49 protein-coding genes (1 of these 49 only partly in view) are annotated in these 91114 nt (G+C 37.0%); 38 read left to right on the top strand and 11 right to left on the bottom strand.

Going from position 1 to position 91114, the window contains the following annotated elements; all coding sequences use genetic code 11:
* Positions 1-429 precede the first annotated feature (429 nt).
* Entirely contained in the window at positions 430-1149 is a 720-nt protein-coding gene (locus ACNQGH_RS05615) for a hypothetical protein (RefSeq protein WP_417955006.1), read from the top strand.
* A 291-nt stretch (positions 1150-1440) separates the two neighbouring features.
* Positions 1441-1896 carry a tellurite resistance TerB family protein gene (locus tag ACNQGH_RS05610; RefSeq protein WP_417955005.1) on the top strand — a complete coding sequence of 152 codons (456 nt, stop codon included), beginning with the start codon at positions 1441-1443 and terminating at the stop codon, positions 1894-1896.
* Positions 1897-2374: 478 nt separating this feature from the next.
* Here ACNQGH_RS05610 and ACNQGH_RS05605 read toward each other — a convergent pair whose 3' ends face one another.
* The 5 genes from ACNQGH_RS05605 to ACNQGH_RS05585 are packed head-to-tail and all read right to left on the bottom strand — an operon-like array spanning position 2375 to position 12302.
* Positions 2375-4180: a prolyl oligopeptidase family serine peptidase gene (locus ACNQGH_RS05605; RefSeq protein WP_417955004.1), complete on the bottom strand. Its 1806-nt coding sequence runs from the start codon at positions 4178-4180 to the stop codon at positions 2375-2377.
* On the bottom strand, positions 4158-7139 hold the full coding sequence (locus ACNQGH_RS05600) for a glycoside hydrolase family 2 protein (RefSeq protein WP_417955003.1): 2982 nt from the start codon (positions 7137-7139) through the stop codon (positions 4158-4160). The genes ACNQGH_RS05605 and ACNQGH_RS05600 overlap by 23 nt, the downstream gene beginning before the upstream one ends.
* A gap of 2 nt (positions 7140-7141) precedes the next feature.
* A complete protein-coding gene (locus ACNQGH_RS05595; RefSeq protein ID WP_417955002.1) occupies positions 7142-8269 on the bottom strand; it encodes a glycoside hydrolase family 88/105 protein in 1128 nt (375 codons plus the stop codon).
* 25 nt (positions 8270-8294) lie between these two features.
* A complete protein-coding gene (locus ACNQGH_RS05590; protein WP_417955001.1) occupies positions 8295-11027 on the bottom strand; it encodes a glycosyl hydrolase in 2733 nt (910 codons plus the stop codon).
* Positions 11028-11036: 9 nt separating this feature from the next.
* On the bottom strand, positions 11037-12302 hold the full coding sequence (locus tag ACNQGH_RS05585) for an oligogalacturonate lyase family protein (RefSeq protein WP_417955000.1): 1266 nt from the start codon (positions 12300-12302) through the stop codon (positions 11037-11039).
* A 314-nt stretch (positions 12303-12616) separates the two neighbouring features.
* Here ACNQGH_RS05585 and ACNQGH_RS05580 point away from each other — a divergent pair, with 314 nt between their 5' ends.
* The 21 genes from ACNQGH_RS05580 (at position 12617) to ACNQGH_RS05480 (ending at position 49489) form a co-directional block, all read left to right on the top strand.
* The gene (locus ACNQGH_RS05580; RefSeq protein ID WP_417954999.1) at positions 12617-13687 is read left to right on the top strand and encodes a glycoside hydrolase family protein; all 1071 of its coding nucleotides are present in this window, start codon (positions 12617-12619) and stop codon (positions 13685-13687) included.
* Positions 13688-14588: 901 nt separating this feature from the next.
* Complete coding sequence (locus tag ACNQGH_RS05575) at positions 14589-17705, top strand: SusC/RagA family TonB-linked outer membrane protein (protein ID WP_417954998.1); 3117 nt, start codon at positions 14589-14591, stop codon at positions 17703-17705.
* 26 nt (positions 17706-17731) lie between these two features.
* Positions 17732-19675 (top strand): RagB/SusD family nutrient uptake outer membrane protein, encoded by a 1944-nt coding sequence (locus ACNQGH_RS05570; RefSeq protein WP_417954997.1) that lies wholly within the window; start codon positions 17732-17734, stop codon positions 19673-19675.
* Between the two features lie 552 nt (positions 19676-20227).
* Positions 20228-23371 (top strand): SusC/RagA family TonB-linked outer membrane protein, encoded by a 3144-nt coding sequence (locus tag ACNQGH_RS05565; protein WP_417954996.1) that lies wholly within the window; start codon positions 20228-20230, stop codon positions 23369-23371.
* A 6-nt stretch (positions 23372-23377) separates the two neighbouring features.
* Entirely contained in the window at positions 23378-24886 is a 1509-nt protein-coding gene (locus ACNQGH_RS05560) for a RagB/SusD family nutrient uptake outer membrane protein (RefSeq protein WP_417954995.1), read from the top strand.
* Positions 24887-25036: 150 nt separating this feature from the next.
* Positions 25037-26575, top strand: a complete 1539-nt coding sequence (locus ACNQGH_RS05555; RefSeq protein WP_417954994.1) for a sialate O-acetylesterase — start codon at positions 25037-25039, stop codon at positions 26573-26575.
* A gap of 50 nt (positions 26576-26625) precedes the next feature.
* A complete protein-coding gene (locus ACNQGH_RS05550; protein ID WP_417954993.1) occupies positions 26626-28740 on the top strand; it encodes a hypothetical protein in 2115 nt (704 codons plus the stop codon).
* A 9-nt stretch (positions 28741-28749) separates the two neighbouring features.
* Entirely contained in the window at positions 28750-28983 is a 234-nt protein-coding gene (locus tag ACNQGH_RS05545; protein WP_417954992.1) for a hypothetical protein, read from the top strand.
* Between the two features lie 85 nt (positions 28984-29068).
* Complete coding sequence (locus tag ACNQGH_RS05540) at positions 29069-30415, top strand: sulfatase-like hydrolase/transferase (protein WP_417954991.1); 1347 nt, start codon at positions 29069-29071, stop codon at positions 30413-30415.
* 19 nt (positions 30416-30434) lie between these two features.
* Positions 30435-31451 carry a family 43 glycosylhydrolase gene (locus ACNQGH_RS05535; protein ID WP_417954990.1) on the top strand — a complete coding sequence of 339 codons (1017 nt, stop codon included), beginning with the start codon at positions 30435-30437 and terminating at the stop codon, positions 31449-31451.
* On the top strand, positions 31448-31774 hold the full coding sequence (rhaM, locus tag ACNQGH_RS05530) for an L-rhamnose mutarotase (RefSeq protein ID WP_417954989.1): 327 nt from the start codon (positions 31448-31450) through the stop codon (positions 31772-31774). The genes ACNQGH_RS05535 and rhaM overlap by 4 nt, the downstream gene beginning before the upstream one ends.
* A 42-nt stretch (positions 31775-31816) precedes the next feature.
* A complete protein-coding gene (locus ACNQGH_RS05525) occupies positions 31817-34249 on the top strand; it encodes a DUF4982 domain-containing protein (protein WP_417954988.1) in 2433 nt (810 codons plus the stop codon).
* Positions 34250-34400: 151 nt separating this feature from the next.
* Complete coding sequence (locus ACNQGH_RS05520; RefSeq protein WP_417954987.1) at positions 34401-35795, top strand: glycoside hydrolase family 28 protein; 1395 nt, start codon at positions 34401-34403, stop codon at positions 35793-35795.
* A 47-nt stretch (positions 35796-35842) separates the two neighbouring features.
* Positions 35843-36922 carry a PKD domain-containing protein gene (locus tag ACNQGH_RS05515; protein WP_417954986.1) on the top strand — a complete coding sequence of 360 codons (1080 nt, stop codon included), beginning with the start codon at positions 35843-35845 and terminating at the stop codon, positions 36920-36922.
* 30 nt (positions 36923-36952) lie between these two features.
* The gene (locus ACNQGH_RS05510; RefSeq protein ID WP_417954985.1) at positions 36953-38245 is read left to right on the top strand and encodes a DUF4861 domain-containing protein; all 1293 of its coding nucleotides are present in this window, start codon (positions 36953-36955) and stop codon (positions 38243-38245) included.
* A gap of 43 nt (positions 38246-38288) precedes the next feature.
* Positions 38289-39632 carry a glycoside hydrolase family 88/105 protein gene (locus tag ACNQGH_RS05505; protein WP_417954984.1) on the top strand — a complete coding sequence of 448 codons (1344 nt, stop codon included), beginning with the start codon at positions 38289-38291 and terminating at the stop codon, positions 39630-39632.
* A 27-nt stretch (positions 39633-39659) separates the two neighbouring features.
* Entirely contained in the window at positions 39660-41006 is a 1347-nt protein-coding gene (locus ACNQGH_RS05500; RefSeq protein WP_417954983.1) for a TolB-like translocation protein, read from the top strand.
* A 121-nt stretch (positions 41007-41127) separates the two neighbouring features.
* Positions 41128-43476 (top strand): glycoside hydrolase family 2 TIM barrel-domain containing protein, encoded by a 2349-nt coding sequence (locus tag ACNQGH_RS05495; RefSeq protein ID WP_417954982.1) that lies wholly within the window; start codon positions 41128-41130, stop codon positions 43474-43476.
* A gap of 162 nt (positions 43477-43638) precedes the next feature.
* Complete coding sequence (locus tag ACNQGH_RS05490; RefSeq protein WP_417954981.1) at positions 43639-44967, top strand: rhamnogalacturonidase; 1329 nt, start codon at positions 43639-43641, stop codon at positions 44965-44967.
* Positions 44968-45261: 294 nt separating this feature from the next.
* Positions 45262-46635, top strand: coding sequence for a family 43 glycosylhydrolase (locus tag ACNQGH_RS05485; RefSeq protein WP_417954980.1), 1374 nt, complete (start codon positions 45262-45264; stop codon positions 46633-46635).
* A gap of 151 nt (positions 46636-46786) precedes the next feature.
* Positions 46787-49489 (top strand): family 78 glycoside hydrolase catalytic domain, encoded by a 2703-nt coding sequence (locus ACNQGH_RS05480; protein WP_417954979.1) that lies wholly within the window; start codon positions 46787-46789, stop codon positions 49487-49489.
* Positions 49490-49531: 42 nt separating this feature from the next.
* Here the strand turns inward: ACNQGH_RS05480 and ACNQGH_RS05475 are convergent, their stop codons facing one another.
* The 4 genes from ACNQGH_RS05475 to ACNQGH_RS05460 all read right to left on the bottom strand — a co-directional run bounded on the left by ACNQGH_RS05475 (position 49532) and on the right by ACNQGH_RS05460 (position 58477).
* Positions 49532-52429, bottom strand: coding sequence for a glycosyl hydrolase 115 family protein (locus ACNQGH_RS05475; protein ID WP_417954978.1), 2898 nt, complete (start codon positions 52427-52429; stop codon positions 49532-49534).
* 267 nt (positions 52430-52696) lie between these two features.
* Entirely contained in the window at positions 52697-54202 is a 1506-nt protein-coding gene (locus ACNQGH_RS05470) for a rhamnogalacturonan acetylesterase (RefSeq protein WP_417954977.1), read from the bottom strand.
* Between the two features lie 17 nt (positions 54203-54219).
* Complete coding sequence (locus tag ACNQGH_RS05465) at positions 54220-57087, bottom strand: glycoside hydrolase family 2 protein (RefSeq protein ID WP_417954976.1); 2868 nt, start codon at positions 57085-57087, stop codon at positions 54220-54222.
* Positions 57088-57109: 22 nt separating this feature from the next.
* Complete coding sequence (locus ACNQGH_RS05460) at positions 57110-58477, bottom strand: rhamnogalacturonan acetylesterase (protein ID WP_417954975.1); 1368 nt, start codon at positions 58475-58477, stop codon at positions 57110-57112.
* Between the two features lie 199 nt (positions 58478-58676).
* On the opposite strand from ACNQGH_RS05460, the gene ACNQGH_RS05455 reads away from it, so the two are divergent.
* The 5 genes from ACNQGH_RS05455 (at position 58677) to ACNQGH_RS05435 (ending at position 67860) form a co-directional block, all read left to right on the top strand.
* Positions 58677-60137, top strand: coding sequence for a glycoside hydrolase family 28 protein (locus ACNQGH_RS05455; RefSeq protein WP_417954974.1), 1461 nt, complete (start codon positions 58677-58679; stop codon positions 60135-60137).
* A gap of 129 nt (positions 60138-60266) precedes the next feature.
* On the top strand, positions 60267-61004 hold the full coding sequence (locus ACNQGH_RS05450) for an SDR family NAD(P)-dependent oxidoreductase (RefSeq protein ID WP_417954973.1): 738 nt from the start codon (positions 60267-60269) through the stop codon (positions 61002-61004).
* A 20-nt stretch (positions 61005-61024) separates the two neighbouring features.
* Positions 61025-62191 (top strand): mannonate dehydratase, encoded by a 1167-nt coding sequence (gene uxuA, locus ACNQGH_RS05445; protein ID WP_417955008.1) that lies wholly within the window; start codon positions 61025-61027, stop codon positions 62189-62191.
* Positions 62192-62326: 135 nt separating this feature from the next.
* Entirely contained in the window at positions 62327-65956 is a 3630-nt protein-coding gene (locus tag ACNQGH_RS05440) for a DUF4450 domain-containing protein (protein WP_417954972.1), read from the top strand.
* Between the two features lie 32 nt (positions 65957-65988).
* A complete protein-coding gene (locus ACNQGH_RS05435) occupies positions 65989-67860 on the top strand; it encodes a rhamnogalacturonan lyase (RefSeq protein ID WP_417954971.1) in 1872 nt (623 codons plus the stop codon).
* A 139-nt stretch (positions 67861-67999) separates the two neighbouring features.
* Here the strand turns inward: ACNQGH_RS05435 and ACNQGH_RS05430 are convergent, their stop codons facing one another.
* Positions 68000-69040 carry a GntR family transcriptional regulator gene (locus ACNQGH_RS05430; protein ID WP_417955007.1) on the bottom strand — a complete coding sequence of 347 codons (1041 nt, stop codon included), beginning with the start codon at positions 69038-69040 and terminating at the stop codon, positions 68000-68002.
* A gap of 715 nt (positions 69041-69755) precedes the next feature.
* On the opposite strand from ACNQGH_RS05430, the gene rhaT reads away from it, so the two are divergent.
* From rhaT to fbp, 8 genes are all read left to right on the top strand, one after another.
* On the top strand, positions 69756-70811 hold the full coding sequence (gene rhaT / locus ACNQGH_RS05425; RefSeq protein ID WP_417954970.1) for an L-rhamnose/proton symporter RhaT: 1056 nt from the start codon (positions 69756-69758) through the stop codon (positions 70809-70811).
* 42 nt (positions 70812-70853) lie between these two features.
* A complete protein-coding gene (locus ACNQGH_RS05420) occupies positions 70854-72995 on the top strand; it encodes a bifunctional aldolase/short-chain dehydrogenase (protein WP_417954969.1) in 2142 nt (713 codons plus the stop codon).
* A 370-nt stretch (positions 72996-73365) separates the two neighbouring features.
* Positions 73366-74640 carry a sugar isomerase gene (locus ACNQGH_RS05415; protein ID WP_417954968.1) on the top strand — a complete coding sequence of 425 codons (1275 nt, stop codon included), beginning with the start codon at positions 73366-73368 and terminating at the stop codon, positions 74638-74640.
* 13 nt (positions 74641-74653) lie between these two features.
* Entirely contained in the window at positions 74654-76015 is a 1362-nt protein-coding gene (locus tag ACNQGH_RS05410; RefSeq protein ID WP_417954967.1) for an FGGY-family carbohydrate kinase, read from the top strand.
* A 1-nt stretch (position 76016) separates the two neighbouring features.
* On the top strand, positions 76017-76754 hold the full coding sequence (locus ACNQGH_RS05405; RefSeq protein ID WP_417954966.1) for a (Fe-S)-binding protein: 738 nt from the start codon (positions 76017-76019) through the stop codon (positions 76752-76754).
* Positions 76751-78145 (top strand): lactate utilization protein B, encoded by a 1395-nt coding sequence (locus ACNQGH_RS05400; RefSeq protein ID WP_417954965.1) that lies wholly within the window; start codon positions 76751-76753, stop codon positions 78143-78145. Before ACNQGH_RS05405 ends, ACNQGH_RS05400 begins: the two co-directional genes overlap by 4 nt.
* The gene (locus tag ACNQGH_RS05395) at positions 78138-78725 is read left to right on the top strand and encodes a LutC/YkgG family protein (RefSeq protein WP_417954964.1); all 588 of its coding nucleotides are present in this window, start codon (positions 78138-78140) and stop codon (positions 78723-78725) included. The genes ACNQGH_RS05400 and ACNQGH_RS05395 overlap by 8 nt, the downstream gene beginning before the upstream one ends.
* Before the next feature lie 124 nt (positions 78726-78849).
* A complete protein-coding gene (gene fbp, locus ACNQGH_RS05390; RefSeq protein ID WP_417954963.1) occupies positions 78850-79869 on the top strand; it encodes a class 1 fructose-bisphosphatase in 1020 nt (339 codons plus the stop codon).
* Between the two features lie 146 nt (positions 79870-80015).
* Here the strand turns inward: fbp and ACNQGH_RS05385 are convergent, their stop codons facing one another.
* Positions 80016-82769 carry an outer membrane beta-barrel protein gene (locus ACNQGH_RS05385; RefSeq protein ID WP_417954962.1) on the bottom strand — a complete coding sequence of 918 codons (2754 nt, stop codon included), beginning with the start codon at positions 82767-82769 and terminating at the stop codon, positions 80016-80018.
* Positions 82770-83551: 782 nt separating this feature from the next.
* On the opposite strand from ACNQGH_RS05385, the gene ACNQGH_RS05380 reads away from it, so the two are divergent.
* Together ACNQGH_RS05380 and ACNQGH_RS05375 are read left to right on the top strand one after the other, a co-directional pair.
* Entirely contained in the window at positions 83552-87721 is a 4170-nt protein-coding gene (locus tag ACNQGH_RS05380) for a hybrid sensor histidine kinase/response regulator transcription factor (protein ID WP_417954961.1), read from the top strand.
* Positions 87722-88470: 749 nt separating this feature from the next.
* Positions 88471-91114, top strand: the 5' portion of a protein-coding gene (locus ACNQGH_RS05375; RefSeq protein WP_417954960.1) for a SusC/RagA family TonB-linked outer membrane protein. The gene runs 443 nt beyond the window's last position; the window shows 2644 of its 3087 coding nt (coding positions 1-2644); its start codon is at positions 88471-88473; its stop codon lies off the right edge, out of view.

The following is a 91114-nucleotide window of genomic DNA, read 5'->3' as shown; positions in this document are numbered from 1 at the left end:
TTCGCATCTTACTGAAACATACTTAATCGAATTTAATTGCAAATTTTCCGAATGTCAATTTACGTTACTAATTTACGCAATATATTCACGTCGCGGGAAAAACTCATGCGGGTTTGCATGCGTTAAATCATGGTCATTTCATATTATAAATTTAGATAGTATTTAATTGCTCGCAATATTTATTCTTAAAATTAGTATAGCAAAAAGGGAGCCACTGTATGAACGTCTAAAAATGATTATAATAACAATCGTCCTAATTATACGACGAATATAATATATTGTTCCCGTTTAAAATTTGAATGGATGGAATTAAAGAAATCTAAGAAATAAATTTGTAATAATTTTTCAATCAAAACAAAGTATAACAGTCTCATTATCAGTGTTTGTTTATATATTTACGTAATAAAAATAACTTAAAAAAATAATAGTATGAGAAACATTAAAAATTTTTTAAAACCAGTTTTGATATTAGTTTTTACCGTTGCATTTTTATCTTGTAAAAATAATAAAACTGAGAAAACAGAACCTGAAGAAGCTAAAGCAATGGATACCACTTCTGCTGTTGCGGTCTTTGAACCTTTTAAAGTGATAGTGATTAAGCATAAAGTGGCTGATTATGATAAATGGAGAAAAGGATATGACGCACATGATTCTATGAGAAAGGCTTATGGTATAACACATTTTATCGTAGGAAGAGGAATTGATGATGCGAATATGATAGTGGTAATAAATAAATTTAATGATGTACAGAAAGCAAAAGATTTCAGCGCCCTTCCTGATCTTAAAGACGCAATGAAAAAAGCAGGGGTGACCGGTAAACCTGAATTTTCTTATTATGATGTAATACGGAACGATTCCACCAAAATTGACCAGAAAGATAGATTAATGGTGACGCACCGTGTAAAGGATTTTGATGCCTGGCTCAAAGTATACGATGCAGAAGGGACTGATAAGAGAATGGATGAAGGGCTTATCGATAGAGGAATGGCGCGAAGTATTGATGATCCCAATATGGTAGCTCTAGTATTCGCTATTACTGATATGAAAAAAGCAAAAGCAAGCATGACCTCAGAGGCAAAGAAGAAACTGATGATGGATGCCGGTGTAGAAGGCGCTCCACAAATGTTCTTTTATAAAATTATGGATTAATTCATAGTTTTTAAACATCTAAAGAAACCGTCAATTTTGAATAGACGGTTTTTTTATGTTCAGGCTATTAATAAAATAGTTGGTTTATGGGAAGGGAAAGAAGGAAGAGAGTCGGGAATAAATGATGTAACATTCTAATTTTTTTTCTGGTACTGTCGATCTCGACAGATTTGGCTATTCGTTTTTGATATGCTGTGCTTACTATTTAACCAGTAACAAATGGTAATTTATTCCCAAAGCCGAGCCATGTGTTGGTAAGGTAGCAGTAACTTTAACCAAAAAATAAAAAACATGAGTTTATTTGAAAAATTTGAAGAAAAAAATAACACTGCTGAAAATCCCGTAACTTCAGAATTTGAAGCTTGGGTGGGAATTTTATATTCTTGTATTTCCGCGGATAATCTAATTAAGGATTCCGAAACAGCATCATTATCAAAATTGTTATATTCTAAAGAGAAATTTAGTGGAATCGATATTGCACCTCTTTATGCAAAATCATACCATTTAAAAACGGAACTTGGGCAATTAAAATATATTGCTTTTTGTTGTGAACTAATCAAAGAAGCAGATAAAGAAACGGTATTTGCTCTTGCTTTGGAAATTTTGCTTTCTGACGGCTTACTAGGGGACGAAGAAAAAAATGTAATTGAAGTTTTGTCAGGACAACTTAAAATAGATCGTGGAATGACCAGCAAAATTATAGAAGTTATTTTCTTGAAAAATAAAGGTAACATTAAAGAGACCTAGACAACTGCTGCAAAGAGTAGGCTCTTCTTAAAAATGGCTGAATTCCAAAATCATTTTTGTTAATGGCAATTTACAACCAAAAAGAGGATTTCCACACGGTCATTCTCTTTTTCTATTTCATAACCTCTTTATATTAATTTATTACGTAATTTAGAGTATTGAAAACAGCAAGCTGCCATTCAGCGCTAATACTACCTAACGTTGTCTTTAAAAATTTGAATTATCAAAAAGAAAGTCAAAATAGCTAAGAAACACATTCACGAGAGACTACATCGGGAACCCTATTTCACGCATCCCCGATTAAAGTTTCTTCCTAATATTGTTGTGAACCTGATCAGCTTTTTACTTTCCATTGCCGTGGTGGCTACTTTACTATATTTCGTGCTGAATTATTTGGTTAAAAAGTTTTATCACTTGGATTAAAAGGTCCAGTTTAGATTTGCCTAAACTTTTAGTACAGTCTACACATAGTAACTGATTATTTTTTTAATTGCATAAGCACCGCTTCCGGGACCTTAAAAACGCTACCGTGACGGGTTCCCAAGGGAAAACTAATGGAGTCGGAAATATCCTCCCAACCATTTGTCGTTTCCTTTACAGCACCATATTTTTTCTGGGTATATTTATCGAAGTAGATAACCCAATGCCCATCTATTTTGACTGCAGTAGGTCCTTCTGCCCAGTAATCACCTGTAATGGGTTTACCGGCTCTGGTGTAGGGTCCTGTTAAATGGTCGCTATAGGCTATTTTTATGTTTTTCTGTATTGGATTTCGGGTTTCATCCTTTAAATACATAACAAAACCTTTATCTTGTTTTAAAATCGTGGCATCTATCACATTAAAACCAGGCTCATAAAGTAGTTTAGTACGTGAAAATTTTTTAAAATCTTTTGTAGTTGTATAATAAATTCTATGATTATAGCCTTTTTCCTCCTCGGATTGAGTTTCAGTAAATTTTCCATCAATGGTAGACGCCCAATAAATCATATATTTATTCTCTTTTTCATCGAAAGTGATTTCAGGTGCCCAAGTATTACGCGCTTTCTCATGAGCCATAACGGGAATAAATTCTTGTTTGGACCAATGAATTAAATCTTTTGAGGAAGCATACCCAATTCCTTTATCTGTCCAGCTTACGGTCCACACCATATGGTACATTCCATCACCTCCCTTGATAATACAAGGATCTCTCATTAATTTATCTTTCCCTACTTCGGGAGTTAAGAAAGAAGTGTCATTTTTTAAAGCCTCCCATTTATAGCCGTCTTCACTATAGGCTAAATGAAGACCATCTTCCCCATTTCCTTTAAAATAAGAAAAAAGATATCCTTCTGGTTTTTGAATAAATCCGTTTGCAGCCAACCATTTTTCGCAAGCTTTTGGCCATTCTTTATTAGTTCCTTCGGTGCCCAAACCAAAACCGTGTCCTCCTTTTTCATAGATATGCATTTCGGCTGCTATGTTATGTTCCTTTAAAGCAAGATAGTAATTGATCGTATTGGTAACAGGAACTGCTTTATCGTCGGTTGCATGTGCCAAAAATGCTTTTGGTGTATTGGAATCAACCTGTTTTTCATTGGAGTATTTCGCAATCATTTCTTTGCTGGCGCTTGTTCCCAACAGATTACTTTTTGAACCATTGTGTGTAATTCCGTCTTCCATTGAAATGACAGGGTAGATCAGAATTGAAAAATCCGGACGTGCGCTTACGTTATCTTTTGAATCATATACATTGTCGGAATAATGTGTGGATAAGGTAGCGGCCAAATGTCCTCCTGCCGAAAATCCCATAATTCCTATTTTAGCGGCATCTAAATGCCACTTACCTGCATTACGTCTGATCATTCTCACTGCTTCCTGTGCATCTTCCAATGGTCCTATTGATTTGTCTTTCATGGTTAGGTCAGTTGGTAGTCGGTATTTTAAAACAAATGCCGAAATTCCAATACTATTGAACCATTTTGCAACCCTATATCCTTCCTTATCGATGGCCAGGTGTGAATAACCACCTCCAGGGCAAATAATTACAGAAGTGCCATTAGATTTTTCTTGATCCGCTAAAAAAACAGTTAATGTTGGTTGAGAAACTTTGTTAATTCCTTTTACAACTCCTTCTGCATCCAATATTTTTTCTTCCTTATATTCAACTGCAGGAACAGATCCCGGTATTTTGTCCCATAGGGGTATTTCTTTATTCTGGGAAAAAAGGGGGGTAGTAAACCCAAAATATAAAAAAATGAATGCGAATGTAATGCTACTGCTATTGTTCATTTTGTTTTTCATAAAATTCAATTTCAACTATACGCAACTGACCTTTAGCATCTGCCGCTGTTTTATCTTTGAATAAATCTAATTCTTTAGTTGCATCGACTTCAGTAATTTTGTCAAAAGCATCTTTTTCCGAATTGATTCCTGTTAATTCAATAGTTATCCGTTGTGCTAAAACGGGTTTTAAAGCGAGTGTAATATACCCCAAACTTTGCATAGTATGGCCATTGTATACTTCTTTTCCATCAGCCAAAATCCGGATGGGATAACTTTTTGATCTCCATCCTGTAAATTTAACCACACATTCGTTTACTACGGATGGCTTATCCAGGGTATAGGTGATTCGTCCGGTACTTATCTTGCCATCATTGGTCCATTCTGTAAGTTCATTATCATCATAACTTTTATAAACAGCATCAGCGTTCGCTAGCGCATCGGCCTGTACAATAAAAACAGGATTTCTTTTTTTAGTATAGGATGCTGTTTCTGGAGTTGGTCCTTTTTTTAAATTAGACAGCAAATCTGTTCCCGGCAGTTGTTTCGAAAGTCCATTTTGAGTTGAAACTGCTTTTGTATTCAATACAATTTCTGATCCTTTTAGTCCTTCAGATTTGGCAGTAACACGTATGGCCCCGGATTTTAGAGTAGATTGTAACAGGATCCTATTTACTCCATTTTCTACCGGCAAGTTTTTAGAAAGAATATAATTATCCGGTCCCTGAGCGATTCCTCCCAACCAGATTGCATCGCCTGTTATAGAGAATTCAATTAGGGCATTGTTTGTTGGACAACGAGCTCCGTTTTTATCTACTACTTCCACATCGATCAAAGCTACGTCAGCTCCATCTGCTAACATTCCGCTGGGGTTTATGTGTTTGGATAGTTGAATTGCAAAAGGGGCTCCGGCAGTAGTTTTTAGAGCTTCGTTGAGTATCGCTCCTTTAGCATTATAACTTACTGCTTTTATAGTTCCGGGTTCCCACGGAATAGCATCAAAAGTAAATAGAAAAGAATTACTTCGCGTTCCAAAACCTTTAGACTTACCATTAACAAAAAGTTCCACTTTGTCTCCCGTTGAGACTACATATTCCTTTTTTACCGTGGCATCGGTATAATTCCAATGTCCTAAAATATGCGTTTGGTCTTTTTCTATATCTACCCAACCATCCCATATTACCTGGTGTGCCCAATAACCATCTTTCGGAATTCGCATCGCATCCACTTCACCACTAGTCCTGTAATTTTCTTCTCCTCTATGATGTGAATTTGAATCTGAAAAAATAATATTTACTCCACCTGAGCTTACTCTTTTACCGGTACCCGGACGCTCTTTATAATAATCGTTCCACCGGACTACATTTTCAATTGCATGTTGGTCTTGGTTATGATTGTAATCTTCAGCTGATTGCCCCCGATACAATGGTCCTTTACCTTCTTTATGATAGGGAGGCGAATATTCGTCCCAATATTTACGAAGTCCCTCATCTCTTGAATATTCAGTAGCCCACAGCGGTTTTTTTGCACTTTTATTAATATAGAGCATTTCACCCCCGTATTCAGCTTCTTGGCTGTCTAACATTTCACGGGAACCTATGGCTCTTCCTCCAAAAGGATCGTAGGTGTTTCGGATGCTTTTCATCTCCTGCATATGCGCTTCGCTGATTGCTTCATTTCCGCATTCGTAAAAGACAATACTAGGATTATTTCGATTGTAAATAATGGCATCTCTCATCAGGTTGACACGTTGGTTCCATTGGTCACCTTTAGCATCTTTTTCTGCATCGCCTGCCGGCATTGCCTGCATCAGCCCAACTCTGTCACAGGACTCTATATCCTGTTTCCATGGCGTAACATGCATCCATCGCACTAAATTACCATTTCCTTCCACAATTAATTGATTGCTAAAATCACTTAGCCATGCTGGAACAGACATTCCTATTGCGGGCCATTCATTACTCGTTCGCTGCGCATATCCCTTTATTTGTATAACACGGTCATTGAGTTTAACTTCCCCATTTTCAAATTGCGTTTTACGAAAACCCGTTTTGGTTTCCACCCGATCCACCACTTTTTCGTCAACTTTCAGTATTGTTTTTATAGTATACAGATAACCGTATCCCCAACTCCAAAAATGTAATGATTTTAGCTGCTGACTGGCTTTAATTATCTTTGTTTCTAACGGAGAAATCGTTGTTTTTTCTCCAGAGAATTCCGCCACCTTTTTATTTTCCATATCAAATAATTGTACTTCAAACGAAAAAGTTTTGGGAACGGTATATTCATTTTTTACCTGAGATTCAGCCGTTACTAACGCAGATTTATCCGAAATATTAATTTGTGTAGCATGAATATAGGTTCCTGTTGTTTCCAGACCTGAATACAGTGGCAGGGTCTGGTATAATTTATCGGTAATATGGAGGAAAACATTCTTGGGAATCCCTCCGTAGTTGGCATTAAAATTATTGTTATTCCATTGAAAAGTAGCTCCGGTTTTTTCTTCTTTGTAGTGCCAATCATTATCAATACGTAGTGCTACAACATTTTGAAAAGGATACGGTTTTACGAGTTCGCTAATATCCAAACCAAATGCCATGACTCCATTTTCATGCAGGCCAACCTTTGTTCCATTTACATAAATTGCGCCGCCTTGTCGAATTCCTTCAAATTCTAAAAAAATCTTTTTATTATATATACCACGAGGTAATTTGAAGTTTTTGCGGTACCAAACTATTCCTGTTGTCAGATTTTCAATTGATTTGTTAAAAGCCTCTTTTTGGTTATAAGCATGCGGAAGTGTAACGGACTCCCAATTTTTATCATTAAAAGAGCTGTTTTTTGCCTCCGTGAAATCGCCTGATTTCAATTTCCAATCTGCATTAAAATTGTATTTGTTTCTGACAAAGTTCTGTGAAAATGAAGTCGAAACAGTCAATAATGCCACCAATAAAAATGCTATTTTTTGTGTTTTAATCATTATTATAATTTCATTTTATAAATTTCTGATCCTGCCAATAGGAAACATCCCAAGCCATAATCTTCAAAATCAGGAATTTTATCATACGATACAGGCTGGCCGTCTTTTGGTTCTTTACCTGTTGATTGGAGGTATCCTAAAAAACCATTTTCATGCAATCCTTCTTTAGTCATCGCATTCCACGCTTTTTTTACGATGGGTAAATAAACATCTTTATCTAATATTCCACTATTTATTCCATATGCCATCCCATATACAAACAATGCCGTACCGGACATTTCTTTCCCTTCATAATTATTTTTATCGTGCAGGCTTACATTCCAAAAACCATCTTCACGTTGTACCAATGCCAAAGCTTTGGACATGGCTTTTAAATCGGAAACATATTGTTTCCTGTGCGGTGCATTTTCTGGAATTATGGTCAGGACCTTTGCCAGGGCAGCAATTACCCAACCGTTACCGCGACTCCAATAACAATCTTCTCCATTAGGTTCTTTGTAGGGCGGATCAAAATCGGCATCTCGCCACCACAAACCGTCTTTAGGATTAAAAAGTCCATGGTCTCCATGTTGATTTCTGGAATACATATACATTTCGTACATTTTTTCAAAATACCTGTCGTCTTTTTCCAAGACTCCCAGTTTTGCAAAAACAGGCATTCCCATTTGGATGGCGTCAATCCATGACCAATCATCCAGTTGAGGAGTATTAAGCAACATAGTAATAGTTGCTTTGGTGTTCTTCAATTTTTTAGAATCGGGTTCTAAGTTGTACAAATCGATGTAGGTTTGGGCAGCACAATAATTATCTGCATTTCTAGTGGTATTCCCACTATTAAATCCCCATTTATGAAATTCTGACCAGGAATACGCATAATTGTAATACGCTTCTTTTGGGTAAATTTCGTGTAAAGCCATCAATCCTTCGTAATATACGCCACGAGTCCAAATATTGCTGGGACGTTCCTTGTTGGTAATTATAGTTTTTCCAGTATCCGGCCATTTATCCATAAAATAACCATTTGCTAACTGCATTTGTTTTAATACCAAGCTTCTGTCAAATGTTTTTTGTGCCAGTATGGCTCCCGAAGAAATAAGGGATATAGCGAATAATAAAAGTAGCTTTTTCATTTTTTTTGGAATCGTTATTTAGTAATTAGTTGCTTCGTTTTAATGGTGTAATAGTCACTGGGCCTAACAATCCTGAAGGAGTGGGATCCCATTTAGTTGCATCAAATTTTTTATAATCTTTATCAACCATATTTATTTCATAAAATATCTTCCATTCTTCCCCTCTGATTTCCATGTCTCTTACTCTGTTGGCTCCGAGATTGGTCACTTTAACGGTCAATGTATTTTTTCCTTTTTTTAGTTTTCCCAGGTTAATGGTAAACGGAACTGACCAAACGTCTCCGATAAAAGTACCGTTGAGTCCTACTTTGGCACTTTCTCGGACATCTCCAAGATTCAAATTCCAATTGTCCGCTACTGTATTTGGGGCATCAAATTGCAGGGTATAAGTAGCTGTTCCGGAAAAGGCTTCGGCTTCGGAGCCTAATTTTGTCCAGGATTCTAAAGTTGAAATTTTGGCATTCGAAGGCAATTTTGGTCCTCCTTTATCAAAAGACAGTTCCCAATTCCCATTTAAAACAATAGGATCAGCTGTTTTTTGATAATACCTCCATTCCTGTTGCGAGGCTATAGCTTCGGTTTTAAGAATAAAAGATTGTCCTGATTCGAGGTGAAGCTTAACCAGTGTTACGTCTGATTTTTTTTGAACAATAGCATTGCCATATTCTTTGGTTAGCGGATCAAAAATTATTACTTCCTTGTTGCCAATCTGTAACGGAATAAAACCATCGATTGTTTTAGCCGTGTGATTCACTACATAGTAGATTTTTTCTCCGTCAATAGTTCTTCGGATGTATTTTAAACCGGAGTTAACCAATGATTCCGGATATACCTGAGCTGCTGCCAGTGCTTTGGAGAGGTCGGAAACGGGTCCTATGTTTTTTTTGTTCTCCTCAATTAAAGCAGCTAATTTTTTGTTCTGGTTTTCATATTCATAATAACCGGGAACAGTTGTAGGAAGTCCTTCAAAAATAATTGGTCCTCCGGCTTTTTTCAAGGCTATTAATTTTTCTAAAGTTGCCAGAGGCATCTTATCGCAGGCAGGAACAATCAGTGATTTAAAAGTTCCCCCAGGTAAAACTATTTTTCCTTCTTTAACCTGAGCCTGAGCAATAAAATTATCCGAAATAAAATCTACTCCATATCCGTTCTTCATTAGCTTTTGGGTAGTGTCATAGAAAGTAGTTCCTTTTAACCATTCTGTAAGGGAATGTATTTTAAATTGGAAAAATAAGGAGCCATCGTGGTACTTACCCCAGGTATCATAAATAGGCCAATACAATAAGGTCTCGTTATCAGATTTACCCTGTTGCAGCATCGACTGACAACTTGCAATATAAGAAAATAGGGAAGGAGCATCCTCCCAAGTGGGATCGTTTGCATTAAAATTGGCAGAGGCATAAAATTTCCAGCCCGGCCATTTTGCTCGCTCTGGCGAATAAGTGGAACCATGGAGAAATATATGATTGACTCCATTGAGAAGCAACTCTTCAGCCTCGGGCTTACATTGCGACAGTGCTATTTTGAAATGGTCTCGCAACCAGGTAAAAGTTTCTGAAGAAACCAATGGTTTTCCTGAAATATGCGCAGCCGATGACGAAAATTTAAGCATAACAGGATCGGCATCGCCTTCCCGAATGTCCTGGTTTTCTCGTCTTAAACCCGAAATGTCAAACGGCATAGAACCAAAGGTCTCACATTCTGGAATATCGGCGGAAGCATATAAATCAATCAGATTTCCAGGAGATCCATGCGCTTGAAGTCTCGTTTTAAATTTTTTGGTATGCGCCCAATTGGTCCACGGTTTGTCAAAACGGTTCAATAATAGATCGGAAAGGGTCTCCCGATAATCGCTTTTAATTCTGTTAGCTGGTTCACTATCCGTTTTGCTCAATAGTTTCGGGAGTTGTTTTTTAAGATCATACCCTCTTCTGCTTTCAAATTCTTTTAGGAATTCAGGAGTGAAATCCGTGTCGTACACTTCATAACTATCATTAAAAATGGAACGTAGCTTTCCTTCAAATCCTTGGAATGCTTTGTCAAAAGGAACGACATAGGCGTTAAGTGCTGCTTCTGAATAATGATCCAGCGTTAATCCCTTGCCTCCCGGAGCTGCGCGTTTTACCTGCTGTCCAGTTTTTCCGCTAAAAATAGCATACAAAGTATAGTCTGTTTTTTTTGCTTGCCATTTTAGCTGTGTTCCTTCCAGTTTGTCCGTCAGGTCTATATAACTGCCATCAGTACCATAACCCACAACATGCAAAAGTTGGGCAGGTACTTTTGTTTTGGTACTATCAGGTTTAATTTCCTGAATAAGTTTTGCTCCCTTTTTTACACTATATTTTTGTACGATTAATTTTGTTGCTGCATAAGGCAGGGTTACCTGAGAGCCACCGTAAGGCCATCCTGTTCCCAAAACCATGTCAACCTGCATGCCGGTACTATCCGCGATGTGAATGGTATAATTGAGCATTTCCATCCATTTTGGGGAGAGATAATCTATAAAATTAGCTTCCTCTCCTTTTACCCCATAAATAGGGGTTATTTCTACACCACCAATACCGGCCGTATGCAAATCGATAAGATTTTTTTTAAGATTTGGCTTGTCAACAGCGCTTCCCATCCACCACCAACGGGCCCATGGTTGATTTGTATTTGTTATTTTTGGCCATGGTGAAACTGCTGTTTTTTGAGCGGAAGATTCCTGATAAAAAAGAATTCCTATTATAATAAGAACATAATATTTTTTAAGTTTCATCGACATAAATTATTGTTTTGATTGATCAATTTCTACAGCATATACTTGGGAATTCCCTTCGAAATTAGCCCTAAAAATAATCCATTTTCCGTCTGGAGAAAAATGTACATTGGGTTCTAATTTGTAATAATGATTTTTCATATTCACCAGTTTTGTAGCAACAAAATGATCTCCATTAGGTACAAAGTGGTAAATCCATCGGCCATCCTTGGCATGAGCAACCTGCCCATTATCTCCACCATCACCCGCAAAGGATTTCAAATCTGGAGCAATATTATAATGAATAGACCATTCGTCGCGTTTTAAAGCATAGCGTTTTTCTTTACCATTCTCTAAATTTTTTCCGGCTAAATAAAAGGTTTCGCCTCTGGGTATTTGAAGATCAAACCAAATTGTTTTGCCGTCAGGACTAAAAAACTCATGTCCTGCAATCTCCCTTTCAACGGTTCTATTATGTATGAGTCTTTGTTTTTTTGCATCAGTGTCAATGTTCCAGATTCTGTCTACCTTATGCCAGGGACCTTCATGGCAATACATCAACAATTTGGAATCTGTAGGTGAAAATTGCTCGTGGTTTAACCAGGCGTTTTCGGAAAATAATTCTTTTAAGCCCCCGTTCGCTACATCAATTGCGATCAAAGTACGTTTCAGTTTTGCATCATATATTCTATCGAAAAAATCTTTTTTCTCAGGGTATTTTTTCATTATTTCTTGTTCTTCTTTTGAAGATATAACTCCGCCAAGCGTGGTTTCATCGGCGTTTAAGGTAGCTATTGATCCCATTTTGTCCGCTGGAAATTTAAAGACAAATGTTGTTTTGTGCGTATCTATATGTGTAGAAAAAATACTGTCCTTTATTCTGTAATACACTTTTCTTGTTTTGGTCCCTACAATTTCACCGCTTTTTTCTCCTGATTTAGTTGTTATTTGTGCGATATTCTTTGTTTTCAAATCGATAGTAAATAGTTGTGAACCATTAGAAGTACTTCCATAAAATACCATTAACCATCCCTTTTTGTCTTTGGTTCGTAAAAAAGGATTGTTATGAAAATAAAAACTTTTATTATCTCCTTTTCTGTCAATTAACTTTTCTACTTTGTGTCCTGTTTCAGAATCTATCCAAACGGTTGCCAATGAACTTTCTTTGGACGTTTCCAAAACGGGAATTGTACCCCTGTTGTGGATGCTGTCATTATAACTAATGCCACCTTGTTTTTCTTTACAGGAGAAACAAAATAGAATCACAATGGCCAGCGTTATTTTAAGAGTTTTCATTTGCTGTTTTGATAAAAATTTTAAGTAAAAATAAAACATCCCTCAGAAATACTATCCTGTTGCGTCCTGTGCTTATAAATTTGTCAAATTAGGTTCAGGTAAATCAATTCCACTTTTTCTTTTCAATAACTCCTTTAAGAGTCCTGAAAGAAATCTTCTATCCTTTTCTTTAAACTCAAAAAAATTAAAAATTGGGCAATTGTTATTCGATGCAACAGGGAGGCACAGGATACCCGTACCGATTTACCCTAGTATCTTTAAAGGGCAATCACTTTAGTAAATATTCAAAAATCTAATTTAAACCATACATTAAAATGAACCGAAGAAATTTCGTAATTGGAAATTCACTTGCCTTAATTGGTTTAGGTCTTTCATTTTCAACTAAAAGTAGTAATTTTAAAAGAGATTCCAGGCTTTCTGATTTCGAAAAGCGACTGAAGCCTGTCGGCCGGGCTTTAGAATTTGAAGATTATTACGTTTGGTGCAACAGTCCGATTGAAGGGCCTGACGGAAAAATCCATGTGTTTTTTTCTCGATGGCCGAAAGAAAAAAAGATGAGGGGCTGGATAAATAGTTCTGAAATTGCACACGCCGTAGCAGATCGACCAGAAGGGCCTTATACCTATATAAGTACTGTTTTGGCACCAAGAGGAGAAGGGTATTGGGATGCTACAACTTGTCATAACCCAAGTATTCATTCTGTGGATGGCAAATACGCCCTTTTTTTTATGGGAAATTCTAATGGGAAATTAAACACGAAACGCATCGGATTGGCTACTTCCGATTCGCTTTATGGTCCGTGGGAAAGGCCCGACAGTCCTTTGCTGCTTCCTGGGGGTGATGGTGCTTGGGATGATCATTGCACGACGAACCCTTCTTTTTTAAAACATCCAAATGGCGAATATTGGCTCTACTATAAATCATTGGATACAGAAGGCTATATACATCCAAAATTTGAGATTCGGGGAAATCGAAAATATGGATTGGCCATCTCTAATTCCCTCCAGGGGCCCTATGAAAAATACACTGGCAATCCAGTGGTCGATTTCTCTAAAAAAGGTGATAATAAGCAATGTGAAGATGCTTTCGTGTGGTATGAAGATAATAAATTCAAAATGCTGGCTAGGGATTTGGGCGTTTTTGGCATAGATGACGGGCTTTATATGGATTCTGATGATGGTAAACATTGGAATGAACCTCTAATTGCCTATCAGCCTCTGAACAAATATGTTAAACAACCAGAAGCTCCTAAGCACCTAAATCGTTATGGGAGATTGGAACGGCCTCAATTATTGTTTCAAAATGGAAAACCAAGGTATTTATTTGCGGCTTCACAAGGTGGAAAATATGAAACTTCCTCAGGATTTATTTTCAAAATAACATAAAAACGAACCCATGGTATGGTAGTTTTCTTGCTTTAATGCTTCCAAAGCTATTTTTTTTATTATTTCAAATGTGGAAATTTCAGACAAAAACTTAAAAAATTATATAATTGTCATTTTTACAATAATAAATTATTAAAAAAAACATAAAACCAAGTTAAAAACACAAGATATTGAATTGCAATCGATTGTATAAAAAATAAAATACATTTTCATAAAAAAATCATAAGGCATTGAAAATTAACAGGATAGTACAGGATAGGGTTGCCATACGGTATGAATAGTTTTGGGTAGCTGATTAATGTAAGTCGTTATGAAGCGCAAAATCAATCATTTTGATGCCCATAATGAACATGGTTTATTAATTATAACGGGCTAATTAATGTTGTTAAAGGTCCTGATATTTTTATTGGAAGTGTTTTTTTTTCTTTCTTTTTTTATGTTTATAATAATTTATTTGATTTTACTATGGTGAATTGAAAATTATTATTTAGATTTGTGTAATCGATTACATTTATTTAAAATCACTAAATGAATGCAGTTGCTACAAAAATAGTATTACGCATAGAAATTAAAATTAATTCAGTTGAGGAGGTTTTTAAAAAATCTTGAAACTGCTCTAATATAAGTCAGATTTAGATCTAAATAAACGGATTGTGCGTGTGAAGAATTATTCATTCAATGATATTGGAAAATTTTAGTGCAATAAATAAGGGACGCCTTAGCTATTTTAGAAAATAAGATGGACGAGGATATGGATAACAGGAAGGAGTACTGATGAAGTTGATAACAGGGGTAGGGTTTTACCGAAATGCCTTTTACGGTATTTTTAAAGATTAAAAAGTAGTACCGCTGTTTTGTCAGAACAATTTATTTGAATATTAACTAAACTAAATACTATTACATGAAAAACAAACTAAAAATTTTGATGAGCACCATCATATGTGTATTGTTATACACATCCGGTTATGCTCAAGAAAGAACAGTCAGCGGGGTAATTAGCGACGCCTCAAAATTCCCTATACCGGGAGTAAACGTTCTTATAAAAGGAACCCAAAAAGGAGTGAGTACCGATTTTGATGGTAAATACAGTATTTCAGTTCCATCTGGAGCTACATTAGTTTTTTCTTATATAGGTTTTAAAGCAAAAGAACAAAAAGTAGGTGAGGCAAGCTCCTATAATATTACTTTAGAGTCTGAAAGCGCAACATTAGATGAAGTTGTTGTTGTGGGTTACGGTGTAAAGAAGAAAAAAGATCTTACCGGATCTATTGTAAGTGTAGGTGCTGAGGAAATCGCTTCTAGACCTGTAACAAATGCGGTGCAAGCCATGCAAGGAAAAGCTGCCGGGGTGGATATATCATCTAACGAACGCCCTGGACAAGTAGGAAGTATTACCATTCGTGGGGCCCGCTCTATTTCGGCTTCCAACTCACCACTTTATGTGGTAGATGGAATTCCTTTAAATTCAAGACTTATTACCGATTCGGCAGGAAAAATTAGTGTTGATGCAAATTCGGGTGGAATCGATTTTTTAAACCCTAATGACATTGAAACAATTGATGTACTAAAAGACGCTTCAGCTACTGCTATTTATGGTTCTCGTGGTGCCAATGGGGTTATCATTGTAACAACCAAAAAAGGTAAAAACGGAAAATTTACTTTAAATTACGATACCTCTATTGTTACAGAAACAATACATGAGAATGCTCCAATGATGACTGCAGCACAATACATCGAATTTCGTCGTTGGGGAAGACATTACTCAAATCCAACTGCTTTCCCAAAAGGAGATGCACCAACTATAGCAAATGATAAATTAATTTTCTTGGAATCTGCTGATCCATCAGCATGGGCAAACATCCAAAAAGGATGGGCTACAGGTACATGGGATGGTTCTAAAGTGGCGACCACCGATTGGACTAGCTTTGTTACCCGTACTGGTGTTACGCAACAGCACAACGTAAGTGTTAGTGGTGGTACAGAGAAAATGAAAGCGTATGGTTCTTTTGGCTATTTGGACAATACAGGAACACTAAAAGGTCAAGGCTACAAACGCTACAATGGTACCGCCAGTATCGATATTACACCGACTAAATGGTTTTCTATGGGAGCCAATCTTAATACCAGCTATAGTATAAACGAATTCGGACAATCCAACGTGGGTAGATCCGCCACTACAAGTTCTGGAGGTATATATCAGACAGCTCGTGCTAATCTTCCATATGCAGTTCCTTATGACAGCAATGGAGTACGTATTGATAATCCAGGAGGAGATACTACTATCAGAACCGTTGTGGACGAAAACAAATACTCTCAAGACCAACGTATAACTTTACGTGCTTTTGGTAGTTTTTATGCCCAGTTAGATTTTGGTTCATTTTCTCATGCACTGAATGGTTTAAAATACCGTGTCAATTTTGGTCCGGACATTACGTCTTTCCGCGACGGGGTGTTTTTAGATGGTAGATCGGCTATTCGTTCCGGTACAAGTTTTGCCTCATTGGCAAAAGAACAATCCATTTCTTATACGCTGGACCATTTGATTTTTTACAATAAAACAGTAGGCAATCATAATTTTGGCTTGACTTTATTGCAGAGTCAAACGGAATACCACAATGAAGGAAGTGCCATGTCTGCCAATGACATTAAAAATGTTGCAAACAAATGGAATGCTTTGACTCCTGCAAATGTAACGCTTGCCAGCTATTCTTCAGGCCTGACAGATACGGGCTTATTATCTTATATGGGTAGAGTAAACTATGGCTATGCCGACAAATACTTAGTTACGGCATCCGTTCGTCAGGATAAAGCTTCCCAGTTAGCACCGGGAAACAAAGCGTCGATTTTTCCTAGTGCTTCTGTAGCATGGCGTCTGGATAGAGAGAGTTTTTTGAAAGATGTAACTTGGATTAACCAATTAAAACTAAGGGCAGGTTACGGAGAAACCGGAAATGCCGCAGTACCTGCTTACGCTACCCAACCTCCATTAGTGGGAATAGTGTACGCAACATCAACGGGTGTAACAAATAATACATCTTTAGGCAATTTAGAATTGGGCTGGGAGCAAACCTCACAGTACAACTATGGTGTCGATTTCTCTATGTTTAACAGCAGGGTATCAGGTGCTTTAGAATATTATACAAGTCAAACTACTGATTTATTATTAAGAAGAAGCGTTCCGACGGTTATTGGAGTTACCAACACGTATCAAAACGTAGGTGAAACAAAAGGAAATGGTGTAGAACTTACTTTGAATACTGTAAATATAAAAACAAAAGATTTTGAATGGAGTTCCAGCTTTAGTGGTTCTTTTCAAAAAAGCCGTATTGTTTCCTTACAAAATGGAAAATTTGACGATATCAACAACAACTTATTTATCGGACAATCGCAAAATGTGATTTATGGTTTTGAATCAAACGGAATTTGGAAACCAGAGGATGCTGTCGAAATGGCCAAATTCAATGCGTTTTCAGCTACACCTGTTTTTTCATTTGGAAATGCCAGACCGGTAGATCAAAACGGTGACTATAAAATTGATGCGAACAATGACCGTGTGATAATAGGTAGTGCTGATCCAAAATTTATAACAGGATTAACGAATACTTTTAATTATAAGAATATCGAATTATCTTTCTTTGTATATGGACGTATGGGATACATCTATAATACCGGAGGAGAAAACGAGGGTGCAAAAGGCAGTCAGAGAGCTATTAATTATTATAATGATAATAATATCAATGCAGAATACCAAAAACCAATCTTTTCGGCAGGTACTGGTGATTCCTTTTTCCCTATTTTGGGGTATCGTAATGGTTCGTTCTTAAAAATAAGAAACATCTCTTTAGGGTATAGCTTTACAGAAGAATTGGCAGAGCAAATTGGTGTTTCTAAAATGAGATTTTATATTCAAGCAAGCAATCCAGGTATGATTTTTTCTAAAGTTAAATGGACTGATCTGGACACACAAACAACTGCTTCTAATAGAGGATTTACTTTAGGAATGAATGTACAATTCTAAAATTAAATTTTAAATAAAAATAAATTATGAAAAATTATAAAAAACTATACATCAATTTGATGCTTGTAGCTACATTGGGTCTTAGCACCTCCTGTAACCAAGATTTCCTGGACGAAGAATTAAATACTGCCTATAGTAAAGAGTATTACACCACAGAAGCAGGAATTCAAGCTTTAGCTGTTGGAACTTACTACCAAGTATTTGCTGCAGAATTGAGTAGCGAAGTGCCTCTTACGGCAACACAATCAGGTACAGACGAATTTCATGCAGGTGGAGATCCCTCAAACTGGACATGGAATTCCTATTCTACCGGGCTCAAAGCTTTTGTAACAGTATCTAACGCTAACACCGTTGCAGCTAATACCAATTGGGATAATTTGTATATTGGAATTGGAAATGCCAATCAATTAATTGAATCAGCTACAGCAATTGTTTCAACTAATGATGCTATCAAGAAAACAGCATTAGGAGAAGGGTACTTTTTGAGAGCTTTCAATTACTTAAAACTGGTAAGCCAATATGGAGCTGTGCCCTTAAAATTAACTACCAGTTCTACTGTGGAGTTAGAATTTACCAGAGCGACTCCAGAAGAAGTCTTGAAACAAGTAATTGCAGATTTTACACAAGCGTATAGCTTATTAAGCAATGGGGGAGCACCTGCCAAAATTACTAAAGATGCTGCTGCCCATTATTTAGCAAAAGCTTATTTAGCACGTGCCAGCGAAATTAATGACAGTTGGAACTCAACTACAAAAGCAGCTGATTTGCAACAAGTAGTTACCTTGTCAGACCAAGTTATTGCTAATCATCCATTGGCAGCAAACTTTGGTGATTTATGGAATTATACCAGTGCAGATGGCGCAAATGAAAGACTACCAGAATTAATCTTGTCGGCCCAGTTCAATGCCAATGCTTTGACTACCGGAGGTAATCAACAACACTTGCATTTTCTTTCGACTTATGACCAGTTGCCTCAAATGAGACGTAACCTGGCAGGGGGAAGACCATTTAGCCGTTTGGCACCTACTTATTTTGTTTATGATGTATTTGACAAGGTAAATGATTCCCGTTTCTGGAAAAGTTTTCAAACAAAAAGCATCATCAACAATAAATCAGGAACTTATTATGTAAATGGTGATTTAGGTATTATGTACGTTATCAATAACGCGACAGACACTCGTTTTGCAAAAACTAAAAATACAGACGCTATAATCTATTCAAAAACCGGAAAAACAATTCCAAGTGTTTATGTAGCTTATGCAGCAGACAAAATTGGCTTAATGGCAGATGTAAGATTTCCATCTTTAAGCAAACATCTGGATGGTAACAGGATAGATCTAACCAGCACAAAAGGATCTCGTGACATGATATTAGCGCGTTCGGCAGAAACCTATTTGATGGCCGCTGAAGCAAAAGTGCGTTTGGCTAAATTAGGAACAGCTACTTTTGCAGATGCTCTATCTTACATTAATACAGTTCGTACACGTGCTAATTACAAATCTGGAGAAAATCGTGCTGCTTATACTGATGGTTCAGCTGCATGGACAGTTGCTGGACAAGGAACGATTCCTATTTCTTTTATTCCAGAGAACTCTTATTACGAATCTAATAACATTGCAACTACAACTGCGGCAACTAACTTAACAATCGCTAGCATTAGTGCTTTGCCTGCATCGGATCAGGCTGTAATTACAAAGCTAGGGTATTCGAGTGATTACGACCGAATGCTGTGTCTAATATTGAATGAGCGTACTAGAGAACTTTGTGGAGAATTTCATCGTTGGGAGGACTTAAGTAGAACTAAAACTTTGGTAGCTAGAGCAAAAGCTTACAATCCTGAAGCAGCGCCAAATGTTCAAGATTTTCATAACCTGCGTCCTATTCCTCAAACGTTCCTGGATGGTGTGTATGCAAGTGGAAGGCCATTGTCAGCCGCCGAAAAACAAGCAATGCAAAATCCTGGTTATTAATTAATATAAAATAAATGCTTATAAGCGCTATAGTTCAAACTATGGCGCTTTTTTTATTTACTGCATAGTCTGAAAATAAGAAAGTACAGGATGGTTTAACGCTATTCTATTTGATCTTCAGTAGTAAACAACTTTGATGTTACAGTTTAAAAATTGCTATTCCTGTTGTGACAAAAACGAGTGCAGGTTTCTATTTGCAATTAGGAAAAATTTCTTTCCTTGAAAGAAAATAAAACAATATAACTACAATTGTTCTCCCGCTATCATGACCTGTTGAAAAATTACCGATAAATTATTTTTTTATGATAAAAAATACATTTTTTTTAAAAATATATTGAAAAAATTAAATAAATAAAAAAATAAAATAATTGAAATAATATATTTTATTAATAAAACAACCAATGAATTGAACGTTAATTAGTTATCGTTTGTAAAGACTCTTTCTGAGTCAAAATATAATATTATGTTAAAAAAGTACAGGAAAGCACAGGATACTGGCCGATTCTCTTATAGATATATTTGGATTGAACTATACTAAAAATTTAATGTAATATGAAAAACAAAATTATTCTTTTGATGGGTATGATCCTGTATACTTTGATGTGTACATCAGGTTTTGCTCAGGAAAAAAATGTTACAGGGACAGTAAATGATCCTTCAAATCTTCCTATACCAGGAGTTAATGTATTTGTAAAAGGATCAAAAAAGGGAGTAATTACTGATATTGACGGTAAATACAGTATTGCTGTAGCAGCGGGAGAAACATTAGTATTTTCTTTTTTGGGTTTTAAAACAACTGAGCAAAAAATAGGCAATGCAAGTTCTTACAGGGTCTCTTTAGAATTGGATAATGCGACTTTAAATGAAGTGGTAGTAGTAGGTTATGGAACACAAAAGAAAAAACTAACAACTGGATCGCTGTCCTCCATTAAAACCGATAACTTTGTTGAGAGACCTATTTCCAGACTTGATCAGGGTATGATTGGACAGATTGCAGGGGTTAGGGTAAAACAAACTACAGGCTTGCCTGGTCAGCCCTTTAGTGTTGAAATTAGGGGTGCAGGATCTATTTCTGCAGGAAACGAGCCTTTATATGTAGTGGATGGATTTCCAATTCATACAGAGGGAGGAAATAGCTCTGGTGGATTTTCGAATGGTAGTCCACTAGACAACATGAACCCTAATGATATAGCCTCTGTGGAAGTCTTAAAGGATGCAGCAGCGGCAGCAATTTATGGGTCAAGAGCCTCAAATGGAGTAGTTTTAATTACGACCAAAAGGGGTAAAACAGGAAAAGCAAAATTCACTTTTAATACCTACTCTGGTATAAGTAAAGAAGCAAAAAGGGTGGATGTTTTAGATGGAGAACAATGGGTAACCAGAGCAAAATCATTTATCGATGACCAATGGGTAGCCTCAGGAATCGCCGGAGCATCGGCTACTCAAACCATAGATGAAAGAATTGCTATTTATAATTCAAAATTTCCAGCGACTCCTCTTATTCCGAGTAATACAAAATATACTACCTATCTGTATGATGCGAGATGGGATATACTGGGTCATCCAGGATTAGATTATATAAACTGGCAAGATAAGATATTCCGTACCGGAGAATTTAATAATTACCAATTGTCTGCCTCCGGAGCTACTGATGCTGTTAATTATTATGTATCGGCAAGTTACCAAAAGAATAAAGGATATATTATTGGGACGGATTATACCCTGTTTTCTGCAAGAGCTAATATTGATATCAAATTATCGGAAAATATTAAAGTAGGATTTAATTTGGCTCCTTCTTATTCCATAAAAGATGATCCGGGAGTGGAAGGAAAAGATAACACCCTAAATAAAGCTCTTGGTGCAACACCTGTTTTCGAAAATACAGCTAATGATGCCGGGGAAAAATATACCGTAAAATATGCATGGGGAAGCAGTACAACAAGTATGCTTAATTTATTAGAAAGACAGGGAAAGAACTCGATGTACAGAAACATTATTTCCTCTTACCTGAGCTATAAAGTCATCGATGGTTTAACGTTTAAGGGTACCATTAATTTTGACAATTCAGATAATGCAACTGAAAATTATACGCCAGGCAATAAATTAACAGATATTCGTGGAGCTTATAATACATACAGAAGACAAAATATAGTAAATGAAAACACTTTAAATTATGTTAAGTCATTTAAAGATCATAGTTTTAATGTGCTTGTTGGTCAGTCTTTTAGTTCGTACCAAATGACAAGATCCAGTCTTTCTTCTGGTGCGCTTTATAATAGTTTTTCTATTGAAACGTTACCTACCGGATCAACGGGTTCTACCAATTCAGAAAAAAACACGCTACTTTCTTATTTTGGTAGGTTGCAATATGATTATAAAGAAAAATACCTGATGTCTGTAAGTGTAAGACGAGATGGTTCCTCAAAATTTGGATTCCAACAGCGTTGGGGAGTATTTCCTTCATTATCATTAGGATGGAGAGTTAAACAAGAAGATTTTATGAAGAAGGTCGATTGGCTTGACGATTTAAAACTTAGAGCGAGTGCCGGTGTAAATGGTAGTAATAATATTGGTAATTATGCTGCATTTTCAACCCTTGCCAGCTATAACTATACATTAGGCGGAGCTATTGCTTTGGGACAGGGAGTTGGATCTATCCCTAATCCTTTATTGCATTGGGAACAGTCAAAAAGTATTGATTTCGGTGTCGATTTTTCACTTCTGAAAAACAGGGTTTCCGGAACATTTGAAGTGTATAGAAAAGAAAATAGTGATTTGCTATTGCAGGTTCCTGTACCGGCTGCATCTGGATTTACAAGTTATCTTTCTAATGTTGGAAAAGTAAGGAATCAAGGATGGGAATTTGAATTGAATACGATTAACGTTGCCGGTAAAGACTTTCAATGGAAAACATCCGCTAACATTAGTCACAACGAAAATAAAGTTTTAGCATTGGGTCCTGATCAGCAAAAAATTGAAATTGCTGCAAGTAGCCTTAGTGGTGTTCCATTTGTAAAATTAGAAGTTGGCAAACCAATGTATACCATATTTACTATAGTTCAAGATGGCGTTGTTACCCAAGCGGACATCGATAACGGTGGTACCACTATTGGAGGGAATAAACTAGTATTGGGAGATCCTAGATATGTTGATCAAAATGGAGACAAAAAGATTACTGCAGATGACCGTGTTGATGTCGGAAATCCTACTCCGAAATTTACATGGGGAATCACCAATACTTTTAAATACAAAGCGTTTGATTTAAATGTTTTAGTTCAGGGACAAAATGGAGGTACAGTATATGGCCTGATAGGAAGAAGTATTAACCGTACGGGAATGTCTGCCGGAGAAAACAACCTTGATGTTGATCCTGCGGTGCGAGGAAACTGGAGAACTTCTTTTGGTTATCAGGCGAATACAGATTGGTTGTATAAATCAGATTATCTAAGTATCAGAAGTATAACATTAGGTTATGACCTATCTGAAGCGGTAAAATCGTTGTCAAGAATTGACAAAGCAAGGCTTTACCTGAGTGCCGAAAACTGGTTCTATTGGGATAAATACAAAGTAGGTTTTAACCCCGAAGCAGTGAATACTTCAGCAGGTTCTGACAGCAGATTTCCCCTTCCTGTAGATTATGGAGGAGCTCCTTTGGCAAAATCATTAGTTTTAGGACTTAACATTAATTTTAATTAAAATAAAATGAAGAAATATATTTATATAGCAGCAAATATTTTTATGTTGTCTGTCCTGGTATCATGTGATGACGAACTTAACCAAGTGCCATTGTCTTCGGGGACAACGGAGAATTTCTACTCAACGCCAAATGATTTTATTCAGGCCAGGAATGCAGTCTATTCGTATGCCTATCATGGCGCTAACGAATACGGTTATGCGAATAGGGTATTGAATTTAAGTGAAACCAGATCCGATAATCTTTATGCAACTACTACTGCTTCCAGGGAATGGGAAGGTATCAATAGTTTTTACACTTCAATAGGCTCAAATTCCTATATAAAAGAGGCTTATGTAAGTAATTACAAGGCGATTTATATGGCGAATCAGTTACTGGAAAAATTAGTCGAAAAAGGGGATGTTATTCCTGTCACTACTGATCGGGCTGCTATGTCAGCCGAGGCTCATTTTCTTCGTGCCTTCTGTTATTTTGACCTGATAAGATGGTTTGGCCGCGTTCCTTTGATTGATAAAGTAATGAGTGCTCAGGAAGTCGCTAAAATTGGCAGAACTCCAGTTGCAGCTATTTATGATCTAATTATCGCTGACCTACAAATCGCAATAACCGACTTACCTGCTACTTATCCCACAGAATATGGAAGAGCTACTAAATATGCTGCAAAGGGAATGTTGGGATTGGTCTATATGACCCGTTCCAGCTCAACTTACGGTATCGATGGAGCTACTTTAGGATTAAATGAATGGGACAAGGCGTACCAACAACTAAACGATATAAAAACAAGTGGTTTGTATGCTTTCGGTAGCGATTACGCTGCCATATTTACAGTGGAAGGAAATGCCAACAAAGAGAACGTTTTGACCATTCCTTATACTTCTGGAAATGATGTAGGGGGGAATTTCGTGATCGAGGTCGGATATGAACCTTATTTTACCTCTATAGGTTTATCGCAGCAAGGATCTTTAGAAGCAAGGCCAATTTCAACTGGACTTATCAATTCGTTTGCCGCAAATGACAAAAGAAAAATATTTGGTATTGCAACCAGTTACACTGCTTCCGGGGTTTTATATACCCTTCCCGTTTTCAAAAAATACATTGACAAAACCAGATATGGATTGTCCCGAACGGACTGGGGAATAGATTTTATGGTACTGCGCTATACGGATATACTGATGATGATGGCTGAATGTACGCTTCATGGAGGTGGTGGTGTTCAGGCCGATGTAGATGCCATTGTTAATCAGGTGAGAACAAGAGCGGGCGTGCCTGCAACTGCAGCCAACATAAATTTAGATCAATTATTCGACGAAAGAAGAAAAGAATTCTTTTCAGAAGGGACAAGATGGTTTGATTTAATCAGATCAGGTAATGCTTTAACGATTATGAATGCTTGGAAAACTCAAGAAGATCTTTCCAATAAAATACTAACAATAGATAAAAACTCGTTGCTTTATCCAATTCCATTTCAGGAAATTTTAGCTGCTCCGGGTCTGTACGATCAAAACCCCGGATACTAATATTTTAAAAACACTGAAAATTATTTTTAAATTTATAAGCGTTATAGTGTTATGCTATAGCGCTTATTTTTATTTACAGGGTAGCACAGGATACTCTTATTGTTTAACTCCACTATCTTTAAAATCCAATCAATCTAAATAATTATGCCAATGGTTTGTTTTAAAAAGCTACTGCTGTTTTCTCTTATTTTATGTGCGAAATTGTCATTGACGGCCCAAATTAAATTGCCTGCTCTGGTTAGTGATAATATGGTTTTGCAAAGAAATACCGCTATTAATCTATGGGGATGGGCATCTCCGAATGAAAAGATAAGCATTCAAATAGAATGGCAAAATAACCTTATAGAGACAACGGCCGATTCAGATGGCAATTGGAATGTAATTGCAAAAACGCCTGAAGGCAGTGAAAAAGCCTATAGCATTATACTGGAAGGGAAAAACAAAATTACGCTTCATAATATCCTTATCGGGGAAGTTTGGCTTTGTTCCGGTCAATCCAATATGTTTTTTCCGGTGGGAAGAGAAGAAAAAACGTGGAAAACAGGCGTTCAAAATTATGAGGACGAAATTGAAAAGGCAAACTATCCTGCTATACGATTGTTTACTGTGGCACTTGACGCTGCTCAAAAACCACTGAATGATGTTAAGGGAAATTGGAAAGTATGTGCACCAAATACCGTAAATACTTTTTCGGCTGTAGGGTATTTTTTTGGAAGGAACCTGTATCAAAATTTACATATTCCTATTGGACTGATTTCCTCATCCTGGGGTGGGACTAAGGCAGAAGCTTGGACTTCTCAGCAGGTATTGGAATCCGATCCTGATTTTTCCCCTATTTTAGAACGTAATGCAACTAAAGAAAAAGCATATTATACTGATTTAGCAGTTTATTATTCCAATATTAGAAAGCAGCAGTTAGAGAAGGATACTGAATTGACTAAAACGATATTCAAAAAGCCAACAAGAGAAAGTATAAACAAAGAGCCTTTTGTGCTGTATAATGCCATGTTGTATCCATTAATAAACTTTACAATTAAAGGGGTGATCTGGTACCAGGGTGAAAGTAATGCAGAAAGGGCCTATCAGTATAGAAGTTTATTTCCGGCAATGATTAAAAATTGGAGAACCGATTGGAAACAAGGCGATTTTCCTTTTTACTATGTGCAAATTGCGCCTCACCAGGGTCAGAATGCGGAGATAAGGGAAGCACAGCTAATGGCATTGAAGACGGTAAGTAATACAGGAATGGTGGTAACAACCGATGTAGGTGACGCAAAGAATATTCACCCGATAGACAAACAAACGGTTGGGAAACGCCTCTCTTTATTGGCACGTGCTAAAACCTATAAAGAGCCTGGTTTAGTGTACTCCGGACCTATTTATAATCATATGAAAATAAACAGGCAACGCATTCAAATCTATTTTGATTACGCTGATTCCGGACTTACAAAAAAAGGAGAGCAATTAACGGAATTCGAAATTGCAGGAGAGGATCGGGTATTTTATCCGGCGGAAGCCGAAATACAAGGAAAAAATGTCGTTGTTTTTTCTTCGAAAGTAAAAAAACCAATAGCAGTCCGTTTTGCATGGAAAGCCACACCGGAGCCTAATTTATTCAATAAGGAAAACTTGCCGGCTTCGCCTTTTCGTACTCATGATTGGACTGAAAAAACGGATATTAATTTTTAATTTATTACATAATATAAAAAAATATGAATGCTATTTGCACCTTTTTTAAAATGCCATGTTTAATTGTTTTACTTCTTTGTTTTCAGTTGAATGGACAACAAAAAATTGATCGGAAACTTTTGGTTTCCAGACATAATATTGAAATTAAAGCGATAGATACACTGGCTTCGTTAAGTGTAGGAAACGGGACTTTTGCGTACACTGTTGATGTGACTGGATTGCAAACTTTTCCTGAAGTGTACCAACATGGCATTCCTTTGGGAACGCAATCGGAATGGGGTTGGGACAGCTACCCGAATACAGGAAATTATAAATTTGGGGAAACGCTGAAGGAATATGATCAGTATGGAAGAAAGGTTTCTTACGCAGTACAATTAAAGGCACCTGAAAGAATCAGTGAAGCGGTAAATTATTTCCGTGCTAATCCACATCGATTGCAACTCGGAAATTTAGGTTTGGAGTTGTATAAAAAAAATGGGGAAAGGGTTAAACCAGAAGACCTCAGGGATATAAAACAAACATTAAATTTATGGACTGGTGAAATTGAAAGCCATTTTTCAGTAGAAGGAATTCCGGTAACAGTTTGGACAGCCTGTCATCAAAATGAAGATGTTGTAGGGGCACGAATACAATCTGATTTAATTAAGAAAGGGCAATTAAAAATTCGCCTTAGATTGCCTCAGCCAACTGGGGAATGGGCAGATTTTGGTACAAAATGGAAAGATAAAATAAATTACGCAAATACTATTTCCTCTAAAAATAAGCAAGAAACCGTAATTACCCGTAAAATGGATTCTATTACCTATCATATCGGATTATCGTGGGAAGGAAATGCAAAAATAAGCGTAAAAGAGGAAAATTATTATGTTTTAACCCCTTCTAAAATGGATTCTTTTTCATTTAGCTGTGCGTTTAAAAACCAAAAAATTAAAACGATTCCATCGTTTTCTTCTGTAGAAAAAAATAGTGCCGTAGGATGGAAGGATTTTTGGCAAAGTGGTGGTGCCATAGATTTTTCCGGAAGTACTGATATTCGGGCTAGTGAATTGGAACGCAGAATTATTCTTTCGGAGTACCTCACAAAATTGCAATGTACCGGAGCTATGCCTCCTCAGGAAACGGGCCTGACCTTCAACAGCTGGTATGGCAGACCTCATTTAGAAATGCATTGGTGGCATGGTGTACATTTTGCTTTATGGGGCAGATCGGAATTATTGGAAAAAAGTTTACCCTGGTATCGCAAAGTATTTGATAAAGCAGCCAATATTGCTAAAAGACAAGGTTTTGAGGGTGTCAGATGGCAAAAAATGACAGATCCAGATGGAAATGAAGGCCCGTCTTCAATAGGCGCTTTTTTAATTTGGCAACAACCGCATTTTATAACATTTGCGGATTTAATGTACAGAGCGAATCCTACAACAGTAACCTTAGAAAAATATAAAAAAGAAGTCTTCGCCACGGCAGATTTCATGGCATCTTTTGCATACTATAATAAAGAAAAAGACAGATATGAACTGGGGCCGGGTGTAATTCCTGCGCAGGAACGCTTCAAAGCTATGGAAACATTTAATCCTACTTATGAACTAGCCTATTGGAATTGGGCACTGGGTACGGCTATAAAATGGAAAGAACAACTGCACGAAAAAGTACCTTCAAAATGGGGAGCTGTTCTGGAGAAGTTATCCGCATTACCAGTCCAGAATAATGTGTATTTAGCAACAGAAAGTGCGAAAGATTCATACACCAATCCAGAGTTCAAAACAGATCACCCTTCTGTTTTAGGAACGTACGGAATGCTTCCGGAAACCTCTTTACTGAATAAAGATATTATGAAAAATACATTTGATTTAGTCTGGAAGACGTGGTCTTGGGAAAAAACCTGGGGTTGGGATTTTCCTATGACAGCTATGGCGGCAGCACGTTTAGGAATGCCTGACAAAGCACTTGATGCATTATTTATGAAAGTACAGACCAATACTTATTTAATAAATGGTCATAATTACCAGGAAGAGCGTTTGCCTATTTATTTACCGGGGAACGGAGGTTTATTAACAGCCGTTGCAATGATGTGTGCCGGATGGGGTGGAAGTACAGGAGCAAACCCGGGATTCCCCAAAGACGGCTCTTGGAAAGTTAGATGGGAAGGACTGCAAAAGATGCCTTAAAAATCGGGCTTGAAGAGCAAATGGTTAGTATCTCAGAAAGAAGGGCTGTCTAAAATTAGCCAGCCCCTTTTTTTGCTTGTATATCCTGCCTGGCATTACAGGGTTCAAAAGTCTATAGAAACAGCCGTGTGCAAAAGCATGCATGGTCGTTGGAGAGCACTGGGGAGTAAGTTGTTCGCTACCTCGATTACCACAATCAGTTACAGTATAGCACAGGACAGTATTGAAAAAATAAATAAATAAATTTGAAATAAATACTCATTTTCTTTTCATGAAATCTACTTCCAGGCACCCCCTTAAACATTTTTTTTTAAGAACTTCAAAATATTTGCTTCTAAGCTATTTGCTTTTTCCATTAGGCGTTTACTCTCAAATAGCAAACCCGAAAACGGCAGAAAAAAAGCCCAACATTTTGGTAATCATTGCCGATGATGCAGGCTGGAATGATGTAAACTATAATGGCTCTGAAATACAGACTCCTATTATTAATTCCTTGGCAAAAAACGGAATTCAACTCAACCGATTTTATACGAGCCCAACCTGTTCGCCATCAAGAGCGTCTCTCTTAACCGGAATGCCTTCCAGTAGAATCGGAATTGTGGCACCCATCAGTGACAAAAGCAAACTAAGCTTACCCGATTCAATAATTACCCTGCCCCAAGCCTTAAAAAAAAAGAATTATGAAACGGCCTTATTCGGCAAATGGCATTTAGGACTCAATACCTCAAGCGGCCCAAATGTTTTTGGTTTTGATTATTCCTATGGATTTCTTCATGGACAAATCGATCAATATACCCACAAATACAAAAATGGAGATGCAAGTTGGTATAGAAACGGTACGTTTATTACAGAAGAAGGACATACCACCGATTTAATTACAAAAGAAATGATAGATTGGCTGGCAAACAAAAGGGATCCATCCAAAAATTTCTACATTCAGTTGGCCTATAGCGCTCCCCATTTTCCATTGCAAGAAGAAGAAAAATGGAAAGCTCCCTATTTAAAGACCATTAAAAATAGTTCCCGGAGAGATTATGCCGCAGCCATGTCTCATATGGATCACAGTATCGGATTGGTGATGGAAGCCTTAAAAAAAATGAACTTAGAAGACAATACCCTTATTGTTTTTTTGAGTGATAATGGCGCCATGGAAAACTGGAATTCTAAAAATGAATATGGAGGCGTACATGAGTCCAACCCTGTGCTGGGAAGCAATTTTCCTTTACGGGACTGGAAAACGTCCAATTATGAAGGCGCCATTAGAGTTCCTGCTATTGTATATTGGAAAAACCATCTGGCTCCAAAAAAGAATAATAACTATATAGCCATCACAGATCTTATGCCTACCTTTCTCTCCCTTTCAGGAGCCGAAATACCAAAAGCGGTTGAAGGAAAAGATATAGGACAAACCATTTTTAATTCTAAAGCAACAACACATGACATATACATCAGGGGACATATTCAGGAAAGCCTGATACGCAAACCTTGGAAAATCATTCGTAGCCGTCATGCCGATGATTCTCCGGCATTACTTGAACTTTTCAATATTGAAAAAGACCCGGAAGAAAAACAAAATGTAATTTTGGAAAATGCCATAATTGTAACTCAAATGAAAACAGCACTGGAAAATCAGTTTGCAAAAGATGACAAAAAAGTCAATGCGGGCTTACAATAAAAAAATGATTCCCATAAATATGAAACTTAAAAAATTATTTATCCTATTATTGATGCTGTTTTGCCTCCCTCTTTTTGCTCAAAATAGCCAACAGAAAGGAAGAAAAACGATTGCCGACAAACCATTATTTCGTGACCCAAATTATGATGGCGCTGCAGATCCTACTATAATTTGGAATAAAAAAGAGAAAAAATGGTTTATGTACTATACCAATCGAAGGGCCAATATTGGAGGAAACGGTGTCAGCTGGGTTCATGGAACTCCCATCGGCATTGCCGAATCATCCGATGGTGCCCATTGGAAATATAAAGCCAATTGCACCATTGATTACACTATCAAAGAGGTTACCTATTGGGCTCCGGAGGTAATTGAACATAAAGGAAAATACCATATGTACTTAACTATTGTTCCTGGTATTTTCGAAGATTGGCAACATCCCCGTTATATCGTTCACTTGACCAGTAAAAATGGGATTGACTGGAAATTCGAATCCAAATTAAACCTCGCATCGGAGCGCTGCATAGATGCCTCTGTATTTCAATTAGCCGATGGTACCTGGCGCATGTATTACAACAATGAAAATGATGGAAAATCAATTTATTATGCCGACAGCAAAGATTTGTATCATTGGGTTGACAGTGGTAAAAAGGTAATAAAAGACCGTGGCGAAGGCCCTAAAGTATTCCAATGGAAAGGCAAAAACTGGATGATCACTGATCCATGGAAAGGTCTAGGCGTTTACTCTTCAGATGATTTTATTCACTGGAATCGTCAAGAAAAAAATATTTTGCAAATTCCAGGAACGGGTGAAGATGACAAAGTGATTGGAGGTCATGCAGATGTAATTGTAAATGGTGACAAAGCGTATGTTTTCTATTTTACACATCCAGGCCGGACTCCTGAGAATAAAGGAACAGACAATTATGAAACCCGAAGAAGTACTATTCAGGTAGCCGAATTAGAATATGTTGACGGAGCACTTGTATGCCATCGCGATCTACCTGTAATTATTAACCTTATACCAACAAAAAAATGAAAAATAAAATGATTCGCAATGCTTTTAAAATGAAATTAAAACCAGGTTTTGAACAGGAGTATAAAAAAAGGCACGATGAAATATGGCCCGAATTAGAACGCTTACTTTCGGATACCGGTATTCAGGATTATACCATATTTCTGGATGAAGAAACGCTGCTACTTTTTGCAGTTCAAAAAATAAACGAAGATTTTGATATGGATTTTTTACCCCAGCATCCAATCGTAAAAAAATGGTGGGCCTATATGGCTGACATTATGGAAACCAATCCCGACAATTCCCCTGTTGCTGTGACTTTAAAAGAAGTTTTTCATTTAGATTAATATTTTTTTTAAATTTCTTCAAAAGAAAACCAACACAAAACCATGAATACTAAAAAGGCTGTTTTTTTTATAGTAATTATTTTTTTTACTTCTATCTGGATTGACGCGCAGGAAAGAGTCACCATTGAACTAACTAAAGGATGGAAATTCTCAAAAGGCAATAGCGAAAAGGCTTTCGAAAATGATTTTAATGATTCGAAATGGCAGAACGTAACTGTTCCACATGATTGGGCTATTTATGGTCCTTTTGACAAAGAAATAGACAAACAAATTACCGCCATCGAGCAAAATGGAGAAAAAGTAGCCACTGAAAAAACAGGCAGAACCGGAGCGCTCCCTTATATCGGAGAAGCCTGGTACCGAAATCAATTTTCATTGCCAAATTTTGACAAAAACAAGAAAGTGATTCTCCTTTTTGAAGGCGCTATGAGCGAGCCAAAAGTGTTCGTAAATGGTAAAAAAGTTGGAGAATGGAATTACGGCTACAATTACTTCTATTTTGATATTACAGATTTTGTCACCGCAAACGGTAAAAACAAGTTGGCCGTACACTTATCCAATCTAGGATCCTCTTCTCGCTGGTATCCGGGAGCCGGTTTGTACAGAAAAGTAAAATTGATTGTCAAAAATAAAGAGAGTATTGAGCAATGGGGAACTTTCATCACGACTCCTATGGTTACTGCTAATTTGGCTAAGGTGAATGTGAAAACAAAAGTTTCCGGCGAAAACCTCCAGATCATCACCAAGATTAAAGATGCCAATGGAAATGAAGTAGTTACAAATGAAAGTTCTACTCTTTTCGGAAAGGAATTTGAACAAAACCTGGCAGTGAAAAATCCGCAGTTATGGAGTCCGGAAACACCATATCTCTATACAGCCACGTCCCGATTATATGCTGGCGATGTGTTAAAAGATGAATTAATTACAAAGTTTGGCATTCGGGAAATTAAGTATGAAGCGAACAAGGGTTTTAGTTTAAATGGCGAAGTTCGCAAGTTCAAAGGGGTTTGTTTGCATCATGATTTGGGACCTATAGGCACCGCAATAAATAAAGCGGCTTTGCGCAGACAATTGCGCATTCTTAAAGACATGGGTTGTAACGCCATCCGCAGCTCACACAATATGCCATCAATGGAACAGCTGGAGTTGTGTGACGAAATGGGATTTATGTTTTTAGCCGAAAGTTTTGATGAATGGGTCAAGCCAAAAGTTGAAAATGGCTACCATCGTTTCTTTGAAACCGATGCTGAAAAAGACATTGTAAATTTGATTCATGCAACCCGCAATCATCCTTCAATAGTGATGTGGAGTTCTGGAAATGAAGTGCCTGATCAATGGGGTACTGAGGGTGTGAAACGAGCGAAATGGTTGCAGGATTTATTTCATCGTGAAGACCCTACAAGACCGGTAACCGTTGGAATGGATCAGGTAAAAGCTACTATGGCATCAGGATTTGGGGCATTATTAGATGTTCCGGGACTTAATTATCGGGTTCATTTGTATGAAGAGGCTTTTGAGAAATTTCCGCAAGGTTTTATTTTAGGATCTGAAACGGCATCAACAGTAAGTTCACGCGGCGTATATAAATTTCCTGTCGTGAAGGCGCAATCCAAACAATACAGCGATTTTCAAAGTTCTTCCTATGATTTAGAATATTGTAGTTGGTCTAATTTACCCGATGATGATTTTATTTTACAAGATGACAAGCCTTGGGTAATTGGAGAGTTTGTATGGACCGGTTTCGATTATTTGGGAGAACCTACACCTTATGACGAAATGTGGCCTTCTCGAAGTTCCTATTTTGGAATTAATGATTTGGCAGGTCTACCGAAAGACAGATTCTACCTGTACCGAAGCCGTTGGAATACCAATGACAAAACATTACATATTTTGCCACATTGGAATTGGGAGGGGAGAGAAGGGCAAACAACACCAGTATTTGTGTACACAAATTACGATAGTGCTGAACTTTTTGTGAATGGAAAAAGCATGGGAATTCAGAAAAAAAACAATGCAACGGTACAAAACCGATACCGGTTAATGTGGATGGATGTAAAATACGAGCCGGGCACAATTAAAGTTATTGCTTTCGATAAACAGGGAAATCCTGTAGCAGAAAAAGAAACACATACAGCCGGTACCCCTTATAAAATACTGGTGGAACCGGATGTGACGACTTTAAAGGCAAATGGTGAAGACTTAGCTTTTGTAACTGTTTCTGTAGTCGATAAAGAGGGAAATCCCTGTCCAACAGCTACACAACAGTTGCATTTTAGTGTGACAGGTAACGGAACGTATCGTGCAGCTTGCAATGGAGACGCTACCTCCTTAGAATTATTTCATTTGCCAAGCATGAAATTATTCAGTGGTAAATTGGTTGTTTTGGTTCAATCGACTTCAGAACCAGGTGAAATAGAATTAAAAGTTACGGGTAAAGGACTGAAAATTGCAAAAGTGACTTTAAAATCTAACTGATTTCCAGTGCGTTATTTTTTTTTAAAGTATATTTCATTAGAAATAAATGCAAAGAAATCATACTATTACAGTATGGCACAGGACAGTATAATTATTTTTATTAAATACATTTGAAATCAATCGAAAGATTTGGAATAAAGAACAAAATACTATGAATAAGAGCTTTAACTGCGCCTTTTTATTATTGGTTTTAATAAATTTCGGAATTCTGTCGGTAAAAGCTCAGAAAGCCACAACCGTTATTGATGTTACAAAGTACGGCGCCATAGGTGACGGAAAAGCTTTAGATACAAAAGCAATACAAAAAGCAATTGACGCCGCTGCAAAATTAGGGAATGGAACCAGAGTTTTAGTGCCTGCGAATCACCAGTACCTTATTAGTACCATCATTTTAAAAAGTAACATCGAATTTCATTTACAAGGGAATGCCCAGCTTTTGGTAAGCACTAAAAAAGAAGATTATTCGGTTGAAGGCTCTATAATAGCGAATGATGTTAAAAATCTAAAAATATCAGGAACTGGAAGTATTAATGGACGCGCCTTAGAGTTTATGTCGCATTACGATACTACTAAGGAAATTTGGATGCCAAAAGACTGGAGGCCTAAATTATTTATTCTTACTAAATGTAAAGATTTAGAAATAACGGAGATCACAATTGAAAAAGCACCTTCCTGGAGTCTGCACATGCTGGGTTGTGAAAATGTTTTAATCGATGGTGTAAAAATCAAGAATAATCTTGACGTACCTAATTGCGATGGCATAGATCCGGATCATTGCAGAAATGTTGAAATACGTAGCTGCGAAATAAGTTGTGGAGATGATGCAATAGTGGTAAAAGCGACGCAACAGGAAATTGATTATGGTCCGTCTGCCAATATTTGGGTGCACGATTGTTCGATTGAAACCCAAGACTCCGGACTCAAGATCGGAACAGAAACGACCCAAGATATCTACAATATTGTTTTTGAGCGATGTGAGATTAAAACCAGCTGTCGTGGATTGACAATCCAGCTTCGCGATGAAGGGGATGTGTATAATATCGTTTTTAAAGATATAAACTTTACCTCCAGGTACCATTCTGATCCATGGTGGGGACGGGGAGAGGCAATTTCATTGACGGCTATACCGCGTACTGCCGAGACCAAAATTGGGAAAATTCATACTGTTTTAATTAAAAATGTAAAAGGAATAGCTGAAAACAGTATTCGTATCAATGGCACAAAGGAAAGTCGAATCAGTACTGTTCGCCTTGATAATGTCAACGTAACCTTGAACAGATGGACAAAATATCCCGGTAATCTCTTTGATAATAGGCCTACAAAAGCGTATGATGGTATCGAAGCACATGATACTCCGGGAATTTTTATTCGATACAGCGATGGTGTGGTAGTAGAAAACTGCAGCATCGGTTGGGGAAATTCGATTCCTGCTTATTTTACTAATGCCATTCAGGCTACTAATGCCTCAGGAATAGAACTGATTAATTTCAAAGGAGCATCCGCTAATCCTGCAAAATATAAGGACGTAGATATTTCCAATCACTAATCAATTGTAATGGAATAATGATTTTTGAATTAAAAAATAGGTATTGGATGAGGCTGCACAAAAAGAAATTTTTGTCTGTGGTGCTATTGCTGTTTTTTTGCGTTCAGGTTGGGTCACAGGAAAATCGGAATTTCAAAATTTTTCAGTTTCCTGCCAACAAAATTCCTATGATTGACGGCAATTCCGAAGATTGGAAAATAGTCCCTGACAGTTATGCTGTTGGAATGGAATCGCTATGGGATGACAGTGGAAAACAGAAGAAAGCCGATCCTAAAAATCTAGCTATCAGCGTTAAAGTAGGTTGGGTAAAAGGATTGAACCGTTTGTATTTTTTATACGAAGGATATGATGATTATTGGGACTTTTCGTTAACGGGTTTGCATAACGATATATTTGAAGTCATTGTAGATGCCGATCAATCCGGTGGTCCATTTATTGATCGGTTTCATCCCAATAAAAATTTAAAAATGATGGATGCCTATTTTTCATTTCACGGAGTTCACGCGCAAAACTATCATGTTTTTACTCCAGCGGAGGGTAAAGATTGGGCCTTAGTTTGGGGGAGTCAGCCCTGGATTAAAGAACTGCCATATGCGAATGCTTCCAGTAAATACAATTTTAAGCCAGGGGAATCGGGAAAACTGACATTGGAGTTTTGGATAACTCCTTTTGATTATGCTGGAAACGATCCCAAAAGAGCTATTGAATCAATCTTAGAAGAAAGTAAAAATATTGGACTTTGCTGGGCAATTATTGATTATGACGATGTCAGTAAAGAAAACAATAACGGATTTTGGAATTTATCAAAAGAGCATACAATGTACGGAAATGCGAGCTATAGTTTGCCTTTTAAATTAATGCCTTTGGAAGAGCGGTTCAGAAAAATAATGGCTGCTAAATGGTCTTTTAATGTGGTTGACATGGAGCGACGGATGGTTGCTTTTATTGATCAATCTGAAGGAGAAATTACATTGTGGAAATGGGATTTTGGGGATGGAACGACTTCATCAGAGCAAAACCCAATACATCAATATAAAGAGGCTGGAAAATACATAGTTGTTTTAGATATTGAAGGCCCTAAAGGGAAATCCAGACTGTCAAAAGTTTGGGATGTCGCAGTAAAATGATTTTTAATACGATTAATATTTTATAGAGAAATGAAAAATAAACGAATGATTTATTTACCGATAGCTTTGATAGCATTGGTATTTGTAAGTTGTAAAGCATATAAAATAGGAACTGGTACAGAAATAGTATTAACCAATAATTCTAATTTGGAATTAACGGACAAACCAATTTCGATAGCAAGAACCCTGTTGCCTGTTAAGGAAGGTTTATTTAATTATCCCGTGTTAATTTATAAAAATGACACCATCCCTTCACAACTGAATGATCTGGATGGAGACGGAAAGTGGGATGAACTGTTTTTAGTGGCCAATTTTTCAGCCAAAGAAAAGAAAGAGGCACAACTTGTATGGGTGAAAGAAGCTCCTAAATTTACCATCAGAACCAGCGTGCGATTTGGGAAAAGAGAAACTGTAAATGAACCTTTACAACCCGCAACGGAAGAAACCGTAAATGCAAATCAAGTCTATAAAAAATTAGGTTTTCAAAAATACCAAACCGATGGTCCTTCATGGGAAAATGATAAAGCAGGATTTAGACATTATCTTGACGGTAGAAATTCAAAAGATGTTTTTGGAAAAAAAATACCTGCCATTACTCCAGAAAATGTTGGAATTAATAGTGCCGGAGCTGTTGAAGACAATTATCACGTAATGTATGATTGGGGTAGAGATATTTTTCCTGTGGGAAGTTCGGCAGGATTAGGCGGTTATGCCTTACTTATAGGCAATGAAATTAACAGACTGGGTATTCTTGGAAACGACACCCTGAATAATATTGAAAAAACCACTTTTAAAATTGTGAGTGAAGGACCTGAAAATTCTGTTTTAAACTATACATACCACAATTGGAATGCATCAGGTAATAAATACCAGGTAAAAGAAACCACTTCTATCTGGCCCGGAATGTACGGTTATAAAAATACGGTAAGTTTGGACGGACTTAAAGGCAATGAAATGCTACTGGTGGCATTATCTAATATCAACAATCAAAAACCTTTGAATGTAGTTGAAGCAGGTAATTGGGTTTGTCTTATCCAGCATGATAAGCTTACCTATAATCGCGAATGGATTCTCGGCACCGCAATACTTGTTCCCAAAGCTATTTTCAAAGGCTATATGGAAGCGCCTAAAACAGGACAATTAACGGATTCTTATCTGGCAAAACTAGCCGTGGAAAATAATAAACCAATTAGTTATTATGCCCTAGCAGGATGGGAGCTGAGCGCGGATAAGAACTTTAAGGATTCGGCCTATTTCACTAATTATGTAATCAACTTAGCAAAGCAGCTATCCACTGAAATCTCCATTAAAATAAATAATTAAAATAAAATGACTAATCTAACCTTCATTTCTAAAAATCGATAACATGAAACATTCACATGCTAAACCTATAATTTTTTTCCTTACGAGCGTACTATTTTCGGTAGTGTCCGTAAATGCTCAGGCAAATGATGTAACCGCACCACTGCATTTACTTCAACCGAAATATCCGACACCTTATGGAGCTCCTCAAAAAGACAGTATCAAAAAGGTGCTGGATAGGGTATATTCTTTTCTTGAAAAAAATACCGCTTCTAAAGTGGTGGATGCCAAAACGAATGTTGTGATTACCGATTTCAAAAAGGCCAAAGAAAAGATTGTCTTTGAACCAGGAGCATTTAGGCTTACAAGTTATGAATGGGGAGTTACTTATGCGGGGATGCTTTTGGCGTCTGAGGCCACTGGCGAAAAGTATTATGCCGATTATACCAATAAACGATTACAATTATTGGCTGACTTGGCTGAAAACTATAAACCCAAAAATGAAAACGATTCCCCAATCCATTCCTTACTTCATCCCAAAGCATTAGATGACGGCGGTGCCGTCTGTGCGGCATTTATAAAAGCAAAAAAGAGCGGCTTTAAAGGTAACACAGACCCTCTAATCAAAGACATAATCAATTATATAAGTGAAAAGGAATTTAGACTTAAAGATGGGACACTGGCGCGCAACAGACCTCAAGATAACACCCTATGGCTTGATGATATGTTTATGGGGGTTCCCGCTCTTGCGCAGATGGGTGCCTATACAGGTGATGTGAAATATTTTGATGATGCCGTAAAGCAGGTAAATCAATTTTCTGAAAGGATGTTTAACCGTGAAAAAGGTATTTATATGCACGGTTGGGTTGAATCGATGTCTGTTCATCCTCAATTTCATTGGGCTCGTGCCAATGGTTGGGCAGTGATGGCCATGGTAGAATTATTGGAAGTATTGCCAAAAAATCATCCGGGATATGCAGGCGTATTAGCGCAATTACAAGCACATATTAGCGGACTGGTAAAATACCAGGATGGTACCGGTTTCTGGCATCAACTAATTGATAAAAACGATACTTATTTAGAGACTTCTGCCACCGCGATTTACACTTACGCTATAGCCAGAGCGATAAATCGTGGGTATGTTGATAAAATGGCATTTGCCCCAGCAGTATTACTGGGATGGAATGCGGTTGCTACAAAAGTGAATAAAAAAGGTGAAGTAGAAGGAACCTGTGTTGGTACTGGTATGGGATTTGATCCTGCTTTTTATTATTACCGCCCAATAAATGTATTTGCTGCTCATGGGTATGGGCCTGTTTTATTAGCTGGAGCAGAAGTGATTTTATTGCTGAAGGATAATGAGTTTGTAGTAAACGACAGTTCAGTACAATTAAAAGTAAAAAAATAAAAACCATTGTATTAAAACTTTTGTTTTATGAAATTTAATCTAAGTATTACTATAGTATTCCTTTTAACGGCATCCTTGGCTTTTAGCCAAATTGGAACGCGGTTTCCTTCAGAAAAGAAAATAGTAACAGACCCGGTAACTGGTCAGGAATTGATTTTTTTAACCAGTAAGCAGATGGGGGATTCTAAAACGTATCCGACCCATCCGCAGTGGACTTCAGATGGAGAATGGCTGATATTTAGATCTGACAGAGTGAAAGGGGAAGCCATTGCAGTCAATGAAAAATCTGGTGTACTGGTTCAGGTTACCGAGGGCGGCTACTCAGGGACGTTATGTATGGCGCAAAAGGCTATGAAATTGTACTTTATGCGTAAAGGAGAAGAAGACAAAATGCAGATTATAGAAGTGAATCTTGCCACTGTATTTGAAGACAGTAAATCGGGAAAAATGAAACCCGTTGCTGCCTACGAACGTGTTTGCGGCACTACAAATCCAGAAATGGGAGCTTCTGGAGATATGGCATTGGATGCTGATGAAGAAAGGGCTTATTTTAGAATTGGAACTAAAGAAGCTGCAAAATATTTAGCTCCGGGGGTTGCAATCGAGAAAAATTTTGGTCCCCGTAATATGGGTGCAGGCCCAGGAGGGATAGCCAGTATGAATTTGAGAACAGGCGCGTTGAAACATGTAATATCGGTGCCTTTTCAAATTGGGCATATCCAATCGAATATCTGGAATCCGGGCGAAATTATTTTTTGCTGGGAAACAGGGGGGAAGTCGCCCCAGCGTACCTGGACCGTTATGGCGGATGGTACCGGTTTGCGTCCTTTATATCCGGAATCAGATTATGAATGGGTTACTCATGAGGTCGTAATTTCTAAAGATGAGGTGGCTATGGCTATTATGGGACATCGAAAAATTGATATTGAAAAAGAAGCAGCAATAGCCGTTACGAATAGTCAAGAGATTCGAAATCCTGAAAATCCTGGACAAGAAAGTAATTGGGGTAAATCGGGTACTCGGGAAAAACCAACAGGCCTTGCCATTGTTAATCTTAGAACCAGAGAAATGATAATTGCCGGACAAACAAAAAGCGGTAGTGGTTTATGGCACGTTCACGGATCTTCTGACGGGAAATGGGCAGTGGGGGATGATTTTTCGAGAAGTTTGTATTTAATAGATCGAAAAACAAATGAAATGATGCTGCTGACTACCGGTCATAAAGAAACAGCAGCTGACCATTTACATCCTACTTTTAACCGGGATGGAACTAAAATAGAAATACAGTCTGCAATGCTTTCCAAAGACAATCGTTCTATGAATATATGTATTGTCAATGTACCTGAACAGTGGCTGAAACGAAAAATTAAATAACTAAGTCAATAAAAAAGGCACCTTCAAAAGAATTACGTTATTCTTTACTCTTTTGAAGCTGTTTTAGTATAGTAATATACCTAAGTTATGAGGAAAATAACCCGATTAAAAATAAAAAAAAATGAAATGTTTTAAGACAAAAGACACCAAACAGTTACCATTTGCCTTCTTATTTCTGTTTTTAGCTTTAACTACAAACATTTTTTCACAAGCACGCAAAGTAACTAATTTTGATAGTGGCTGGCAATTTACAAAAGGAGAAGTCCCTGGTGCAGAAAAACCATTATTTGATGCTGCGAAATGGAGAAAACTAGATGTACCTCATGATTGGAGCATTGAAGGACCTTATGATAGAGACAACACTTCAGGCCGTGGCGGTGGCTATTTGCCAACAGGAATTGGATGGTACCGCAAAACATTTGAAATAAATAAGGCTGATGCAAAAAAAATATGTACTATCGAATTTGATGGAATCATGGCTAATAGTGAGGTATGGATAAATGGTAAATATTTAGGAAAACGTCCCTACGGTTATACCAGCTTTAATTATGACCTTACTCCCTATTTAAACTTTAACAAAGCTAATGTTATCGCAGTGAGGGCCGATAATTCAATCCAACCGGCTTCCCGTTATTACACGGGTGCAGGTATTTATCGTCACGTTCGTTTAGTTGCAGTAAACCCAACTCATTTTAAACATTGGGGGACATTTATTACAACTCCAATTGCAACAACTACTAAAGGAGTACTGAATTTAAAGGTTGAAATTGAAAACAAAGGAATCGCAGGCGATTACAAATTACAAATTGAAATTGTTGATGCTAAAGGGAAGGTAGTAAAAACTGTCGAGAGCCAAAAAAACATTTCAGCAAACGCAATTGGCTTATTTTCGCAAGACATTGAGATCATAAATCCAAAATTATGGGATATTGAAGAACCAAATTTATACACTGCAACCACTAAATTATACGCCGGAAAAACACTTATCGATAATCAAAGCATTCCATTTGGAATTAGAAAATCGGAATTTATTGCCGAATCCGGTTTTTGGTTAAATGGTAAAAATTTAAAACTAAAAGGCGTTTGTTTACATCACGATGGCGGAGCAGTTGGTTCGGCAGTACCTTTAGGCGTATGGAAAGAACGATTTAAAAAATTAAAAGAAGTTGGAGTAAATGCCATCCGTACCTCACACAATCCTGTTGCTCCCGAATTTCTTGATTTATGTGACCAAATGGGATTTGTAGTAATGGATGAAACTTTTGACACCTGGACATCCGCTAAGCATAATGGCGAAAAAGGCTATAATTTATATTTTTCGGATTGGTGGGAACAAGATACAAGAGATGTCATTTTGAGGGATAGAAATCATCCCTCCATCATCATTTATAGCATTGGAAATGAAATACATGATGATTTAAGTTATCCTGAGGGTTACAAAGCCTATAAAATGCAGGAAGACGTTGTAAAGAAATATGACGACACCAGACCCGTAACAATGGCTCTTTTTAGACCTGCAAATTCTAAAGTGTACCTTAGTGGTTTTGCCGAGCATATGGATGTTGTAGGGCAAAATTATCGTGAAAATGAATTAATCGCTGCACATGAGGCACACCCAAACTGGAAAGTACTAGGTACCGAAAACACCCATGTTATTAATCAATGGCTTGCTTTACGTGACAAACCCTATATGGCAGGGCAATTTTTGTGGACAGGTTATGACTATTTAGGCGAAGCCGATTGGCCGGAAACGACAAATAACCAAGGCTTATTTGACAGAGCCGGAAATTGGAAACAACAAGCCTTACAGAGAGATAGCTGGTGGTCTGCTGAACCAGTGGTACACCTTGTGAGAAAATCTGAAAATGCCGGAGCAGGAAATTGGGTTGCCGATTGGACACCAAATGATTTTGATACCTATGATAATGCTAAAGCTCAGGTGTATAGCAATTGCGATGAAGTAGAACTTTTCCTTAACGAAAAATCATTAGGATCTGTAAAGAAACCAGCTGATGATTCACCAAGAGAGTGGAATGTAACTTTTGAAGAAGGCACTATAAAGGCAATTGGAAAAAACAATGGTAAAATTACAGCTCAAGAAGCATTTACATCTGCCGGAAAACCATCAAAAATTATAATTACTAAAAGCAATCCAATGCTCACAAATAATTGGGATGATGTCTCTTTTATAACAGCAACAATTGTTGACGATAAAGGCACACCGTGTGCAAATGCAGATAATTTGATAAAATTTACTATTACAGATTCCGGTAAAATTATTGGAGTTGACAATGGTAATATTATTAGTCATGAAGCCTACCAAGCTCGTGAAAGACAAGCCTACAACGGGAAGGCGATCGCGATTATTAAGGCGACCCAAAATAATGGTAAAATTGAGATAAAAGCAAATGCAGAAGGACTTAAAGAAGGTGCAATAGCCATTGAGATAGTTCCTGAAAAAAGAAACTAATACCATACCAAAGCCCATAATTCTAGTGATGTTTTTTTGGGATTTAACTGTCGCTATTCAAAATGTGCCTGAAGACTGATTGAAACGTGAATTAGAGTATTAAAAATACAATAAAAAGATAAAGTTAATAATAGTAATATAATTACAATAAACAGGAACATAATGAAAAATATTTTTACATTGTTAATTTGCCTTATCGGATTTTCGCAAATAACATTTTCGCAAAAAAACAGTAATGATACCTTTCCTGATGGGACTGTAGTCCTAAATTGGTTTAAGGATTATACTAAAATTGAATTAAAGAATTTAGGCAAAAAATATACTATTACTGATTATGGTGTAAGTAAGGATAGTACAAAAATTCAAACGCTCGCCATACAAAAGGTTATTGACAAGGCGTCAGCAAACGGTGGCGGTGTGATTGTGATTCCGAAAGGCGTTTTTTTGAGTGGAGCTTTGTTTTTTAAACCTAAAACAAGTTTATATATTGCTGATAAAGCTACTTTGAAAGGTTCGGATATTATTTCGGATTATCCAATCATGCCTTCACGAATGGAAGGTCAAAATTTAGATTATTTTCCTGCATTGGTAAATGCTTACGGAGTTGATGGTTTTTCAATTTCAGGAAAAGGAACACTAAACGGAAATGGTTTTAAATATTGGGAAGCTTTTTGGGCAAGACGTAAAGAAAACCCAAAATGCACCAATCTTGAAGTTTCAAGACCAAGATTAGTATTTGTCTGGAATTCTAATAATGTACAATTTCAAGATGTAAAGTTGATCAATTCCGGTTTTTGGACCAATCATTTTTATAAATGTAATAACGTAAAAATATTAGATGTTTATATTTTTTCACCACACCTAAAAGCGAAGGCCCCAAGTACAGATGCCATTGATATTGACATTTGTTCTAACGTTCTTATAAAAGGCTGTTATATGTCTGTAAATGATGATGCTATAGCACTAAAAGGAGGCAAAGGGCCTTATGCAGATCGGGATAAAAATAATGGGCCAAATTCTAATATTATTATTGAAGATTGCCATTTTGGATTTTGTCATTCAGCATTAACAAACGGAAGCGAGTCAATTCATAACCGCAATGTGATCATGCGTAATTGCCAAATTGATGGGGCTTCAAGATTGTTATGGCTTAAAATGAGACCTGATACGCCTCAAAGATATGAGTTTATTAGAGTTGAAAATATAAAAGGAGAAGCTAAAACATGCCTTGCTGTTTTTGCGTGGAAACAATTTTTTGATTTAAAAGGACGCCCGGATGTACCCTTATCCTACGGAGATCATATTACGTTAAAGAACATTGATCTTAAATGCGATACTTTTTATGGAGTAGAAAATGATCCTAACGTTCGTTTATCCAATTTTACATTTGAAAATTTGAATATTGAAGCTGCTAATGCGACCATAGATAAAAGCATAATAAAAGGAGTAACTTTTAAAAATGTTTACGTCAACAAAAAACGAATAGAATAATTCTTAAATAATAGTGAACTGAAATAAAAAAAGTTCAATAAAAAACGCAAAGGCAGCACTTCAATTGAAAATGCTGTCTTTTTTGGTGAAACCGAGAAAAATCTATGCATATCTTTAGCATAACGCTCTGAGACGCATACTATTTTTATACCTAACTATACCGATAGTGCAGGATGCAGGAAAAATCAGAATAGAATATATTTGATTATTAAATATAAATTCTAAAATATGTTTAGCAATAGTTTTTCCGCTTTCAGGCACTTCAGTAAAAAAACAGTAGGCATTATTTTTTTAATGAAGACTTCTTTTTTATTTGCACAACTACCCGGAAAAACGGATGCAATCTATTCTGGAATACCTTGGTTTGATCAAAACGGAAATATTGTCAGTGCCCATGGCGCAAATATTATTAAAGATAAAGATAAATTCTATCTTTTTGGTGAAGCCCATAGTGATACCAGTAATGCTTTTGCCGGATTCAACTGTTACTCTTCCAAAGATCTTTATAATTGGAAATTTGAACAAATAGCACTTCCTGTGCAAAATTCAGGTAAATTAGGAGCTAACCGAGTTGGCGAAAGGATCAAAGTAATGAAAAACCCTAAAACTAAGGAATATATTATGTATATGCATGTTGATACACTTAGTTATAAGGATCAGTTTGTAGGCTATGCCACTTCGAAGACAATTAAAGGTCCTTACAAATTTAAAGGTCCATTGTTGTTTAATGGCAAACCTATAAAAAAATGGGACATGGGAGTTTTTCCGGATAAGGACGGCACCGGATACCTGCTTATTCATGGTGGTGAAATTTATAAACTTAGCGACGATTACAAATCCGTTGTTGAACAGGTAAATAAAAATATGACAAGCGGATTTGAATCCCCTACAATGTTTAAAAAAGATAGTCTTTATTATTTTATTGGCTCACACCTCACCAGTTGGGAACGAAATGATAATTATTATTATACTTCTAATTCCATCAAAGGACCATGGATAGCCAGAGGACTTATTGCACCGGAAGGCACATTAACCTGGAACTCGCAGTCAACCTTTGTGTTACCTATCGAAGGAACCAAGGATACTACCTATATGTTTATGGGCGACCGGTGGTCTTTTCCTAAGCAGTCATCTTCTGCAACCTATGTCTGGCAACCTCTTTTAGTATCAGGAACTTCGGTATCCATGCCTGCATATCAGGAAGCGTGGCAAATCAATACTTCAACAGGAGTTACTGCTCCGAAGACAGCTATTCATAAAACAATAGATGATACCGATACAATCATTAAGTACACCGGCAAATGGAAACACATAAAAAATAGGGATGCACTATCCGAAAGCAAATCGGACGATAAGAATGCATCAGTTTCAATCAAATTTATGGGTAGCCGAATCACTTTCTATAGTTATACCAGTACAGAAAACGGTTATGCCCGAATTGTACTATCCGACAAAAAAGGACATACACTAGTAACATCCCTGGTTGATATGTATAGCAAGTCTTCCCAATCAGCACCAATATTCATGTCTCCATTTTTAAAGAAAGATTTCTATACTTTAACCGTATACGTAATAGGTGAAAGATCCAATTGGTCGGATAAAAGAAAAACAGATTATGGCAGTACCGGAAACTCGATTTCTCTTGATAAAATAATAATAAACAACTAGATACCAAGTTGGAACCATAATAAAATGGGTTCAAAACAACAAACAAGTCTTTTTCCGATGGGAATAGTATTAATGCTATTTACAATAACGCATAAAGCACTATATCAATTTAATAACCTATATTCTGTTCAATCCCATAGCTACAACTTAAATGAGACACTTCTACACCATAATACTCCTTTTTTGTCTGTCTTTTTTAAAGGCAAATGTAACAAATCCGCAGCCTTCTTTTAATCTTAGAACCTGTGACAAGGTAAAACCTGCCGGTACACAGCAATTACCATTTTTCGGATGGCACAATAGCAATGCAAACGATAATGAGATTCAAACAGGGTACCAGCTGATCGTAGCATCATCACCAGAAATGTTAGCTTTAGAAAAAGGGGATATTTGGGACAGTGGTAAAACGATATCGCGAATGCAAAACTATATTGACTATAATGGAAAGCCACTGTCTCCTGCAACACGCTACTTTTGGAAAGTACGCATCTGGGACAAATCCGGAAATATAAGCCGTTATAGCGCGGCAACTTACTTTGACACTGGACTATTCAGCGCTGAAGACTGGAAAGGATCGTCTTGGATCATGCGCAATAGTAAAGAGCCAAATATATATACCTATTTCCGCAAACAGATTCAATTATCGAACAAGACGGTAAAAAAAGCAATAGTTTACTTATCCGCTTTTCACAACTACGAGCTTTATCTCAATGGCAAAGCTATCGGCAAGGGGCTAGCCTACCATTATCCCCAATTTGCTTATTACAATTCGTACGATGTCACAACATTACTGCACGGCAACAGCAACAATATTTCCGCAATGACACATTGGTATGGGGGTGGACAGGGGAGGCCAAAGGGGGATAATCGATTTTTATTAAAGTTGACTGTTACCTATACTGATGGTACAACGGATGTTTTTGGCACCGATAAAACTTGGAAACAGTCGGCTGTCAGCGCTTTCAATCCGAATACAATGCAAAGAAACGGTGAGGGTGTCGGCTTCGTTGATATAATAGACAGTCGTAGGGCAATTACAGATTGGAACAGGCCCGATTTTGACGATACTGCATGGCAGAATGCCATTGAAATTGACCCCAATACAGACAGGCTTCGGCCCGATCTAACCCAATTAAAAGAAAGGAAAATCAAACCTGTTTCAGTGATTAGCCTCGGTAATGATCGTTACGTAATCGACCTTGGAAAAATCTATGCAGGAGTACCGGAAATTTCTTTCAGTGGTGGTATGCCTGGCGACACCATAAAAATGTGGGCCGGTTTTATCCTAAACGAAGATGGCACTGTTTCTGAAAAAATAAACCAGCACACCGATCTCTCTTATTTCTTTGTTCTGAATGGTAATAAATGCGTATTCAAACCTGTCGTTTATCTAGGGTATAGGTACCTGCAGGTAAACCATTCGCCCATAAAACTAACAACGAATAATGTTGGTTTTATACAAAGATTTTATGAGCTTGAACCAGAACGTTCCCACTTTTCATCCTCAAATCCAATGCTGAATACTGTTTGGAAACTAATGACTCATTCCCTTACACTTGGAGCGCAAGAAGGCTTTGTAGATACACCAACACGTGAAAAAGGAGAATTTTTAGGGGACGGCTGGAGCCAGGGTGTGGCGGCAATGAAGGTAATGGGCGATAGGGCGCTGAACCACCGGATGTTGCTTCAGTTTTTGGATTCCCAAGATCAATACTGGCCAGACGGAAGATTGAATGCCGTATATCCCAATGGGGACGGCAAGCGGGACATTCCTGATTTTACCCAACAATATTTGCTGTGGGCGTGGGACTATTATATGGAGACTGGAAACCTGGAGTTCCTGAAAACAAATTATTTAAAACTTAAAAAAGTGGCAGCATATGTTGATTCCTATACAAATCCAGCTACAGGATTAATTCACAATCTTGCTGGAGGTAGTGGAGCATACCGCTATGGTATAATTGACTGGCCCGAAAGCATGCGTTATGGATATGACATGAGTACTGATGCCCGCACTGTAATTAATGCTTATGCCTATGCTGATTTCGATATCATATCAAAAATAGCCGCCATTATAAATAACAAGGCAGATGCAGATTCTTTTCGAAGCAAAGCAACATTAATTCGGGAAGCCATCAACAGAAAACTTGTCAACGCTGACGGTATATACGTTGACGGACTACTTAGTGATGGAAGCCAAAGCAAGCATGTATCCCAGCATGCAAATATGTTCCCAATTGCAATGAATATAGTTAACGATAGCAATAGAAAAGCAGTTATTACTGCTGTAAAAGAACGTAAAATGAGTGTCGGAATGGTAACTGTGCGCTTTTTGCCGCAGGCATTAGGACTTGTAGAAGAAGGCTTGCATTTACTGGACCTCTATACAAATCCTGCGTGGGATGGCTGGGCAAAGACTGTTTCAAAAGGAGGAACGGCCACTTGGGAATGTTGGGATGCGCTGGAACTTAATCAAAGCCTGTGTCATCCGTGGGGTACAAGCGGTCTTGATGGCATACAGCAATTTATTCTGGGCGTAAGATCCATAAAACCCCAACATGAACTAATTCAGATAAAACCGCTCGATTTTCAAGGAAAATTAGCAAATGTATCAGGAACAGTGCCAACCGACAAGGGTGATATCCAAGTAACTTGGAAAATAAAATCAAAAACTTATCAATTGAAGCTTTTAAGTCCCAACAATGTTACGGCTGAGGTTTATATCCCTAAAGGCAATTCATCTTCCAATGAAGTTAAAGTTAATGGAAAAACGGTAACTGCAAAACCAATTGGAAATTATTTGCTAATAGAAAACATAGGCTCTGGAAAACATGTATTCGAAAGACGGTTTTGATTTTTTTATAGCTAGAAATGATCCACAGGCAGGTTTATTTATTTATTTATTTATCCTTCCAGTAGTTTCCGGCAAAATAGAATACGGTGTCGGGTTGTTTTTATTCAACTGGATGTAAAAATAATCCAGTGCAACTCCCTCATCAATCAGGTAGATTCTTAAGGTATTTGTCCCTTTAATGGTTGATTTGATGGCGGCTTTTTTAGTTGCTCTATTCGACAATACGTTTTGTTTCCATTCTTCGCTTCTACCGAAAGTAGTAAAATCAACGATCTGGATAGGCTCCTCATTCCACTGCACCCCAACACGAACACCATGTTTAGTGGTGATAGGAAGTGTAGGTATGGCATGCACAAGTATTTCCGGTTCTACAAAAGAATCCGAATTACTCAGATCAATTTGATATTCCAGATAAGGAGACTCTTTGGCAAGATTATCTGTCTTTAATGGGTTTGCAGTCAACGGATATGCCTGCATAGCCCCTTTACTATACCCTAAGCCGTCTATTTTTTTCCATTGGTAGGGATTTTTGTTTTGTATAGAAGTGAAATTTTGAGCATAAATAACCACTTTGTCTTCCATTGCTATAAAAGATTTTTTAGCAACAGCTGTAGTATTTGAATCAATAGTAAGGTTGACCACTTTTGTTTTATTTTCATAATTAATGCTAAACTGGGCTTTTTGAACTTGATTTTTCTTCCATTTACGCCAATCCACACTTATTTGAATCCTTTCATTATCACTATCCTTCTTTAAAATACCTTTTGTTTTACTGGCAGCCACCCAATCAGGAAGGTTTTGTAATTCCCAAGGAATTGCCGCGTCCTTTTTAAGGAAAATATCAATGAAATGGGATTGTTCTGAATTAGGATAATAAGTAGGTAATGTCAGCGCTGCTGTATTGGGTTGATCTGAATTTTCAACCATTAGCCCAACAACGGCTGTTTCACTTTGCCCAACAGGAATTTCTATTGTTGGCATATGGAAAACAGGCAGATTTCTGGGATTCGTATCCATTATGCCCTTCCACTTTCCGTTAGCCATCTGATTGTACTCTTGAGTAATTACTTTTATTTCATTAAACGCGTTCTCCGATTTCAAAGCATACTCCTTTGCATTCAGACGTCCTTGTTTTCCATAACTATTCGCTTTATCGGCATAGAGAAACTTTTTATTCATCAGCGAAGCTGCTTTTGCAGGATAATAGACCAATTGGAAATAACTGTCTTGCAAGTCTTTTGGCAGCTTGTCTTTTAAAGAAGTGACCTGGTTTTCTAAACTTTGATACTTAGTAACGCGTGTTTGATTTTCATCTCCAAAAAAGAACGGATTATACGCGGTCTGTTTGGTTTTTGTGGTCGGTTCCGTCTGACTCCAACCCATAAATTCCGGTTTTCTTTCAAAAGCCAGATCATAATACGCCCACTTCATGTCTGCAATGGTCTTCCCATCGGTTTTTCCAAAAATAGAAGCGTAGAAATCATTCAGGTGTGATTTGACCCTGGCTGGCTCTTCAAAAGAATTGGCATCATAGGCCATATCCATAAAAAGTTGCATTGTATATTCTGCAGGTTTGATATCCCCTACATTCAAAATCCAAATTTCTTTACAGTTAGCTTGGTATGCCTTAATCATTTCTTCTCTAATCAATGCCGGATGAACGGTACTCAACCAAAGATAATCATGAGGCCGTCCCCAATAGGATGCATGATAATAAACGCCACCGCCACCGGAACGTTTTCGCTCTTTTTTATTACTTAATCGTCTGATATATCCGTAATTATCGTCTGTCCAGACTAAGGTGATATCATCCGGAACCTCCAATCCTTCATCATATAAATCCAATACTTCTTTATATACCGTAAAGGCTTGTGGCACTTTCGTCGGATCAGGATTAATATATTTTTCAATTAATTTTCTCTGGTCTTCTATGACCTGTGTCAGTAGCTGAGCTCCTTCTTTATTGTTTTTTACGCCTTCCATTCCACTATCATGAACACCCCGCATTCCGATGGTATAAACAGCATCTACATTTTTACTTTCTTTTATTCTGTCTTCCCAATATTCATATACCTTTTTTCGATTTGTTATATAATTAAAATGTCCCATGGAATCTTCTTTCCATTCATCAACATTGTTGCGTAGCATAGGCTCGGCATGCGAAGACCCAATAACAATTTGATAAGCAGCTGCTATTTTAGCGTTTTCAGGAATTTTAAAAAAAGCAGAAGTCCCTTCGTGCATAGCGGGCCAAATAGTATTCGCTTTTAATCGCAATAAAAGTTCAAATATTTTCGAATATGTTTTAGGTCCGATGTTACCCACCTCAGGTTCAAAAGTGTGTGCTGCCCATGGGCGCAATCCCCAATCCTCATCATTTAAAAATATACCCCTGTATTTAACGGATGGTGCTTTTGACTGAAATGCATTTTGCGTAAGCACCAATTCTTTTTGTTTTGTAATAGGCACATCGGCCCACCAATACCAAGGTGAAACCCCAATTCGTTCCGAAACCCCATAAACCCCAAACGCAGTCCCTCTGGGATTTGTCCCTGTTATAACAAAGGCTTTAGTAACCTTAGCTGTAGGGTTATCGACAATTTGCAGTAAATAGCTTTCCCATTGCTTTTCAAACCCTTTAAAATCATTGCTTTTATTCAAAAAAGATTTTACCAGTTCTGATTGGTACTGCCCAATAACGATTACATTACCTGAAACTTTATCTTTGTTTTTGGTGACTAAGGGTTTAAAACCGGTAACCCCATATATATCTTCAGACAAGGAATACGCTAGAATAGAATCTAATGGCGTTCCGGCAGCATCATACAAGATGGAGGCTTTTGTCTCTTTAGTAAACACCTCAAATTTTGGATGGTTTTGCGCCATCCCCTTGGGTACGAACAAAAAGGCAATCAAAAAGGATAATCCAATATTTTTCATAGGTATTTTGTTTTTTTAGCTAAAAAAGCCCTTGAGGACTGACTATTTTGAACATAGTCTCCATAGCTCCATCTGTTTGATTCAAAAAAAGGCTGGTACAGATAAATCACGATCTTAAAGGCAAAAAAAATGCAGTATTACAGTATCAGCAGACCATTATACATAATCTAAAATAGACCGGTACATTTTAGCCTTTAAACCCCAAAATAATTTAAATAAGAAAAGCTTTGATTAGGTCTTTTTTAGTGTAAGACATTCTCATTTAAATCATTTCGCAGGAATCTCAATGTACTCTTTAAGACTGCATTCCTTGATTTTTTTGAGACTCTCGGCTACCGACAGTGCATTAAGATTTGCTCCTTCAAAACCAGTATGGGTATGATCTTTTGGGAAAAATGCTTTTACTTTTTCTTTTCCTAAAGCTTCGTATTTCAAGGCTACTATTTCGTTTAAATCGATATAAAAAGCACCGCCTTTTGTAGCCGCTACTTTAGACCACTCCCCGTAAGTATCCGCTCTTCGTTCTACTTTATCGTTTGGCCATTCGTTTCTTGGAGTTTGACTCAAAACGATTGGAATCGCCCCTTTTTCTTTAGCTTCTTTAATAAACTTTTCCATATACCATCCAAAAGTATGCACGGTTTCGGTTAAACTGTCCCGGACCACTTGTTGCGTTTCATTGCTATTTCCTTTAAGAGATCCTCTGAACTTTTCTTTATCAATCGCTCCGGCATCATTATGGCCAAACTGCATGAGTACAAAATCTCCCGGCTTTAATTGATTTTTTATCGCATCCCATAGTCCTTCTTTGGTAAAGGTTCGTGTGCTTCTTCCTCCTCTGGCTTTATTGATAACTTCCACTCTTGTTGTATCACAGTAGGATGGAAATGCCATTCCCCAACCGATGGCCATTTCGTTTGAATTGTTAGCCATGGTGGAATCGCCAATTAAGAATACTTTTTTCTTTGCAGGAATTGTAATCTTAGGACTGTTTACAATGTAATTTTTTAAAGAATTGTTGGACTGTTTTAAGGCGTTGATGATCACTGAGGCAGAAAGTACCGCTCCCTTAGCCGAAGTATGGGTATGGTCTCTCTGATAAAAATAAGTTCCGGTTACTTTAGCTTCGCCTAATTGCTCCATTTCGATGGCCATTTTATCATTTAAATCGATAAAAGTGGCATTTTCCTGCTCTGCAATCTGTTTAGCCCATAAACCGTATGAAGTATTGTTACGAGGTACTTTCCCGTTTTTCCAATCATTTCTTGGAATAGAAGAACAAATTATCGGAATGGCACCTTTAGACTTAGCATCGGTAACTATTTTTCGGATGTACCAACCGTAACTATGCACTATTTCATGTTTACCGGTAAGCATATTGTCGATTTCTTCGGTTTCTTCACCAATTCCTTTGATGGTTCCTCTGGCTCTGGAATTATCATTTAGAGGGCCATCATCATTATGCCCAAATTGAATCAGCACATAATCCCCTTTTTTGAGGGACTTAAAAACAGGTTCCCACAAGCCTTTATCCTGAAAAGTTCGGCTGCTGGTTCCGCCTAAAGCATGGTTTGAAACGGTAACTTTTGTGGTGTCAAAAAATTGACCAAGATAGTCTCCCCAACCCCATAATCCACCGTTGCCTTCTCCACTGCCATTTTTTACAGTTGAATCTCCAACCGTATAAACAGTAGGTTTGTTTTTTTTCTTTTCTGTAAAATTAAACAGTAAAAATGCTAAACAGATAACAGCAAGTATTTTAATCAATTTCATAGTAAAAGGTGTAAATTTTATTTTTCAGTTAATGCTCTAAAATCAAACCAAAGATTCATTGAAATCCCATCGTCCCCTTTTTTGATTCGAATACTGGTAGGCTGACTTTGAGGGCCTTGTTGTTCCAGGGGTTTGAAATCTCTCATAGCAGGAATTTCATACATAAAGGAGATATCACCTTCTGGGAAATCCGGCTGAGGGTTGCTACCCGGGAAACCATTCTTTGGTAAATCCGGAGTAAACAAGCGTAAAAATACATTTTCAGATTCGCTAAATACTTTAAATGATGCCGCACCAGCTTTTAGATTTGCTCCCAATAAATTAGCGTGATATCCTTTAAATTCTGGATAAATCAAATTTTCAAAACTTTCACCAGTTATAGTGGTATTGTAATTCTTTTCCCAAACCCCATAAGTAGTTCCTTTGATTCTATTTTTCCACACGTGATACGGCCCTCTTCCAAACCATTTAATGCCGGTGACGCCTTGTTCAGGGAAGCTAAATGTAATACCGAGGGCACTAATTTTATCTTCAAAATAAGCTCCGTCAAAACCACCAGCGTTCTCGGCATTTTTCAAAGCTACTAATTCCATTTTAAATCTGCCGTCGGCTTCCATAATCCATTTTATCGAAGCTAAGCCGCCAGAATATGAAACTGTACAGCTTGCCTTGTCTCCTTCCTGAGAAAGTGAAACTTCCTTCACTTTTGCTTTCATTCCGATAGGACGGGGCCCTTTTGTTAGCGGAATTATTGAAGTTCCGTTTTTAACTGTCAAGATTTCTCCTGAGCCACTGTCTAAAGTTACGGAAATATCGCTTCCTTTTAAAGTAACTTCATTAGCTGTGCGTGTTGCTGTGGCTTTTGTTTTTGTATTTCTAGTTACTAAAAATTTAGCAGCATAAAATTTGGCTTTATGAATAGGCCAGGTCCAGGTATAGATTTCTTTTCCATGGATGTCGTTCGCTGTTATCGACAAAACATCTCCTTCGAAAAAATTGGCTGGAACTGCGAGTTTGATTGTATGAGTTTCTCCAGGTTCAATACTTGGAATTTCAATTTTTCCGGAACTTATTTCTTTAGAAACGGCATCTGTATAAAGAATAGTGGCATCCGATTTTATTACTTTATATTGCATCGTACAGGAATTCAAATTACTGAAAAGATAATCATTGGTTATTAGAAAGGAACCATCAAAAGCGGCTGTTACTTGTTTTGTTCCAAATTGAATGGGGGCCCAAACTTCTTTTACTGTATAATAACTGCCTTCTCTTTCTCTGTGAGGTCCTAAAATTCCATCGGCAGCTAAGGAGCCTTTCGAGTCAAATTTGACATCGCCTGTCCAATCCGAACGCTTTACCGCTTCATCCAAAAGCGCCCACATAAATCCTCCTGCAAACAATGGGCTTTCTTTATAGCGATTCCAAAAATCTTCTAATGCTGCTCCATGTCCATTGTCATAGGTACCGTGCATAAATTCTGTGGGGAAAAATACATTTTCTCCACTATTAAAACGATGCATGCCCGTTAAATAAGTAGGGTAGTGGTGCGTATCCCAACCATTAAAATCAGCCCAGGGATGAATAACAATTCTTTTTTGAGGATCATTTTCAGCAAAAACTTTATCTACATCGTAATTCCAGCCGCCTTCGTTGCCATTGTCCCAAATGATGACAGACGGATGGTTGACATCCCGAGCAACCATTTCGGTAACCAATTTTGTTCCCAATTGGGTATCGTAAGAATTTTGCCAACCTGCTAATTCATTCAAAACAAAAAGCCCTAAGGAATCACAAACTTCTAAAAAATGTTCATCCGGCGGATAGTGACCACGCACGGCATTCATATTCATATCTTTCAACAAGTGGGCATCCAACAGACTAATGCGCTTACTGGTACTTCTGCCAGACTCCGGCCAAAAAGAATGACGGTTGATTCCTTTCATTATAATTTTTGTGCCATTAACATAGATGCCGTCTTGTTTTTTAAAGTCTAAGGTTCTAAAGCCAATTCTTTTTTCCAATTGGTGAAGTACCGTCCCGTTTTGTTTTAAAACAAGTTCTAAGTTGTATAAATTGGGCGTTTCCGGATTCCATGGTTTAACGTTTTGCCATTGCACAGCTATACTTTTGTTCGCGCTTTTTGCTTTAATTGGAAAAGTAAAGGAAGGGAAATTTTCTCCATCAAGACCTTTAAGCGTAGATTCTACAATGGTGTTTTTAGGAATGCTTTTAAGGTTCATATCAATAGTGATTGAACCGTCCATTTTTGGGTTTACCGCAATATGTTGAATCTGTGTTTTAGGAGAGACCTCTAACCATACTGGACGATAAATGCCGCCAAATAACCACCAATCGGCTCTGCGTTCTGCAGCATTAACCGATTTATTGGACGAATGTTTCCATACATGAACCTCTAAAACATTTTTGGCTCCAAACTTTAATAAGGATGAAATATCATATTTAAATTCATAAAAACCTCCCTGGTGTATTTCTCCCGCTAATTTTCCATTTACCTTTACTTCAGTATCTGTCATGGCTCCGCCAAAAGCAATTACAATATCTTTGCCTTTGTAATCGTTAGGAACTTCAAATTCATATTTGTAAAGACCTTCTTCTTTGCTTGGCTCTTTTTGATTTAGTTCTTTGTACCATCTGCCATATGTATATTCGCCAAATTCTTCCAATTCCCATTGGGAGGGAACATTTATTTTAGACCAAGTCTTACTATTGTTTCCATCGGTGCAATAGAAATCCCATTGTACCGGATGTTCGAAATCTTTTCCGGAAAGAAATACTTTGTCGGTTTGCTGCGCAAAATTATTTACAGAAAAAAAAATAGAGAGCACTACTAAAAAAGTAGCGTGAAAGGTGTTTTTAAATAACATAGTTTTAATAATTCAAAAATGATTAATTACCATCTGGTTTTACAACTTCAAAACGGGAACTCATGGGTAGGGTCCAGGTTGCAAAGTAATTTGGCTTTGTTGGATTATAAGCAGGGGCCTGTCTGGTTATGTACTGTTTTAAAGGAATTGTAAGCTCTCTTATTCCTTTAATTACACAAAGCGCAATTTCATTGGCTCCAAAACTATTAAAATGGGTATTGTCCTCTAACGCATTATTTTGTCCTGGAAAAGTATTTGCCGGGTATTGTACAAAAGCTTTTCTAGACCCGTCATCTCCCCAACTTTCATATAGTTGGGTAGTCATTTTAGTAAGATCAATGAGCGGTACGTTGTTTTTCTGTGCAACGGCACGCATTGCATCCGGAAAATCTCCATGAGTGGGTTTCAGCGTTCCGTCTTGATTAAAAAAGCGTCGTTGGGTTGGAGTGGCTAAAATAGGAATAGCTCCTTTTTCTCTGGCGGACTGAACAAATTCTGTCAGTAAATCGGAATAGGCTCGCCAGGGTCCATTTTGTTCTCCTTTTATTTTTTCATCATTATGACCAAATTCAACAATCAAATAGTCTCCAGGTTTTATCAAAGATAGGATCTTTTTTAATCTACCACTGGCTTTAAAAGAACTCAGGGAAGCGCCTGAAACAGCATAATTCGCTACTACAACTGAGGTGTCAAAATACGGGCTAATAAATTGCCCCCAAGAAGCCCATGGCTCCAAATCCTGATCCGTAACTGTAGAATCACCGGCCAAAAACACAGTAGTCAGCGTAGTCATGGGTATGATTTCAATTTTCTGAATAGCAACAACTCCCAGAAATTCCAGTGTCAGTTTGTCATCCCAATTGAGATCTCCAAGTTCTCTATCTTTAAGACTGATAGCAGTGGTGTCGTCAATTTTTGGCGTTCTTACATTTACATTAAACGTTTTGGTTACCTGACTTCCTTTCTTAACTGAAAGTTCTCCAAGCAGTAATCTTCTGGACTCCGCCTTTATGGTAACCTTAGTTGCTTTGTCACTACTGCCCATCGTAACCTTAATCCTGTAATTGCCTTCAAAAAGCTTCACTGAAAAGTAAGTCGATTTTTCGGCAATAAAAGCAGTGGTACCGATTTGTACATTTTGAGAAGAATTAAAATCAAATCCATACCCTCTTTTTGAATCATATTGTAATGGAGCATCGATGCGTGTGCCTGTTTGCGATTTTCTCTTAGTCCCAAAATAATATAATTGGGCCTTGGCGGCATTTGCGACAGCAGATCGAGTCTCTTCTTTTGAGATGGGATTGCCGCGCTCTTGTAAATGCTTAGCGAAAAGTTCGCTAGGCATATAACATAAAAAAACAACTAATACTATGCTTCTAATATTTGCCAAGGCTTTGGGATTTAATTGAATAGATTTTCAAAAATAACAGTTACTCGTTAAAATACTATCCTGTACTATCATGATGAAAAATAAGTGCTGAATTGCACTAATCTACGCATTATACAAATTTGTGAAATCAGGTAGGTACAGGATAGTATACCAATAAAAAACAATGAACTTGGCCTGCTAATTAGTAAATAAAAACAAAATGAGATCCATTTTTATTTTTTCTGTGGTGTTAACTACTATGAGTCTCTTTTCTTGCGGGGTCAAAAATGCCAGTGCTGCAAAAAAAGAAAAATTCACAAGCAGTACCGGTTCGCCTTTCTGGATTAATAAGGTGGGTTATAAAGCAACTGTTTTTAAGGAAAAAAGTTATTCTGTAAATGAATTTGGAGCAATTCCAGATGGGAAAACGCTAAACACCGGAGCTATTCAAAGTGCAATAGATGCCTGTTCCAAAGATGGAGGAGGTATCGTTACTTTCCAAAAAGGAATTTATCTGACAGGCTCTTTATTTGTAAAAGAGGGAATTCATTTTAAAATTGACAAGAATGTTGAAATTAGAGGAAGTCAAGATATTAAAGATTACAAACAAATAGATACCAGAATTGCAGGAATTGAAATGAAATGGCCCGCTGCCTTAATCAATGTGCAGAACCAAAAAAATGTCATCATTGATGGAGAAGGAATAATTAACGGTCAGGGAAAAGTGTTTTGGGATTACTACTGGGATCTCCGCAAGCAATACGAACCTAAAGGATTGCGTTGGATTGTAGATTATGATGCGCAGCGTCCCAGAACTATTTTGATCGCTGATTCTAAAAACATTTCATTAAAAAATCTTAACATTCAACAAGCCGGTTTTTGGACTGTACAAGTGCTGTATTCGGAATACATAACAGTTGATGGTGTTACAATAAAAAATAACATTGGGGGGCATGGTCCAAGTACTGATGGAATAGATATCGATTCCTCCAAGTGGATATTAGTACAAAACTGTGACATTGATTGTAATGATGACAACTTTTGTTTGAAAGCGGGCAGAGACTGGGATGGTCTAAGGGTTAATAAACCTACTGAGTATGTGGTCATCCGGGATTGTATCGCTCGCAAAGGATCTGGTTTATTGACATTAGGTAGTGAAACCGCGGGAAGTATTCGTCACGTATATGCTTCAAATATAACAGGTGACGGAACTTCAAACGGATTGAACATAAAATCGGCTTCCACTAGAGGAGGTACAGTAGAAGATGTTCTTATGGAAAATATAAAAATGGAAAATATCCGAACCTTTTTACAAATATCCATGAATTGGAATCCAAGCTATAGTTATTCTAAACTTCCTGACGGATATACTGAAGAAACGTTACCTGAACATTGGAAAAAGATGTTGACCAAAGTAGCACCAGCTTCTAAAGGAATACCCCATTTTAAAAATATTACACTTAAAAATATTGATGTAAAAAAAGTTGGCAAGGCTATTAGTGTTGAGGGAATGGCAGCATCAACCATTGAAAATATTACTTTGGACAATGTTTATATCCAAGCGGGAACGGCAGGAAGAATTGCTTATAGCTCCAATTGGGCGCTGAGAAACGTAGCTATCGAAACCAATGATGGCTCTAAAGTAAGTGTAGAAAACTCCACTAATATAAACTTTCGATAAAAGGGGAGAATTAAAAAAATAGGGTTATTACCTGTAGTTTATGTTGATGAATTTGTAGTTGGAGGAAAAGAATGATGACCGCAATGCCGGTTTATCAAAATTAAATAATGCAGGATACAACTCAATAAAATGAATACAAAAACAGCAATTGTTACGGGAGGTAACTCCGGTTTAGGTTTTGCAACAGCAAAAAAATTATGTGATAATGGTGTTAAGACCTTTATCATAGGAAGATCTAAAGATAAAACGGAAGCGGCTTGTGCGGAAATAGGCCCAAATGCAGTCCCTGTCATTTTTAATTTGAATAATTTGACGGAAATTCCAACAATGATAACTGGTTTAGCCAAAGAAGGCAACATCGATATTTTGGTTAATAATGCCGGAATCAATCTAAAAAAAGATTTCATTGAAGTAACCGATGCCGATTTCGAATCCATTCTCCATACTAATATAAAAAGTGTTTTTGCAATAAGCAGAGAAGCTGTCAAAGTGATGAAAAATCACGGAGGCGGAACTATTATCAATATCAGCTCTATGGCTTCCCAATATGGTTTACCCAAAGTGATAGCTTACACAGCAAGTAAAGGTGCTATTGAAGCAATGACAAGGGCAATGGCGGTAGAATTAGCACAATATGGTATTCGGATAAATTGTGTAGCTCCTGGTTTTATCAGAACAAAAATGTCTGCTAAGGCTTTAGACAGTGATCCTGAAAGAAAAAACAAAGTGCTTTCAAGAACCCCAATGGGCATTTTAGGTGAACCTTCAGATATCGCTGACGCTGTATACTATTTTGCTTCCAGCGAATCAAAATTTGTAACAGGAACAATTCTTCCTGTTGACGGTGGAAACAGTATTGGATTTTAATAAACGAAGCAATGAAACAAATGCAACAGACAATGCGCTGGTTTGGTCCAAACGACACCATCGCTTTAAGAGATATTAGACAATGTGGTGTGACAGGAATTGTTACCGCACTGCATGAAATTCCTGTTGGCGACATTTGGACCATCGATGCCATTGCAGCACGTCAGGAAATTATCCGAAATGCAGGAATGCAGTGGACCGTAATTGAGAGTTTACCTGTTCATGAGGATATTAAAAAAGCAAACGGCAACTACTTAGACTACATTGAAAACTATAAAATCAGTCTAAAAAATATCGCTGAGTGCGGCATCAAGGTGGTGACATATAATTTTATGCCGATTTTGGATTGGGTCCGAACCAATCATGCCTTTGAAAATCCGGATGGAAGCAAAGCGCTACTTTACAACCAGGTCGCTTTTAACTATTTTGACCTCTTTTTATTAAAAAGACCAAATGTCGAAAACGATTATTCGGACGAAGAAAAACAAGTAGCATTAGCTTACGGCAATACGCTTTCGGATGCTGAAAAAGAATTGTTGTTTAAAAATGTGCTGCTAGGATTGCCGGGAAGTAAAGTCAATTTTACAGCAGAAGAAATTTTAGCTTTACTGGATAATTACACCCATATTGATGACGATACACTGCGAGCCAATTTGATTTTCTTTTTATCCGAAGTTGCTCCTGTTGCTGAAGCATTAGGGGTAAAACTAGCGATTCATCCAGATGACCCACCTTTTTCGGTTATGGGATTGCCAAGAGTAGTTCGAAATGAATCTGACCTAAAACAGCTATTTGAAGCGGTTCCAGTTAATGCCAACGGACTTTGTTACTGTACTGGTTCATTGGGCGCAGATGTAAAAAACGACTTAGAAAGAATTATTGACAACCATGGTGACCGTATCCATTTTTTGCATTTAAGAAATATAATAAGAGACAACGCAGCTGTTTTTAGGGAATCGGAACATCTTCACGGGGATAATCCTATTGAAAGTATAATGGAGAAATTGATTCTGTTAATGCAAAAAAGAAAGGTCAGTTTACCAATGCGTCCCGACCACGGTTTTCTACATTCCATTGAAGATGGGAAAGAACAATATCCCGGCTATTCATTAGTAGGAAGACTCAAAGGACTGGCTGAATTACGAGGATTAGAAATGGGAATTATGCATAAAATTAAACAAGGATAAAATAATTTCGATTACTAAAATAATTCAGCATACTAAAGACTAAAATGACATTTTCAATCAAAAGAAACTTACTTATAACTGCATTATTGGTGCTTACAACAGTAAACAATTGCTATGGCATAAACCCTACTAAGTATGAAAATAAATAGTCAAATTCTGGTTTTCCTCTTTTTTCTGTCATCAATAGGAACAATTGGTCAGGAAAAAGAGCCCTGGCACGGTATTTCCCGTAAAATACATTATGCTCCGGAAGGCAATAGCTTTGTATTAAAAAATGGTTCGCGGAAATTTAACCGGGCACTTTATGGCACTAATTCCGGATTTAGGGTTGAAGCCGGCGATTTACCTGAATTTGCACTATACATGCCCGGGATGGGCGGAAATTTTAAGCTTGGTTTTGCTAAAGGAGCAAATAGCAAATGGATTACCGAGGCTAAAACAATAGATGCCCGATACACGCTGGGAATCATGCACTATAAAATTGAAGACCCCCTTTTGGAAAACGGAGTGCTGTATATTGCCATTGTTGCTTTAAAAGAAGGCGAAGGTTTTGCATTAAAAGTTACCGGCACTATTCCCAAAGGCATTTCCCTGATATGGGCTTTTGGGGGAGCCAGTGGAAAAAAGTTTAGCAGAGACGGAGATATTGGTGCTGATCCGGAATCAGTATTCTATTTACAACCGAATTATTGCATCAATAATAGCTATACGCTAAAAAAAGAATCATTCCTATTGGAGTATGGTTCAGAAAGTAACAAGGAAAAAACAGGCAACAACAGAAGTCTAATTGGTATACATCCTGATTCCAAAACACATTTGGCAGCTGCCAGTAAACAAAACACACCGCTCGATCTTTACAATTCCACTCCAGATTCATTAGCTGTCGTGATCGGGAAAATAAAAAACATTCCACCAACAGGCTTATATTGGATGTTGGAAAACAATACCAATACAAAATACAAGAGTCAAAAGGCACTCGCCGATGTTTTTAAGAAATCCGTTGAAGAAACACAACGGCTAGCCACCCGAGTTACCGTGGTTACGCCGGACCCTTACATTAACACTTTGGGAGGCGCATTAGCAATCGCAGCAGATGCCATCTGGGAAAGTCCGGCTTTTCTGCACGGAGCAGTGGCTTGGCGCATGCACTTAAATGCTTGGAGAGGCGCTTATGTAGCGGATCCATTGGGATGGCATGACAGGGCAAAAACTCATTTTACAAGTTATGGGAATTCACAAGTAACCGTGCCTTTAACTGGCCCTGTAGTATTTGATACTGTCAGAAATTTAGCAAGGCAAAAAGAAGAAATGGGAACCTCCATGTTTAGCAGCGGCTACATAAGCAGACAGCCCAATAAAAACACCATTGCCCATCATTACGACATGAATTTGGTTTTTATTGATCAATTGTTACGTCATTTTAAATGGACGGGAGACACCACCTTCATGAAAGAAATGTGGCCTGTAATTGAGCGGCATTTAAAATGGGAAAAAAGAAATTTTGACAGCGACGAAGATGGCCTTTACGATGCCTATGCTTCCATATGGGCAAGTGATGCCTTACAGTATAGCGGGGGAGGAGTAATCCATTCTTCAGCCTATAATTACTATGCCAATAAAACGGCGGTGACTATTGCCAAAATGCTGCATCAGGATGCGCAGCCTTATGAAAAGGAAGCCCAAAACATTTTCAAATCAGCAAAAGAACAACTTTGGATATCTAAAAAAGGGATTTTTGCAGAATACAAAGATGCACTAGGAAATAGACTATTGCATGAGGCTCCCGGGATTTGGAGTATTTATCATGCAATAGATGAAGAAATTTCGAATCCGTTTCAAAACTATCAAATGCTTCGGTATGTTGATACTAAAATTCCTCATATTCCAATCATTGCAGGGGGACTAGACAGAACAAATCTTTACACCATCAGCACTACCAACTGGCAGCCCTATACCTGGTCTATCAATAATGTGGCACTGGCCGAACAACTGCATACTTCGTTGGCTTTTTGGCAGGGAGGACAAGCAGAAACTGCGTTTACCATGTGGGAAAGTGCTTTAATAGAAAGTATGTATATTGGGGCATCTCCGGGTGGATTTGAGCAACTGATGTTTCATGATGCCATAAGAGGAGAGTTATATCGTGATTTTGCGGACCCCATTGGTATGGCAGCACGCACACTTGTTGAAGGACTTTTTGGTATTCAACCTGATGCGCTTGCCGGTATTTTGACTATTCTACCGGGATTGCCGGCCAAATGGAATAATGCAGCTTTGGATATTCCCGATATTTCATTTTCTTTCACGAGAGAAAACGATACAGATTCCTATACCATTAAACCCAATTTTGCAAAAAAAATGGAATTGAAATTTGTGGTGAATGTTCCCTACGAAAATATAAAAAGGGTATTGATAAATGGAGAAAAAACGAATTGGACAAGCACTTCAGATGGAATAGGAATGCCAAAACTTGTTGTACAAAGTCCTTTTAGGGAAGAGTACAAGATAGAGATAATTTGGGAAGGAGAACATTTGGAACAGCTTAAAGTAAAGAAAACATATAGTACTGATGACGTTATAAATCTGCGAACATCTCGCTCGAAAATCATTGGGGTATATGATCCGCAATCCGCTTTGAGCGAAACCCTAAAAACAGCTACCGAGTGGAAAGGGAATGTAAAAGGAAGTGAGGATAAAACCTTTTTTGTAAAGCTCCAGCAGGGAAATATGATTTGGTGGAATCCAATAGATATTATCATAAAACCTAAAATCGAAGGAAATCCAATACAGTTGAATGGTGATACACTTATTTTTGCTTTAAAAAATAATTCTCAAAATAATATCAAGGGTGATTTAATCTTCCGTCCCTATGGTACCGCAATTTTACAAAATGTTGCCCTCCATAAAAATAGGGACACTACCATTGCTATTCCTGTTCAGAATTTAGTTCCCGGTACCAATGCTATAGAATTAAGAACTGACGATGGCGAAACACATAAAATTTCATTTACGGATTGGGATATTCCGATAAAAAAAGAACAGCGATTTGAAGTAGTGCCGCTATCGAAAATTTTTAATGCAAAGGTGACTGATATTTTTAATTATAATTATTTATCTCCCCGACCGCAAACGCCTACTTTGCAGCTTCCCACTCAGGGCATAGGGAATTGGTGTTACCCAAATATAGCGGTCACGATCGATGATTCCGGATTGCGAGAAAAAGCAAAAACGAACCAGCAGGTTATAACGCCTCAGGGTATTTCATTACAAACACCTTCCGATTCCAATCAAAAAAATATTGCAATTACATCATTGTGGGACAACTTCCCTGAAAGTATAAGCATCCCTTTACAAGGTAATGCTTCCCATTTGTATGTTATGGTCACCGGTACGACCAACCCAATGCAAAGCAGGTTTGTAAATGGGGAATTAGTGGTCAGCTATACTGATGGCAGTAGGGAGGTTTTGCTTCTTAAAAATCCTGAAAATTGGTGGCCAATAGAGCAGGACTATTTTTCTGATGGTTTTGCATTTAGCACTAATGCTCCCAAACCGCCGAGAGTATACTTGAAATCAGGAATTATTACACGAAGTTTTGAAGACTTTAAGCCAATAAAGGGATATAGTAATTTTGGGATCGACGGTGGTGCTGCAACCATTTTGGATCTACCATTAGATAAAAGCAAAAAACTGGAAACACTTACCTTAAAAACAATCGCTAGCGATGTGGTGATAGGTTTAATGAGCGCGACTCTTATTAGATAATAAATAACAAAAAAACACTAAAGATGAATTCTATGTCAAAGAAACTATATTTATTGCTCTTTCTATTTCTTTTATCAGGAGCTGCTGCATTTAGCCAAAGGCAAATGGAAAACCTGGATCGAGGTGTCATCGCCGTAAAAGAAAAAGGGAATTTTTATATTGGTTGGCGCGTTTTAGGAACAGATCCGCAGCATTTGGCTTTTAACCTGTATCGAAAAAGTGGCGCTAAAAAAGCGGTACGAATCAATACCAGCCTCATTACCGGTGCCACTAATTTTATGGATAACTCCGCCAGCAGTCAGGACGAAAATACCTGGTATGTGAAAAGTGTTCTAAATGGAGTAGAAAAAGAAACAGTAGGAAGTTTCACCATTGCCTCAAACAGTCCTGATAAACAGTATTTGTCGATTCCCATAAAAGAAAAAAAGGGTTACATAGCCAATGATGTTTCTGTAGGTGATCTCAATGGTGACGGGCAGTATGATTTAATAGTTCATTTAACAGGCAGGGGACGGGACAATGCTTCTAAAGGAATGACCGATCCGCCCATTTTTCAGGCTTATACTTTAAATGGCGCTTTTCTTTGGGAAATAAATCTAGGTATCAACATCCGTGAGGGGGCGCATTACACTCAATTTATGGTCTATGATCTGGATGGAGATGGTATTTCGGAATTGGTGTGCAAAACAGCTGATGGATCGATGGATAGTGCCAACAAAATAATTGGGGACGCTTCTAAAGATTGGAGAGATGCCAATCCTGAATCTGCAACCTATGGGAAAATATTAAAAGGGCCCGAGTATCTTTCTGTTTTTAATGGAAGAACCGGAAAAGTAATAACAACGACTGACTATATACCTGAAAGAGGCGACATTGGTGCTTGGGGCGGAAAAGGAGGAAACGGTAAAAATGACGCTACAGGAAATAGGGCAGATCGCTTTACAGCCTGTGTAGCCTATTTGGATGGTGTGCATCCAAGTGTAATAATGTGCCGGGGGTACTATGGAAGAACCGTTCTGTCCGCATGGGATTTTAAAGACAATACATTAACTTCGCGATGGGTATTTGATAGTAAAAACGGAGATAATTTATATTCCGGAATGGGAAATCATGGGCTTTCCGTAGCAGACGTAGATAATGACGGAAAAGATGAAATTATTTTTGGGTCGATGTGTATTGATGATGATGGAAAAGGATTATATACTACCGGTTTTAGACATGGTGATGCGTTACACGTAAGTGATCTTGATCCGGATGTACCTGGTTTGGAAGTTTTTGGAGTACACGAAATTGAAGAAGGTACAAAAGGTCCGGGAGTTGTCTTATTTTCAGCAGAAACAGGAAAGGTATTGTTTACTGAAGCACTAAATGAGGACGTCGGCAGAGGTGTTGCAGACAATATAGATTCAACAAGAATCGGTGCTCAAATGTGGTGGTCAGGAGCTACGTCCCTATACGATATTAAAGGAAACAGCGTTGGAGAAGTCCCTAGGTCTACGAACTTTTTAATTTATTGGGATGGTGATGCTTCAAGGGAGTTACTCAATTCTAATTATATTGACAAATACGGCAAAGGCCGATTGTTTACCGCTGAAGGAGCGCTATCCAATAATGGAACTAAATCAACACCTGCGCTGTCTGCCGATATATTTGGAGATTGGAGAGAAGAGCTGATTCTGAGAAGCTCAGATAACACCGAATTACGCATTTATACCACTACTATTCCCACTGATATAAGGCAGTATACCTTAATGCATGACCCGCAGTACCGACTGGGTATTGTTTGGCAAAATGTAGGTTATAACCAACCGCCACATACCAGTTTTTATATGGGTAAAGGAATGAAACCTGCCCCAAAACCAAATATAGAACTGGTACCTTTCCCTCAATCTATAAAAAAATAATTAAGCTTTTCGGTTGATGCACTTTTTGAAGCAGGAGTCCTGATTTATGAAACTCCTGTTTTAAAGATTGAAGTAGTTTCGTGAAAGTATTACTACTCCAGCTATTGAATTGATACTGTTTGCCAGAATAACAAATAACTTAAATAGAATTCCTGTCGATGAAATTGAAAGGTACTTTTATTTTACCTTTTTCTTTATTGATGATCATTCTGGAAGCACTTTCGCCCATTACTTTAAAATCTGTTGAAATAACGGTTATTCCAAGCAGCTCCTTTAATGGAGTGTCGTTATAGGAGATAATACCAATGTCTTTTCCCAAAACAAATTCATCGTCCCTTACCTGCTTTACTAAATTAACCAGATCAGATTCTTCAATGGTAATAAATAAATCCCCTTTTTTAAGAATCATATCGTCGTACACCTCATTAAGAATTTCAAAATTAAGAGCATGTTCTATGCAAAATTTCTTAAATCCGTGTAAAATTCTTCTGGGATAGGGGTATACTGCATTTTCAGGATAAATTAAAATTAATTTTTTATAAGTGACTATTTTTGTAAGTCCTTCCTTTAAAGCATTGTAAATATCATTTTCAAAATCCTGATAAATTTCAATAATTTCACCGTCCATTCCAAGCTTAATATTATCCATAATAATCAGCTTTTCTTTTGGCAACCTTTTAATAGCTTTAACCACTTCGTCAGTATAACTGACATGTTTCAAATTTTCTGTTTTGAAATGTGGCATTATAACATAGTAGTCGTAGGCTCCTTTATTTTTGTCCAATAAGTTCAAAAACAAGGTTTCGTCACAATGATAAATAAGCAAATCTGTATTGGAATTTGCACCGATGCTATTAACAAAAGAGTTGTAAGTTGTCATTTTATAAGGGCTCAACTTATTAATTAAAAATAGAATATTTACCTTCGAGATTAGTTTTGTTCGGGTTATATAATAGCCCTTGCCTCTAATGGATGAAATTACTTTTCGCTCTTTTAAAATATTGTATGCCTTTTCTACGGTATCCCTGGAAATATAAAAATCCTCACTAAACATATTAATTGACGGGATTTTTTGATCTATTTTGAGATTTCCAATGGAAATATTAAAGATAATAGAATCTACGATCTGCTTGTATTTAGGCACTCGTGAATTTTCGTCTATCTTAATAAATTTAATCATATCCATATTAAATAAATTACATCCCATACTACAGGTATTTAATTTTTAAATTATTGGCATTCTGTTGAGACACTAGTTTTTCGACTAAAAAAAATAAGTGTTGTTACTTCTTATTTTCCTCATTTAGAAGTTGTGGTTTAAAGGAAATAATTTAGCAGCTAAATCTTACTGTAGTATCCATCCTTATCCCAAACAACCTTTTCTACAAAAAAAATACATTTTCATTTTGATGCAATCGATTACACAAATATAGATTTTTAATATTAAATCACTATAATAATATCACTATTATTTTAAATTTTAGATTAAATAAAGAGATATTATAAAAAAAGTAGTATTAAATTATGAGATTACTAAAATAATTACCTCCCTGGAATAACGATTTGTAAAATGTTGACTCAAAAAAGCAACCGTTGATAACTAAAGTATTTTAGAAAACAAGAAACAGCGATATACTCTAATTGTCTGTAATGGTTTCTGTCTAAATAGGTGTTAATTAGGGTAAAGCAAGAGTAGCTGTTAAAATTAATACATCGAATTTTTAGCTTCAGTGTATTTTTAATTGGATGAAAAAATAAGATTGTATCTGTTTGTGAAATTTGTTTTTTGAAGCAGATGCATTTTCTCCTATAAGGATAGTACAGGACAGTTTTGTTTTAGATATTCTTTTATTTTACAAATCTAAAATTAGTAACCCTATAAATTAAAATAGTAGATGGAATCATTACTCGGTATTCTTTTTCACTCCATAGGAGGTTTTTCCTCGGGAAGTTTTTATATGCCTTTCAAAAAGGTGAAAGGTTGGGCATGGGAAAGCTACTGGATTGTAGGGGGATTTTTCTCCTGGTTAATCGTTCCTCCCATTGCAGCTTATTTAACCATTCCTGGTTTTGCCGATATTATTAGGGCGGCAGTTCCAACAGTTAAGGCCGTTACCTATTCTATGGGATTGATTTGGGGAATAGGAGGACTTACCTATGGTCTTGGGGTTCGTTATTTGGGAATGTCATTAGGGAACTCCATTACATTGGGTTTTTGTTCTGCTTTTGGAGCATTAGTGCCTTCTATCTATTATAATTTTCATCCCGTTGCCGGTAAAGTTTCTTTTACTGATATGCTTTCCAATACAGGAGGTCAATTGGTTTTGTTAGGTGTTTTGGTTTGTCTTATCGGAATTGCTATTTCAGGAAAAGCCGGAATGCTTAAAGAACTTGATTTTGAAGGGGCAGATAAGTCGCATATTACTGAAAAAGAATTTAGTTTGGTCAAAGGACTGATCATTGCTATTATTTCAGGTATCCTGAGTTCATTTTTCAATTTTGGAATAGAAGCAGGAAAACCAATGGCAGATGAGGCGGTAAAATTAGGTTTTAATCCTTTGTTTCAAAACAATGTGACTTATGTTGTGTTGCTATGGGGAGGACTTACTACCAACTTTATTTGGTGTATGTACCTAAATTTCAAAAATAAAACTTTCGGGGATTATACTAACAGTCAAACTCCAATCGCTAAAAACACATTGTTCTCAGCTATTGCCGGTACGATGTGGTTTTTGCAATTCTTCTTTTACGGAATGGGGGAAAGCAAATTGGGTAATGGAGCCAGCTCGTGGATTTTACACATGGCAACCATTATTCTGACGGCTAACTTTTGGGGCTTTTATTTAAAAGAATGGTCTGGCGTGTCCAAAAAGACTTTCAGAACATTCCTTTGGGGTATCGGTCTGATCCTGGCTTCCATCTTTTTGGTAGGTATTGGAAATTCACTTTAATTCATATTCAAACTCTTTTATAAACATTTTTATTATAACACTATGTCAAATATAAATACAAACAACATGACTTTTCAGCACGTAAGCTACCTTTGGGATGATGCAAAAGCGGCAGCATTAGCAGGAGATGAAGTAGCACTTTTCATCTATCGTTCTAATTTATTAGGAGCCGATTTGAGACTAACGAACTATGGCGGTGGAAACACTTCTGTAAAAATCACTGATAAAGACCCATTAACAGGAGCAGATTCTGAAGTAATGTGGATCAAAGGTTCCGGTGGCGATATTGGAACATTAACCCGATCGGGTTGTGCAGCGCTTTATTTAGAAAGACTTCGCAATCTGGAGAACGTATACAGAGGCATCGAATTTGAAGACGAAATGGTGGAATTATTCAACCATTGTATTTTTGATTTAGCTTCAAAAGCGCCTTCTATCGATACGCCATTGCACGGTTTCTTACCATTTAAACATATCGATCACCTGCATCCGGATGCTGCTATTGCTATTGCAGCAGCAAAAGACGGAGCCAAAATAACCGAAGAGTTATTCAACGGAGAAATCGGTTGGGTGGGATGGCAACGTCCAGGTTTTGACTTGGGATTACAAATGCGTACTTGTCTTGAAGAAGCTGAAGCAAAAGGAAAAAAATTAAAAGGTGTAATGTTGGGTTCTCATGGTTTGTTTACCTGGGGAGACACTTCATATGAAAGTTATGTCAACACACTTGAAGTAACTGAAAAATGTGCTGCCTATTTAGAAAGCAACTACGGAAAAAAACGTCCAGTTTTTGGAGGTCAAAAAATGGAAAGCCTTTCAGAAGATGCTCGTAAATTGAAAGCGGCCAAAGTAGCTCCGATATTACGTGGTTTCTGTTCATCAGAACGTAAAATGATTGGTCATTATACAGATGATTCCAGAGTTTTGGAATTTATTAATTCGAATGATTTAGAAAAATTAGCTCCTCTTGGAACTTCTTGTCCAGACCATTTCTTGCGTACTAAAATCAGTCCTTTGGTGCTGGAACTAGATCCCAATGAAGATTTATCGGATGTGGAAGCGATTAAAGCAAAGTTAACACCAGCTTTTGAAGCCTACCGTTTGATGTATTCAGAATATTACAATACCTGCAAGAAATCGAATTCACCAGCAATGCGTGATCCGAATCCTGTGGTGATTTTATACCCGGGAGTGGGTATGTTTACCTTCGCAAAAGATAAAACGATGGCACGTTTGGCATCCGAATATTACATCAATGCAGTCAACGTGATGAAAGGTGCTGAGGCTGTTTCAGAATATACCTCATTGCCTCGTCAGGAAGCTTTTGATATCGAATACTGGTTATTGGAAGAGGCTAAATTGCAACGTATGGCTAAACCAAAAGCGTTGTCAGGGCGAATCGCTTTGATTACAGGTTCTGCAGGAGGAATTGGAAAAGCTATCGCAAAAAGATTTGCAGAAGAAGGTGCCTGTGTTGTTATCAATGATATCAACGAAGAGCGTTTGCAAGGTGCTACTGCTGATTTCATCAAGACCTTTGGAAAGGATGCAATTTCTAGCACTTTATTGAATGTAACAGATGAAAACAGTACTGAAAAAGCATTGGATGCTGCCTGTTTGGCTTTTGGTGGAGTAGATATTATCGTTAATAATGCGGGAATCAGTATCTCAAAATCTATTGCAGAACATACCTTAGAAGAATGGGATAGATTGTATGATATTTTGGTAAAAGGACAATTTATTGTTTCTAAAGCAGGAACAGCAGTAATGCGTAAGCAAGGATTTGGTGGAGATATTGTAAATATCGTATCTAAAAATGCAGTAGTTGCAGGACCAAATAACCCTGGTTATGGTTCAGCAAAAGCAGCTCAGGCGCACTTAACGCGTCTGATGGCTGCCGAATTGGGCGCGGATAAAATCCGTGTGAATACGGTAAACCCGGATGCAGTAATCTCTGATTCCAATATTTGGTCAGGCGGTTGGGCTGAAGGTCGTGCCAAAGCGTACGGTATTACCGTGGCAGAATTGCCTGCTTACTATGCCAAACGTACGTTATTGAATGAAATTATATTGCCGGATGATATTGCTAATGCTTGTTTTGCATTCGTTGGTGGCTTGTTGAATAAATCAACAGGAAACGCTTTGAATGTTGATGGCGGAGTAGCAATGGGCTTTTACAGATAAGTTTTTAGATATTTGGTTTAACATGTCTGGTTAACATGTTGATTTTAAATTGGTTTTTAGATTGGTTTTTCTAACGTCCGTGAATTACGGACGTTGGATTTACCTAAATTTCAAACGATTGAAATGTTTGAAAAAGAAGTTTAAAAAAAGTTTTGACAGAGATAAGGTAAAAGAATACTTTTGTACGTGATCAATTCTTTGTTCCAATTTTAAACAGTTCACCCGGGTCTAATGGACCAATTACCACCGCATTCCATACCATGCAAAGTGGTTAAAATACCGGAGCGAAATTACGGAAACTAAATCCTGCATTTCATCAAAACTGCTCCTTTAAAAAGAAGTTTTTTATTTACCTTTAAAAAAAAATATTATGTTAATCGAATCATACAAAATAGCTTCCCATAATGATGACCTGTTAAAGGCTCATAAAAACAAGTTGGTTTTCACAGCGTCAGAGATTGCAGAAACCGAAAACATTATCCAAAAATTAATTGATTTCCAAATTGCCATCCCATCTTGGGCTTTAGGAACAGGAGGAACCCGTTTTGGTCGTTTTCCAGGGGGTGGAGAACCACGTTCATTAGAAGAAAAAATTGAAGATGTAGGTTTGTTACATGCTTTAAACAATGCTTCCGGAGCGATCTCTTTACACATTCCTTGGGATATACCGACAGATTATCAAGCCATTAAAGTATTAGCCGCACAACACAATTTAAAATTTGACGCTGTAAATTCCAATACATTTCAGGATCAGGCCAATCAGGCGCATTCCTATAAATTTGGGTCGTTACAAAACGTAAATAAAGCGGTTCGTAAACAAGCCATTGACCATAATATTGAAGTGATTCAGCAAGGAATTGCTTTAGGTTCTGAATCATTAACGGTTTGGCTTGCTGATGGTTCTTGCTTTCCGGGACAATTGAATTTCCGTAGAGCATATCAAAACACATTGGAAAGTTTAGAAGAAATTTATGCAGCATTGCCATCGAACTGGAAACTGTATTTAGAATACAAATGTGCTGAACCTAACTTTTATTCTACCACAGTAGCCGATTGGGGGCAATCGTATTCTTATGTAAAAAAATTAGGAGACAAAGCCTTCACTTTGGTTGATTTAGGTCACCATTTACCAAATGCTAATATTGAGCAAATTGTAGCATTGTTGCTTATGGAAGAAAAATTAGGTGGTTTCCACTTCAATGATTCGAAATATGGTGATGATGATTTGACTGCTGGTGCATTAAAACCATACCAATTATTCTTGATTTTCAATGAATTGGTAGAAGGAATGGATGCCAGAGGAATGAATCATGCCAAAGATTTAGGCTGGATGATTGATGCTTCTCATAACGTAAAAGATCCCATGGAAGATTTATTGCAATCGGTAGAAGCGATTATGGTTGCTTACGCACAGGCACTTTCTGTTGACAGAAAAGCATTGGAAATTGCTCAAAATGAAAATGATGTCGTTACGGCGCAGGAGATTTTGCAAAATGCTTTTCGCACGGATGTTCGCGCCTTAGTTGCCGAAGCACGTTTGCGTTCTGGAGCTGCATTGAACCCGGTTGGATTATACCGTGATCTTGCAGTAAGAAAGGGACTTATTAATGAAAGAGGATTTAAAACAGTAGCTACGGGCTTGTAAAAACCAATCAAAAATGAATGTAGTAGCGATTTTTGATATTGGTAAAACAAACAAAAAAGTCTTTCTGTTTAATGAAAACTATCAAATTGTTTGGGAAAGATCAGTAAATCTTCCTGAAACAGTGGATGAAGATGGTTTCCCTTGCGAAGATATTGCAGAACTCAGGAACTGGATCGTTTACAGGTTATCAGAAATGCAGGAGTTAAAAGAGTATATCTTAAAAGCGGTAAATTTTAGTACCTACGGAGCAAGTTTTATTTATGTGGATGAAGAGGGTAACTCTTTAACGCCACTATATAATTACCTTAAAGAGTATCCGGAAGCTTTAAAGAAAAAATTTTATGATACATACAAAGGAGAAGAGAAGTTTGCGCTGAAAACAGCTTCTCCTGTTTTAGGAAGTCTAAATTCCGGCATGCAGATTTACCGTTTGAAAGAGGAAAATCCGGAATTGTTTGCGAAAGTAGCCTATTGTTTGCACTTGCCACAATATTTAAGTTCTCTTTTAACGGGCCAATATTTTACTGACATTACCAGTATCGGTTGCCATACCAATCTTTGGAATTTCAAAAAGATGAAGTATCACAAATGGATTAAAAAAGAAAATATTGCCGAGAAAATTCCGCGTATTCATGATGCTGAAAATACCGTAAATGTATTAGGAGGTATAGCTGTTGGAGCAGGATTACATGATAGTTCTTCAGCGATTATCCCTTATATGATAAATTTCACGGAACCTTTTGTTTTGTTGTCCACCGGAACCTGGAGCATTTCGATGAATCCGTTCAATACTACACCACTTACTTTTGACGAAATGCAATACGATTGTTTGTGTTATTTGCAATACAAAGAAAAGCCAGTAAAGGCAGCTCGCTTGTTTGCAGGAAATGAGCATGAAGTGCAAACCAAAAAGTTAGCGAGTCATTTTGGAGTGCCCCTGGATACGTATAAAGAGGTCGTTTATGATAAAAACATCATTTCTAAATTGAGAGAAATCAACCTTAAAAGGTATTCTTCCAGTGAAGATAAATATAAAATACTTAAGGAATCTCCTTTTGAAAAGAGAAACCTTGGCGATTTTAAAAATTACGAAATTGCCTATCATCAATTGATGTTGGATATCATTGCACAGCAAATTCTTTCCACCCAATTAGTGATTCATAACAGTCCCGTTAAAAAAGTATTTGTGGACGGTGGTTTTAGTAAAAACGCTATTTTTATGAATTTACTGGCAGAAGCTTTCCCGGAAATGGAAGTATATGCCGCTTCAATGGCGCAAGCCAGTGCTTTAGGTGCTGCATTGGCCATTCATAAAAATTGGAATCCGAAGCCGATTCAAAATGATTTGATTGATTTAAAATTTTACAAACATTAATATGAAAATTGGACTTTTTATACCCTGTTATGTGGACCAATTTTACCCAAAAGTGGCTATTGCAACCTATGAATTATTACAGAAATTAGGCTGTGATGTTCGTTTTCCAATGAAGCAAACCTGTTGCGGGCAACCCATGGCCAATAGCGGATACGCTCATTTGACGAAAGGTTGCGACAGCAATTTTATTGCCAATTTTGCCGAATTTGATTATATTGTTTGCCCTTCGGGAAGTTGTGTATTGCATGTCAAAGAACATTTGCATGATCAAAACAATGAAGCATTGGCTTCTCAAATAAGAAAACGAGTTTTCGAATTAACGGAGTTTATTACTGATATTTTGAAAATCGAAATGGTTCCCGGAAATTTCCCCCACAAAGTAGGTATGCATCAAAGTTGCCACGGACAGCGTGGATTGAAGCTTTCGCAAATGAGTGAGTTGAATGCTCCTTTTTTCTCTAAACCGGAACAATTGTTAAGCAAAGTAGCAGGAATACAGCTGGTTTCCTTAAGCAGAAAAGATGAATGTTGTGGATTCGGAGGTACTTTTTGTGTTACCGAAGAAGCTATTTCTGTAAAAATGGGGCAGGACCGAATAAAAGATCATGAAGACCATCAGGTAGAATTCATTACCGGTGGTGATATGTCTTGTTTAATGCACTTAGAAGGCATTTTGAAAAGACAAAAAAGCCCGATACAAATTATTCACATTGCGGAAATATTAAACGCTACTATATGAAACGTAATTTAGAACATAGCGAAGCCGCAGCGATTTTTAATAAAGATGTTAAACGAGTAGACTGGCATGATGAAACGCTTTGGTTTGTTCGTGAAAAAAGAGATAAAGCAGCGTTTCAAATTCCGGAATGGGAATTGCTAAGAGAAACAGCTTCAGACATCAAGAATAATGTGCTTTCGAATATTCATGATTATTTACTTGAATTTGAATCGAATGCCCAGAAAAACGGAGTTACTATTCATTGGGCTGCGGATGCCGATGAGCACAATAAAATAGTCCATTCCATAATGGAAAAACATGGCGTGAAGCAGATGGTTAAATCTAAATCAATGCTTACTGAAGAATGCCATTTGAATGAATATTTATCCGAAAAAGGAATTGATGTAATCGATTCCGATTTAGGAGAACGTATTGTTCAACTTAGAAAAGAACCGCCAAGTCATATTGTTCTACCTGCGATTCACCTCAAAAAAGAAGATGTAAGTGAAACTTTTCACGAGCATCTGGGAACTGAAAAAGGAAACAATGACCCCCAATATTTAACCGAAGCGGCGAGATTACATCTAAGAGATACTTTCCTTACGAGAAAAGTGGCTTTGACAGGAGTCAATTTTGCCATTGCTGAAACAGGTGAAATAGTAGTGTGTACCAATGAAGGTAATGCTGATATGGGTGTGCATCTTGCTGATGTACATATTGCCTGTATGGGTTTTGAAAAAATAATTCCGCAGCGCAAACATTTGAGCGTTTTCCTGCGATTATTGGCAAGAAGTGCTACCGGACAACCGATTACCACTTTTTCCAGTCATTTTAAAACGCCTAGAGACGGGAAAGAAACGCATATTGTTATTGTTGATAATGGCAGAACGACCCAATTGGGCAGAGAAGATTTCAGGAGTTCATTGAAATGCATCCGTTGTGGGGCATGTATGAACACCTGTCCGGTTTACAGACGAAGTGGAGGACATAGTTATCACAATGCGGTGGCGGGACCAATTGGTTCCATATTGGCACCTAATTTGGACATGAGCAAAAATGCCGATTTGCCTTTTGCCAGTACACTTTGTGGTTCCTGCACCAATGTTTGTCCGGTAAAAATTGATATTCACGATCAATTGTATAAATGGCGTCAGGTATTGGTAAAAGAAGGACATTCTCCATTGGGAAAAACAGTCGCAATGAAAGGGATGGCAACCGTTCTGGCCAATCCCATGGTTTTTGATTTCGCTGGCAAAGCAGGACGATTTGTGATGAAAAACATGCCGATTTTGGTCAATAATAGCCTTAATCCCTGGTATAAACAAAGAGAAATGCCTGCACCACCTGAGGAATCATTTAGAGAATGGTACAAGAAAAATGGAAAGGAATCTAAAGACAAACAAAATGAGTAGCAGAGCCAGTATTTTAGAAAAAATAAAACAAAATCAACCGACAGCAATCAGTGAATTACCCGATTTGGGTGCTTTAGGGTTGGAAGCTTTTGAGATACTCGATAAATACAAGGCAGTATTGCAGGGTATTGGTGGAGACTTTGTTGAAGTTCCTAATTATGAAGCTATAGTTGGCTTTGTCAAGAAAAATTATGCTACCGAAAAAAGGATAATCACTACCATTCCGGAACTTGCTGAAATAGCTGCGACTGATTGGTTTAACGATGATCCGCATACGTTAGAAAATGTAGAATTGACTTTAATTAAAGCTCATTTTGGTGTGGCTGAAAATTCTGCCTTGTGGGTAACGGATGCTATATTAGGACAGCGTGTTGCTCCATTCATTACGCAATATTTGGCAATTGTAGTGCCTAAAAAAGACATTCTGGCCACTATGCATCAGGCGTATGACCGTATCGGAAATCAAGAATATGGTTTTGGGACTTTTATAGCCGGACCTTCGAAAACAGCAGATATTGAGCAATCATTAGTTTTAGGCGCCCATGGAGCCAGAGGATTAACGGTGTTTCTTATGGACTAGTTTTTTATTTTTTCCCTGAAAGAGCCAATTTAAGAGCAGCAGAAATGAGAATGCATTTTTTAATGGTTTTACATTACGAATTTTATCAAAAATAAAAATAGTAACCAATAAATGAAAATTCATAATGGAAGAAAGCAACAAAACCTTAGGAGAATTTATTATTGAAAACCAAAAAGATTTTCAATATTCATCAGGTGAACTATCTCGAATTTTTAACTCTATCCGATTGGCTGCAAAAGTAGTCAGTTATAAAGTGAACAAGGCGGGATTAGTAGATATTATTGGCGCTATAGGAGAGAAAAACATACAAGGCGAAGACCAGCAAAAATTGGATGTTTATGCCAATGAAACTTTTATTCAAACCTTAATAAATCGCGAGATTGTCTGTGGTATTGCCTCAGAGGAAAATGATGATTTTATCACAGTGCAAGGTAGCGACAACAGCAATAATAATAAATATGTTGTTTTGATGGATCCTTTAGACGGGTCTTCAAATATAGACGTGAATGTTTCAGTTGGAACCATTTTTTCCGTTTATAGGAGAGTATCACCCTTAGGAACGCCAGTCACACTGGAAGATTTTTTGCAGCCTGGAATCAACCAGGTGGCAGCTGGTTATGTGATCTACGGAACCTCGACGATGATTGTTTATACGACGGGTCACGGCGTAAATGGATTTACTTTGAATCCCGCTATTGGGACTTTTTACTTATCACATCCAAAAATGAAATTTCCGGTTGATGGCTCTATTTATTCTGTAAATGAGGGGAATTATGTTCATTTTCCGCAAGGAGTCAAAGATTATATTAAATATTGTCAATTGGAAGAAGCCGACAGACCTTATACCTCAAGATATATTGGAAGTTTAGCTTCAGACATGCATAGAAATATGATTAAAGGAGGGATCTATTTGTATCCAACCAGCTCAGGGGCAGCCAAAGGAAAATTAAGACTGTTATATGAATGTAACCCGATGGCATTTATAGCAGAACAGGCTGGGGGCAAAGCTTCAGACGGGGTTTCCAGAATAATGGAAATTTTACCTACAGCATTGCATGAAAGAACTCCTTTCTTTTGTGGTAGTGCCAATATGGTGCAGAAAGTGGAAGAATTTATACATAAAGCGGTATTGGAGAATTATTAGTGCCAGCTGCTCATCGAGCAACAGGATTAATGGTGTTTCATATCGATTAATAGTATAGTAAAAATGGCACTTCCTTCTCAAAGATGTGCCATTTTTGCTATTATAATTTCTTCCTTTCGGTATGTAGTCCCAATTGGATTTGTTATTTATTTTTTACCTTCCTTATCTTTTTTAATGGCAAAATTTTGAAATTTGTACAACAATGAAAACATAGCATATCGCTTTAAAACTGTATTTTCAGTATCGATGACCGCTGTAGGTGTTATGGTTCTCATGGTACTTTGATTTTGATTCAAGATGTCATAAACCTTTACTTTGAACGTCATTTTATCGTTATAGAATTTATAGGACAAACTCGTATTCCACAGATAGAAATCTTTTTTGAAACCACCCGAAATATTAGAATTATAGGAATAGCCAAAATCATTCCCGAAAACCCAATTCTTTGGCCAATAATTAGTCGTTTCAATATTAAAATTATGTAATTTATTAGATCTTGAACCAATGTTATTGTTCGTATATCTTGTTTTATCATAGGAAAAGTTATAGGACGGTTTTATACTTAGCAATTCCCCATAGTCATATGATAATCTTAAACCCGATGAAAATCGCAATGTTTTTGCAGCATACAATTCCCCATTCGTAAAACCTTTATCCAAGTTTAAATTAGCATTTACCCCAAAATTATAACCGAAAGTATGCGCCTCTTTTTTTATTGATTTACTCCAATTAGCGCCTAAATTAGCATTGTAAGTTCCAAATACGTTTGCATAAGTGGTGGTTTGTTTTCCGTTTTCGTTATATACAGAAGATGGGACGAAGTTGATGTCATAATAGGTTAGATTCGAATATACGTAATAACCGGAGCGGGATTGGAAATCATAATTTTCAAAACCAAAATTAGTCCTGTGATTTTTTTGTAGTCTAATTTCTGGATTGCCAATAATAGTGTTCAATGGATTTTCTAAATTAGCAACAGACAAAAAATAATCTCCTTTGGGAATCCAAAAGCCACTATGGTATCCCCCACGAAATGTTTTTGATTTTGATAATTTATAAGTAAAATCGATATCTGCATCTGGAATAACAAAGTTTTTATTCAAATCAGTAGTGGAATTCAAATACAAAGAACGGAAGTCTGCTCTGACAAAGAAGGCATTCGCCGATACTCTTAAATCAAATTTATTTTTACGGATTGCAAACCCTACCGAAGGAGTAATTTGTAATGTTGATGAAGAAATAAAATTGGTCATCAATTCACTACGATCGCTATAGGTATCTGTACCCGAATTAAAATCGAACGTTTTTTTGTCATCAGATGTTTTATCCAAATAAGAAGAGATGTTGAAATTGATACTTAAAGAATCGGTAATGGGTTCTGTATACCGAATGGAGTTAGCGTATTTATCTCTCAGATTGATTGTTCTGCTCTTCTGATTACGAATGTCATCTGGATTAGTCCCTTGATAGAACAAGGTAGTCGAATTTGTCAAAGAATTGGAATCGTTTTTTGAATTTATATTTTGAAAATTCGTCGTAAAAAACCTTCCTTTTTTCTTCATTGATTTAAAAAAGGAAATATTGTTTTCGAAATTTGTATAGTCAGTTTCCAAACTCTTTAATGAGTTGCTTTCATTTATCAATTGGTTGGTATCATCCCAAGTCGCTTTATTATAATCAGAACTTGATGTAGTAGAACCTTTTTTTAATTTGGGCGTAATGATGACTTTAGTTGAAGGGTTAATTTGATATTCAAAATTAAGATCCAGATCATGTCCAAAAAATTCTCTTTTGGTCGCAGTATTTGACTTGGAAAGAATAGTACTCGTTGGCAACACAGTAAGTTCTGTCGTTTTATTTTTATTTTCAGAATCAGAATTAGTAAAAGAATAATTCCCATTGGGTTTAAATCCTTTAAACCATTCATCGGAATAATTCAACCCGATCATATTTGATCGAACAATTCCATTTCCGACACTCGAAACGTTGTAAGCGCTACCAACTCGTGAACCCGAATTTCTTCCACCGCCCATATTGTCAAAAACTTCATCCATAGAAAACCCGGAAGCATTGATATTATTAGAAGATGCTAAAAAACTTAATCTTCTCTTATCCTTAAAATAACTCATCAATGTACTGGTTTCATAACGATTTGCTGTCCCGTAGCCCCCCATGAATTTCCCGAAAAAACCTTTGTTTTTGTCTTTTTCTGTAGTTAGATTTATCGTCGAATTATTAGAACTGGAAGCTTGCTTTGTGAACTCTTCTTCTTTAGTTTTGGTATCTGAAACTTGTACTTTCTTAATTAGCTCTGATGGCAAATTTTGAAGCGCAATTTTTCCGTCTTCACCAAAAAAGGGTTTCCCATTGACCAAAATCTGATTGACTTCTTTTCCGTTTACGGTAATTTTCTTGTCTGCATCAATAACCACTCCTGGCAATTGTTTCAATAGTGCCTCAACATTGGCATCGGGGCGCATTTTAAATGAAGACGCACTAAATTCTAAAGTATCTTTCTTGATGCGTATTGGCGGAGCCATACTTTTTACAACCACTTCGCTAAGTATATTTAGCTGTTCTGTCAATTGCAAAATGCCCAAATCTTTATTCGTCGTAATTTTTTCTATTTTTTGAGAGAACCCTTTATAGCCTTCCGCGGATATTTTCAAAATCACATTTTGGGGAATTTTATTGAGCTCCAGTTTAAAAAATCCATTTTTATCGGAAATAGTATAATTAACAACTGCAGAATCTCTAGCCGAAATCAGATAAACCGTTGCTGACTCTATAGGCAATTGCGATTTATCCTTTACTATTTTACCTTTTAAGATACTATTGTTTTGCGCAAATGAAGAAAAATAGCATAGTAACGAAAAAATAATGCTCAAAGTTGTTTTCATATGATTCGTATTATAAATAGATTGGCCCTTGATTGTAGGTTTTTATTTAATATTTCAAACGTACTTATTAATTAGGGCAAAACTGTTCTGAACTGTTTGTTAAAGAAATGATCAAATAAATAAATAAATACTGTTTAATGGGCTCTTAAATTACTCCATAAATAAAATCATAGATTGGTACACTTGTACCGAAAATCTCATTCATTCTAAGTTGAATGACGAATTCAAATATTAAAATACAACTTTTTAAAAACCTCTGAATCATTTATTTAATTTCGTTTTATTCAATTGTAAATCATGCTTTTTAAGGTTGCCATTTGGAGGAATCGACTTTAATTTAAGGATCCAATTTTCTATCTATTTATCTTGATTACTTGTTTGAAATGTATTGCTTATTAGGATGCTATATTTTTTTTGGTTTTTTAATTTATAACGTATGCTAATAAAACCTACTTTTGTACAATCGATTGTATTATATTATATCTTATGGTATTTCTTTGTAATTAATGGAAATGAAGTAAAATCTTTTGCAACAAATTTTTTTTTTTCCGGCATCTTGAAATTTTACAGATTCAGATTACAAATAAGTCAAGTTCTAAGATTTTGGTCGTTGATCCAAATATAAAAATGTGTTGGTAATACCACTTTAGAAGATTCCAAATTTGGAAATAAATAACAAATTTTAGAATTTATGCGTATAAATTTTATTTTTTATTTGTTATTTTTGAAAGTCGCAATAGAAACAAAAAAGTCATTTTAAACTATTTGGCGAAAGAAATATAATGAAAAGCAAACAGTTAATTGGGGTTCTATTTTTTTTGGTTAGCTGTTTCTCTCATGCGCAATTTTCAAATTTAAAATTTGAAAATTTCGATACATCAAAAGGACTTTCGAGTAGTACCTGCGTTGATATTTTTCAGGACCGTGAAGGTTTTTTATGGTTTGGAACCATAGATGGTCTTAATAAATACAATGGTTATGAATTTGAAATTTACCGAACTATTCTGGACGATCCACATTCAATCAGTAATAATAGAATAAAGGTTATAACTGAAGATAGTTATGGACGTTTGTGGATTGGAACCGGTAATGGATTGAATGTTTTTGACAAGAATACAGAGCAATTCTATAAGATTGATTTATATCAGAAGAAGGCAGGTGAAGCAAATTTCCGTGAAGTTATAAATGGTCTTCTGTACCATAAAAAAACCAATACGCTTTGGGTGGTTTCTAAAAATGGAGTTATTAAATTGTTGCTGGACAATACTGGAGGTGGTTCTTATGATACCATTAAGTTTACACATTATATCCATAATCCAAAAGATGACCGATCGATAGACAGCGATGACGTAACTAATGTACTAGAAGATCACAGTGGGAACGTATGGTTAGGAACTAAAGGAAACCATTTACATCAGTATAATCCTAAAACTAATAATTTCATACGATTTCCAATCGATTTCAAAGGCAGTCAATATTTGGATCATTTGCCTAAGCAAATTCTTGTAGACAATGAAGGGGATTTTTGGATAGGAAATGACATCTCCCATTTATTTTTGTTTGATACTAAGAAACGCAGTTTTAGAGATATTTCCCCTGAGCATAAAAGTATTCCAATTTTTCACCTTTATCAGGACAAAAAAGGCATAGTTTGGGTTTCTACGGATGGAGGCGGACTTTTTCTAATGGACAAAAAGAAAGGTTTGATCCAACACCTGACATACAATCCTTATGATCCTTTTTCATTGTCAAACAATCAGCCTTCAAAAGTTTTGGAGGATAAAAACGGGATTTACTGGATTGCCACCTATAATACCGGGGTTAATAAATTAGCAATGTCTAAAACCTCTTTTGGACATTATTTTTATAAAAAGGAAAGCAATGAAGGGTTGAGTGCCAAAATCGCACAATCGGTGTTAGAGGATAGTAAAAAGAGAATTTGGATCGGTACTGATGGTGGAGGTTTGAATCTTTTTAATGAGAAAAATGGTACTTTTAAGCATTTCAGGGCAAGACCAGGAGATCCCAATTCTTTGAGTTCAGATAAAATTGTATACCTGCTGGAAGGGGATAATGGTGTTTTATGGGTATGCACTTGGGATAGTGGATTGAACAAGTTTTATACCGAAACTGGAATAGTTAAATCCTATCAATACAATCGGAATAATCCGTTCTCAATAGGGCAGAATACCGTTTGGAGTGCCGAAAAGGATCTTCAGGGAAGGTTGTGGTTGGGTACTTCAACTGCAGGTTTAAATTTGTTTGATCCTGCTACTGAAAAATTTTACCAATACAAGAATATTCCGGGTGATTCGAACAGCTTAATAAGCAATTTTGTGTTTTCACTTTTTATTGATTCAAAAAACCGCCTTTTTACCGGTACCTCACAGGGATTATGTTTTGCGGTGTTGAACAAACTAAAAGGAGACATCCCTAAAAAAATAAAATTCACTGAAATCAAAATAAAAAACATTCAGGGTAACCGGATAAATTATATAACCGAGGATTATAGCGGAAATATATGGGTTGGAAGCGATATGGGGTTATATGAACTAGATCCTCAATTAAATTTGAAACATTCCTATTCTTCGCTGAACGGATTGCCTAATAATTTAGTTGTGGGTATACAGGAAGATAACAACAGGAATTTGTGGATCACCACCAAGGGAGGTTTGTCATTACTAAATCCCAAAACGCAAACTTTTAAAAATTTCAATGCTCATGACGGGCTTCAGGGAACTGAATTTCAAAGTAAATCGATAGCCAAAATTCAAGACGGTCGTATTATTGTGGGGGGAATAAATGGCTTTAATATTTTTAATCCCAACAATATTTCATTAAAATCGAATATTGTAAATCCGGTTGTTACTGAAATAAGGTTGTTCAATAAGAAAATCAATGCGGGTGATACCATTAATGGCAGAATACTACTAAATAAATCGGTAACAAAGATTAAAAAAATAGAGCTTAAGTATAATGAAGGATACATTTCTTTTAGTTTTGTGGCGCTGAATTTCCAAAACCCGGAACGGGTTAAATACGCCTATAAGATGAATGGGTTGGATGAAAATTTTATTAATGCAGGAAACAGCAGGATTGCCAATTACTCTAATCTGGAACCGGGAAATTATACTTTTGAAGTAGTGGCTTCTGTCGACGGGCAGTGGCAGCAGGCAAGGAAATCTTCTATTCAAATTGCGGTACTGTCACCGCCTTGGAAAACGTGGTGGGCGTATAGTATTTATGTATTGGCGTTTGTTTCGGTACTTTGGTTCTCGATCTATTATTATACTAAAAAGGTAAGAGAAGACAAAGAACAGGAGTTAGATCAAATGAAATTAAACTTTTTTATCAATGTCTCTCATGAGTTCAGGACACCTCTAACACTAATTTTAAACCCCGTTGATAAAATTCTTTCTGCTTATAACGATCCTGAGGAAGTTAAAAAATCGGCACTTATAATTCAAAGAAGCAGCAGACGCCTTTTACATCTTGTAAATCAGCTTCTCGATCTGAGAAAAATGGATCTTGGAAAAACGGAACTGGAACTCAGCCGTATGAATATAGTGAAGTTTAGTAAAGACATTTTTTTGTTGTTTGAAGATCTGGCAAAGGCGAAAGGTATTCGGTTTGTGTTTGATGCGTCAAAAAAAGAAATTTATGGAATGTTCGATCCTGATAAAATTGAAAAAATTCTAACCAATCTGCTGTCAAATGCGGTTAAATTTACCGATAAAGGTGGCACGGTGATCGTGTCTCTTTCCGAATTAAATCAAGAAAAGAGTAAGACCGTCTTATGGTTTTTTAGAAAATTAAGGAGAGAAAGGCTACTTGAAATCCGAGTTTCAGATACTGGAATAGGTTTGAAAAAAGAACAGTTAAAAGAAGTGTTTCAACGATTTTTTCATGCAGATACCTCGAAGACAGGTACTGGAATTGGACTGAATTTTATTAAAAGTTTAGTTGAATTGCACAAAGGAGAGATTGTAGTGGAGAGTGAATATCAGATTGGAACTACCTTTAGTGTCAGATTGCCCGCGGATCTCCTCGTAGATAAAAAAGAGTCTGTTAGTTTGTATCAGGCAGGCAATTACAAAATAGACAGAAACTCTTTAACATCTGCTGAGTACGAAATTGCAATATCTAATGAAGAGGATGATACCATTTCTTTGGAGTCTGAAAAAGGAAACAGACCCGTTGTTCTCATTGTTGAGGATAATAAAGAACTACGGAATCATCTCAAAAACGAATTGAGTAATCAGTTCCAAGTTAAGGAAGCCGCAAACGGACTCATTGGATTAGAAAAAGTAAGAAAATATTATCCGGATATCGTTATTAGTGATGTGATGATGCCAGAGATGGATGGTTTTGAATTGTGCAGACAGGTTAAAAATGACTTAGAGACCAGTCATATTCCTGTTATATTGTTAACCGCAAGGAGTTTAGAAGAGGATAGGATCGAAGGATATGATACTGGTGCAGATGAATATCTTTCCAAACCATTTAATATAAATGTTTTAAAAGCCAGAATTAAAAACCTGCTGGAAGCTAGGAAAAGAGCAAGAGAACGTTTTGCCTCAATTGGCGGTATTCTTCCTTCCAGTGAAATTACAACAAACTCGATTGATGAAATGTTTCTGGATAAAACTACCAAAATTGTGGTCGACAATATTTCTGATCCTGATTTTACATTGGAGGATATAATAAAAGAACTGGGATTAGGCAGATCACAATTCTACAGAAAAATTAGTTCTATCACTGGACAAAATCCGAGTAATTTCATTCGAACTGTCAGGTTAAAATATGCTTCGGAATTATTAGTGAGTAAAAAGTATTCTATCAAAGAAATAACACATATGTGTGGCTTTAATTCTTCTGCCTATTTTACCAAAACCTTTAAAGAGCTTTTTGGTTTGACTCCTACGCAGTTTGCTGAAGGAAAACCGAAGTAATAATTTCTAATTGTCTTCTTATCGTTTAACGTTTAATTTACGTCAGTCCGAAGTTTATTCTTTGTAAAGAATCAAACTTCGGACTGACTTTTTAATGATGATTCACCAACAGTTTATTTCCTTCTTATTTTAAAATATAAATCCATTTGGACTTCTATTTTACGTCATCAAAATATGTTTTTAGATGAAACTGAATTTTATACACCCCCTTTTTTAGGTTAATTTAAAGAACTGCCTTATATCTTTTATTTGGTAATATTTTTTCTTTAAAAATGCATTATATTGAAAAAATACTACTTTTTTGTAACATACCATTAAAAATAGACGATAATTTATATAGAATGAATTATAATTTATCTTTAAATCTAGCTAATCTGGGTAATTTTGATATGTTGAGAAGCCAATAAATTATTAATCTAAGGTTAATGCATTATGAATTGTCAATGAGTTTATGGGTATCAGTATTGATATTATAGAATAGATTAAACGTTCCGGATTTTAATTTTTCAACAAGTTGAGTTTGGAATTCAAAATACAAATTTTGGTTGGTTTGTAGTTTTTTTACATAACAGTTGCCGATGTTTTTATGTCGGCAGCTGTATACCAAAATAAGAAGTCAATTTAATAACAACCTATAATTGCAAGGATCGAAATAAAATTTTGTTTAAATAATTTATTTAAAAATTTAGTTGTTTACGTTTACTTTAATACCGGAATTAACCTTAATTAACCTAAATATGATTAAAAAAATGAGAAAAAAGTACCTGATTCCTAATTTACTCAGTAAAAGATGGAGTTTAACTGTGCTATCCATGGCACTGGTGTCGACAAACTTGTTACAGGCCAAAGAAAATACTATTGAATCTAGTATAGAGGTCAGAATGGTTATGGAACAAGAAAAAATTGTTACAGGAAAGGTAGTCACTTCTGAAGATAATATTGGAATTCCAGGTGTTACTGTTCTTGTAAAAGGAACACACAAATCTGTTGTTACGGATTTTGACGGTAATTATAAGATTGGAGTTAGTTCTGATAATGACGTACTGGTGTTTTCTTCCATTGAAGTGGTCCAGCAGGAAATTAAAGTAGGGGGCAGATCAGTAATTGATATAACCATGACATCCAGTGCGGAGAGCATTGAACAACTTCAACAGGTAATTGTGATAGGGTATGGTTCGCAGAAGAAAACAGATCTTACTGGTGCTGTTACGACGCTGAAAGCAAAAGATATTAATGGTATCAGAGGAGGTAATGCTGCGGAAGCGTTACAAGGTAAAAGTGGTTTAACTGTAGTGTCATCAGGATCACCGGGTGCAAGTCCTGTAGTTAGAATTCGTGGTATCGGTACCAACAGCGATGCTTCTCCGCTCTATGTAGTAGACGGTATGATGACAAATGATGTAACTTGGCTGAATCCCAAAGATATTGAATCAATGAGTGTATTGAAAGACGCTTCGGCTACAGCTATTTATGGTTCCAGAGGAGCGAATGGGGTAATCGTGGTTACGACAAAAAAAGGAAAATTAGGGAAAAACATTATTTCCTATTCAGGAAGTGTCGGTAGCCAATTTGTAGTTGATAATTACAAGGTAGCCAATGGAAGTCAGTATGCGACGCTGATGAATACAGTTGCTTCCACGGCCGGACAGGCACAGCCCTACCAAATTCCTTCACAGTATGGAAAAGGAACAAACTGGATGGACGAAATCAGCAGGACGAGCTTGATGAGCGAGCATCAGGTATCTGCTTCAGGAAGTACTGAAAATATAAGCTACAATATAAGCTTAGGGTATTTTGAACAGCAAGGGGTTTGGAACAATACAGATTATAACCGTTGGACTTTACGGATCAATAATGACTATAAACTGAACAGTAAGATAAAAATCGGGCATAATTTCAATGTCAGCAACGCAAATACAGGTCAGGCATTGACGTATAGAACAGTACGTTCTGTTCTTTCAGGCTCACCGCTTATTACACCTAAAAATGTTCAAGGAGCATGGAATCCGATGCAGAACAATGATTTGATTAACCCTGCTGCAGAATTAGATTTGAATAAGGAAGCCAATACAAAAGATCTTCGTTTTGTAGGGGACTTATGGGGAGCCTGGGACATTATAGACGGACTTCAGTTTAAGACATCATTTGGAGAAGACTGGATGCTTACGCGATTTGACCAGTTTCTGCCGCAGTACAGCATAAACCCTTCATTCCAATTCAATAATCCAAGTAGCTATACTGAAAACTACAGTACTAATAATACATGGTTATGGACCAATACACTAACCTATGATAAAAAATTTAATGAAAGCCATCGTCTAAACCTACTTGCCGGCCAGAGTTCAGAAGCGACCCAGTTTCGTGGTTTGGGAGCCACAGGCAAAAAATATGCTGTGGATAATCTGGATTATGTTTCTATATATTCGGCTAGTATAAATAACAGGACAGTAAATGCGTTTCTGCCGGCAAAATCATCAAGACAATCGTTTTGGTTCAGAACTAATTATGCATTAAAGGATCGTTATCTGTTTACGGCAACAATCCGTGCTGATGGTTCCTCAAAATTCGGTCCCAACAACAGATGGGGGTATTTCCCTTCTGCAGCTTTAGGCTGGAGAATCAGTGAAGAAAGTTTCCTAAAACAGCTAAGCTGGCTTAATAACTTAAAAGTAAGAGGAAGCTGGGGTATGACCGGTAATGACAAAATTTTTAATAACGTGGCTTATGCACTGGTAACACAGAGCGATGAATTTCATGCGGTTTTCAACAACCAGGTGAACCCTGGGGCTGGTATCGTAAATGATTATAATCCTAATGTAAAATGGGAAAACAATGTTCAGGCTGACTTGGGTATGGAAATGAGTGCACTGGATAACAGACTTACTTTTGAATTTGACTATTTTAACCGCAAAACAGAAGATTTACTGATGATATTGCCTATACAGGGCGGTTCTGTAGGTATAGCTCCGACATACAGTAATGCCGGCTCAGTACAAAATAAAGGATATGAGGTAATGTTAGGATGGCAGGATAACAAAAATAATTTTAAATATGGAGTCAGCTTCACAGGAAGTTCTTTTAAAAATGAAGTTGTTGACTGGAATGGCCTTACTACTACCAATACAACATTCTCTACAAATTTACAGACCCGTATAAAGGAAGGTCAGCCCTTTAACTATTTCTATGGCTACAAAACCCAAGGGATTTATCGCACACAAGCCGATGTTGACACTTGGAATGCCTATGCGGTAAGCAAAGGAAAAACAGCTTACCATACAGCTGCAAAATTAGGAGATATGATTTACGTGGATACTAATGGAGATGGCCAGATAACTCCTGATGATCAGACTAATATTGGAAGTCCGTTCCCTAAATTTACAGGAAGTATTGCTT

It is taken from the genome of Flavobacterium kochi, assembly GCF_048286715.1.
Classification (GTDB): Bacteria; Bacteroidota; Bacteroidia; order Flavobacteriales; family Flavobacteriaceae; genus Flavobacterium.
This window is presented reverse-complemented; position numbering and strand designations above follow the sequence as displayed.

Coding starts and splice junctions, on each gene's coding strand:
- ACNQGH_RS05595 (WP_417955002.1), bottom strand. CDS start 8,269: ATGAAAAAGCTACTTTTATTATTCGCTATATCCCTTATTTCTTCGGGA.
- ACNQGH_RS05565 (WP_417954996.1), top strand. CDS start 20,228: ATGAAAAACAAAATTATTCTTTTGATGGGTATGATCCTGTATACTTTG.
- ACNQGH_RS05585 (WP_417955000.1), bottom strand. CDS start 12,302: ATGAAAACTCTTAAAATAACGCTGGCCATTGTGATTCTATTTTGTTTC.
- ACNQGH_RS05520 (WP_417954987.1), top strand. CDS start 34,401: ATGAATAAGAGCTTTAACTGCGCCTTTTTATTATTGGTTTTAATAAAT.
- ACNQGH_RS05495 (WP_417954982.1), top strand. CDS start 41,128: ATGAAATGTTTTAAGACAAAAGACACCAAACAGTTACCATTTGCCTTC.
- ACNQGH_RS05410 (WP_417954967.1), top strand. CDS start 74,654: ATGAATGTAGTAGCGATTTTTGATATTGGTAAAACAAACAAAAAAGTC.
- ACNQGH_RS05485 (WP_417954980.1), top strand. CDS start 45,262: ATGAAGACTTCTTTTTTATTTGCACAACTACCCGGAAAAACGGATGCA.
- fbp (WP_417954963.1), top strand. CDS start 78,850: ATGGAAGAAAGCAACAAAACCTTAGGAGAATTTATTATTGAAAACCAA.
- ACNQGH_RS05510 (WP_417954985.1), top strand. CDS start 36,953: ATGAAAAATAAACGAATGATTTATTTACCGATAGCTTTGATAGCATTG.
- ACNQGH_RS05615 (WP_417955006.1), top strand. CDS start 430: ATGAGAAACATTAAAAATTTTTTAAAACCAGTTTTGATATTAGTTTTT.
- ACNQGH_RS05550 (WP_417954993.1), top strand. CDS start 26,626: ATGCCATGTTTAATTGTTTTACTTCTTTGTTTTCAGTTGAATGGACAA.
- ACNQGH_RS05475 (WP_417954978.1), bottom strand. CDS start 52,429: ATGAAAAATATTGGATTATCCTTTTTGATTGCCTTTTTGTTCGTACCC.
- ACNQGH_RS05575 (WP_417954998.1), top strand. CDS start 14,589: ATGAAAAACAAACTAAAAATTTTGATGAGCACCATCATATGTGTATTG.
- ACNQGH_RS05440 (WP_417954972.1), top strand. CDS start 62,327: ATGAAAATAAATAGTCAAATTCTGGTTTTCCTCTTTTTTCTGTCATCA.
- ACNQGH_RS05420 (WP_417954969.1), top strand. CDS start 70,854: ATGTCAAATATAAATACAAACAACATGACTTTTCAGCACGTAAGCTAC.
- uxuA (WP_417955008.1), top strand. CDS start 61,025: ATGCAACAGACAATGCGCTGGTTTGGTCCAAACGACACCATCGCTTTA.
- ACNQGH_RS05505 (WP_417954984.1), top strand. CDS start 38,289: ATGAAACATTCACATGCTAAACCTATAATTTTTTTCCTTACGAGCGTA.
- ACNQGH_RS05600 (WP_417955003.1), bottom strand. CDS start 7,139: ATGATTAAAACACAAAAAATAGCATTTTTATTGGTGGCATTATTGACT.
- ACNQGH_RS05525 (WP_417954988.1), top strand. CDS start 31,817: ATGAATACTAAAAAGGCTGTTTTTTTTATAGTAATTATTTTTTTTACT.
- rhaT (WP_417954970.1), top strand. CDS start 69,756: ATGGAATCATTACTCGGTATTCTTTTTCACTCCATAGGAGGTTTTTCC.
- ACNQGH_RS05490 (WP_417954981.1), top strand. CDS start 43,639: ATGAAAAATATTTTTACATTGTTAATTTGCCTTATCGGATTTTCGCAA.
- ACNQGH_RS05380 (WP_417954961.1), top strand. CDS start 83,552: ATGAAAAGCAAACAGTTAATTGGGGTTCTATTTTTTTTGGTTAGCTGT.
- ACNQGH_RS05385 (WP_417954962.1), bottom strand. CDS start 82,769: ATGAAAACAACTTTGAGCATTATTTTTTCGTTACTATGCTATTTTTCT.
- ACNQGH_RS05605 (WP_417955004.1), bottom strand. CDS start 4,180: ATGAAAAACAAAATGAACAATAGCAGTAGCATTACATTCGCATTCATT.
- ACNQGH_RS05395 (WP_417954964.1), top strand. CDS start 78,138: ATGAGTAGCAGAGCCAGTATTTTAGAAAAAATAAAACAAAATCAACCG.
- ACNQGH_RS05470 (WP_417954977.1), bottom strand. CDS start 54,202: ATGAAATTGATTAAAATACTTGCTGTTATCTGTTTAGCATTTTTACTG.
- ACNQGH_RS05415 (WP_417954968.1), top strand. CDS start 73,366: ATGTTAATCGAATCATACAAAATAGCTTCCCATAATGATGACCTGTTA.
- ACNQGH_RS05400 (WP_417954965.1), top strand. CDS start 76,751: ATGAAACGTAATTTAGAACATAGCGAAGCCGCAGCGATTTTTAATAAA.
- ACNQGH_RS05405 (WP_417954966.1), top strand. CDS start 76,017: ATGAAAATTGGACTTTTTATACCCTGTTATGTGGACCAATTTTACCCA.
- ACNQGH_RS05580 (WP_417954999.1), top strand. CDS start 12,617: ATGAACCGAAGAAATTTCGTAATTGGAAATTCACTTGCCTTAATTGGT.
- ACNQGH_RS05500 (WP_417954983.1), top strand. CDS start 39,660: ATGAAATTTAATCTAAGTATTACTATAGTATTCCTTTTAACGGCATCC.
- ACNQGH_RS05515 (WP_417954986.1), top strand. CDS start 35,843: ATGAGGCTGCACAAAAAGAAATTTTTGTCTGTGGTGCTATTGCTGTTT.
- ACNQGH_RS05560 (WP_417954995.1), top strand. CDS start 23,378: ATGAAGAAATATATTTATATAGCAGCAAATATTTTTATGTTGTCTGTC.
- ACNQGH_RS05450 (WP_417954973.1), top strand. CDS start 60,267: ATGAATACAAAAACAGCAATTGTTACGGGAGGTAACTCCGGTTTAGGT.
- ACNQGH_RS05610 (WP_417955005.1), top strand. CDS start 1,441: ATGAGTTTATTTGAAAAATTTGAAGAAAAAAATAACACTGCTGAAAAT.
- ACNQGH_RS05435 (WP_417954971.1), top strand. CDS start 65,989: ATGTCAAAGAAACTATATTTATTGCTCTTTCTATTTCTTTTATCAGGA.
- ACNQGH_RS05465 (WP_417954976.1), bottom strand. CDS start 57,087: ATGTTATTTAAAAACACCTTTCACGCTACTTTTTTAGTAGTGCTCTCT.
- ACNQGH_RS05430 (WP_417955007.1), bottom strand. CDS start 69,040: ATGATTAAATTTATTAAGATAGACGAAAATTCACGAGTGCCTAAATAC.
- ACNQGH_RS05535 (WP_417954990.1), top strand. CDS start 30,435: ATGAAACTTAAAAAATTATTTATCCTATTATTGATGCTGTTTTGCCTC.
- ACNQGH_RS05570 (WP_417954997.1), top strand. CDS start 17,732: ATGAAAAATTATAAAAAACTATACATCAATTTGATGCTTGTAGCTACA.
- ACNQGH_RS05455 (WP_417954974.1), top strand. CDS start 58,677: ATGAGATCCATTTTTATTTTTTCTGTGGTGTTAACTACTATGAGTCTC.
- ACNQGH_RS05590 (WP_417955001.1), bottom strand. CDS start 11,027: ATGAAACTTAAAAAATATTATGTTCTTATTATAATAGGAATTCTTTTT.
- ACNQGH_RS05555 (WP_417954994.1), top strand. CDS start 25,037: ATGGTTTGTTTTAAAAAGCTACTGCTGTTTTCTCTTATTTTATGTGCG.
- rhaM (WP_417954989.1), top strand. CDS start 31,448: ATGAAAAATAAAATGATTCGCAATGCTTTTAAAATGAAATTAAAACCA.
- ACNQGH_RS05480 (WP_417954979.1), top strand. CDS start 46,787: ATGAGACACTTCTACACCATAATACTCCTTTTTTGTCTGTCTTTTTTA.